The 111,357-nt window shown below is 56.0% G+C and carries 125 protein-coding genes and 1 tRNA gene (2 of these 126 only partly in view); 61 read left to right on the plus strand and 65 right to left on the minus strand.

Features of this window, described 5'->3' with window-relative positions; translation table 11 throughout:
- A protein-coding gene (locus tag SIB64_RS13690; RefSeq protein WP_413440751.1) for an alanine/glycine:cation symporter family protein crosses the window boundary here: on the plus strand, positions 1-1,009 show its 3' portion. 344 nt of this gene lie to the left of the window's left edge; the window shows 1,009 of its 1,353 coding nt (coding positions 345-1,353); its start codon lies off the left edge, out of view; its stop codon occupies positions 1,007-1,009.
- A 97-nt stretch (positions 1,010-1,106) separates the two neighbouring features.
- Here the strand turns inward: SIB64_RS13690 and SIB64_RS13695 are convergent, their stop codons facing one another.
- Both SIB64_RS13695 and SIB64_RS13700 read right to left on the minus strand, forming a co-directional pair.
- Complete coding sequence (locus tag SIB64_RS13695; RefSeq protein WP_413440752.1) at positions 1,107-1,346, minus strand: DUF6447 family protein; 240 nt, start codon at positions 1,344-1,346, stop codon at positions 1,107-1,109.
- A gap of 49 nt (positions 1,347-1,395) precedes the next feature.
- The gene (locus SIB64_RS13700; protein WP_413440753.1) at positions 1,396-3,141 is read right to left on the minus strand and encodes an ABC transporter ATP-binding protein; all 1,746 of its coding nucleotides are present in this window, start codon (positions 3,139-3,141) and stop codon (positions 1,396-1,398) included.
- A gap of 39 nt (positions 3,142-3,180) precedes the next feature.
- Here SIB64_RS13700 and SIB64_RS13705 point away from each other — a divergent pair, with 39 nt between their 5' ends.
- From SIB64_RS13705 to SIB64_RS13720, 4 genes are read left to right on the plus strand one after another with little or no spacing between them, the layout of a single operon-like run.
- Positions 3,181-3,378 carry an RNA-binding S4 domain-containing protein gene (locus SIB64_RS13705; protein WP_413440754.1) on the plus strand — a complete coding sequence of 66 codons (198 nt, stop codon included), beginning with the start codon at positions 3,181-3,183 and terminating at the stop codon, positions 3,376-3,378.
- A 31-nt stretch (positions 3,379-3,409) separates the two neighbouring features.
- Positions 3,410-4,141, plus strand: a complete 732-nt coding sequence (tpiA, locus tag SIB64_RS13710; RefSeq protein ID WP_413443028.1) for a triose-phosphate isomerase — start codon at positions 3,410-3,412, stop codon at positions 4,139-4,141.
- A 4-nt stretch (positions 4,142-4,145) separates the two neighbouring features.
- On the plus strand, positions 4,146-4,964 hold the full coding sequence (gene folP / locus SIB64_RS13715) for a dihydropteroate synthase (RefSeq protein ID WP_413440755.1): 819 nt from the start codon (positions 4,146-4,148) through the stop codon (positions 4,962-4,964).
- 20 nt (positions 4,965-4,984) lie between these two features.
- On the plus strand, positions 4,985-5,977 hold the full coding sequence (locus tag SIB64_RS13720; protein WP_413440756.1) for a GlcNAc-transferase family protein: 993 nt from the start codon (positions 4,985-4,987) through the stop codon (positions 5,975-5,977).
- A 397-nt stretch (positions 5,978-6,374) separates the two neighbouring features.
- Here SIB64_RS13720 and SIB64_RS13725 read toward each other — a convergent pair whose 3' ends face one another.
- On the minus strand, positions 6,375-10,385 hold the full coding sequence (locus SIB64_RS13725; protein WP_413440757.1) for a magnesium chelatase subunit H: 4,011 nt from the start codon (positions 10,383-10,385) through the stop codon (positions 6,375-6,377).
- A 115-nt stretch (positions 10,386-10,500) separates the two neighbouring features.
- On the opposite strand from SIB64_RS13725, the gene dapB reads away from it, so the two are divergent.
- The 5 genes from dapB to SIB64_RS13750 all read left to right on the plus strand — a co-directional run bounded on the left by dapB (position 10,501) and on the right by SIB64_RS13750 (position 13,766).
- Positions 10,501-11,334 carry a 4-hydroxy-tetrahydrodipicolinate reductase gene (gene dapB / locus SIB64_RS13730; RefSeq protein ID WP_413440758.1) on the plus strand — a complete coding sequence of 278 codons (834 nt, stop codon included), beginning with the start codon at positions 10,501-10,503 and terminating at the stop codon, positions 11,332-11,334.
- An 11-nt stretch (positions 11,335-11,345) separates the two neighbouring features.
- On the plus strand, positions 11,346-11,996 hold the full coding sequence (locus tag SIB64_RS13735; protein WP_413440759.1) for a hypothetical protein: 651 nt from the start codon (positions 11,346-11,348) through the stop codon (positions 11,994-11,996).
- A gap of 69 nt (positions 11,997-12,065) precedes the next feature.
- Complete coding sequence (locus SIB64_RS13740) at positions 12,066-12,320, plus strand: high light inducible protein (RefSeq protein WP_413440760.1); 255 nt, start codon at positions 12,066-12,068, stop codon at positions 12,318-12,320.
- Positions 12,321-12,673: 353 nt separating this feature from the next.
- A complete protein-coding gene (locus SIB64_RS13745; RefSeq protein WP_413440761.1) occupies positions 12,674-13,534 on the plus strand; it encodes an FAD-dependent monooxygenase in 861 nt (286 codons plus the stop codon).
- Between the two features lie 19 nt (positions 13,535-13,553).
- Entirely contained in the window at positions 13,554-13,766 is a 213-nt protein-coding gene (locus SIB64_RS13750) for a DUF2949 domain-containing protein (RefSeq protein ID WP_413440762.1), read from the plus strand.
- Here SIB64_RS13750 and SIB64_RS13755 read toward each other — a convergent pair.
- Positions 13,757-14,311 carry an adenine phosphoribosyltransferase gene (locus tag SIB64_RS13755; RefSeq protein ID WP_413443029.1) on the minus strand — a complete coding sequence of 185 codons (555 nt, stop codon included), beginning with the start codon at positions 14,309-14,311 and terminating at the stop codon, positions 13,757-13,759. The genes SIB64_RS13750 and SIB64_RS13755 overlap by 10 nt on opposite strands.
- Before the next feature lie 7 nt (positions 14,312-14,318).
- Here SIB64_RS13755 and SIB64_RS13760 point away from each other — a divergent pair, with 7 nt between their 5' ends.
- From SIB64_RS13760 to SIB64_RS13775, 4 genes are read left to right on the plus strand one after another with little or no spacing between them, the layout of a single operon-like run.
- Positions 14,319-14,855, plus strand: a complete 537-nt coding sequence (locus SIB64_RS13760) for a DUF3038 domain-containing protein (RefSeq protein WP_413440763.1) — start codon at positions 14,319-14,321, stop codon at positions 14,853-14,855.
- 10 nt (positions 14,856-14,865) lie between these two features.
- Positions 14,866-15,516, plus strand: coding sequence for a DUF4335 domain-containing protein (locus SIB64_RS13765; protein ID WP_413440764.1), 651 nt, complete (start codon positions 14,866-14,868; stop codon positions 15,514-15,516).
- Between the two features lie 45 nt (positions 15,517-15,561).
- Entirely contained in the window at positions 15,562-15,807 is a 246-nt protein-coding gene (locus SIB64_RS13770; protein WP_413440765.1) for a hypothetical protein, read from the plus strand.
- Positions 15,804-16,178 (plus strand): hypothetical protein, encoded by a 375-nt coding sequence (locus SIB64_RS13775; RefSeq protein ID WP_413440766.1) that lies wholly within the window; start codon positions 15,804-15,806, stop codon positions 16,176-16,178. The genes SIB64_RS13770 and SIB64_RS13775 overlap by 4 nt, the downstream gene beginning before the upstream one ends.
- On the opposite strand, the gene SIB64_RS13780 is transcribed toward SIB64_RS13775, so the two are convergent.
- Entirely contained in the window at positions 16,163-16,627 is a 465-nt protein-coding gene (locus SIB64_RS13780; protein WP_413440767.1) for an EF-hand domain-containing protein, read from the minus strand. The two genes, SIB64_RS13775 and SIB64_RS13780, sit on opposite strands and share 16 nt — an antisense overlap.
- 148 nt (positions 16,628-16,775) lie before the next feature.
- On the opposite strand from SIB64_RS13780, the gene SIB64_RS13785 reads away from it, so the two are divergent.
- The 3 genes from SIB64_RS13785 (at position 16,776) to ppk2 (ending at position 19,820) form a co-directional block, all read left to right on the plus strand.
- Complete coding sequence (locus SIB64_RS13785; RefSeq protein WP_413440768.1) at positions 16,776-17,501, plus strand: response regulator; 726 nt, start codon at positions 16,776-16,778, stop codon at positions 17,499-17,501.
- Positions 17,479-18,849 (plus strand): ATP-binding protein, encoded by a 1,371-nt coding sequence (locus SIB64_RS13790; protein WP_413440769.1) that lies wholly within the window; start codon positions 17,479-17,481, stop codon positions 18,847-18,849. The genes SIB64_RS13785 and SIB64_RS13790 overlap by 23 nt, the downstream gene beginning before the upstream one ends.
- A gap of 83 nt (positions 18,850-18,932) precedes the next feature.
- Positions 18,933-19,820, plus strand: coding sequence for a polyphosphate kinase 2 (gene ppk2 / locus SIB64_RS13795; protein WP_413443030.1), 888 nt, complete (start codon positions 18,933-18,935; stop codon positions 19,818-19,820).
- A gap of 293 nt (positions 19,821-20,113) precedes the next feature.
- Here ppk2 and SIB64_RS13800 read toward each other — a convergent pair whose 3' ends face one another.
- The gene (locus SIB64_RS13800; RefSeq protein ID WP_413440770.1) at positions 20,114-20,293 is read right to left on the minus strand and encodes a hypothetical protein; all 180 of its coding nucleotides are present in this window, start codon (positions 20,291-20,293) and stop codon (positions 20,114-20,116) included.
- Between the two features lie 119 nt (positions 20,294-20,412).
- Here SIB64_RS13800 and SIB64_RS13805 point away from each other — a divergent pair, with 119 nt between their 5' ends.
- Entirely contained in the window at positions 20,413-20,622 is a 210-nt protein-coding gene (locus SIB64_RS13805; RefSeq protein ID WP_413443031.1) for a hypothetical protein, read from the plus strand.
- 369 nt (positions 20,623-20,991) lie between these two features.
- Here SIB64_RS13805 and SIB64_RS13810 read toward each other — a convergent pair whose 3' ends face one another.
- Complete coding sequence (locus tag SIB64_RS13810) at positions 20,992-21,228, minus strand: hypothetical protein (RefSeq protein WP_413440771.1); 237 nt, start codon at positions 21,226-21,228, stop codon at positions 20,992-20,994.
- A 1,670-nt stretch (positions 21,229-22,898) separates the two neighbouring features.
- Here SIB64_RS13810 and SIB64_RS13815 point away from each other — a divergent pair.
- Positions 22,899-23,246: a DUF805 domain-containing protein gene (locus SIB64_RS13815; RefSeq protein ID WP_413440772.1), complete on the plus strand. Its 348-nt coding sequence runs from the start codon at positions 22,899-22,901 to the stop codon at positions 23,244-23,246.
- Positions 23,247-24,358: 1,112 nt separating this feature from the next.
- Here the strand turns inward: SIB64_RS13815 and arsJ are convergent.
- Both arsJ and SIB64_RS13825 read right to left on the minus strand, forming a co-directional pair.
- On the minus strand, positions 24,359-25,612 hold the full coding sequence (gene arsJ / locus SIB64_RS13820) for an organoarsenical effux MFS transporter ArsJ (protein ID WP_413440773.1): 1,254 nt from the start codon (positions 25,610-25,612) through the stop codon (positions 24,359-24,361).
- Positions 25,609-26,631, minus strand: a complete 1,023-nt coding sequence (locus SIB64_RS13825; protein ID WP_413440774.1) for an ArsJ-associated glyceraldehyde-3-phosphate dehydrogenase — start codon at positions 26,629-26,631, stop codon at positions 25,609-25,611. Before SIB64_RS13825 ends, arsJ begins: the two co-directional genes overlap by 4 nt.
- 76 nt (positions 26,632-26,707) lie before the next feature.
- Here SIB64_RS13825 and SIB64_RS13830 point away from each other — a divergent pair, with 76 nt between their 5' ends.
- The 3 genes from SIB64_RS13830 (at position 26,708) to SIB64_RS13840 (ending at position 28,826) form a co-directional block, all read left to right on the plus strand.
- Positions 26,708-27,049 carry an ArsR/SmtB family transcription factor gene (locus tag SIB64_RS13830; RefSeq protein ID WP_413440775.1) on the plus strand — a complete coding sequence of 114 codons (342 nt, stop codon included), beginning with the start codon at positions 26,708-26,710 and terminating at the stop codon, positions 27,047-27,049.
- Complete coding sequence (locus SIB64_RS13835) at positions 27,046-27,717, plus strand: DUF938 domain-containing protein (RefSeq protein WP_413440776.1); 672 nt, start codon at positions 27,046-27,048, stop codon at positions 27,715-27,717. The genes SIB64_RS13830 and SIB64_RS13835 overlap by 4 nt, the downstream gene beginning before the upstream one ends.
- An 86-nt stretch (positions 27,718-27,803) precedes the next feature.
- The gene (locus tag SIB64_RS13840; RefSeq protein ID WP_413440777.1) at positions 27,804-28,826 is read left to right on the plus strand and encodes a mechanosensitive ion channel family protein; all 1,023 of its coding nucleotides are present in this window, start codon (positions 27,804-27,806) and stop codon (positions 28,824-28,826) included.
- On the opposite strand, the gene SIB64_RS13845 is transcribed toward SIB64_RS13840, so the two are convergent.
- Positions 28,790-29,104, minus strand: a complete 315-nt coding sequence (locus tag SIB64_RS13845) for a Tat pathway signal protein (protein ID WP_413440778.1) — start codon at positions 29,102-29,104, stop codon at positions 28,790-28,792. The two genes, SIB64_RS13840 and SIB64_RS13845, sit on opposite strands and share 37 nt — an antisense overlap.
- A gap of 3 nt (positions 29,105-29,107) precedes the next feature.
- Positions 29,108-29,230, minus strand: coding sequence for a hypothetical protein (locus SIB64_RS13850; protein ID WP_413440779.1), 123 nt, complete (start codon positions 29,228-29,230; stop codon positions 29,108-29,110).
- A 205-nt stretch (positions 29,231-29,435) separates the two neighbouring features.
- On the opposite strand from SIB64_RS13850, the gene SIB64_RS13855 reads away from it, so the two are divergent.
- Both SIB64_RS13855 and SIB64_RS13860 read left to right on the plus strand, forming a co-directional pair.
- Positions 29,436-29,612, plus strand: a complete 177-nt coding sequence (locus tag SIB64_RS13855) for a hypothetical protein (protein ID WP_413440780.1) — start codon at positions 29,436-29,438, stop codon at positions 29,610-29,612.
- Positions 29,613-29,656: 44 nt separating this feature from the next.
- A complete protein-coding gene (locus SIB64_RS13860) occupies positions 29,657-29,866 on the plus strand; it encodes a CCRG-2 family RiPP (RefSeq protein WP_413440781.1) in 210 nt (69 codons plus the stop codon).
- A 588-nt stretch (positions 29,867-30,454) separates the two neighbouring features.
- Here SIB64_RS13860 and SIB64_RS13865 read toward each other — a convergent pair.
- Complete coding sequence (locus SIB64_RS13865) at positions 30,455-30,802, minus strand: hypothetical protein (RefSeq protein WP_413440782.1); 348 nt, start codon at positions 30,800-30,802, stop codon at positions 30,455-30,457.
- 117 nt (positions 30,803-30,919) lie between these two features.
- Between SIB64_RS13865 and purS the strand changes: the two genes are divergently transcribed.
- The 5 genes from purS to SIB64_RS13890 are packed head-to-tail and all read left to right on the plus strand — an operon-like array spanning position 30,920 to position 35,711.
- On the plus strand, positions 30,920-31,174 hold the full coding sequence (gene purS, locus SIB64_RS13870) for a phosphoribosylformylglycinamidine synthase subunit PurS (RefSeq protein WP_413443032.1): 255 nt from the start codon (positions 30,920-30,922) through the stop codon (positions 31,172-31,174).
- Positions 31,171-31,824: a phosphoribosylformylglycinamidine synthase subunit PurQ gene (gene purQ / locus SIB64_RS13875; RefSeq protein WP_413440783.1), complete on the plus strand. Its 654-nt coding sequence runs from the start codon at positions 31,171-31,173 to the stop codon at positions 31,822-31,824. The genes purS and purQ overlap by 4 nt, the downstream gene beginning before the upstream one ends.
- Positions 31,824-32,789 carry an LD-carboxypeptidase gene (locus tag SIB64_RS13880; RefSeq protein WP_413440784.1) on the plus strand — a complete coding sequence of 322 codons (966 nt, stop codon included), beginning with the start codon at positions 31,824-31,826 and terminating at the stop codon, positions 32,787-32,789. The genes purQ and SIB64_RS13880 overlap by 1 nt, the downstream gene beginning before the upstream one ends.
- Positions 32,786-34,534 carry a gamma-glutamyltransferase family protein gene (locus SIB64_RS13885; protein WP_413440785.1) on the plus strand — a complete coding sequence of 583 codons (1,749 nt, stop codon included), beginning with the start codon at positions 32,786-32,788 and terminating at the stop codon, positions 34,532-34,534. The genes SIB64_RS13880 and SIB64_RS13885 overlap by 4 nt, the downstream gene beginning before the upstream one ends.
- The gene (locus SIB64_RS13890; RefSeq protein WP_413440786.1) at positions 34,485-35,711 is read left to right on the plus strand and encodes a CARDB domain-containing protein; all 1,227 of its coding nucleotides are present in this window, start codon (positions 34,485-34,487) and stop codon (positions 35,709-35,711) included. The genes SIB64_RS13885 and SIB64_RS13890 overlap by 50 nt, the downstream gene beginning before the upstream one ends.
- A 46-nt stretch (positions 35,712-35,757) precedes the next feature.
- Here the strand turns inward: SIB64_RS13890 and fba are convergent, their stop codons facing one another.
- From fba to SIB64_RS13920, 6 genes are all read right to left on the minus strand, one after another.
- Positions 35,758-36,831, minus strand: coding sequence for a class II fructose-bisphosphate aldolase (gene fba / locus SIB64_RS13895; protein WP_413440787.1), 1,074 nt, complete (start codon positions 36,829-36,831; stop codon positions 35,758-35,760).
- Between the two features lie 127 nt (positions 36,832-36,958).
- The gene (locus tag SIB64_RS13900; protein ID WP_413440788.1) at positions 36,959-38,026 is read right to left on the minus strand and encodes a class I fructose-bisphosphate aldolase; all 1,068 of its coding nucleotides are present in this window, start codon (positions 38,024-38,026) and stop codon (positions 36,959-36,961) included.
- Between the two features lie 118 nt (positions 38,027-38,144).
- Positions 38,145-39,215 (minus strand): Gfo/Idh/MocA family protein, encoded by a 1,071-nt coding sequence (locus tag SIB64_RS13905; protein ID WP_413440789.1) that lies wholly within the window; start codon positions 39,213-39,215, stop codon positions 38,145-38,147.
- Positions 39,216-39,221: 6 nt separating this feature from the next.
- Positions 39,222-39,557 (minus strand): hypothetical protein, encoded by a 336-nt coding sequence (locus SIB64_RS13910; protein ID WP_413443033.1) that lies wholly within the window; start codon positions 39,555-39,557, stop codon positions 39,222-39,224.
- Between the two features lie 47 nt (positions 39,558-39,604).
- Entirely contained in the window at positions 39,605-40,486 is an 882-nt protein-coding gene (gene accD, locus SIB64_RS13915; RefSeq protein WP_413440790.1) for an acetyl-CoA carboxylase, carboxyltransferase subunit beta, read from the minus strand.
- Between the two features lie 773 nt (positions 40,487-41,259).
- A complete protein-coding gene (locus tag SIB64_RS13920; RefSeq protein ID WP_413440791.1) occupies positions 41,260-42,777 on the minus strand; it encodes an iron uptake porin in 1,518 nt (505 codons plus the stop codon).
- 475 nt (positions 42,778-43,252) lie between these two features.
- On the opposite strand from SIB64_RS13920, the gene SIB64_RS13925 reads away from it, so the two are divergent.
- Positions 43,253-43,798, plus strand: coding sequence for a ferritin (locus SIB64_RS13925; RefSeq protein ID WP_413440792.1), 546 nt, complete (start codon positions 43,253-43,255; stop codon positions 43,796-43,798).
- Positions 43,799-44,253: 455 nt separating this feature from the next.
- Here SIB64_RS13925 and SIB64_RS13930 read toward each other — a convergent pair whose 3' ends face one another.
- The 16 genes from SIB64_RS13930 to SIB64_RS14005 form a co-directional block, all read right to left on the minus strand.
- Positions 44,254-45,054: a prepilin peptidase gene (locus SIB64_RS13930; RefSeq protein WP_413440793.1), complete on the minus strand. Its 801-nt coding sequence runs from the start codon at positions 45,052-45,054 to the stop codon at positions 44,254-44,256.
- The gene (locus tag SIB64_RS13935) at positions 45,042-45,347 is read right to left on the minus strand and encodes a hypothetical protein (protein ID WP_413440794.1); all 306 of its coding nucleotides are present in this window, start codon (positions 45,345-45,347) and stop codon (positions 45,042-45,044) included. The genes SIB64_RS13930 and SIB64_RS13935 overlap by 13 nt, the downstream gene beginning before the upstream one ends.
- 48 nt (positions 45,348-45,395) lie before the next feature.
- Positions 45,396-46,298, minus strand: coding sequence for a phosphoribulokinase (locus SIB64_RS13940; RefSeq protein ID WP_413440795.1), 903 nt, complete (start codon positions 46,296-46,298; stop codon positions 45,396-45,398).
- Positions 46,299-46,362: 64 nt separating this feature from the next.
- Positions 46,363-47,436, minus strand: a complete 1,074-nt coding sequence (gene leuB / locus SIB64_RS13945) for a 3-isopropylmalate dehydrogenase (protein WP_413440796.1) — start codon at positions 47,434-47,436, stop codon at positions 46,363-46,365.
- A gap of 31 nt (positions 47,437-47,467) precedes the next feature.
- Positions 47,468-48,511: a UDP-3-O-(3-hydroxymyristoyl)glucosamine N-acyltransferase gene (gene lpxD / locus SIB64_RS13950; RefSeq protein WP_413440797.1), complete on the minus strand. Its 1,044-nt coding sequence runs from the start codon at positions 48,509-48,511 to the stop codon at positions 47,468-47,470.
- A 42-nt stretch (positions 48,512-48,553) separates the two neighbouring features.
- The gene (gene proB, locus SIB64_RS13955) at positions 48,554-49,636 is read right to left on the minus strand and encodes a glutamate 5-kinase (protein ID WP_413443034.1); all 1,083 of its coding nucleotides are present in this window, start codon (positions 49,634-49,636) and stop codon (positions 48,554-48,556) included.
- Positions 49,633-50,154, minus strand: coding sequence for a YqeG family HAD IIIA-type phosphatase (locus SIB64_RS13960; protein ID WP_413440798.1), 522 nt, complete (start codon positions 50,152-50,154; stop codon positions 49,633-49,635). Before SIB64_RS13960 ends, proB begins: the two co-directional genes overlap by 4 nt.
- Positions 50,142-50,690, minus strand: coding sequence for a DUF3727 domain-containing protein (locus SIB64_RS13965; protein WP_413440799.1), 549 nt, complete (start codon positions 50,688-50,690; stop codon positions 50,142-50,144). Before SIB64_RS13965 ends, SIB64_RS13960 begins: the two co-directional genes overlap by 13 nt.
- Before the next feature lie 92 nt (positions 50,691-50,782).
- Entirely contained in the window at positions 50,783-51,205 is a 423-nt protein-coding gene (gene ruvX / locus SIB64_RS13970; protein ID WP_413440800.1) for a Holliday junction resolvase RuvX, read from the minus strand.
- Between the two features lie 9 nt (positions 51,206-51,214).
- Complete coding sequence (locus SIB64_RS13975; protein WP_413440801.1) at positions 51,215-52,246, minus strand: hypothetical protein; 1,032 nt, start codon at positions 52,244-52,246, stop codon at positions 51,215-51,217.
- A gap of 40 nt (positions 52,247-52,286) precedes the next feature.
- On the minus strand, positions 52,287-53,456 hold the full coding sequence (locus SIB64_RS13980; RefSeq protein ID WP_413440802.1) for a F420-0:Gamma-glutamyl ligase: 1,170 nt from the start codon (positions 53,454-53,456) through the stop codon (positions 52,287-52,289).
- A 52-nt stretch (positions 53,457-53,508) separates the two neighbouring features.
- Positions 53,509-54,057, minus strand: a complete 549-nt coding sequence (locus SIB64_RS13985; RefSeq protein WP_413440803.1) for a thylakoid membrane photosystem I accumulation factor — start codon at positions 54,055-54,057, stop codon at positions 53,509-53,511.
- A 48-nt stretch (positions 54,058-54,105) separates the two neighbouring features.
- On the minus strand, positions 54,106-55,740 hold the full coding sequence (locus tag SIB64_RS13990) for a DUF3685 domain-containing protein (protein ID WP_413440804.1): 1,635 nt from the start codon (positions 55,738-55,740) through the stop codon (positions 54,106-54,108).
- A 43-nt stretch (positions 55,741-55,783) separates the two neighbouring features.
- Positions 55,784-56,248, minus strand: a complete 465-nt coding sequence (locus SIB64_RS13995) for a Fur family transcriptional regulator (protein ID WP_413440805.1) — start codon at positions 56,246-56,248, stop codon at positions 55,784-55,786.
- 39 nt (positions 56,249-56,287) lie between these two features.
- Positions 56,288-57,055: a 1-(5-phosphoribosyl)-5-[(5-phosphoribosylamino)methylideneamino]imidazole-4-carboxamide isomerase gene (gene hisA / locus SIB64_RS14000; protein WP_413440806.1), complete on the minus strand. Its 768-nt coding sequence runs from the start codon at positions 57,053-57,055 to the stop codon at positions 56,288-56,290.
- The gene (locus tag SIB64_RS14005; protein ID WP_413440807.1) at positions 57,024-57,155 is read right to left on the minus strand and encodes a hypothetical protein; all 132 of its coding nucleotides are present in this window, start codon (positions 57,153-57,155) and stop codon (positions 57,024-57,026) included. The genes hisA and SIB64_RS14005 overlap by 32 nt, the downstream gene beginning before the upstream one ends.
- Before the next feature lie 43 nt (positions 57,156-57,198).
- Here SIB64_RS14005 and SIB64_RS14010 point away from each other — a divergent pair, with 43 nt between their 5' ends.
- Positions 57,199-57,348, plus strand: coding sequence for a hypothetical protein (locus SIB64_RS14010; protein WP_413440808.1), 150 nt, complete (start codon positions 57,199-57,201; stop codon positions 57,346-57,348).
- Positions 57,349-57,478: 130 nt separating this feature from the next.
- On the opposite strand, the gene SIB64_RS14015 is transcribed toward SIB64_RS14010, so the two are convergent.
- Complete coding sequence (locus SIB64_RS14015; RefSeq protein WP_413440809.1) at positions 57,479-57,739, minus strand: cation transporter; 261 nt, start codon at positions 57,737-57,739, stop codon at positions 57,479-57,481.
- A 532-nt stretch (positions 57,740-58,271) separates the two neighbouring features.
- The gene (locus SIB64_RS14020) at positions 58,272-58,412 is read right to left on the minus strand and encodes a hypothetical protein (protein ID WP_413440810.1); all 141 of its coding nucleotides are present in this window, start codon (positions 58,410-58,412) and stop codon (positions 58,272-58,274) included.
- A gap of 205 nt (positions 58,413-58,617) precedes the next feature.
- Between SIB64_RS14020 and SIB64_RS14025 the strand changes: the two genes are divergently transcribed.
- Positions 58,618-59,538 (plus strand): NAD-dependent epimerase/dehydratase family protein, encoded by a 921-nt coding sequence (locus SIB64_RS14025; protein WP_413440811.1) that lies wholly within the window; start codon positions 58,618-58,620, stop codon positions 59,536-59,538.
- Here SIB64_RS14025 and SIB64_RS14030 read toward each other — a convergent pair.
- Positions 59,507-60,097 carry a CDP-alcohol phosphatidyltransferase family protein gene (locus tag SIB64_RS14030; protein WP_413440812.1) on the minus strand — a complete coding sequence of 197 codons (591 nt, stop codon included), beginning with the start codon at positions 60,095-60,097 and terminating at the stop codon, positions 59,507-59,509. The genes SIB64_RS14025 and SIB64_RS14030 overlap by 32 nt on opposite strands.
- Positions 60,098-60,366: 269 nt before the next feature.
- Between SIB64_RS14030 and SIB64_RS14035 the strand changes: the two genes are divergently transcribed.
- Both SIB64_RS14035 and SIB64_RS14040 read left to right on the plus strand, forming a co-directional pair.
- A complete protein-coding gene (locus SIB64_RS14035) occupies positions 60,367-60,534 on the plus strand; it encodes a hypothetical protein (protein WP_413440813.1) in 168 nt (55 codons plus the stop codon).
- Between the two features lie 133 nt (positions 60,535-60,667).
- A complete protein-coding gene (locus SIB64_RS14040; RefSeq protein WP_413440814.1) occupies positions 60,668-61,141 on the plus strand; it encodes a CBS domain-containing protein in 474 nt (157 codons plus the stop codon).
- Here the strand turns inward: SIB64_RS14040 and SIB64_RS14045 are convergent, their stop codons facing one another.
- On the minus strand, positions 61,142-62,305 hold the full coding sequence (locus SIB64_RS14045; RefSeq protein WP_413440815.1) for a hypothetical protein: 1,164 nt from the start codon (positions 62,303-62,305) through the stop codon (positions 61,142-61,144).
- An 84-nt stretch (positions 62,306-62,389) separates the two neighbouring features.
- Between SIB64_RS14045 and SIB64_RS14050 the strand changes: the two genes are divergently transcribed.
- Entirely contained in the window at positions 62,390-62,860 is a 471-nt protein-coding gene (locus SIB64_RS14050; RefSeq protein WP_413440816.1) for a L,D-transpeptidase, read from the plus strand.
- Positions 62,861-63,237: 377 nt separating this feature from the next.
- Here SIB64_RS14050 and SIB64_RS14055 read toward each other — a convergent pair whose 3' ends face one another.
- From SIB64_RS14055 to pdeM, 3 genes are all read right to left on the minus strand, one after another.
- Positions 63,238-63,567, minus strand: coding sequence for a hypothetical protein (locus SIB64_RS14055; protein ID WP_413440817.1), 330 nt, complete (start codon positions 63,565-63,567; stop codon positions 63,238-63,240).
- A gap of 293 nt (positions 63,568-63,860) precedes the next feature.
- On the minus strand, positions 63,861-65,417 hold the full coding sequence (locus SIB64_RS14060) for a hypothetical protein (protein ID WP_413443035.1): 1,557 nt from the start codon (positions 65,415-65,417) through the stop codon (positions 63,861-63,863).
- A complete protein-coding gene (gene pdeM / locus SIB64_RS14065) occupies positions 65,414-66,088 on the minus strand; it encodes a ligase-associated DNA damage response endonuclease PdeM (RefSeq protein WP_413443036.1) in 675 nt (224 codons plus the stop codon). Before pdeM ends, SIB64_RS14060 begins: the two co-directional genes overlap by 4 nt.
- Before the next feature lie 25 nt (positions 66,089-66,113).
- Here pdeM and SIB64_RS14070 point away from each other — a divergent pair, with 25 nt between their 5' ends.
- Both SIB64_RS14070 and SIB64_RS14075 read left to right on the plus strand, forming a co-directional pair.
- Positions 66,114-66,332 (plus strand): hypothetical protein, encoded by a 219-nt coding sequence (locus SIB64_RS14070; RefSeq protein ID WP_413440818.1) that lies wholly within the window; start codon positions 66,114-66,116, stop codon positions 66,330-66,332.
- 127 nt (positions 66,333-66,459) lie between these two features.
- On the plus strand, positions 66,460-67,578 hold the full coding sequence (locus tag SIB64_RS14075; protein WP_413440819.1) for a transporter substrate-binding domain-containing protein: 1,119 nt from the start codon (positions 66,460-66,462) through the stop codon (positions 67,576-67,578).
- Here SIB64_RS14075 and SIB64_RS14080 read toward each other — a convergent pair.
- Complete coding sequence (locus tag SIB64_RS14080) at positions 67,538-67,807, minus strand: ribbon-helix-helix domain-containing protein (protein ID WP_413440820.1); 270 nt, start codon at positions 67,805-67,807, stop codon at positions 67,538-67,540. The two genes, SIB64_RS14075 and SIB64_RS14080, sit on opposite strands and share 41 nt — an antisense overlap.
- 111 nt (positions 67,808-67,918) lie before the next feature.
- On the opposite strand from SIB64_RS14080, the gene SIB64_RS14085 reads away from it, so the two are divergent.
- From SIB64_RS14085 to SIB64_RS14095, 3 genes are read left to right on the plus strand one after another with little or no spacing between them, the layout of a single operon-like run.
- On the plus strand, positions 67,919-68,521 hold the full coding sequence (locus SIB64_RS14085; RefSeq protein ID WP_413440821.1) for a PCC domain-containing protein: 603 nt from the start codon (positions 67,919-67,921) through the stop codon (positions 68,519-68,521).
- Entirely contained in the window at positions 68,499-68,732 is a 234-nt protein-coding gene (locus SIB64_RS14090) for a DUF6737 family protein (protein ID WP_413440822.1), read from the plus strand. The genes SIB64_RS14085 and SIB64_RS14090 overlap by 23 nt, the downstream gene beginning before the upstream one ends.
- Complete coding sequence (locus SIB64_RS14095) at positions 68,729-69,235, plus strand: WbuC family cupin fold metalloprotein (protein WP_413440823.1); 507 nt, start codon at positions 68,729-68,731, stop codon at positions 69,233-69,235. Before SIB64_RS14090 ends, SIB64_RS14095 begins: the two co-directional genes overlap by 4 nt.
- Here SIB64_RS14095 and SIB64_RS14100 read toward each other — a convergent pair.
- Together SIB64_RS14100 and SIB64_RS14105 are read right to left on the minus strand one after the other, a co-directional pair.
- Positions 69,221-69,427, minus strand: a complete 207-nt coding sequence (locus tag SIB64_RS14100) for a hypothetical protein (RefSeq protein WP_413440824.1) — start codon at positions 69,425-69,427, stop codon at positions 69,221-69,223. The genes SIB64_RS14095 and SIB64_RS14100 overlap by 15 nt on opposite strands.
- 189 nt (positions 69,428-69,616) lie before the next feature.
- Positions 69,617-71,149 carry a phytoene desaturase family protein gene (locus tag SIB64_RS14105; RefSeq protein WP_413440825.1) on the minus strand — a complete coding sequence of 511 codons (1,533 nt, stop codon included), beginning with the start codon at positions 71,147-71,149 and terminating at the stop codon, positions 69,617-69,619.
- Positions 71,150-71,196: 47 nt separating this feature from the next.
- Between SIB64_RS14105 and SIB64_RS14110 the strand changes: the two genes are divergently transcribed.
- Entirely contained in the window at positions 71,197-71,751 is a 555-nt protein-coding gene (locus SIB64_RS14110; RefSeq protein ID WP_413440826.1) for a rhomboid family intramembrane serine protease, read from the plus strand.
- 323 nt (positions 71,752-72,074) lie between these two features.
- Here SIB64_RS14110 and SIB64_RS14115 read toward each other — a convergent pair whose 3' ends face one another.
- Positions 72,075-72,236 carry a hypothetical protein gene (locus SIB64_RS14115; RefSeq protein ID WP_413440827.1) on the minus strand — a complete coding sequence of 54 codons (162 nt, stop codon included), beginning with the start codon at positions 72,234-72,236 and terminating at the stop codon, positions 72,075-72,077.
- Between the two features lie 65 nt (positions 72,237-72,301).
- Between SIB64_RS14115 and SIB64_RS14120 the strand changes: the two genes are divergently transcribed.
- The gene (locus SIB64_RS14120) at positions 72,302-72,493 is read left to right on the plus strand and encodes a hypothetical protein (protein ID WP_413440828.1); all 192 of its coding nucleotides are present in this window, start codon (positions 72,302-72,304) and stop codon (positions 72,491-72,493) included.
- Between the two features lie 72 nt (positions 72,494-72,565).
- Here SIB64_RS14120 and pepN read toward each other — a convergent pair whose 3' ends face one another.
- From pepN to SIB64_RS14140, 4 genes are all read right to left on the minus strand, one after another.
- Positions 72,566-75,169 (minus strand): aminopeptidase N, encoded by a 2,604-nt coding sequence (gene pepN / locus SIB64_RS14125; RefSeq protein ID WP_413440829.1) that lies wholly within the window; start codon positions 75,167-75,169, stop codon positions 72,566-72,568.
- 41 nt (positions 75,170-75,210) lie between these two features.
- Positions 75,211-75,609, minus strand: a complete 399-nt coding sequence (locus tag SIB64_RS14130) for a hypothetical protein (protein ID WP_413440830.1) — start codon at positions 75,607-75,609, stop codon at positions 75,211-75,213.
- A gap of 278 nt (positions 75,610-75,887) precedes the next feature.
- Positions 75,888-76,385 carry a hypothetical protein gene (locus SIB64_RS14135; RefSeq protein ID WP_413440831.1) on the minus strand — a complete coding sequence of 166 codons (498 nt, stop codon included), beginning with the start codon at positions 76,383-76,385 and terminating at the stop codon, positions 75,888-75,890.
- Complete coding sequence (locus SIB64_RS14140) at positions 76,382-76,969, minus strand: hypothetical protein (RefSeq protein ID WP_413440832.1); 588 nt, start codon at positions 76,967-76,969, stop codon at positions 76,382-76,384. The genes SIB64_RS14135 and SIB64_RS14140 overlap by 4 nt, the downstream gene beginning before the upstream one ends.
- A 106-nt stretch (positions 76,970-77,075) precedes the next feature.
- Here SIB64_RS14140 and SIB64_RS14145 point away from each other — a divergent pair, with 106 nt between their 5' ends.
- A complete protein-coding gene (locus SIB64_RS14145; RefSeq protein WP_413440833.1) occupies positions 77,076-78,227 on the plus strand; it encodes a histidine kinase in 1,152 nt (383 codons plus the stop codon).
- A 47-nt stretch (positions 78,228-78,274) separates the two neighbouring features.
- A tRNA-Glu gene (locus SIB64_RS14150) sits at positions 78,275-78,347 on the plus strand.
- A 236-nt stretch (positions 78,348-78,583) separates the two neighbouring features.
- Here SIB64_RS14150 and SIB64_RS14155 read toward each other — a convergent pair.
- A complete protein-coding gene (locus SIB64_RS14155) occupies positions 78,584-79,054 on the minus strand; it encodes an SRPBCC family protein (RefSeq protein WP_413443037.1) in 471 nt (156 codons plus the stop codon).
- Between the two features lie 222 nt (positions 79,055-79,276).
- Between SIB64_RS14155 and SIB64_RS14160 the strand changes: the two genes are divergently transcribed.
- From SIB64_RS14160 to SIB64_RS14195, 8 genes are all read left to right on the plus strand, one after another.
- Positions 79,277-80,467, plus strand: a complete 1,191-nt coding sequence (locus tag SIB64_RS14160) for an FAD-binding oxidoreductase (RefSeq protein WP_413440834.1) — start codon at positions 79,277-79,279, stop codon at positions 80,465-80,467.
- 176 nt (positions 80,468-80,643) lie between these two features.
- Positions 80,644-82,167: a glucose-6-phosphate dehydrogenase gene (zwf, locus tag SIB64_RS14165; RefSeq protein ID WP_413440835.1), complete on the plus strand. Its 1,524-nt coding sequence runs from the start codon at positions 80,644-80,646 to the stop codon at positions 82,165-82,167.
- Positions 82,168-82,206: 39 nt separating this feature from the next.
- Positions 82,207-83,493, plus strand: coding sequence for a glucose-6-phosphate dehydrogenase assembly protein OpcA (locus SIB64_RS14170; RefSeq protein WP_413440836.1), 1,287 nt, complete (start codon positions 82,207-82,209; stop codon positions 83,491-83,493).
- A gap of 15 nt (positions 83,494-83,508) precedes the next feature.
- The gene (locus tag SIB64_RS14175) at positions 83,509-84,897 is read left to right on the plus strand and encodes a cobyrinate a,c-diamide synthase (protein ID WP_413440837.1); all 1,389 of its coding nucleotides are present in this window, start codon (positions 83,509-83,511) and stop codon (positions 84,895-84,897) included.
- Positions 84,846-85,196: an acylphosphatase gene (locus SIB64_RS14180; protein ID WP_413440838.1), complete on the plus strand. Its 351-nt coding sequence runs from the start codon at positions 84,846-84,848 to the stop codon at positions 85,194-85,196. The genes SIB64_RS14175 and SIB64_RS14180 overlap by 52 nt, the downstream gene beginning before the upstream one ends.
- Positions 85,197-85,556: 360 nt before the next feature.
- A complete protein-coding gene (locus tag SIB64_RS14185; RefSeq protein ID WP_413440839.1) occupies positions 85,557-86,153 on the plus strand; it encodes a histidine phosphatase family protein in 597 nt (198 codons plus the stop codon).
- An 86-nt stretch (positions 86,154-86,239) separates the two neighbouring features.
- Positions 86,240-86,428 carry a hypothetical protein gene (locus tag SIB64_RS14190; RefSeq protein WP_413440840.1) on the plus strand — a complete coding sequence of 63 codons (189 nt, stop codon included), beginning with the start codon at positions 86,240-86,242 and terminating at the stop codon, positions 86,426-86,428.
- Entirely contained in the window at positions 86,421-87,107 is a 687-nt protein-coding gene (locus SIB64_RS14195) for a GAP family protein (protein ID WP_413440841.1), read from the plus strand. The genes SIB64_RS14190 and SIB64_RS14195 overlap by 8 nt, the downstream gene beginning before the upstream one ends.
- On the opposite strand, the gene SIB64_RS14200 is transcribed toward SIB64_RS14195, so the two are convergent.
- Positions 87,094-88,527, minus strand: a complete 1,434-nt coding sequence (locus SIB64_RS14200) for an ATP-dependent DNA helicase (protein ID WP_413440842.1) — start codon at positions 88,525-88,527, stop codon at positions 87,094-87,096. The genes SIB64_RS14195 and SIB64_RS14200 overlap by 14 nt on opposite strands.
- 27 nt (positions 88,528-88,554) lie before the next feature.
- Here SIB64_RS14200 and SIB64_RS14205 point away from each other — a divergent pair, with 27 nt between their 5' ends.
- A complete protein-coding gene (locus SIB64_RS14205) occupies positions 88,555-88,749 on the plus strand; it encodes a hypothetical protein (protein ID WP_413440843.1) in 195 nt (64 codons plus the stop codon).
- A gap of 148 nt (positions 88,750-88,897) precedes the next feature.
- On the opposite strand, the gene SIB64_RS14210 is transcribed toward SIB64_RS14205, so the two are convergent.
- Both SIB64_RS14210 and crtE read right to left on the minus strand, forming a co-directional pair.
- Positions 88,898-89,410, minus strand: a complete 513-nt coding sequence (locus SIB64_RS14210; protein ID WP_413440844.1) for a divergent PAP2 family protein — start codon at positions 89,408-89,410, stop codon at positions 88,898-88,900.
- Entirely contained in the window at positions 89,407-90,336 is a 930-nt protein-coding gene (gene crtE / locus SIB64_RS14215; protein ID WP_413440845.1) for a geranylgeranyl diphosphate synthase CrtE, read from the minus strand. Before crtE ends, SIB64_RS14210 begins: the two co-directional genes overlap by 4 nt.
- On the opposite strand from crtE, the gene SIB64_RS14220 reads away from it, so the two are divergent.
- Positions 90,335-91,765, plus strand: a complete 1,431-nt coding sequence (locus SIB64_RS14220) for a hypothetical protein (protein WP_413440846.1) — start codon at positions 90,335-90,337, stop codon at positions 91,763-91,765. The genes crtE and SIB64_RS14220 overlap by 2 nt on opposite strands.
- A gap of 23 nt (positions 91,766-91,788) precedes the next feature.
- Here the strand turns inward: SIB64_RS14220 and SIB64_RS14225 are convergent, their stop codons facing one another.
- Both SIB64_RS14225 and folD read right to left on the minus strand, forming a co-directional pair.
- Positions 91,789-92,478, minus strand: a complete 690-nt coding sequence (locus SIB64_RS14225; RefSeq protein WP_413440847.1) for a TIGR02466 family protein — start codon at positions 92,476-92,478, stop codon at positions 91,789-91,791.
- Positions 92,479-92,487: 9 nt separating this feature from the next.
- Positions 92,488-93,369 carry a bifunctional methylenetetrahydrofolate dehydrogenase/methenyltetrahydrofolate cyclohydrolase FolD gene (gene folD / locus SIB64_RS14230; protein ID WP_413440848.1) on the minus strand — a complete coding sequence of 294 codons (882 nt, stop codon included), beginning with the start codon at positions 93,367-93,369 and terminating at the stop codon, positions 92,488-92,490.
- Between the two features lie 71 nt (positions 93,370-93,440).
- On the opposite strand from folD, the gene SIB64_RS14235 reads away from it, so the two are divergent.
- Positions 93,441-95,564: an HDIG domain-containing metalloprotein gene (locus tag SIB64_RS14235; RefSeq protein WP_413440849.1), complete on the plus strand. Its 2,124-nt coding sequence runs from the start codon at positions 93,441-93,443 to the stop codon at positions 95,562-95,564.
- A gap of 45 nt (positions 95,565-95,609) precedes the next feature.
- On the opposite strand, the gene SIB64_RS14240 is transcribed toward SIB64_RS14235, so the two are convergent.
- Positions 95,610-96,245 carry an RluA family pseudouridine synthase gene (locus SIB64_RS14240; RefSeq protein ID WP_413440850.1) on the minus strand — a complete coding sequence of 212 codons (636 nt, stop codon included), beginning with the start codon at positions 96,243-96,245 and terminating at the stop codon, positions 95,610-95,612.
- Positions 96,235-96,729, minus strand: a complete 495-nt coding sequence (locus tag SIB64_RS14245; protein WP_413443038.1) for a hypothetical protein — start codon at positions 96,727-96,729, stop codon at positions 96,235-96,237. The genes SIB64_RS14240 and SIB64_RS14245 overlap by 11 nt, the downstream gene beginning before the upstream one ends.
- Before the next feature lie 178 nt (positions 96,730-96,907).
- On the opposite strand from SIB64_RS14245, the gene SIB64_RS14250 reads away from it, so the two are divergent.
- Together SIB64_RS14250 and SIB64_RS14255 are read left to right on the plus strand one after the other, a co-directional pair.
- Positions 96,908-97,903, plus strand: coding sequence for a matrixin family metalloprotease (locus SIB64_RS14250; RefSeq protein WP_413440851.1), 996 nt, complete (start codon positions 96,908-96,910; stop codon positions 97,901-97,903).
- Between the two features lie 296 nt (positions 97,904-98,199).
- On the plus strand, positions 98,200-99,675 hold the full coding sequence (locus SIB64_RS14255; protein ID WP_413440852.1) for a flavin monoamine oxidase family protein: 1,476 nt from the start codon (positions 98,200-98,202) through the stop codon (positions 99,673-99,675).
- Here the strand turns inward: SIB64_RS14255 and SIB64_RS14260 are convergent.
- The 3 genes from SIB64_RS14260 to SIB64_RS14270 form a co-directional block, all read right to left on the minus strand.
- Positions 99,672-99,815 carry a hypothetical protein gene (locus SIB64_RS14260; protein WP_413440853.1) on the minus strand — a complete coding sequence of 48 codons (144 nt, stop codon included), beginning with the start codon at positions 99,813-99,815 and terminating at the stop codon, positions 99,672-99,674. The genes SIB64_RS14255 and SIB64_RS14260 overlap by 4 nt on opposite strands.
- A gap of 543 nt (positions 99,816-100,358) precedes the next feature.
- The gene (locus SIB64_RS14265; protein WP_413440854.1) at positions 100,359-100,670 is read right to left on the minus strand and encodes an MTH1187 family thiamine-binding protein; all 312 of its coding nucleotides are present in this window, start codon (positions 100,668-100,670) and stop codon (positions 100,359-100,361) included.
- Positions 100,667-100,915 (minus strand): hypothetical protein, encoded by a 249-nt coding sequence (locus SIB64_RS14270; protein ID WP_413440855.1) that lies wholly within the window; start codon positions 100,913-100,915, stop codon positions 100,667-100,669. The genes SIB64_RS14265 and SIB64_RS14270 overlap by 4 nt, the downstream gene beginning before the upstream one ends.
- A 33-nt stretch (positions 100,916-100,948) precedes the next feature.
- On the opposite strand from SIB64_RS14270, the gene SIB64_RS14275 reads away from it, so the two are divergent.
- On the plus strand, positions 100,949-101,461 hold the full coding sequence (locus SIB64_RS14275) for a hypothetical protein (protein WP_413440856.1): 513 nt from the start codon (positions 100,949-100,951) through the stop codon (positions 101,459-101,461).
- 77 nt (positions 101,462-101,538) lie between these two features.
- Positions 101,539-101,742 (plus strand): hypothetical protein, encoded by a 204-nt coding sequence (locus SIB64_RS14280; protein ID WP_413440857.1) that lies wholly within the window; start codon positions 101,539-101,541, stop codon positions 101,740-101,742.
- A gap of 259 nt (positions 101,743-102,001) precedes the next feature.
- Here the strand turns inward: SIB64_RS14280 and SIB64_RS14285 are convergent, their stop codons facing one another.
- The 3 genes from SIB64_RS14285 to SIB64_RS14295 all read right to left on the minus strand — a co-directional run bounded on the left by SIB64_RS14285 (position 102,002) and on the right by SIB64_RS14295 (position 104,765).
- Positions 102,002-102,247: a Nif11-like leader peptide family natural product precursor gene (locus tag SIB64_RS14285; protein ID WP_413440859.1), complete on the minus strand. Its 246-nt coding sequence runs from the start codon at positions 102,245-102,247 to the stop codon at positions 102,002-102,004.
- 63 nt (positions 102,248-102,310) lie between these two features.
- Complete coding sequence (locus SIB64_RS14290) at positions 102,311-103,138, minus strand: carbohydrate ABC transporter permease (protein WP_413440860.1); 828 nt, start codon at positions 103,136-103,138, stop codon at positions 102,311-102,313.
- Between the two features lie 4 nt (positions 103,139-103,142).
- A complete protein-coding gene (locus SIB64_RS14295; protein ID WP_413440862.1) occupies positions 103,143-104,765 on the minus strand; it encodes a 2-isopropylmalate synthase in 1,623 nt (540 codons plus the stop codon).
- A gap of 154 nt (positions 104,766-104,919) precedes the next feature.
- On the opposite strand from SIB64_RS14295, the gene SIB64_RS14300 reads away from it, so the two are divergent.
- Complete coding sequence (locus SIB64_RS14300; protein WP_413443039.1) at positions 104,920-106,485, plus strand: glycoside hydrolase family 57 protein; 1,566 nt, start codon at positions 104,920-104,922, stop codon at positions 106,483-106,485.
- Between the two features lie 335 nt (positions 106,486-106,820).
- On the opposite strand, the gene crtL is transcribed toward SIB64_RS14300, so the two are convergent.
- Together crtL and gyrA are read right to left on the minus strand one after the other, a co-directional pair.
- The gene (gene crtL, locus SIB64_RS14305) at positions 106,821-108,074 is read right to left on the minus strand and encodes a lycopene beta cyclase (RefSeq protein WP_413440863.1); all 1,254 of its coding nucleotides are present in this window, start codon (positions 108,072-108,074) and stop codon (positions 106,821-106,823) included.
- Positions 108,071-110,704, minus strand: a complete 2,634-nt coding sequence (gyrA, locus tag SIB64_RS14310) for a DNA gyrase subunit A (RefSeq protein ID WP_413440864.1) — start codon at positions 110,702-110,704, stop codon at positions 108,071-108,073. The genes crtL and gyrA overlap by 4 nt, the downstream gene beginning before the upstream one ends.
- 72 nt (positions 110,705-110,776) lie before the next feature.
- Between gyrA and SIB64_RS14315 the strand changes: the two genes are divergently transcribed.
- Positions 110,777-111,357, plus strand: partial view of a CAAD domain-containing protein gene (locus SIB64_RS14315; RefSeq protein ID WP_413440865.1) — the 5' portion only. It continues 55 nt past the right edge of the window; 581 of the gene's 636 nt are visible here — the first part of the coding sequence; its start codon is at positions 110,777-110,779; its stop codon lies off the right edge, out of view.

The following is a 111,357-nucleotide window of genomic DNA, read 5'->3' on the forward strand; positions in this document are numbered from 1 at the left end:
CGCCGAAGCCGTGCTTGCAGTTCAGTTCCGCCAAACAGATGCCGAGGGCAACCATGTCGGCGGTCCGATGTATTACATCCGTAATGGCCTTGGCAGCGGATGGAGCTGGATGGCAGGGTTCTTTGCCCTGTTCGGAATGCTGGCCGGGTTTGGGATCGGGAACGGCGTTCAGGCCTTTGAGGTCTCCTCGGCGCTGAGCCTTGTCGGAGTGCCAAAACTCGTGACTGGGGTGGTCCTGGCGGCCCTTGTCTTCGCCGTTGTGATCGGCGGTATTCGCCGAATCGCACAAGCGGCCTCGGCCATCGTCCCGCTGATGTCAGTTCTATATGTAGCGGCCTGCCTGCTCGTCCTGCTCCTCAACATCGGTTCTGTCCCCGAAGCGTTCGCCACAATCTTTTCCAATGCCCTCTCCGGGAAGGCTGCTGCAGGTGGCGCCCTTGGACAGGTTGTGCTGATGGGCTTTAAACGCGGGATCTTCTCGAATGAAGCCGGACTCGGCAGTGCTCCGATCGCTCATGCAGCTGCCAAAACCGATGACCCCGTCCGCCAAGGCACCGTGGCGATGCTTGGCACCTTTATCGACACCCTGATCATCTGCACGATGACGGCTCTTGTGATCATCACCACAAAAGCCAACCTGTTCCTCAATGAGGCCGGGGACAAACTCAGCGGTTCTGACCTCTCGATCGCCGCTTTCAATGCTGGAATCTCCGGTAGCGGATTTGTTGTCACCCTCGGACTTGTGGTGTTTGCCTTCACCACAATTCTTGGCTGGAGCTTCTATGGAGAGCGTTGCACCACCTATCTGTTTGGAGAAAAGGCAGTGCTTCCCTTCCGGCTGGTCTGGGTCGCCGTCGTCGTGATCGGTGCTGTTGCGGGGGATCGCGGTGTTGTCTGGTCGATTGCCGACACCCTGAACGGCCTGATGGCTCTGCCCAATCTGGTCGCACTGCTGCTGTTGTCTGGAACCGTGTTCCAACTCACCCGCGATTACAAATTCGGCGAGTGATCCACTCAACGAAGCGTTGAAAAAGATCATCAAAAAGGGGGCACTTAGCCCCCTTTCTTTAAGCCGATGTTGAAGCGGTTTTATCCAGCTTCAGATTTCAGTCTTCACCACCAGGCAATGGGGTCACATCCTTGAGTTTCTCGTTCAATTGCATCGCCATGCTCTGACGGCCGACAGCCAGGACCTTGAGGGTGTCTTCATGCATGCGCAGCTGCGCATCTGCCACCTGCATCCCCCGGACCAGTTCCTTGAGCTCATCAGGGAGTGTGTTGAGGTCGTAGCGCTTGCCCTCAAACGTGAGCACTGGATTGGGGTTGTTCGCTGCGGAGTCAGTCATCGATCGATGCCGGGAATAGTCTGGACCGGCGCTCGAACTTTAGTGGTGTTCAGCGATTCTGCAGATCGCGGATGAACTGGCGTTCGCACAGCTCCCGGTAGCGTCCCCCTTGATGCATCAGCTGGTCGTGACTGCCGCGATCAACGATGGACCCCTTCTCAAGCACGACAATTTGATCGGCCTCTTGCACTGTTGCGAGGCGATGGGCAATCACAAGAACCGTTCGGTCGGCCATGGCCCGTCGCAACCCGACCTGAACCGCTGCTTCCGCCTCCGCATCCAACGCACTAGTGGCTTCATCCAGCAGAAGAAGCGCAGGATTGCCCAGCACAGCACGGGCAATCGCGATGCGCTGCAGTTGGCCACCCGAAACATTGGAACCACGCTCCTCCAGGAGCGTGTCGTACCCCCTCGGGAAGGAGCGGATGAAGGCGTCAGCATTCGCGAGTCTGGCCGCCTCGATCACCTCGGCATCGCTGGCAGAGCGCCCGAAACGAATCGCCTCGGCGATACTTCCAGAAAACACAGTGGTGCGCTGGGGAACCAGCGCGACCTGACGTCGCAACTCACGGGCACGAAGCCGACTTAGATCATGGCCATCCAGCAAGATCTGCCCGGACTGACAGGTGTTGAACCGCAGCAGCAATGAGAACAATGTGCTCTTGCCAGCACCGGAGGGACCAACCAATGCCACCACCTGACCAGCGCGGATCTCGAGATCGATCCCATGCAGAACGGGGTCGTTGGCGGTGTAACTGAACACGACGTTCTCCAGCTTCAAATCACCGCGAAGCGCTCCCAGAGGAACAGCATCCGAAGGGTCCGCTGGTTCCTGGGGCTCTCTTTCAATCTGGCGGAGACGACGAAGCGAAGCCTGCCCCTGCTGAAATTCATTGAAGTTGTTGGTGACATGCGCGATCGGATCAATCAGCACGACCAGTCCGGTCAGGTAGCTGCTCAACCCGGCAATCGAGAGATCCCCACTCTGAATTCGCCAGGCCGCAAGGCCGAGCACAGAAAACAACCCAACCACTTCAATCATCCCGACGACGGGATGTTGCAGCGCAACCAGGCTGTAGGTGCGATGACGGGCGCGACGATGTTGATCGATTTCCGACTCAAAACGCTGCTGCAACCAGGGCTCGGCAGCAAAAGCACGCACCAGCGGCAAACCATCGATCGCTTCGCCCAGCAAACCGGCCAGTTCACTCACTTTTTTCTGACTCCGTTCGGTCGCCGCCATCACCCGGGCCCCGAACAGGCTGATCAACCAGACGATCACTGGTGCCAGCAGGACGATGGCTCCTGTCAGCTTCCAATCCAGCCAGAGCATGTACCCCAGTACTGCGATCAACTGCAGAGCGCTGGGGACTGTGTCATGGATGGACTTGTAAAGCACCTCGCTCACACGATCGGCATCCTCCGTGAGCCTGTAGGTGAGGTCCCCTGCTGACAGCTTTTCCAGAGCACCGAGCTCCACGGTCTGCAATCGGCGAAACAGATCACTGCGCAGTTGTTGGCTCACAAGAAGCGCAGGACCTGCAAGCAGCGAGTCCATCCCGAACTGAGCCAGCTTCTGAACGGCAAAAATCGCCACCCCCTGCAGAATCAAGTTGATCACCCGGGGCAGATCACGGGAGCTCAGCGATGGGAACAGATCCCCGGCCAGATTGAGCAGCAGCAAGAAACTGCTCACGTACACGAGCATGCAGGCGAACCCAGCGATCAGCTGACGCAAGTGGGGTCGCAGAAGCGGCAACAACCGCCTGAACCCGGCCTGAGAGGGTTTCAACATGGCGGCACAGTATCAATGTTGTTCTGGCGCCCCTGACTGATGAAGCTCGATCAGTTCCTGAAATGGGTGGGTTGGGTCGCAACCGGTGGTGAAGCCAAACACCACATCCAGGCGGGAGCTGTGACCGTGAACGGTGCGGTGGAAACCCGACGTGGCCGTCAGCTAAATCCAGGCGATCAAGTGAATCTGGGTGGAGAGCAAGCCATTGTGGAAGAAAACCCAACGACCAAGCCCTAGGTTGGCCCGCAGTTCCGATGAGGATCAGGGCGTGCGCAAACGGGTGATCGCCGGCAATTGGAAGATGCACATGACCTGTGCGCAGGCGCGGGACTTCATGGCTGCCTTCCTGCCGCTCATCACCGATCTTCCTGATGACAGGACTGTGGTGCTGGCTCCCCCTTTCACCGCGGTGTCCACCATGGCGGAGTTGGCTGCCGGGAGCTGTGTTGAGATCTCCAGTCAGAACGTGCACTGGCAACCCAAGGGGGCATTCACAGCGGAGATTTCCGCCGAGATGCTTCTGGAACACAAAGTTCGGTATTCGATCGTCGGCCACAGCGAACCCCGGAAATATTTCTCGGAAAGTGACGAACAGATCAACCACAGGGCGCGCGCAGCCCAGTCCCACGGCCTGATTCCCATCGTCTGTGTCGGTGAGAGTGATGAACAGCGGGAACGCGGCGAAGCGGAACGGGTGATCCGTCGTCAGATCGAACAGGGGCTGGAGGGGCTGGACCCGAACAACCTCGTTGTGGCCTATGAACCGATCTGGGCAATCGGCACCGGAAAAACCTGTGAATCACCGGAAGCGAACCGGATCTGCGGTCTGATCCGCAGCTGGGTCGGAGCGACGGATCTGGTTGTGCAGTACGGGGGCTCCGTCAAACCGGAAAACATTGATGAGCTGATGTCGATGAGTGACATTGACGGAGTGCTGGTTGGCGGCGCATCCCTCAAGCCTGAGGGATTCGCCCGGATTGCCAACTATCAAGACAGCTGAGCCCTTGAGCTGGCCAACGGCTTGGCGGCAGCGCACCGCGGTGATGGGGGTGATCAACATCACCCCGGATTCCTTCAGTGATGGTGGACGTTTCCTGAAGACAGAGCACGCTGTGGCTGAAGCAGCGCAACAACTGCAGCAGGGTGCAGATGTTTTGGATCTCGGAGCACAGAGCACCCGTCCTGGTGCAGAGGACGTTGGCGCGGAAGAGGAACTGCGCCGATTGCTTCCGGTTGTCCGGGAAATCCGCAAGCGATTCCCTGCAGCACTCCTCTCCGTTGACACCTTTCTGGCACCAGTGGCGGAGGCTGCGCTCGATGCCGGCGTGAACTGGGTGAATGACGTCAGCGGTGGGCGCCGCGACCCCAACCTCCTTCGCTCGGTAGGTGCTGCGGGTTGTCCGGTGGTGTTGATGCACAGCCGGGGCGACAGCCGCTCAATGGATCAGCTCACCGACTACGGCGACGTTGTGGAGGATGTTCGCAATGGGCTGATCGAACGCACTGAAGCGGCCCTGGCCGCTGGTGTGAAGGCTGAGCAAATCATTTGGGATCCAGGCCTGGGCTTTGCCAAGACACACGCCCAGAACCTGTTGTTGCTGAAAGGTCTAGACATTCTCTGCTCGGAACCGTTTCCGCTCTTGGTCGGCCCGTCCCGCAAGCGATTTATTGGAGCCGTGCTGGATGAACCCCGCCCTCGAGCACGCATCTGGGGAACTGCAGCGGTCGCCTGTCGTTGCGCACAAGCCGGTGTGGCCATCGTGCGGGTTCACGATGTCGGGCCAATGGCCCAGACGCTGACGATGGCCTCCACACTCTGGTGAGGCAGAAGCAGGCTGTCGTCATGCCCGACTCAAAAAGCACGATTTTCATCCAGATCGCGGCTTATCGAGACCCGGACCTTCCAGCCACACTGATCGACCTGATCCACCAGGCCGCTCATCCAGAACGGCTTCATATCGGGATCTGTCTGCAGCTTGAGGACTGTGACCCGACCGAATGGGGAGAGACATCGTTTCCCAAACACCCTTATCTTTCGATCATCCGCTCCCGCGCGGCTGACAGTCAGGGAGCCTGCTGGGCGCGACATCAGGCGCAAAAGTTGTTCCAAGGGGAAGCATTTCTGCTCCAGATCGACAGCCACATGCGGGCTATTCCGAACTGGGATGTGCTGTTATTGCAGACCTGGGCCGAGTGCAGGGATCCATCGGCCGTGCTCAGCGTCTACCCGAATGGTTTTCGCCTGCCCCGCCAGCTGCAACTCGATTCATTGCCCGTGATGGGAGCGCAGCGATTCGATGACTACGGCATCCTCAAATTCCAGGGGATCAGCCGCTACCGCTTGCCTGAGCAGCAACCTCATAAACCCATCGTCAGCGCCTGCGTTGCCGGCGGTTTTCTGTTCGGCCCAGGAGAGATTGTTGCGAGGGTTCCCTACGACCCAAAACTATATTTTTACGGTGAAGAAATCTCGATGTCCGTTCGGTTGTGGACCCATGGTTTCAACATCTATTGCCCTCACCAATTGTTGGTGTTTCACCTTTACAAATCGTTGGCCGCCAATGGTGATCGATCGACAACGCATTGGGCAGACCACAGTGACTGGTTCCAGTTGAATCGTCGTTCTCTGGTGCGAGTGCACACCTTGCTAGGGAGCATGAATCAAGCCCCTGCATCCTTGAAACCCTCAACCGATGATGTTGACGATCTGAACAATTACGGCCTTGGCTGTCAGCGGAGCCTCGAAGCTTTTCAAGACTGGGCCGGGGTGAACTTCGTCAGACAAACAATTAGCGAAGAAGCCATGGCTGGTCATTTCAAAAGTGTCGAATCATGAGTTCAAGGTGCTTCCAAGACCAATCCCAATAATTAAATCATTGTCTTAAATATCATTGTCCCATCGAATCAAAACCACGGAGCAATCAGATTTTCAAATCCAGCTGCGATCAAACCGGAGCATCTTTACGCTACTCCTGACACCTACATCAAAGAGCCTCTCCATCAAAGTAAGCGTAAAGCCGCAATTCTCAGCCGATCCAAAGGAAAACGGGAAGATTAAAACTAACGTCCATCGAAAGAACAAGTTTTAAGCTTTTCTCAGTCCAGGACAATCAACTGAAGCAGCGGATACATTCATGTAAATTAGATAAAATGAAATCAAGATAAAAATACGAGATTAACATCAATATTAGAATCAGAAAAGCTGGCTCTGAAGCCCGCTTTTAATCGAAAGTTCAATCGGCGGCAACTCCTTCGATCCTGTCCTCAACCTCCTGATAGAGCTCCTGTAGCTGCTGGATATTCTCGTCGGATGTTTCCCAATAACCGCGACCATTTACCTCCAGCAGAGTAGAAACAATGCGTCGGAAACTATGAGGATTAAGCTCCAACAAACGCTTCCTCATCTCAGGATCGTTAATGAATGTTTCATTGGCCTCTTCGTAAACGAAATTATCCACTGCACCACTTGTTGCACTCCATCCAAGAGTAAAATTCAAACGCTTGGCCACTTCACGCACACCCTCGTAACCGGAATCAAGCATTCCCTCGTACCACTTGGGATTCAGCAGCTTGGTGCGTGAATCGAGGCGGATTGTTTCATTGAGAGTTCGTACCTGTGCGTTGGCAGTTGTGGTATCTGCGATGAAGCTTGTGGGCTCTTTGCCGTCGTCCCGGAGCTCTTTAATCAACTTGGTGGGGTCAGAATCAAAATAATGGCTGACGTCGGTAAGGGAAATTTCCGCAGAATCAAGATTCTGGAATGTTACGTCAGCAGTCTTCATCACTGACTCAAAAACATCTCGCTTCTGATTCATCTCGCCAGGATTATCAGCATTGAAAGCGAATGTCTTGCGGGAAAGATACATTTCCTGCAGCTCTCCTTCCTCTTCCCAGGTACTGTTCTCAACTGCAAGATTCACATTGGAGCTGTAACTTCCGCTGGCATTGGAAAACACCCTGCAGGCCGCATCGCGCAAGCTGGTTCCTTCCTTCTCGGCTTGCTCCAGCGCATGCTTGCGAACAAAGTTCTGGTCTAAGGGCTCATCTGCTTCAGCCGCCATTTTCACAGCCTGATCGATCAATGCCATCTGGTTGATGAACAGATCTCGGAACACACCGGAGCAGTTCACCACCACATCAATCCGAGGGCGGCCCAGTTCTTCGAGGGAAATCAACTCGAGCTTGTTGACGCGGCCCACGGAATCCGGCATTGGCTTGACACCAACGAACCAGAGGATCTGAGCCAAGGATTCGCCGTAGGTCTTGATGTTGTCGGTCCCCCAGAGCACACAGGCAATCGTTTCTGGCCACGTGCCTTGATCTTCACGTTGCCGCTCAATGAGCTTGTCCACAACACCTTTTGCAGCGGCGACAGCTGCACGGGTTGGAATCGCTTGAGGATCAAGGGCATGAATGTTCTTGCCGCTTGGCAACACACCGGGGTTGCGAATCGGATCACCACCGGGGCCCGGAAGCACATACTCACCGTCGAGTGCCTTCAGCAGGCTCTCCATCTCCATGTCTGCACAAACCTGCTCAAGGCAGAAGCGCAGATAGGTGAAAAGTTTGTCGAGCTCAGTGGAATCAATCTGGATGAATCCTGCACTGCAACAGGCCCGCAGCCAGGGGGAAGGCAGCTTGAAGCCGAATCTTGCGAGGAAATCGAAGAACCAACCGAAGCTATTCCGCATGCTGACGCGACCATCGCGACCGGTCAGCGAGCGCACCATCGCACCGATCGCAGCTCTAGATGTCTCCGTGATCGTGCGATTCAGCTCAACATCAGCGAGCACACCGTCGTCGTTCCCTTTGTAGACATCGTCAATGGTGCGACCCGTCGCTTCGGCAAGAAGTCCCGGAAGCGAACGCAGACCGTCTTCTTCGCGCTCGAGTGCTGCAATGTTGACCAGGGTCGCGATCGCTTCTTCAGCTGTTGGTGGTTTTCCGATGGTGTGCAGACCGCATGGCAACAGCCGACTTTCGATCTCCATCAACTGCCGGTAAACAGCGCCGATGAGGGCGTCGCGTCCTTCCAACTCAAGGCTGGAGGAATCCCCTTCTGGCAACTCCACATCCTTGTCCAGATTGCACTGACGAGCTGTTTCAACAATCGTGTTGACGATCTGGATGCCGCGACCGCCTTCCCGCAGCTGCTGATAGGAGCCAACGAGTTCACCCAGTTCCTTCAATCCCTTGTAGAGGCCGGCATTTTCTGCAGGCGGGGTGAGGTAGCTGATCGTGGAGGCGTAGCCTCGACGTTTGGCGATCGTTGCCTCTGAAGGGTTGTTTGCTGCGTAGTAATAAAGGTTCGGCAGCGCGCCGATCAGGGAATCGGGGTAGCAGGTTTCGCTCATCCCCATCTGCTTGCCAGGCATGAACTCCAAAGAGCCATGGGTGCCGAAGTGGAGAACAGCATCAGCTCCCCAGATTTTTTGGAGGTAGGTGTAATAGGCAGCGAAGCCGTGATGGGGGCTGGCGCTTCGGGAATAAAGCAGCCGCATTGGATCGCCCTCATAGCCGAAGGTGGGCTGCACACCAACAAAAACGTTGCCGAAGTGACGTCCAAAAATCAGAAGGTTCTGACCATCGCTGTTGAGATTTCCGGGGGGCTTGCCCCAGTTCTCTTCCAAACGCTCTGAGTAAGGCGTAAGCCGCTCATATTCCTCCACACTCATGCGATGGGCGATGGAGAGTTCAGGTGCTCCCTCCAACGCTTCAGGATCGTTAATGACGGCCTCCATCAGGGCCTTGGGTGTTTTGGGCAGATTCTGGATGTCGTATCCCTTGGCCTTCATTTCCTCCATCACGCGATGGATGGAACCGAAAACATCGAGGTAGGCAGCAGTTCCCACATTTCCCTTGTCGGGGGGGAAGCTGAACACCGTGATCGCCAACTTTTTGTCGACACGCGGCTTGATCCGCAAGGACGACCAGCGGATGGCCCGTTCAGCGATGGCATCGACCCGATCCTGGAGGGTGTGCGCCTTGCCTGTTGCGTCATCGCGTCCTGAAAGAACAATCGGTTCGATCGCTCCATCGAGTTCAGGAATGGCGATTTGAAGGGCGACCTGCACCGGATGCAGGCCGAGGTCGCTGTCTTCCCACTCCTGTGTGGTCTGAAACACCAAAGGCAGGGCAACCATGTAAGGGCGGTTGAGCTTCTTCAGCGACTCGACCGCCTTCGGGTGATCCTGCCGGGCCGGGCCACCGACGAGTGCAAAACCGGTGAGCGAAACGATCCCATCCACGTGTGGCTGCTCAGGATTGAGCGGGTCATAGAAAAAGGCATTGACGGGCTTGGAGAAATCAAGACCTCCACAGAAGATCGGGATTACCCTTGCGCCCCTGTACTCAAGCTCCTGGATCGTTGCAACGTAATGGGCGTCATCCCCGGTCACGATGTGACTGCGTTGCAAGACCAGACCGATCACGGGGCCTTGACGGGCCTTCTCGGAGAGGTCGGTACGGCTAGACGTCCAGTTGAGATATTCCTTGAGGTCCTCAAACATCGAGGGGGCTAAAGGGTGCCAGATCCCCAGATCAGGGAAGACTTCGGGTTCCGCCACATCCATCAGCGGACGCTCCTCGCCATCTGTGACGGGAAAGACGTATTTATCCGCCAACATCAGCAGGAAATTACGCAAGTTGTCCGGCGTTCCTCCAAGCCAGTACTGAAAACTGAGCATGAAGCTCCTGGCATCCTGCGCCTTTTCAACAGGCAGATATTTGAGAACAGTGGGCAAAGTGTTTAGGAGCTTGAGCATCGCGTCCTGGAAGCCAGCCCCACCGGCTTCCTTTCGCTTTTTCATGAAGCCGGCAATGGCACTCTTGCTCTGACCGAGCTGAGCCATTGAGAAGCTTCCCAACTTGTTTAAGCGCATCACCTCCGGCATGGAGGGGAAGACAACGGCGGCCTTGAGCCGGTCACGGTGGGGCGTCACAGCCTCCACTACCTTCTGTGCCAGGTCTTCGATGAAAATCAGCGAGGCGATGAAGACGTCAGCCTCAGCCACGTCCGCACAAAAGTCGGCGTAATTTTGGTCGTCGCGCAGTTCCTCGATCAAGTAGCCACTTAGTTGAATTCCAAGGTCTCCACCCGCCGCATTCAGAGCGTTTGCTGCCTGTGTGAGAGCGTTTTGATACTGAGGTTCGAGAACTACATACACAGCCTTCATCACGGATGGATGGTTTTGACCATCGGCAGGAGCAACTCGGCGATCGGCGGAGCGAACCTGCGTAAACATCTCTCGGCTTTGAGCAATGTGAAGAACATTACGGGCAGGGAAGGTGCGCTGCGACGATTTCAGGTCGGGCGTTACATCTGCAGCCCCATAGGCTGAAGCGATCTACTGCGCTCAGATGACCGCTCAGATTCCCGTTGTCGTGGCCGGCGCCCTCGGGCGAATGGGCGCTGAAGTGATCAAGGCCGTCGTGGGTGCCGATGACTGCAGCCTTGCGGGGGCGATTGACAACACCCCGGGAAAGGAAGGTATTGATGTGGGCCTGGAACTCGGACTGGGGGAGCTTGAAATCGCCGTGACCTCCGATTTTGAAGGGTGCCTTTGCGCAGCCAGCCAGGCGGTGCGCGACAGCGGTGCCGGTGCTGTTTTGGTGGATTTCACCCATCCATCGGTGGTTTACGAACACACACGGGCAGCGATTGCCTATGGCGTACACCCTGTCATCGGCACCACAGGACTGTCCCCGAAGCAGTTAAGCGATCTCACGGAGTTTTCTGAGAAAGCTTCTGTCGGTGGTGCCGTGATCCCCAATTTTTCGGTGGGCATGGTGCTGCTCCAGCAGGCTGCTGCGGCCGCCGCCCGCTTCTACGACCACGCTGAACTGACGGAACTGCATCACAACCGGAAAGCTGACGCGCCAAGCGGTACGTGCATCAAAACAGCTGAATTGATGGAGGACCTTGGCAAGAGCTTCAATCCAGCCGAAGTGGATGAGCACGAATCCTTGGAAGGGGCACGCGGCGGCCGTCGAGAGAGCGGTCTTCATCTGCATTCGATCCGGCTGCCTGGGCTCGTGGCGCATCAGGAAGTGATGTTCGGAGCACCAGGGGAGACCTACACCCTGCGACACGACACGATCGATCGTTCTGCCTACATGCCGGGAGTGCTTCTGACCGTGCGCAAGGTGCGCGACCTGCCCAAGCTTGTTTACGGCCTTGAACGGTTGATCTGACTTGCCTTCCGATGCTGATTCCGCTTCGCCCCGGTGAACTGCAGCGCCTAATTCCAGCTGTGGCCACAGGCAACCAGTTCCGGAACGCACTGGGGAAACCCCGTGAGATCCTGCAGCGCGTGATGATCGCAACCATCGGCGGTGTGATCACACTGTTGATCAGTCAGAGCCAGATGACCAGCCGTTGGGGGCCGTTTTGGCTTGTAACCGGTGTGGTCTTTCTTCTTTATATGTTGTGGGGGCCGATCCTGCAGGCAGGCCAGCGAAATGCAACCCTGCGTCGCTATCCGGCCGCCGCTCTCTTCGAGGGAGAAGTCATTGAGGTGGAAACCCGCGAACGGGTGGAGAACCGCCACGAACAGGCGGACAATCGGGGACAGTTGGAACTTGTGGAGAATCGACGCACCTGGCTGCTGCTGGAACTGGAAGACGAGGACGGCTATCTCGGGCGCCTTGCCTTTCCAATGGAAAAAAAGCACCAATCGATCCGGCGAGGAGCGTTAATCCGCTGCCTCGTCCTGAGCGAAAGGAAAGACTTTTCACGCATCGGGGCGTTGAGCGATGCATGGCTTCCTGCAGAGCGGATGTGGGTGGGTGAATACCCCTTCCTTCTGAGGCCTGCGTTTGAAGAGCTTTGCCAGATGCGCCTTGCCAGGCGCTGACCTGGCCCGGCCCGTTACACATTTCTTAAAACTGGTTTACACTTCGTAGCATTGAGTGTTCAACCAGTCATGACCCAAGCTCCTTCTGCTTCCGCTCCGGTGATCCGTGGTGCCACCGTTACCACTGAGGATGGAGGTCGTTTGAACGCTTTTGCAGCAGAACCCCGCATGCAGGTTGTGGAAGCTGAGCGCGGCTGGGGCTTCCACGACAGGGCTGAAAAGCTGAACGGTCGGATGGCCATGCTCGGGTTTGTTGCACTTCTGGCCACTGAGATCGCTCTTGGAGGAGAAGCCTTCACGCACGGTCTGCTCGGTCTGGGCTGATCGCTTCAACCAGCGATCCGCACTTCAGAAATCCACGATTCCCAGTCAAGGTCGTCCACAATTTGTGGATGGCCTTTACACGTCAATGTCCAATTCACGTAGTCGGAGCAGGGCCTAGCGGCGCCTTACTCGCTTTGGCGCTCGCCAAGACCCATTCAGTTGTATTGGCAGATTTTCAGTCTTTTCAAGCACTGATCTCAAGGAGTCGGGCTTACGCAATCACCCACTCCAGCCGCCGTCTTTTTTCTCAATTAGGTCTTTGGGAGGATCTTCTCCCATGCCTTACATCCTTTTCAAAACTCGATCTCCGTGATCAGGGCTGCAACCAAAAGGTCATTTTCTCCTTAAGTGACTTGGATCCGGAGTCCCGTAGTCATGGTGCGATCGGTTGGATTCTTGATCACAGGCCGCTCATGCAGCTGCTCCTCGATCGCCTTGTGCAGTCTGAGAATGTTGTTCTTCAACTTGGAGGTCCTTCAGAACTCCCTTTGGAGGCCCGTTTCGTAGTTGCAGCGGACGGTCCACGCTCCGCAACGCGACAGTCCTGGGGGATCAAAACCCTGGAACATACCTATACACAGGGATGCCTGACGGCCAAAGTTGCTCTTCGAGGAGCTGAGCCTGGTTCTGCCTATGAACTCTTCAGACCGGAAGGTCCGCTAGCCGTCCTGCCGCTCAGCGACGGTTCCTACCAGGTTGTTTGGAGTGCACCTTTAAACCTCTGCAGGCAACGTGCCGCTTTGGCGCCTGGACCATTCCTAGATCGGCTTGCATCGGTTTTGCCCGAAGACATCCAACCTGATCTGTTGCTCGATCAACCTGCCGCGATTCCCCAGCAGCTGATGTTGGCCCGCCAATTCGGATCCCGTCGAGGGGTGTTGATCGGCGAATCCGCTCACCGCTGCCACCCCGTTGGGGGACAAGGTCTCAATTTGTGTTGGCGGGATGTCTCCACTCTGGTGGCGCTCATCAATATGCCGTCAAACCCGAACCGCATCGCTTGGAGCTATCAACTCAAACGATTGCCAGATGTTCTTCTCGTTAGCCTGGCCACCGATCAGCTCGTGCGTCTGTTCTCGAATCGCCTTCTCTGGCTCCTCCCACTGCGACACCTGATCTTGAAGTGCTTATCAGGCTCCAGAGCACTGAGGCGACTCAGCCTCAGAGCGATGACAAACGGTCCCCTGAAAGCCTTGTCACCGTTGCCAAACTGACACTGCATCTCTCCCCTTCATGGTCGTCTGCAGTCATCCCCAACAGCCCCCATCCCGTGAGCTTCAGGATTTCCTGCAACGACGACTAGGGCTTAGTTCCAACGCTTTGAACCTGGGGCTAAGGCAAGCTGAACTGGAACAGGCCCCTCTACCAATTGTGCTCTGGAGTTTCGGATTGCTGAGTCTTGATCAGTTGCAGCAGGTCTTCGACTGGCAAAGCACTCAGGAGTAACGCAAAAGAGATTGCACCGGAACGTCTTCTCCCAAAACCTGACGCCCTCCAAGCCCCTCCAGTTCAATCAGAAACGCATAACCCGCCAGCTCGCCACCCGCCTGCTTGACGAGAGCGCCGGTCGCGGAGGCGGTTCCCCCAGTTGCAAGGAGGTCATCCACCACAAGCACTCTGGGTGAACCACTCAGGGCATCGGCCTGGATCTCCAGACGATCACTTCCGTACTCCAGGGCGTAATCAAGGCCGATCACCGCACCTGGAAGTTTTCCGGGTTTGCGCACCGGAACGAAACCCAGGTTTTGAGCCTGCGCGAGAGGCGTTCCAACGATGAATCCCCGCGATTCGATCCCAACAATCAAATCCGGCTTCAGGGACGAACAGACAATTCCGAGCTGCCGGAGGGCCTCTGCCATCGCATCCGGAGATTTGAGCAGAGGAGCGATATCTCGAAACAAAATTCCTGGCTTGGGGAAGTCAGGAATCGCTCGGATGTACTGCTGAAGATCCAAAGCCTGATGACGCAGGGGCATAACCCCTGGCATCATCGCAGCCATGACAGACGTCCCCCAGCAGAGTGGAGTCCGCCTCGGCCGCAGGGGCATCGAACGGCTCGATCTCCTCCTCCTCACCATTGAGGCCCTGGACCTCAATGGCGGTGAAGCCATGCTCTGGACCAGCCAGCAGATGGGGATGCAGACGCAGTTCCCCAATCGTGTTGAACTCTGGAAACGCCGTTGCCATAACCCGCTGCGGCGCACCACCCGACGGGAGCCGATGGCTCCCGTCGATGCGGAATCGCTGATCTGCCTGGTGTGTGCCATGGCGGAACGGCTCTATCCGATGCTTCACCAACTGCTCTCCAGCCGTGAGCCCGACCAGCTCACCCAACAACGCTGGAACCTTCTTGACGAACGCCTGCGAGATCTGGTGGAGGAGCGGATGAACCCGCGTCGAGGAGCGGTGATGCGCCTGCTGGATCCAATGTTCAGTGCCGAAATTCAACGGCAGCTTGTGGGAACCCTTGCCCTTGTGGCTGGACCTGGAGGCATTGATCGCCTGCGCGCCACCCTGCTTGACCCGACTCCTTGAGCTGAAAAGAATGCAAAAAAACACCTATCGCTACGAACAAACCGCAGCCCGCTTGCTGGTTGAGGGTTACCCGGATTTATCTGCCAGCCAAACAAACGACAGCATTGGCATCCTGTCTGGCTGGCGTTTGCAACTGGTGGCTGCTCCGGAACTGGAAGGCACCCGAGAACATCTCGAAGCCTTGATGGCTGTGGTGATGCCCTATGCCCGCCACTGCTTGTCTGGCGTCAGGCGCCCTTTCAAAACTGAACAGGGGTTCGTCAGCATCGGACCCGATTCAGAAGCGCATCAACTGCAACTGCGCAGCAGCCGAGAGGGTGTCGATCCGTTGGCGCTTCGGCTCGACGACGCCGAACTCAGTGATCTGGTGCGCTGCCTTGATCGATTGCGTCTTGATCAGCGCGTCCAACTCTCCTGGGAACTGCCCGCTGACCAGCCCTTGCCGCGGCATGAGCTGGTGGAACGCATCCCACTGCGCCGTCGTTTCGGCCCTTCGTTCCTGGGCGGTTTCGCGCTTGCGGCAACCGCGTCCATCGCTTTGGTTCTCCCGTTGCCGCCCCAGCCTCAACAGCAAGGTGTTGAGGCGACAGGACCGAGGAGCGATGCTCCAATCGACGACGCTCCAATCGACACCGAGAAATCCCCGTTGACGGAACGCTGAACGCGACCAGAATTAGCTTGGATTTTGCACATCTTGAGCTGATCCATGCCGGCCAGCTGGTCTGATCTCCGTCGACGAGTGGCCCGCATCGGTGCCTCCCTGGATGTAGTTGTGCGCAGTGATCCTGAAGTTTGCGGCCTCAGTGGCTCGGGCTATCACCTCACTCTTCACCACAGCGGTTACGGCGATTGCACCGTTGGAACTCTCACCCTGATCGATTGTCCGAACGAACTCGTTCTCATCGAATTCGAACGTTGGATGCGCGGCGCCGGTCACAGCCTCGTGCCATGAACAGGCCGGTGAAGCGACCTACATCTCCGACACGCCAGCGACGCATGTTTCAGCATCGTCGCCGCATTCCTGCAGGGGTTCTTCTCCGCCAGATCGGCGCCATCCTGCTGATGGTCGCCGCTGCTGTCGGCATTGTGATTGGCCTCCAGCGCCTGCCTGAACAGGTTGATGTGGTGTTGCTGGTAAGTGAGGCCGTGGCCGATCTGATCCGCGGCGTGCAGCAATTACTCGAAGCGCTACTTGGGCTCGGCGCGGTTGTGTTGATCGCTCTGATGGTGCTGCTCGCGACCGTGCTGATGCTCGGAGCGATCTGGCGACTGCTGCGTTTGATCAGCATGATGATCCGACCGGCCGATCAAGGTCGCCGTTGAGGGGGAGCCAGGGAACGCTGTACCTCCCACAACTCCTGCAGAGTGATGTGTCCATCCCGGTTCAGGTCAAACCCTTCAAACTGCCGAGAAAGCCAAGGGATTGACGCAGCCTCAACCCGGCTAAGCCGTTGATCACGATCTGAATCCGCCCTGTGGAAGCGTCGATTCAAACGTCGCCCACCGGGCTGGCCGGCAGAAGGCTTCAAATCATCGATTAACAGATACTGCCGTCCCTTTTTGCGTTTCAAGCGTCGCCTCAACGCCCGATGTCCCTTGAGTTCACCCGCATCAAGTCGACCATCTTTATTGATATCCAGACGCAAAAACAACGCTTCCATGCGGTTGTTGTACAACCGCATCGTCTGACCGGGACCAGCCATTGCAGGACCCAGGCCACCAACCATTCCAAGCAGGACCAACACGGCCCCGAAGCGCAAGGGGAAAGCCATGCCCACACCTTATGGACGGTCGCGGACCCTGACGATGACTGAAACGTGAACGTTCCAGGACCAGCTGTGACAAGGTCTGTCCTGATGCCGCAACCCGCGGCACCCTGCATACCATCGGCAAACATCGCCGGTTATTTGCATCGACGCCATGTCCCAAGCCTCAAAGATCTGGGTGGTGGATGACGATCCGGAATTGCGAAAGATGGTGGGCACCTACCTGATCGATCAGGGGTATGACGTGCGCTGCCTCTGTGATGTGAAGCAGCTGGAAGCACGACTGGAATTCCAGCGGCCAGACCTAGTTGTGCTGGATCTGATGATGCCTGGGGATGACGGACTCACTGCTCTGCGCCGACTGCGGGATGGCGGTGACGATCTGCCCATTGTGATGCTGACCGCACGCGGGGAAGCGGTGGACCGGATCATTGGGCTCGAGCAGGGAGCAGACGATTACCTCGGCAAACCCTTCCTCCCACGAGAGCTTTCAGCGCGCATTGAAGCGGTGTTGCGGCGGCGGAGCGCCATGCCTGCCGGAACTCCCGTTGCGGAGGGAGGCCAGGTGAGTTTTGGTGAAAATCTCCTCGACCTCTCCGCACGCACTCTGTTCAAAGACGGTGTGCCTGTTGTGATCACAAGCGGCGAGTTCAGCCTGCTGGCCTCCTTTGTGCAGCACCCACATCGCCCGCTGTCCCGCGAACGCCTGATCGAACTCGCCCGTGGTCCTGGCTGTGAGACCGATAGCCGCAGCATGGATGTGCAGGTTTCGCGGGTCCGCAAGCTGGTGGAGCCAGATCCCACCCGGCCGCGATACCTTCAGACCGTCTGGGGATACGGCTACGTGTTTGTCCCGGATGGCACACCGCGATCACGCTGAAATGAAGCGGGCTGTCAACTGGTGGCGGCTTTTGATCCGGATCGCGGCCTGGAGCGGACTGCTGTTCAGCGCCTGGTTCGTATGGCTGCTGTTACTGCAAGCACTATTCGGCCGACAGCTGGAACGCCTGCAGACAGTGCAGCTTGGCCGGGAACTGGCGGTGAATGTGCGTCTCACCGAGCTCACACTGGAGCGCTATCCACCGGTGCTGATCAATGAGCTCACCGGTCTCGATCTGGCAGTGATGATCCGCCCGCCGCTCTCGACCCGGGAGGATCCGGATCTCGACCACAGAATCGTCGGACTGCAGAGGGAGCTTTGTACCCGACTCTCCCATTGCCCAATCCTGTTGCCGGCCAAACGGTCAGACCGCACCCGTCACGTTTGGATTGAGTTGATCTCGCCTCTCGAACCGGTTTGGCTTCGCGCGGAACTGCCCATGGTGCAGGCCTGGCCACCGGAACCGACGCTGTTGGTGGTTGGACTTGTGGGCGCCTTAATCGTCACAGGCGGCGCCTATTTGCTCATCGAAGTGGAAAGGCCATTGCGAGGGCTTGAGCGTGCTCTTTCGAGGGTGGGTGAAAGCTCGGATCCGCCAACCGTTCCAGCCCATGGTGCACCGGAGGTGCAGCGCCTCACCCGACGGTTCAATGCCATGGTGCGACGACTGAGTGCCAACCGTCGAGAGCGCGAAACAATGCTCGCTGGCATTGCCCATGACCTAAGGGCCCCAATCACTCGGATGCGATTCCGACTGTCCATGCCTCGCCTGGAACAAGTCGACAAAGAGCGCTGCAACAGCGACCTTGAAGCCCTCGAAAGGATCACAGGGCAGTTTCTTCTGTACGCCGGAGGTGGCGAAAGCGAAGCATTGGTGGAATGCCCGCTGGACCAATGGCTGGCGGAGGTGTCGGCCAGCCATCCGCCAGATCAGCTGCAACTCGATCTAAAACCAATCCATGCTCGGGTTCGCCCTGTTGCACTGGGCCGAGCCGTCGCCAATCTGATTAACAACGCATTCACCTATGGCGCAGCACCGGTAGTGGTGCGCCTAAGTCAGAACAACGATGCTTTCCAAATCGAAGTTTGGGATCAAGGGGAAGGCATGCCGAGGGATCAATGGGAGCGCGCTCTTCAACCGTTCCAGCGGCTAGACGACGCCCGTGGAGAGCAGGGTCATTGCGGACTTGGCCTGGCCATCGTCAGCCACGTGGTGAAGCGCCACAACGGCAGGATGGATTTCGAGCTGGTGGATCATCCAGGATCCAAGAGTCCTGGCCGTTTCTGTACGACCCTCACCATCCCGTTTCAGCTGGAGAGTCAATCGGCGAATGTGCAGAAATGCTGATTGATCGCTGCTTTTACCACATCCGTTGCCATGAGATCAGAAGACGGTCTTCAGATCGCGTGAGCAAGCACCACAAGAACGACATGGATGCGGTCGTTGAAGCTCTAGAACATCACGAAGGGGACGTGGATAACCCGCAGGAGATTCTTGTGGAACTCCAGGAGGGCTTTTCTAACCACCACAAACGCCTGAAGAAGTCGACTTACGAAAAAGATCTTGCCAAGCTCCAGACGGAGTTGGTCAAGATGCAGTACTGGGTGAAGGCAACTGGGTACCGAATGATCGTCCTGTTTGAGGGGCGTGACGCGGCTGGCAAGGGTGGAGCTATCAAACGGTTAACTGAGCCGATGAATCCCAGGGGGTGCCGTGTTTGTGCGCTCGGCACCCCATCTGATCAGCAGAAAACCCAGTGGTATTTCCAAAGATATATCGAACATTTTCCAAGTGCCGGTGAAATTGTCGTGTTCGATCGCAGCTGGTACAACCGTGCCGGAGTGGAGCGAGTAATGGGATTTGCCAGCTCCGAACAGGTGGAGCAGTTCTATGTGGCATGTCCTCAGTTCGAACGGATGATCACGCAGGACGGCATTCTTCTCTTGAAGTATTGGTTTTCCATCAACGATGATGAACAGGAAAAGCGGTTCCAGGGAAGAATCGACAGCGAAGAGAGGCGCTGGAAGCTGAGCCCGATGGACATCGAGTCACGCAACCGCTGGGTGGAATATTCGAAAGCCAAGGATGTGATGTTTTCGAAAACGCATATCCCCGAAGCGCCTTGGTTCACCGTGGAAGCAAACGACAAAAGGCGTGCTCGCCTGAACTGCCTGCGACATGTCCTTAGCAAAGTGCCCTATGAAGACATGACACCCCCTCCTATTGACATTCCGGTTCGCCCAGAACAAGGGGATTACAAACGTCCGCCATTTAATGAGCAATTCTTTGTACCCAATAACTACCCGTACAAAGAGTAATGTGATGCGATGCGCAAAATTAAAACTGATTGAGAGCAACCTGCTCTATCAAATGAACAAAATAAAAGAAAATTATTACTTGCAAAATACAGGGTGTCGCTGGCGATAATCACAAATTCTCATAAGTTAAACTTTTACACAATAAAATATACATAGCAGCAATTATTCACTTTTTAATTGAAGCCAATCGGATGGAACCACTCAATTACCAGCATGCGCCATGAATGGAGGGGACAAGCGACCCAAACAAATTTTCGCAAAAAGCGCTTGCCTTGCAACGGATCGCTTGAGCTTCATACAGGCAAGCGGCATCCGAGATTGACCACTCCCTCATCGAGCAGGCGTCCGAGTCTTAAGGCCGCTGCCGCCTCGGCTCGACTGAATTGGTCCTGGTGACTGACCAGCCACTGCATTTCGCCTTGAGTGATCACTCCGCTGTTGAGGGAGCCGAGAAAAACCTCTCCGACCGTCATGGGCTTTGTAACGAATCCGTTACATCATGGCGGATCCACCGCTTGAGCCGTGGCCCCATCGCGCTTAAGGTGCTACTTCATTTTTTAGGGAGACATTGCTCGGGACCTGGCAAGTCACCATGCGTTTCGTCGCCAGTGGGCTGTTCCTCCTGGCCCATGGATTGTTAGTGCTCGAGCACATCGCAATCGGTACGGCCCTGCATGGCGTGGCAGAGCTGTTCCTTGCTCCATGGGCTGTACGCCATCGCGCCTGGGATCTGATTGTGATCGGGTTGATCTTCTGCGTGTTTGACCTTTGGGGAACGATCAGACTGACGGGAATTGCCTGAGCTCAAGCAATCGCTGGCAATCAACCGTTCAACCTCTGAACCCAGAAACCAACAAGCTGCCAGGACGACCAGAGGAACATCAACAGGAAAACCCAGTTCAACCAAGCAGGACGTTGCTTATTTTCAAACACTGCGCTTCTGTATTTTTCCATCAACTTTAAAGCGCAAAAACTGATCAACGGCTAATCCGATGCAATACAGGACCCACTGATTGGGAGACCACGCTTTGATCGACTGTAAAGGCCTGCCAACGGCTTGATCAGAGGCAGTCCATGCATTCCATTCAACGAACCACGTTGATGGATGCACAATCGGATCAAAAAAGCAGGGGCAAACCCGTTGGTCAAGCGTTGAAACCCGTTGAAGTCGCTAGCTCTCGATGACATATCCGGTCTTGGAACACCAATCAGAAGAGCGAAAGGACACCCCTGATCCACCGGCTCGCTTGAGATCGTGCATCCCCTCCAGTTGGTTGTACACCGACAGGAGCTGACGGCGAATGTGGTCCGTGTGAGGCAACCCGTCAATGATCCTCAACACCTCTTCCAGAGAACGTTTGGCGTCGATCACAAGACGGCAGTCAGGACTTCCGGGTTCGTCGATCATCGTTTTTCAGCTTCCCTACCATTCACGCCAGTCTGGTCAAGAGTTGTTGTGTGATTGCCTACCGCTGCAACGATTCTCAGGATGCATTCATGGAGCTTTGTCCTTGATGGACTCCATCAGATCCAAGCGGCAGTCCAAGACAACCTTGAACCGACCACACTCCACGTCGTTGCAGTCGCGCGAGCACTGATCACGAGTTGTCATCGAGATCATCACAACAACCCACGAAACTGTTCCACGGGATTCGAGCTAAAAACCAATTTCTGGTTTCATTGTGCATCAATTGAATATTCCATATTTGTCTCCGTAAACACTGCCACGCCTTAGCTAGACAAGCTGCTAGCGCAATTGGTTACTACTTCTCCCAATGCAAAGGTCCTGTTGACTTGATTCAAGTCATCGAGGAAAGGCTATGACGATGGAAAACAGACAACACGCTTCAAGAAGCCAAGGTGACCGTTGAAGGTCTTGCAGGAACTGAAGCGATCATGTCACCGCATAGGTCTCTCTCCAGAGCCTCTCAGACAACGTCATAAAAGGACGAAAGGATGACCTAGACCCCCAGGGGCTTACCCCTCAGGAGACATCTATTGCCTCGACATCTACCTCAGGACACTCCTACGACCTTGTTCAGGGTCAATCCGCTCACGTCTCTCCGACAACCGCTGATCTTCTCAAGCTTGCTGTACGCCTGCAGCAACCTGCCAAGCAAATCGCCAGGAATTGGTCGGCATTGTTAAGTGTACCGGTCACGTTGGCTCGTACCGATCACGTGAATGCAATGACTGAATATCACGCCAGGAGATACTGAGATCACCTTCTGGAAACCATTGCATGTTCTACTACAAGAACACATATCAACCACGCCAAAGGTTGATTCAACGTAGTCAAAGAAAAGAAGCGGATTGTCGCTAATCTGTTTGACTGCATCAAGCTCAAGCGTCTCAAAACAAACGTCAAGAAAAAAGAAGCCCTAAACCTGCTTTGCGTAAACACTTAAACATTAATTCTATCTTAATCTCAAAGATCCTGTATTGGATTATGAGACATACAGTTACTCATAGGGGTGAAGCTGCAGATGTGCTGAAAAAAGACATTGACCTGGAAGCTAGTGTCATTCATATAAGGCCTAACGCCCTACATTCACTCAAGAATGACTACAAAGAACGTAATCCACCGATCATTCAGCCACTTGCAGACAAATTAAATGCGTAGAACTGGCTAGTGTATTGACATTAGGCTGCTTTGTCATGGCTGACTGGTCTTTCAGCTCTTTTCAGTGCATCCCACATCCCTTTTTCAAGGGCAGTGAGCTTTGGTGACTTTTCATGTTGCGCAGATTTAGCCCGGGCTTTGGCCGCAAGAATGAATCTCTCAGTTTTATCTCTACCTTCCACGAACTTTTCAAAAGATAACTACCAGAAATTACACGCGCTGGCTTCGTCTGCATGAAATGACCGGAAGCCCACACAGTCCCTTAGTGGATACCGTTCAACCTCAACCTATGGCCGATCTTTGCTTGGGCAATCATCCCGTTAGCGAAACCAGCCTGCTAGTGGAGCTGTAATGGTCTAGCGGTTCGATAACCCGGACTTGACTCGTAAACAATCTTGGATTTTGTACTTATTTTGTTGGATTTGAATATCCTGTGAAAGAGATATATTTTCATCTTGGCGACAGAAAATATAAATTCATTTGTCCGCGCCCGTGAAGCTTGTATCGGCTACGTAATTAAATCTTTTGATTTTACAGGAACAACGAATCGATTTGATTTTTGGATTGTTGTTTTAATTTTATTTGTTTTCCACGCTGCCATTGACTTGGACAACATGCCAACACGTGTGCAGGATCTATATCGCTTTGCATTATTGATTCCATCTTCTTCAATCACTGTTCGACGGCTCCGGGATGCTGGATATAGATTTGCCTGGTTATGGAGAGCCTTGATTCCGTTCTATTTTCTTTTTCAAATTTGGGTCTTATTTTTTTGGCTATTTAAGCCGTCATCACAGAAATGATTTTTGCTTGAGCGTATACATTTTCTTTAATTCTCTTACACAATCCTGAACGCAATCGCTGAACTGCGTGACCGCTTTTTTAAGTCATCAGTATGTACTCAATCGCAATGCAGAAACCAAGCAACTCGATTTTTCTTATGGCAAGACGTTAAAAACACTATAAATTGTTCAAATGCAGCACGAAAGCCGCTCTTACCCACTCCTCAACAATTGACAATTATAGATTTCAAGCCAATGTTAATACACTAACATACAAAAAAGATATATGATAAGAGACAAGCCAAATACAGTCATTCCCACTGAAGTTTTAACGCGCATCCACTTTTTGTCCCATTTATAAGGAGCCATGACCAAAATGGAAAAAAGAGTCAGCCCGGCATAAACTACTAGCGTATGCTTAGGCTTTTCCTTAGACATAAGCATTACAACACCATGCCAGAAGAAGGTCAGCATCGACGCATAGGACGAAAGCGCGCCAAGGTTGTACAAAAGCTCCTTACGTTTCCGGAGCTGATCTCCAATAAAGACTTGAAGCCGCATTAGAATTGAAGAGCCCACATCTTTTCTAGCCAATTATACAAGCAAAAACAAGCCAAAAAGCATTAAAATTGTTAGCTAAGTAACAGAAGATCATTGAATCAAGTGAAGTTCGAAACGTTGTCGAACCAAGCCTCCAAGTACCATAAGTCCCCAACCTCGAACAATAGCGCCGAGGGATTTTTGCCTTGTTGCTGATAAAAAAATATTTGAGGACGTCAACAGAGTGAAGAGCTACATCATTCTTGGCGCCCAACCAATAGCCCACTAAAGAGAAATTTAAGAGTGCATTTTTTGACGTGAGGTCAAACCGAATCAATGTCCGTCCATGCTGATTGGGCCTCTATATCAGCTTAGGCTTGCCATGCTCGTTGCATCAACTATATCTATGAAAAAACTTTCTGAATGGAGCCAAACACAGAAATTCGACCGATGTGCTTTGACAACAACTTATCTTACGTGGCAATTTGGTCTTGTACGGACAATTGCAAAGCAAATCACCACATCTCATCCAGGAGTAGATGGTATTCAATCCCAAAACTTTCAAAGAGTCTGTACAAACTTCACCCCTTCCATCATTGGGCAGTCTTCAGCACACCTGGCAGTCTGAGGCTGCTGACCCACGACAACAACACAAACAGAGAGGCCACCCATAGACAGGCTTGCATGCCTGCGGCTTCGGTGCGCCCCAGCATGAACACTGCACCGGAGAGCATGGTTCCCGCCAGTCGCCCGGCGGCATTGGCCATGTAGTAGAAGCCAACGTTCAGGCTCACACTCTCCGCATCGGTGTACGCCAGCACCATGTAGGAGTGAATCGACGAATTCATCGCGAACACCACCCCAAAGGCGGCCAGGCCTGCTGTGATTGCAATCGAAACATCCACCTGCCGCCAGAGCGCTATCGCGATGAGGGCGGGGATCGCCGTCAGGACGGCACTCCAGAACTGCACAGCAGACACCCCGGGTGGAGCGGTCTGTCCCCAGAGACGTCGCAGGTTGGGAGCTGATCCCTGAATAATGCCGTAGCCGATCACCCAGAGGCCGAGAAAACCACCAATCTCCCAGAAATTCCAACCCAAGCTGGCTTCAAGAAACACCGGCAAGGCCACCACGAACCAAACGTCGCGGGCACCGAACAGAAAGAAGCGCGCCAGAGACAGCACATTGATGCCCTGGGATTTGGAGAACAGCGAGGAGAAGGCCGGCTTGGACTTCATCTTTCCGATCTCTCTCGGCAACACCAGCGTCAGCAGGAAGGCAACGGCGAGTGCCGCCGCCATCCATCCCACAGCGGCGTTGAAGCCCAAGGCTGCGAGCAGCACCCCACCGAGAAAGAAGCCAACGCCCTTCAGCGCATTCTTGGATCCCGTCAGGATCGCCACCCACTTGAACAGCTGCTGCTGGCCTTGTTGCTCTGCATCCGCGCTGTGCGGCACGACTGCCTTGATAGCGCTCTTGGCACTCATTTTGTTGAGGTCTTTGGCGATGCCACTGATCGCCTGAGCCGCCATCACATAGACCACACTCAACAACTTCGGCCAGGTGGCACTCACCGGCACCAGCATCAGCAGCGCCAGGATCTGCAGCAACGTGCCGATCCAGAGGGTGAGCCGTAGCCCATAGCGGGCACCGATCCAACCGCCGTAGAGATTGGTGACCACGCCGAAAAACTCATAGAGGAGAAACAGAGCGGCGATCTCGAGGGTGGTGTAGCCGAGCTGATGGAAATGGAACACCACCAGCATCCGTAGGGCGCCGTCGGTGAGCGTGAAGGCCCAGTAATTGGCGGTGACGATGCCGTACTGCTGCAGGGGGGAAAGCTTCATGCGTCCAGCCCGACCACATGGCAGGTGAGGTCGGCCATGCGGCAGCTATAGCCCCATTCGTTGTCGTACCAGGCAAACACCTTCAGCTGAGTGCCATCCACCACCATCGTCGAGAGGGCATCGACAATCGAGCTGCGGTTGTCGTTGGTGTAGTCACACGACACCAACGGACGTTCCTCGTAACCCAGGATTCCCTGCAGCGGCCCCTCAGCAGCTGCTTTGAACGCAGCATTCACCTGCTCCACCGTGACGCTCTGCTGGAGCTCGAACACCGCATCGGTGAGCGATCCATTCAGCAGGGGAACGCGAACGGCATGACCGTTGAGCTTGCCCTTCAGCTCGGGGAAAATCATCGCGATCGCCTTGGCCGAACCGGTGGTGGTGGGGATCAATGAGCTGAGCCCGGAGCGAGCCCGGCGCAGATCGTTTTTGAAGGAATCGATCGGCACCTGGGTGTTGGTGATGTCGTGAATGGTGGTGATCAGCCCGTGCTCGATGCCGAAGCTCTCGTGCACCACCTTCACCACCGGCGCCAGGCAATTGGTGGTGCAGGAGGCGGCCGTCACCAATTTGTGTCGCGCCGGCACATAGAGCTGGTGATTAATGCCGTAAACGATGTTGAGCGCTTCCTCACCAGAGATCACACCCTTCACTGGGCAAGCCACCACCACACGCTTCAGACACACCTGCTCGAAATAGGGGTTGAGGGTCTCCGGCGTCTTAATCGTGCCGCTGGCCTCCAGCACCATCTCCACACTCCGATCGATCCAGGGCACGGCGGTGGGATCGTTTTCACTGGACCAGGTGAGCGCGGATCCCTCCACGCTGAATCCATCAGCGCTGCTGGTGATCCCCCGATCCCAGCGACCATGCACGGAATCGAACTCCAGCAGGTGGGCCGCCGTTGCCGCATCGCCAGCGGGATCATTGACGTGCACCAGTTCGATACCGGGCCGGCCCCAAAGGGCCCGGAACACAAGGCGGCCGATCCTTCCAAAGCCGTTGATGCCGATGCGCATAGCGAGAGGAGCCCCTGGGCTTCAATCCATCAATTAATCTTGATGGATTGAAGGGGGATTGGCCTTGGGTCATGTGATGCAGCGCACCTTGTCTCGCGAAAAATCGAGTCAGTTGCTGAAAGCCCTTTCGGATCCGATTCGCCTGGATGTAATCAATGCACTGGCCGATGGCGAACGCTGTGTCTGTGACCTAACCCGCGACCTCAAGTTGGCTCAATCCAAGCTGTCCTTTCATTTGAAAGTGCTGCGCAACGCTGATTTGGTGAACGATCGAAAAAGCGGAAGGTGGATCTTTTACCGGCTTAATACAGACACCATTGGCGAACTTCAGGCCTGGATTGGATCCCTCGCCATCAATTGCCGCCAAGCGGCGCCGACGCAACACTGCCTCGATGCAGCCATAACCACAGAGTCATGAGCGCAGGGTCATGGGCGCAGAGTCATCAACACCCCCAGGACGAACCGATGTCATCGCCAGCGGACGATCCACGCTTGTGGTTTCCGGCGACCCAACGCAATGTGAAACCTATCGGCGACGTTCTTGCGGAGGAATTGCCGCCCACAGGTCTTGTGCTCGAGATCGCCAGCGGAAGCGGAGAACACGCGGTGGCTTTCCAACGGCGATTTCCCTCGCTGCAGTGGCAAGCCAGCGACCCCGACCCCGTCCACCGCGCCAGTATTGACGGCTGGTCGAAAACCAGCGGACTCGACAACCGAATGCCTGCAGCGCTCAATCTTGATGTAAGAGCACAACCCTGGTCCATTCCCGCAGCACCGTCCGCCATCGTCTGCGTGAACCTGCTGCACATCAGCCCGAGGGATTGCAGTGAATCGCTTGTGCAAGGAGCTTCCCGCCTGCTCGCACCAGGACGCCCGTTACTGATCTATGGCCCTTTCCGACGGGACGGAGCACACACAAGCCAAAGCAATGCCCAGTTCGATGCATCCTTGAAGGCACAAAATCCTCAATGGGGCATCCGGGATCTCGAATGGATTGAAGAACTCGGCGCACAACACCAGATTCCCCTTCAGGCATCCAGGCTGATGCCAGCCAACAACCTCACATTGGTGATGCGCAAAGCCTGATTCTTGCCATGAGCAGGCATGACCAGCACAATTACCCAACTAGCGTCAATAGCTGGTAAAGCTCCCCCTCAATTGAGGTTTTCAACGTGGCACTACCTCCCATCCTGAGTGACATCCTTCTTGGCGTAGGAGTCGGACTACTGGCTGTCTTTTTCCTCAAAAAGATCATTCCACGCTTTACACGTAGAAGCAAAAGTGACTTCGATGATTTTATTGTGAACGCCCTTGGAGACATCGCTTTACCACTAACCGCTCTAATTACTCTTTATCTGATTGAAGACAATTTAGGAATCAAAGGTGATGCCCTGGTGGCCTACGACATTGTCCTAAGGCTTGTTGGACTTTTTATCCTTGTTCGCTTTTTCAATCGCGTAGGAGTGCGATTCTTTCAAGGCGTAGGGCGCCGCACTAGCAACAATGACTTGAATATTCTGATTCAGTCATTAATGCCTTTGTTTCAGGCAGCGGTCTGGGCCATCGGAGCACTGGTCTTTCTCCAGAGCATCGGCGTCAAAATGGCGGTGATCTGGGGCCTGCTTAGTGCTGGCGGCATTGGAATCGGTCTCGCCTTGAAAGAACCAGCCCAGGAATTATTTGCTTATCTAATGATCTTGCTGGACAAACCATTCACCGTAGGACAATTCATTTCCGTCGGATCAGTCTCTGCAATAGTTGAAAAGATCGGAGTGCGATCAACGCACCTTCGCAGCTTAAGAGGTGAGGCTGTGGTCATGAACAATTCGGCTCTCACAAACACAGCCGTCCTTAATTTTGCCGACATGGCACGACGGAGAATGATCTACAGCATTGGCGTCACATATGACACAACAGCAGAACAAATGCAAGAAATTCCATCCTTAATCGAAGGCATTATCGACAAAGTAGAACATACTGAATTCAACCGCTGCCATTTCACTGAATTTGCTGATTCAAGTTTAAATTTTGAGCTAGTGTATTATATCGACACGAGGGATTACACCGTTGCCCTGAACGCTCAGCAAAACATTAATCTCTCAATCATGAGAGCTTTTGCTGAACGTGGCATTGAATTCGCCTTCCCCAGCCAAACGGTTTATCTCGAAAGATCAACAGCCGCAGGATTGTCCTGAAGAGTGGCAGGTTGCGGCGCGTTGCGTCGCAACCACACTCCTACGGTCATCAATGCAAGCGCAAGCACAACCACCGCGATTGGAAGCAGTCGGCGTTGTGATGGGTTTTGTCTCTGGTTCCCGTCCAAACCCAGGCCATCCAAGCGTGACCGTAAAAAACCTTGTTGTCTACAACTCGTGCAAAGGGTTGTATTCACTCCGGCATTTTTGAGTTTGAAGCCATAGCGGCCGGGAATCTCAACCAACGCTCCACAACTGCGGCAGGTCAGGGAGAACATCGCTCAAACACCGTTGACGCGATCATTCTGACGCGGCGCGGTGCGATCAAAAGCAAGGCGTGAACCCAGCACAGTTCTCGACTGCGCATGTCCTGCAATCGAACCTGTGGAATTCAGATCGTTCATGACGGAACCCAATGGGCATCGGTCAGGACTCCTCTAACGCTGGCTTCATTCCAAACGCCTCATTCCCAAAAGTGCCATCAAGGCGAGAAAGCCCGACGACTGTGACCAACCTCACAGCCACCTCTGACCGTGATCAAGAATGAATTTGGCGTAAACGGCGATGGTAAGTGCATCGGAGGAACAAACCTCCACCACCTCTAATCTGATGACCAACGCATCTGAACTGAACCTCGAACAACTCCAACAAGTATCGGGGGGAGCAGCCTCGAATTATGACTTTTGTATTGACCCTTGGGTGCTGATCTGGAAGCTCAGCAATCCTGGCAAAGATCTTCCTCCATTTCTTGGTGGAAGCAGCAGACAGCAATCTCCCAGCTTCTAATTAAACCTCCTCATTCATCCACATTCACAAACCAAATGAAACCAATGAACAACACCGAACTCACCATTGAACAACTCGAAACTTGCACAGGTGGAGCTGCCTGGATGATCCCTGCTGGCTACATCATTGCAAAAGAAGGAGCCAAGGCCATCTGCTTCTACAAGGATCTGGCCAAGAACCTCTCAGATGGCAAATGCGTTGGCGCTGCTGTGGTAGCTGCCGGGCACAGCTCTGGCACGATTGAAAAAGATTGAATCGCATCAAAACCAATCAAAGCCCTGCCAAATATGGCAAGGCTTTTTTATAATATCGCCCTTCCATCCTTAATCCAACCGTGATTGAAGTGCAACATAGAGGGGCATAAACCAAATGCAATGATATTCGGATCACAACTTCCTGAACCAACACCAGCCGGCACCAAAACTTCAAGATTGTCACCAACAAATTAACCCAAAAAGAAAATCCCTCGATCAAATTTTTTTGCAATCAGCAATCAAGAACATCCGTTTGTCGCCAACTACTAGCGCACACTGCTAACAACCCTTGCTGCAGCCAACCTGAAGAACAGTTGCATTGCACCTTGACCGCAAGAAGATAGCGCACAGGCACTAATGCGTGTCGGCTCACAACACATCGACCCGATTTGATCGGACCTCATTTTTAGCGTTCTAAGTTCAACAGGGCTAATAGAACAAATTCTTTTTAGTTCTGAAATTGACTCATTAAACAGAAAAATTTTTCCAGCTTTTTTAGGAAAATTGCAAACCCTATCCATCAAACCCTATCCATCAAACCCTCTCTTTTTTTGATTGTTCGGGTTCTTCCAGCCATTCCTTTCGCTCCTAATCCAAGCGGACATCACCCCGCGCGCAGACCGTTCCCCAACACAAGCTTTGGTTCTTGTCCCAGCGGGGTTCCACGGAAACCCACGATCCGCGCTGACCAGCTCGCATGCGCATTCGTCCGCTGCCGTCGTGGCGGAACTCAATCCGATCTGCTCCAATCTCCAGAAACCAATGATGCCCAGACGACAGCTGACGCATCCGGCAGTCCGTCCAGACCTGGGCACCCTGTCTGCACTGCAGACCAGAGCTTCCGGCGACCGCCTCTGAACCTAACCACACTCCGCCACCAACAACTGCCGCCATCGCCGGCATCAACGCCGTCGCAAGAAACAGAACACGCGTCACAACAAGGCGAGAACTCCTTTTTCAACATGCTTTTGCCGTTATTCGCGACGCCGAGGAGCCCCCAAATCTCTTAACGCTTAGGTGTCTGTCAGGATTCACAAAGCACCTCTGGAGATCGTGCCGCGTTATCAAGCCCGCGTTCTGGTGCGCCTTCGCCCCTCCGTACTCGATCCAGCAGGGGAAGCCACACGAGGCGCTGCAAGCCGGCTTGGTGTGGAAGGCATCAGCAAGCTGCGCATCGGAAAAGCCGTGGAAATGGAGCTGGATGCGCCCGATGAAGCTGAGGCAAGGCGACGCCTGGAACTGCTCAGCGACCGTCTGCTTGCCAACCCAGTGATCGAGAACTGGTCGCTGGAGCTTCAGGACTCATGAGCATCGGCGTGATCGTCTTTCCCGGCTCGAACTGCGACCGGGATGTGCAATGGGCCACGGAGGGATGCCTGGGCATGACCACGCGCCGGCTCTGGCATGAAGAAACCGACCTTAGTGGGCTAAACGCCGTGGTACTGCCCGGTGGCTTCAGCTATGGCGACTACCTCCGCTGCGGCGCAATTGCCCGCTTTGCACCTGCGCTTCAGGCCCTTGTGGACTTTGCAGCGCAAGGGGGCCGCGTTCTGGGGATCTGCAATGGTTTTCAGGTGTTAACCGAACTCGGACTGCTGCCGGGTGCACTGACCCGCAACAGCGAACTGCATTTCATCTGTGAAGACGCCCCTCTCGACGTCGTTAGTGCCCGTAGTCCCTGGTTGCAGTCCTACGGATCCGGTGGTCATCTCACCCTGCCCATCGCCCATGGGGAAGGGCGGTATCAGTGCAGTGACGACACCCTCAAGCAGCTGCAGGATGAGGATGCGATTGCGCTGCGCTACGGCCACAACCCGAACGGATCCGTTGCCGACATCGCTGGGATCACGAACACGGCTGGCAATGTGCTCGGCTTGATGCCTCACCCCGAACGTGCCTGTGATCCGGCCACGGGTGGGGTGGATGGTCGCGCCATGCTCGAAGCGCTTCTGGACTGATGGCCAGACGCCGGTCGCTGCTGATTGCAGGAGCCACCGCTGCGATGAGCGCTCTGTGGCCCCGTTCCGGTGGCGCAGCCAACCGCACCGTTCTGCCAGCACCGCCGCCGCTCAAACCAGGCGCACGACTCAGGGCCGTCAATCCCGGCACCTGGATGGATCCAGACACCGACTTTGACGACCTGATCGATCGCTGCGAGAAGCAGGGTTGGCAGCTTCAGATTCCGGATTCCGTGCGTCGCCAATGGCGCTATTTCTCCGGCACGGATCAAGAACGGGTCGCTGATCTTCAGGAGGCCTGGTCTGACCGCTCCATTGACGGCGTGCTTTATCTCGGCGGTGGTTGGGGAGGGGCACGCATCCTTGAAGCCGGCTTCCGTTTCCCCCGCCGCCCCCTTTGGAGCGTGGGCTTCTCCGATTCCAGTTCGCTCCTCCTGGCCCAGTGGGCTGCAGGGCTGCCGGGGGCCATTCACGGCTCATGCTTCGGACCGGACGAGCGATGGACACGCACCGCAGCCTTGCTGAGCGGGCAACCTGTCAGTCCGCTGCAGGGAAGGGGACGAGTTCGAGGCCTGGCTCAAGGGCCGCTGGTGGTGAGCAACCTGACGGTGGCGACGCACCTGATCGGCACACCCTGGTTTCCCGATCTGAAGGGCGCCATCCTTGTTCTGGAGGATGTTGGCGAAGCGCCGTACCGCATTGACCGCATGCTGACCCACTGGCGCAGCGCCGGTGTTCTCGCGGCTGTGGCGGGTGTGGCAACAGGTCGCTTCAGCTGGAAGAAGGACGACATCCTTCCTGGCGACTTCTCAATGGAGCAAATCCTTGAAGAGCGTCTTAGTGATCTAGGGATCCCCCTGGTGATGGATCTACCGTTAGGCCATGGACGCCCCAACATGGCCCTGCCCCTGGGGAGAAAAGCCCGCCTGAACGGCACGAACGGCACGCTCGAGCTGCTCCAATGATCAGCATCCTGCTGCTGGCGATCAGTCTTTGGATCGAAACGGCACCGGCTGCTCCGGTCAGCCGCGACGACCCGGAACAGGCGGATCTCAACCCAACATCCGTGTCCACCGCTGCGGGATCCGCAGTGGTGGTGACAGCCCACCCGAAAGCGAGTGAAGCCGCTCAATCAATGCTCAAGGCGGGTGGCCATGCGGTGGATGCCCTTGTGGCAGCCCAGGCGGTGTTGGCCGTGGTGGAACCCCAGAGTTCCGGGCTGGGTGGAGGTGGATTCCTGCTGCATTGGAATGCACAGCAGCGCTCACTGGAGGTGCTGGATGGCCGCGAGACAGCACCGGAACGCAGCCGTCCAGACGATCTGCTCACCCCCGACGGGGAACCGTTGCCCTGGCGAGACGCCACACGCCGGCTGAGCGCGATCGGCATTCCAGGGACGGTGGCACTGCTCTGGGAAGCCCATCAGCAGTACGGCCATCTGCCCTGGGCGCAAACCCTCGAACCAGCAATCCATCTCGCCCGCGATGGTTTCAAGCCAAGCCAACGCTTCATCCGATCGATCCAGCTGGCCCAACGCCTGGGTAGTGCCCACAACCCGGCCTTTCAGGCCCTTTACCTGCCAGGTGGCGAGCCAGCTTCAAAGGAGCAGCGCTTTCGCAATCCCCACCTGGCCCGCACCCTTCAGCAGCTGGCACGGGATGGCGGTCCGGCCTTTTATCGCGGTGCACTGGCGCAGCAAATTCTCCGGGAAATCAACGCTCTGGCGAAGGATGAGCCCGATTTCCAAGGCTGGTCGGCCACCGACCTGAGCTCTTACACCGTGATCCGGCGCGCACCACTGTGTGCACCTTGGCTGACCCATCAGCTCTGCACGGTCCCAGCACCGAGCAGCGGTGGGCTGGCCGTGCTGCAGACCTTGGCTCTGTTGACACAGCCCGGACATCCCTTGGATCCCACGCGGCCCAGCTCCTGGCGTCGACTGGCCGACGCGATCGCCTGGGCGGATGCCGATCGCCTCTATTGGATCGGGGATCCGCTCGGGGGGGCTGCTCCGGTCAATGCACTGCTGGATCCTGGCTACATCCGCAAACGGTCCCTGGCGATGGGGGCGTCGCGTGGCTCACAACCGGGGCCTGGACTTCCCCCGGGGGTCCAGGGCTACCCCTTTGCTTTGCCTGCCTCCGGCCAGGAACAGGGCACCTCCCACCTGTCGATCGTCGACAGCCTCGGCAATCTCGCCAGTTACACCGCATCGGTGGAGACCGTGTTCGGCAGTCGTCACCTGGTGGCCGGCATGGTGATGAACAACCAGCTCACCGATTTTTCCTTCCGCCCTTCCATCGCAGGGCAACCTGTTGCGAATCAACGCCAGCCAGGGCATCGGCCGGCGTCGTCCATGGCGCCGATGATTGTGTTCCGAAACGGAGATCCTGTTCTGGCCCTCGGCAGCCCAGGTGGCCGTCGCATTCCTCATTACCTGAGCCGTGTCCTAGTCGCCTCCCTGCTCTGGGGAGAGTCACCCAAACGGGCCGTAGCCCTCCCGCATCTTTCCAGAAGCGGCAGAACGCTTGTGCTGGAGCGCGATTCACCGCTCCAATGGCCGGTCGCCCCGAACGGCCTGGCATCGGCGCATCAACCGGTGCTCTTCCAAGACTTCGGCAGTGGCATCGCATTGCTGCAGCGCATCAACGGCCGCTGGCATGGCGCAGCCGATCCACGCCGGGAGGGTACGGCTGTGGCCCTTCCTTGAGTTTGCCGCTAGCGATAAAGCAGGACGGGCAGGAGCCATGGCCGATCTCACCATCGCGAACTCGGTGTCCGATCTGATCCAGGGCGACGTGCGTGAGCATCTGCCTCTTGAGCGCATTCCGCTCAAAGGAGATGTTCTTGGCTTGGGGACGACCTCAAGCCTGGAAAACGGCGAACTCACCTTCCTCCGAAACGGCTCCGGAGATTCCGAAGTCTGGCGCTGCATCGCCCATAACGGAAGCATTGTGCGGCTTCAGCCTGGTGATGGCAGTGGTCATTTCCCCTACGTCTGCTACACGGAAGACGCCACGGCACTGCAGAGGCCTGTGGAGCTGTCCTGCCTCGGGAAACCAGAGGGTCGTTCCATTCAAGAGTTAATCGACAGCGCCATTCGCCATGAACGGGCGCGTGGTGCCCTCGAGCAAGCACCGATCTACGGAATTCGGATGCTGGCCACGTGGGATGAGCTCGTCATCACCGTCGCCTCAAAACTCTGCATGGGTCAGCAGCGACGCAACGCGAGCTTCACAACGGAAGGGGGAACCGATCAAGCCGCAGCCACCAGCATCTACGACATGCTGCAGCACTATCGACTCTCACCGCTTCCACCGGAAAAGCCAGAGGATCCGATCCGGTACCTGGGGCGATCGATGCAGTGGGACTGCTGCGGCTTTTACGACAGCGAACCTGAAAAGGGGAGAGTCACTGTTCCAAAGGCCGGAGACTACTTACATCTGCATGGCTGCAGTACCGACCTGGCCCATGGTGGCCATGTTCTGCATGATCACCCCTCCACCAGAGTCGGCCAGATCGAACAGTTGGTGCTCTACCCCCTGCATTCAATCCGGTCCCTGTGTAGTGATCTGGCCATTGAAAGTCTCAGCTACGACGACGGCCGCATTCTCTTCCGGGTGACCAATACAGGCGAGCTGGATGTCAGCGATGTCGGCGTGGCCGTCGTGGTCAACGACCGCTTCAGCGATCACCGCTACCTGCAAATCCCGTGGATGAATGCCGGGGACAGCGAGAGCTACAGCCTGGCCTGGGCGTTTCCCTCCGGTGTCCACAGGATTGCCGTCATCGCTGATCCTATGGAACTTGTGATCGAACCTGACGACCGCCGGCATAACAACCTCCGCCACCTGGAGGTCACTATCCCCAGTTCAGACGACGCATAAAAAACGGGGGGCTTTCGCCCCCCATCTATCCATGACTTGATCTTGCTCAGGCAGCAACAGCAGCCTTGGGATCAAGAGCACCCTTCGCATAGAGACCGGCGAAGTGGGTGATGCTCTGCTGCTGGATCTTGCTGGCGTTGCCGGCAGCCCAGAACTGCTGGTAACGATCCAGGCACACCTGCTTCATGTACTTACGAGCAGGCTTGTTGAAGTGGCGAGGATCGAAGTTGGCGGGATCAGCCATGGCCGCTTCGCGCACAGCAGCGGTGAAGGCAAGGCGGTTGTCGGTGTCGATGTTCACCTTGCGAACCCCATTGCGAATGCCCTCCTGAATTTCTTCGACCGGCACGCCGTAGGTCTCAGGGATGGCTCCACCAAACTTGTTGATCATCTCCAGCCATTCTTGAGGAACGGAGGAGGAGCCGTGCATCACCAGGTGGGTGTTGGGGATGGCCTTGTGGATTTCAGCGATGCGGCTGATGGCCAGCACTTCACCCGTTGGCTTGCGGGTGAACTTGTAAGCACCGTGGCTGGTGCCGATGGCGATGGCCAGGGCGTCGCACTTGGTCTTGGCGACGAAGTCAGCCGCCTCAGCGGGATCGGTGAGGAGCATGTCCTTGGACAGCTCGCCCTCGAAACCATGGCCGTCTTCGGCTTCACCCTTGCCGGTTTCCAGGGAGCCCAGACAACCCAGCTCACCTTCAACACTCACGCCGACGGCATGGGCGAAATCAACCACCTGCTTGGTGACATTGACGTTGTAGTCGTAGCTGGCCGGGGTCTTGGCGTCGGCTTCCAGGGAACCGTCCATCATCACGGAGGTGAAACCGTTGATGGCAGCGGAGTAGCAGGTATCAGGAGCGTTGCCGTGGTCCTGGTGCATCACCACGGGGATGTGGGGATAGGTCTCGGTTGCGGCCAGGATCAGGTGGCGCAGAAAAATTTCTCCGGCGTAGCTGCGAGCACCGCGAGAAGCCTGCAGGATCACGGGGCTGTCGGTCTCGTCAGCCGCTTCCATGATGGCCTGGACCTGCTCAAGATTATTCACATTGAACGCAGGAATGCCGTAGCCGTTTTCGGCGGCATGGTCGAGCAGGAGCCGAAGCGGAACGAGCGCCATAGGTAAGGTCCAAGAAAGAGCCTGAGAGGACTTTTCAGTCCGTTGGGCCAGGACTTTACCTGTGAGTCGTTGAAAAAGTCACGTCGACCTGTCGCTCAATTCACGACAGGCCGTTGACTATGTCTCTTCAGTAGGTGTAACCGGCAACGAACAGCTGTTCGTCAGAGGAGGGCTGAGATCCAGCTACGTATCTGCCGAGTGACGCTTCAGAATTGGCACGGGCACGTGCCAGAAGAGCCTTCTGTCCAGCCTCGGTGTTCGTACCAGCCCAGCCTTTGAGGCAGGAGTGCTGAAGGGCACGGCCGTAGGAGAATCCAAGATTCCATTTCGCCTTGCGCGGGACGGTGTTCATGTGATTGAGGTACACAGAAGCTGCCTCTTCACTAAGCCCACCGGACAGGAAGACAATGCCTGGAACACTTGCTGGAACACTGCGCTCGAGAGTTCGAACCGTCATGGCAGCAACCTTGGCGGGATCAGCCTTCTCAGCACAATCGGCCCCCTGCACGGTCATGGATGGCTTGAGCAGAGTGCCTTCGAGAAGAACGCCATTGGCCTGACAAGCGTGATAAACCTCCTGAATTACATGCTCCTGAATACGAGCTGTTGTTTCGATGGTGTGATCACCATCCATCAGGATCTCGGGCTCAACAATCGGCACAAGACCTGATTCCTGCACGCAGCGGGCATAGCGAGCCAGACCCCAGGCATTCTCACGAACCGAGAGAGGGGAGGGGCACCCATCGGCAGTGATCTGCAGAACAGCGCGCCATTTTGCGAAACGCGCACCCTGGGCGTAATAGTCAGCGGCACGTTCAACCAACCCATCCAAACCAGTGCAGAGCGTTTCGACGGAATGAGCCCCAGGCAAAGGCCTCAGGCCGGTATCAACTTTGATGCCGGGGATAATTCCCAGCTTTCCAAGTTTCTGCACCATGGACTCACCATCCGCATGGCTTTGAAACAAGGTTTCCTCGTAAAGGATTGCTCCGCTGATGAAATCACCAAGGCCATCGGCAGTGAACAACATGCCGCGATAGGCCTGGCGATTCGCCTCAGTATTTTCAACACCGATGGATCCCAGACGCTTTCCGATCGTTTTGGTTGACTCATCAACAGCCAGGATTCCTTTCCCAGGAGAAGAAAGAGACTGAGCGGTGGAGATCAGCTCAGAGGAATAATCAGCCAGGGCCATAGAACTCTCTAAAGTCGCCGAATTCTTGCTGCCAAGCAACCCAGGTCCCGACATATCTTTACCGTAGAAAGTATGTTTTATGCAGCTATCGCTCTGTCATTTGTTGCAACTGCGGGTGTCAAGAGTTCTGCAGAACTTGATCGCAGGCCAAACGACTTGCAACCCCCTCCATCAGGCCAGGGACCATCGGACGCCCACTGCGAATGCTCTTCGCCCACCAGCCCTGCAGCCTGGCCACTGGTGCAATGCGTCCATCACTCCAGGTTCTGCTGAAGCAAAGGTCAGCCTCCGCCTCCATCAACACGGGTGACTCACCTGCTGGCGCGTAACGCAACTCAAAACCATGCACGTAATCCTTCTGATTTGCACTTCCCAGAACAAGGCTTCCCTCGGAGCCATACACCTCAATCCAACAACCCCGACCATTACGGGCGACGGACGCCAGCGTGAGCTGCGTCGGGATCAACTGATCCATACGTCCTTGCCATTGCAGACGGGTCTGGATCAAAGAAACATCCTCAGCATCCACAGGGGCCAATCGACCTTCCGCCAACGGTCTTTCCAGAATTGAAACCCCGTTGAGCGCCCGAACCTCGCTGACAGGGCCGATCAACCAGGCCAGGATGTCGAACGCATGGGTCCCGAGCGCTCCAACCACGCCGCCACCAAGCTCGGCCTGGGAATACCAATTCCAGGCACGCTGGGGGTTGGCACGACTGCCCATCAGCCAATCAAGTCTCACCAGCCATGGGGTGCCCACTGCCCCGGCAGCAAGCATGCGAGCAGCCTGCATGAACAACGGCACAGCGCGGTACTCATAATCCACACCAACGGACAGGCCTTTCCCAATGGCAAGCCGATGCAGTTCTTGCGCTTGACCAGCATGGAGGGCAATCGGTTTCTCCAGCAGAAGGTGCTTTCCGGCAGCAAGAGCACGATGGGCAAGATCAAACCTTGGGGCGGGAGGCGTGGCGATGATCACCGCCTCAATGGCTGGGTCCTCGAGCAACGCATCCCAGTTGTCGTGGCCAGACAGACCATGCTCTGCACAGGCCTCATCCAAACGCTCCCGTCGGGGATGCCAGAGAGCGACGGGATTCAGATCTGCATTGGCCCGTAAAGCGGGCAGGTGAACCGCCTCCCCGAATCCAAGACCCGCAATGGCAACACCAATGGGTTGGTCAGTCATCGCTAATCAGCTGAGCGGCAGAGCGCATACAGCCTGAATCACCGAATCAATCAAGCCGTCCGCACCTGCAGGCTCCCATTCAGCCCTGAACCGAGGAATCCCGTTCACCTGCTTGTCGCGATACAGCGCCTGAGCACAATCAACCTGCATTACATAAAGAGAGCCCCGACTGGGTGGTTGCCCCTCGATCTCCGCTGGCGTGAACCGACTGAGCACGGAACGCACGCCACCGGCCTCCTCACGCACACTGCCGCGATCCCACCACTGCTGGCCTGCCTCCGTCTGAGGGACCTCAACCCAATCCACAGGACCGGCCCAGCTGAATGGGGGCGAAACAACCATCAGGCTCACAGCAAGACAGACCGTCAGCAGATCAGAGATGAGCTTGTTCATGCACTGGTCAACTCGAGGGGACGGCAACCGTGCAGACGCAAGAGGCGAGCCAGGGTCGAACGCAGCTGCGGCCGGGAAACGATGGTGTCCACGAAACCATGGTCCTGGAGATACTCAGCGGTCTGGAAATTGTCAGGAAGTTTTTCCCGAAGAGTCTGTTCAATCACCCGGCGCCCGGCGAAACCAATCAGCGCTTTGGGTTCTGCGAGAATCAGATCTCCCAGCATGGCAAAACTCGCTGTCACCCCTCCAGTCGTGGGATGGGTCAGCAGAGGCATGTAAAGCAAGTCAGCTTCGCGGTGACGCTCAAGAGCCCCGGAGATCTTGGCCATCTGCATGAGGCTGAGCATCCCCTCTTGCATCCTCGCTCCGCCTGAAGCACAGACAACAAGCAGAGGTAGCTGCTGAGCTGTCGCTCTCTCCACCAGGCGTGTGATCTTCTCGCCCACCACTGAGCCCATGGAGCCACCCATGAAGCGGAAATCCATCACGGCCAAAGCGAGGGCTATCCCTTCAATCCGACAGAACCCGGTCACAACAGCGTCGTTCAGACCGGTTCCGGCCTGACTTTCCTTGAGGCGGTCTGCGTAGGCGCGCCTGTCCTTGAACTCAAGTGGGTCTGTGGGGTTAAGGGACTCATCAAACGCCTGAAAACTGCCAGAATCGGCAATCACTTCAATCCGTTCTTGGCTATCAATGCGGTGGTGGTACCCACATCCGGCACACACGCTGGTGTTGGCCTTCAGGTCCTTGGAATAAACAACGAGACCGCACTCCGGGCATTTGTTCCAAAGACCGTCCCCTTCATCAGGTTCCTGGCTGACCTTGCCGACGAACTGACCCTTGCGGCGATCCGCAAACCAGTCGAAGAGTGACATCAGCTCCAAGCTCCCTAAAAAACGACTGGAATGTCGTCAGTAACAGCAGGTGTTGGCTTGCCCCCACAGCAGGATCGAACCCATCGCTGGGACCGCGTCATGAGCTGGAGAACGACCGACAAATCTGCTAAAAGTCAACGGCAATGGTAACTGGCGTTACCAGGGGCAAGGGCATCAAACCCAGTGTGACGCTTGCAAGTCGCCTGGCCCAACACAACAGGCTGGGGATCAACACCAACGCATGCTGAAAACAGCAAGTTCAAAAGGCTGCCAACTTGTTCTGAACACTCTGAAAACACGGAAGCAAGCATGACTTCTTTGCCTTAGGTTGCAGGAAACATCCACACACCACAACCAACCCTCCCTGTTGCGAGAGCGTGGGAATCAAGACGAATAATCACTCAAGACATTGACCTAGAATCATCACAACAATGATGAACACATGAACGCCTAATCGAACTGCACCTACCCGCTTAAATCCCTAACTGCAAAATACATTTTCAACGGAATTAGCGATGATCGGAGAAGCATAGGCATTACCGAACGGATCAACTACTTTCTTCATTTTCAATCAAAGCAGACAATCAGTTGCGAGCAAGGAAAACGCACAAACCATCCATAAAAATCAACACTTAATACAACATTTATCAAAGAATTACAAAATCAAATCGCCACAATTTTTTACAATAATGCTATTCAGCAATCATCACGTTAAAACCAAAAACTCGCCTCAAAACAACATCAAAGCGAGCTAATCGTTCAACATCGATCAATCAAAATGCAAACGTTGTTTTCACCAAGCCGCCCAATTGCTGGAAGGTTTGATCGGATGGGGTGTTTTCTCCGAGGGGACGGGATAAATAAAACAGTGCAGGCGTGACACTGATGTTATTGGTCACCTGGAACTGATACCACCACTCCCAAATGAATTGCCCGTCGGCAGGAGTTTCATCACCACGCAGACTGGTCGCAAACACTGGCTGACCAACGGCCATACCCGCATTGTTACCAAGCAGGAAAACATCATTCCATTCCAAACCAACAGTCCAGGACTGCGTTATTTCCACTTGTCCACTCCTATCCGTATTCATGCTGTTGTACCCCCACCCTGCAGAAACAGAAGGAATCCAACCGCTGTCTTCAGGAGTCCATGAACCGCCAAGGCCAAAAGCATTGGCTGTGCCCTTCCGATAAGAGCGGTCGTCAGCGAAGGGAGTGATGTAGGGAATCAAATCGTGGCCATTCTGAATCTTGGAGTAGATCGCAGCCACATTCCATGACTCACCTTCCCAGCCAAGCTGGACAGTTGCTGTACTACCAGATTGAGCCATAGCGATACCACCATCACTACTATTCCCTTCGGCTCCATTGGCAGCGACATAGTTGGCCGACAAGCTGAATCCGTTCTCAAGTTCCCAGCTGATGCCCGCGCCTGGTCCAAGATTTTTATTGTATGCAGCTGGCGCGCCATTCATATTCATCACTTCGAGAATGGGGTCACTCGGGTAAGCGCTCGGCCAGAGAGCCAACATGTCCTCCTGGCCAACAAGTGCACCAACCGTGAATGTGAACGAGTCCCCAACTGGAAATGAATAAAAGATCTTTTCAATGGCAACGTGGCTGGGATCATCACCTTCCTGGAAGGCTGCATCTAAGGTTGCGAGGCCAGAGGGGCCACCACTGCCAAAAGGATTGTCAACTTCGTCGAAGTTTCCTGAGCGCAGCACGGTGGTCAACAGATCCTTACCCGTGAAAGAAGTCTCCAAGTTGAGCTGAAGGTCATAGTTAAATACGGTGGCTCCGTATTCCCTGTTGTTCTCGTTGCGAAGCCGTCCTGAAGACCCTTGAAAACGATTCGCTCCCACCACGAATGTGGCTTGTCCGTCCAACTTGGTGGTGGTGGTGGAGAACTGAGACGATTCCAGTTCACCGACGCGGGCTTCCAGACCGTCGACGCGGCCGCGGATGATCGCCAGCTCACGCTCGAATTCCTTGATCAGGCGACGCAGTTCGCCGGTGATTTCGGTGATGCGGTCGAGGCAGGTATTCAGCAGAGCGGCAGCCTCGTAACGGGTCATCGCCCGGTTGCCGCTGAAGCTGCCGTTGGGATAGCCGGCGACGCAGCCGTAACGCTCGATCAGGTTGGCCAGTGCCTGGTAAGCCCAGTCGGTCGGGTAGACGTCAGAAAACTGGGTGATGCTGGTGACCTGTTCTCGCGAAGTCTTCGGATGTGAGACGTAATTGTTTATTGAGTCAAGATCGACTGTATTTGCATTGACCGGCCGGACCATTCCACAGCTTCCAGCAACAGCGAATGCAACTCCGAACAAAAGAGATCGCGGCAGCTTTGAGCTTCGGCGATCGGCATCAATAGTTGGCTGAGTCGCGTTGAAGGAAGAGCTCGAAGAGCTCAAAAACCCGCGCATGAGACAGGTGCGCAACAAAAACATTAAAAGCGTAGTAACCGCAACAATTGGAGCAAGGGCCCATGAATGCAATAAATAAACGCGGTCTTGTTGGGCGAGCAAAAACAGGCCCCAAAAACCCTTGAATCGTTGTCACGGCCTGCCCCCCGAGGATCCTTGCGCCACCGCGTAACAATTGGACACTCAGCAACAGTGTGATTAAGATCGAAGTTTTCAAAGAAAAACCAGAAACTAGCTGTGGCATTTAATACATGATTCGGAATCTTTTAGCCCCCTTTAACAATCATTTTGTGATGTCGCGATGGCTCATGTCTATAAAAAAGAACTAACACCTTGATCAATGTCGACACACACTTCCGCAATCAATGATCATCTTGCGTTGGAATTTCAGGCAAGTCATACTTACCTCGCCATGTCAATATGGCTTCGAGAGAGAGATCTCATTGGATTTTCCAGCTATATGCTCGACAAAAGCACTGAAGAGCGAGGACATGCTTCGAGGATGATTGCTTATCTGGTCGACAACGAATGCCAAGTACAACTCCCAACAATTGAGTCCCCTGAGCGGGAGTTCGGAACAGTCAAAGAACTTTTTGAAAAAGTTTATTCGATGGAAAAAACCGTCACCGTTTCTATCAATAATATCTACACATTATCAGAAAAGGAAGGTGATCGCGCCGCAACCGCGATGCTCGACTGGTTCGTAGAGGAACAAGTCAAAGAAGAATCAGAAGCACGGTTTGTACTGAAAAGATTGCGCTTAGCTGATTCAAATACGGCAGCACTCATTCTCTTGGATCAGCAATTTTTGGACGGAACATTGCTTGCCAATATCAAAGCTGGAGGAGCATTTGACATCGCAGCAAAAGCGAACCCCGTTACCTAAACCCTTAAAACTTTAAAATTGACCAAATCTGAACACCCTTTTAATACGAGAATTAGCCTTTTTAGGACTTCCAATTGACTTTAATGCCTTTGCAATCGCTTTAGAGGGCAACAACAATGCAGCGCAACCTACGGCCTGAGGGGCCAAGACAATTCAGTTAATTACAATCATTAAAAGTCTTATTAATCATTAATTAGCTCAGCAGGAAACCGATACCTTCAAACGACAGATCCGTTTCCTGCTTGGTCCATCTTCCTCAGAGGTATTTGACGACGGCTGGTTCGTAAAGAGAAACCTTGCGACCAAAGCCTCGTGCCAGGCAAAAATCCCAGGCACGACGTCTTGAGTGTTGCTTCTATGCCTAAACAGCAAACACCCAGGGTGGACGCGCACGCCTCATCGGTCATTCACGCCTTGAGCAATGCACTCCACAACGAGCCTGAACACGAAATGGATCAAAACGTGAATCCGGCCAACCACTGATTCCACCACCAACCCGGCCCCATCAGCCAAACCAGCCAAATACCAAGGGCAATGAAAGGGCCGAATGGAAACGGCTGACGCGGTTTGAGGCGGCCGGTCAATCGACCGATGCTGCCAACAATCGCCCCGCTGAAGACAGCAAGGGCCATGGCGATGGCAATGCCATGCCATCCAAGCCATGCTCCACCGAATGCGGCGAGTTTGGCATCGCCCAAGCCAAGAGCCGGTTGCCCCATTACTTGCTCCGCCAGAGCACTGAGAGCCTCCAAGACCATCAACGAAAGCGCAGCGCCGATCATGTGATCAGCCAAAAGCGTCACCCCTCCTGTGACACTGACGAGGAGGCCCAGCAGAACCCCCCAGCGGCAGAGAGATTCCGGCAGCCACATGTGATCGAGATCAATCAGAACCAGCGGTAGGAGGAGGCCGACCAAGGGCAACCCAATCCAAGGCAGCAAGCTCGGTTCAAGGCCACCACCCCCACCGCTACCAACCAACAACGTACTGAGCCAAAGCAAAGCACTGAGACTTTCAACCAGTGGATAGCGCCAGCTGATGGGAGCGCTGCAGTCTCTGCAACGGCCGGCGAGCAGCAGCCAACCCAACACGGGCACATTGTCATGCCAACGCACGGCATGTCCGCATCGTGGGCAATGACTGCCAGGGTGCACAACCGATTCTTGTCTGGGCAAACGCCAGACCACAACATTGGTAAAGCTGCCGACGCATGCACCAAACATGATCAGCCAAAGCGGAACGATCAACCCTTCCATCGATTTCTAGGTCGAGCGCCCCGAGCTCGAATCAGCTCAAGGCGCACGAAGTCCTCCTCGGGCAATAGGACAGGGGAATCGAAAACAACACGTCCTTCTTGATGATCAAGATCAACAACAACACCGATCGGATCAGGTGCAGAAGGGGTGTCCGACAAATAACAGAAATAGATATGCCTTGCCAGTCGTATCAACTCACGGCTGTCAACTCGATCCCAGCGGGGCGTGGTCGGTGAGCCGGCTGCACCACTGATCTCAAACGAAGGGGTTGCAAAAGTGATCGGCTCACCCACACATGTTGATGGGCCGATTGTAGAGATGAATTGCTCGAACGTTCCAAATCAGCTGAGCTTTTTCTTCACCTCGATCATGCGGTGAATGATTGGAGTGAGGATCAGCTCCATCGCGAAGCCCATCTTGCCTCCGTTCACCACAATGCTGGTGGGGCTGGACATGAAGGAGTCGTGGATCATGCTCAGCAAATAGCCGAAATCAATCCCCCACTTCTCGCGGGCTCCCTTTCGGAAGTGAATGATCACAAAGCTCTCATCCGGAGTTGGGATATTCCGGCAGATAAACGGATTGGACGTGTCAACCGTTGGAACACGCTGGAAATTGATATCCGTCTGGCTGAACTGTGGGCAGACGTGATTGATGTAATCAGGCATCCGCCGAAGAATTGTGTCAACGATTGCCTCTGCTGAGTAACCGCGCTCTGCATTGTCTCGGTGAATTTTCTGGATCCACTCGAGGTTGGTAATCGGGACAACGCCCACCAGAAGATCGGCGAGTGCTGCCACGTCATACCCCTCGCCTTTCACGCCGCCGTGCAGGCCTTCGTAGAACAACACGTCCGTACCAGCTGGGATTTCCTCCCAAGGGGTGAACTGACCAGGCTCCAGATTCACACCAAGCCGCGAATTGTGCTCAGAGGCCTCTTCAGGGCTGTGAAGGTAGTAGCGCTTCTGACCCATACCAGTTTCGCCGTAGGTGCGGAACAGCTCCTCCAGCTTGTCGAACAGATTGGCCTCGGGTCCGAAGTGGGAGAAGTTCTGTCCAGCAGCCAGGGCATCTGCCATGGCCTGCTTCATCGGCATCCGCTCGTAGCGGTGGTAGCTGTCGCCTTCCACCACAGCCGGGGTGATCCCCTCACGCGCGAAGATGTGCTCGAAGGCGCGCTTGACGGTGCTGGTTCCAGCTCCGGACGAACCGGTGACAGCGACAACCGGATGACGCTTCGACATCGACGCAGGGGCTACGGGCTCGGCGAGTTTGCCAGATCGGGGCCCGAATGCACCAATAACGAGCTCAGAGTGCTTTGAGCAGTTCCTGCCCCATGGCCGCGCATCCAAGGGAGATGCAGCCATCGGCCATGAGATCACCGGTGCGGAAACCAGCTGCCAACACCTTGTCGACAGCTGCTTCCAGCTCATCGGCCGCTCCCGCCTGATTCAGGCCGATCCGCAGCATCATCGCTGCGGAGAGAACCATCGCCATCGGATTGGCCTTGTCCTGCCCAGCGATGTCAGGGGCAGAACCATGCACGGGTTCAAATAACCCAGGGCCATCGCTGCCCAGTGAAGCCGAAGGGAGCATCCCAATCGAACCGGTGAGCATCGCTGCCTCATCGCTCAGGATGTCACCGAACAGGTTGCCGGTCAGCAGCACATCGAACTGCCGAGGATCACGCACCAGCTGCATGGCAGCGTTGTCGACATACATATGGCTCACCTCCACCTCGCTGTAGGTCGGAGCAAGGGCATCGACGCGATCTCGCCAGAGCTGACTGACGTCGAGAACATTGGCCTTGTCTACAGAACAAAGGCGGCCCTGTCGCTGCGTGGCGATATCAAAGGCCACTCTGGCGATCCGGTCCACCTCCGACGCCGCATAGGTCATGGTGTTGAAGCCGCGTTCATCACCATCGGCTTCGATCCTGCCCTTGGGCTGCCCGAAATAGATCCCGCCGGTGAGCTCGCGGACCACCAGCAGATCCACGCCTTCGATCACCTCACGCTTGAGGCTGCTGGCATCGATCAGCGCCTGCACGATCTTCACCGGTCGCAGGTTGGCAAACAGCTCCATGCCGGCGCGCAGTCCGAGCAACCCGGTCTCGGGGCGTTTCTCGCGGGGAAGCGTGTCAAAACGAGGGCTGCCGATCGCAGCAAGAAGAACGGCATCAGCGGATCGGCAGGCGGCCAGGGTGCTGGCCGGGAGTGGCTCACCGGTTGCATCAATCGCACTCCCCCCGATCGGCTGCTCTTCGAAACTGAGCTCAAACCCATGGCGCTTGCTGACTGCCTCCAGCAGCTGCCTTGCCACAGCTGTGATTTCAGGGCCAATGCCATCGCCGGGCAGCAGAACAACGCGGTGCTGGGCCATGGCGTTCCGATCGTCTCAACAGCCGCTGAGATTACTGAGCAGTGATGCGCTTCAGATCTCGCAGAGTCTTTGCCATCTCCGGCAGCTTGCTGAAAGCGGCTGAACAACGCAGCCAAAGGCGATTCGGGATCGCCGGGTATCCACTCACCACTTCACCAGCAGCCACCTCTCCGTGAATTCCGCTTTTGGAACTAGCAATGGCGCGGTCACCGATCATTGCCCGATTAGCCACTCCCACCTGCCCCGCAAGGATCACACCGTCGCCGAGGCGGGCACCACCGGCAATCCCAACCTGAGAAGCAAGGGCGCAACCACGGCCGGTGCGGACCCCATGACCGATCTGGACCAGGTTGTCGATCTTGCTGCCGGCACCGATCCGTGTCTCTCCCACAGAGGGTCGATCAATGGTGCTGCCGCAACCCACCTCCACACCGTCCTCGAGCACCACCTGCCCTGTTTGAGGCATCTTTCGCCAGCCGGTTGCGGTCGGCACGAAGCCAAAACCCTCTGAGCCAACCACGGCGTTTGAATTGACCACACAGCTGCAGCCGAGACGACTGCCCGGATGGAGAACGGCATTGGCATGCAGCTCACATCCATCTCCAACAATCACATCGTCATAGATCACAACCCCCGGATGGAGGATGCAATCGACCCCGATCCGACTCCCCGCACCAATGCAGACCCGAGCTGCAACGAAACTGCCCTGCCCAACGACTGCACGGGGATCAATCACAGCTGTGGGATGGACCCCGGCGAGAGGTCGCTGTCGGGGGTGCAGCTGATCGAGCGCTTCGGCGAACGCGAGGCGCGGATCGGCAAAGACCGCAAAGGCAAGCCCCCGCTCGGAGGCCAACCTGATCAGATCCTCCTGATCCGGCAGAAGCAATGCCCCAACTTCACTGTCTGAGAGAGCAGAGATCAACGTGTTGCCCTTCTCCAGAAAACTCAGTTGATCAGCTGAGGCGCTCTCGAGGGATGCTGCACCACGCAGGACTGGGTCTGAACCTTGTTGTGCCTGCTTCAGACCGGCCTGACCGTTCTGCAGGGCCTTGATCAGGGTGCTGAAACGCATGGGGGGGCAAGACTGCGGCTGGATCGTAGAGGCGTTGATCGATCAGCTGAGATGCCGATCGCTCAGCACCATGGCATCGCGATGGACGACCACTGGAGAGCCGCGAAGCGCACGGGAGCGCCCCAGAGCAGCCCGGAGGCTGGCACTGTCGCGTGAGCACAGTCCACGACCGAACTCCTGGCCCTGAGCGTCCATCAACATCACCGGTTGGTTGGCAGCGAACTCGCCACTCACCGCTGTGATGCCCACCTGTAGCAAGGACGCCCCACGCTCCTGAAGAGCCAGACAGGCTCCGGAATCCAGATGGAGTGCCCCTTGCGGCTGCAGGACATGGGCTAGCCAGCTGCGCCGGTTGCCGATGGGCTGGGGACTGGGGTGAAAGACCGTTCCACCACGTCCTCCGCTCAGCAATGCATCCAGACGGGAGGGATCCCGACCATCCGCCAGATGCACGGTGATTCCACTGGCGGTTGCGATGCGGGCTGCAGCGAGTTTTGTGGTCATCCCACCTGTGCCCCAGCGGCCACCATCACCGGCTGCAGAATGCAGGTCGTCTAGATCGCGGGGATGATGCACGTCCGGAATCGGCCGTGCATCGGCATCGGTGCGGGGGTCTGCTGAATACAGCTGCTCAACGTCCGTGAGCAGAATCAACTGATCGGCATCCACCGCTGCGGCCACAAGTGCTGAAAGGGTGTCGTTGTCACCAAAACGCAGTTCGGCGGGCGAGAGGGCATCGTTTTCGTTCACCACAGGCAAAACTCCCCAATCAAGAAGCTGCATCAGGGTGTTCGATGCGTTGTGATAACGCCGTCGGTCCACCAAATCGGAACGGGTCAGCAACACCTGGGCGACAGACACTCCATGGGTTGCCAGAGCACGGTCGTAGAGCCCCATCAAATGCCCCTGCCCGATCGCGGCAGCGGCCTGAAGCGCCACAACACTATCTGGGCGATGGGTCATCGCAAGACGCTGACACCCCAGACCCACAGCACCACTGGTAACAAGAACGCAGCGATCACCCCTTTGCATCGCCACAGCAATCGATGCGGCATACCCAGCAATCGTTCCAGCTGTATCGCCGCGAAGCAGGCTTGTGCCGAGCTTCACCACCCACAACGTCATGCGCTGGGAGCCCCCATCCAAACCGCCAGTCGGCGTTCGATCCGCTGGACCCGGTCGCGGGGACAAGGTCCACCATCCAAAGCCACCGGCCGCACCAGAACCGTATAGAGGCCAAGACGGTTGCCGCAAAGCACATCGGTGAAGACCCGATCACCCACCATCGCCACCTGGTCGGGCTGCAGAGACAGATCAGCGAGCACACGCCGCAATGCACCTCGCCTTGGTTTTCCAGCCCCAGCGGTAAAGCTGATGCCTAGCTGATCTGCCACCGCAGCGATCCGAGCCTGGGAGGGGTTGTTGCTGAAAAGATGCAAGCGCAAGCGACGGCTAGCGTCCTCAAGCCAAAGGCGGACATTGTCGGGCAACTGCACATCCCGACCGGGGAGCAAGGTGCGGTCCACATCAATGACAGCAGCCTGGATGCCGTGACTCACCAGATGGGGGAGTGGCAGATGGGCGATCGTCAGCCCAGGCTCCCAATCGGGCAGCAACCAATGCTGAGGCTTTAGTCCGGCCATTCCCTTTCCTCAAGTTCGGCTTCGATGCGCGGTTGGATCCGATCGAAATCCTCACCCTCCACCAACTCTGCCTGGCCATCGACCATCCGTGCCACCACGAAAAATGGATCCAACGGGATGTAGAGGCCGTACTCCTTGTTGTCCACCATGAAACTCACCAGGAGCTCATAGGTCTCTGACTCCTCATCGTCCTCCTCCTCCTCATCCTCCAGATCCTCCGGATCAGGTTCATCCAGCTCACCCGCAACGGTGAGAGTCACAGCTGACCTCACCAGGGTCAGGTCGTGTTCCTGAAGGACCACATCTGCAACCGAGAGAATCGGCTCACTACTGGCGATCGTGCTGATCGGCTCCGGTTCATCACCATCCTTCAGGCGGAACAGGGAGACTGGTGTGTCAACCGGCGTCAACAGGGCGTAGTCGCTCCCATCGAGGGGGATCAACTGCTCCAGAAAACAGAGCAGGTCATGACCATCCCGATCCTGGACAAGAACGGTTGGAACCTCGCCGCTGCCGCTGGGCCCGGAGTCACGCATTGGACCTGTGGTCAATGGGCACAGGATCCACCATGGCCGGTCAGGCTGCCCGATGCTGGGGCCGCCGGACGGACCGGTTTCGAGGAATCATCTCAAGCCATCGGTTTCAAGGGAGGCCCCTCCCGCAACCATTGCTCCAGCAACAGGGCAGCTGCAGCACTGTCGAGCCGACCGCTGCGATCCCCGGCAAGACCATGACGCTCCGCAGCAGCCCAGGTGCTGGAGTGCTCATTCACCCAGGCCAGGGGAAGCTGCAGAGCCCTGGCAAGACGCAAACCGTAACGACGACAGTGCGTCGCTTGCTGTGTGGGTTGCCCCTCACGGTCCAGCGGGAGGCCCACGACAAGCCCTTGCACCGAGCGGCTGGCACAGTGCTGACGAATCACGAGAAGATCAAGCTCAAACGCCTTTCGGTGAAGAGCTTCCAGGGGCGTGACGGTAATCCCAAGCGCGTCACAACCAGCCAGACCGATCCGCCGCCGCCCCACATCAAAACTGAGAATCGAACCGCTCAAGGACACGGGTCAGCGTCGCCCGAGGCTGGGAGTTGGGAAGGGGGTTTGCCCCGGCCGCAGGCGACCGAGGACCTGATCCAACGGACGGGTGATCTGCAGTTGTCGCGGAGCGCTCTGACGACGCCACATGCTGCGCCCCATCAGCAGCTGCTCTTCAGAACGCTGCCATCCTTGGGCCTGCATCACCTGCCCCAAAGGAGCGTCGTCCATTGCCGAGATCAAGGCCGAAGGCTTGGCCTCCCGCCGGATTCGCTCCAGCAACCATGGCAATGCCGTCTCTAAACGAGGATCCCAAGCGAGGTCGCGCAGCAATTCGAGCTGATTGGCTCGCGCTCCCTCATTGAGCTGCAAACAACCGGCCAACACAGCGTTGTTGGCCATTAGAACACCACAGCCTGGGCCGCCTCGATCAAGCAGGTCGAGCCAATGCCGATCTGTGATCTGGCGAAGATGACTGAAACTTCCCCCTTGTTCAAGGGGCCAGAGCAACTGTGCCGTGCGCCGCGACACCGCTTGCCAATGCAGGCCTTCCGGTGGACCAGACGCTGAACACTCCGCGCTGTATTCGGCAGGCGGAGGGGCCCAGGACTGCATCGGCCGCAGCGGTTGAAACCCGAGTTCTCGCATCAACGCAATGCGATCGGCATCCGCAGAGGGACAGCGAACGACCCAACTGCGCACGTGGGGACTGCCGAGCTGCAGAGCCTGCTGCAAAAGAGCTCTCTGTACGGATCGTCGGCTGAGATGGGCTGGAAGCTCCAGGAATTCAGGCCACTGCAGAATCCAGCAGCTTCCGCGACGGTTGAACGGGCGGGCCACCACCGCTGCGACAGGCAGATCACCGTTCAAGGCCACCAAACAGCGGGGCGATCGACTGGGGAGCAGATCCGGGAATCGCTGTTCAAGTCGTGCCAACCAGTCGCCGAGAAGCACCGCCTGAAAATGAGGAAGCTGTTCAGGATCGGCCAGCGATGAAAAACGGGCCAGATGGCGGATTGAAAGCGACTTGATCGTCAGAGACGCCGAGGAGTGATCTGACATGCCAGCACTACCCTCCTGGTCCCTGACTGCAATCTATCGCTCATGCCTGGCGGGGGCGAACCAGAACAAGGGGAGTGCGTTCGTTGGCATTGCCCGCCGGATTAGGGCGCAGCGCACGCTGCAGAAGATCCTCATCACAGCCCCGGCTGGATGCCAGAACCTTGACCCGACCGAGGTCATTCACATCCACAATCGCCACGGCAACACCCAGCTCGGCAGCTGCACGCTCACAGAGAGTGTTGGGGTTCTCAGGCCCGAGGACGATGGTCTGGTCGTAGGGGGGCGTCGTACCGGTAATGTCGTCGATCAGACGGGCCTGATCGCCGGCAAAACGATAAAAGCCACCTGGCACGCGGATCAACTTCAACATCAGCCCTCCGATCCAGGCCGCAATGACGCGCGTTGGACCCACGAGATCGATCAGGGCCTGCATCCCGCAAGCCGTCGCGAGGCTGCTGGTTGGATGGAACACCCGACATGCCAGACGCGCCAGCAGCCCTGGATTCACCTCGCTGGGATGGCGGTACCGGCTCTGCATGACCGCCACCGGGGTCTCTCCGATCGTGAGCACATCTCCTGGCTGGAGCAAGTTGGAGCCGTAGGTGCGCAGCACCTCGATCGGATCATCAAGCGATCCGAGCAGATGGGTGCGAAGGGGGAGCACACGACAGTTGTCGCCGAGGCGGAACTCTGCGATGGAGCTGGTCAGCGGTTCAGGACGGCTTAAAGAGACAAGAACGCCCTGCCGACGTTGCAACAGGCCAAAGGGTCCGTAGTTGCCCCAGTGCACATCGGCCCAAAGGGTGTCGATGCGATCGAGAGGATCCGAACCCTCAGCGTCTCGAATGGTGATGCTGACCTTGGCCCGAGTGACCTGGCGACCCTTGACGATATAAGCCGCCCAATAGCCATCCGCACGAGTCTCCTCATCGGGATGATCGGCCTCGATGCGGGTAGTGAGCTGAAGCGGGGATGGATCAACCTTGCCCAGCAGCACAGGCTCCACGCGCAGCTCGGGGACAAACACCTCCATGCGTCGATGGGGGTTGCTGATCTCAAGGACGCCGCTCACTTGTACAGCTGAGCCCTGACGTTCAACCGTCCACTTAAGGGGGCGCATGGTCAGTGGTGATGCTGGCCGCAGGCGATGGCGCAGCTCGATCCAGCCCACAAGAAGGCCGAGAACAAGCAGAGCAATCAGCAGAACCACGCTGAGGATCCGGCCGGAAGACCGGTAAAAACTGGCGGGCAGCGTAGGCGGCTTACCCGGAAGTGACCTCCACCTCGATGTTGACCTCGTTGAAGCTGCCCCCGGGGTTGATGGACCGTTCATCGGGGCCTGGCAGGCCGGTGGCGTCGCTGATCGCCGCGTTGATCGTGGCAAGAGGCACCTGGCCGTCCTCATCCAGCACGACGGCGCCATCAGAACCGATCACCACCACTTGGGGGATTCGGCCGTTCCAGTAGGTGGCCGGATCATCTGGCCCCTCAGCGGGACGCCCCTGGAGGGAATCAATCCCAAGCGGCATCAGGTCGACGCTCCGCATCCAGAGCCGTTGAAGTTCCGAAACCACGGGAGCGAAACGCTTGCAGTCGGCGCTGTCATCCAGGTAGTAAACGAGGACAGCGGTGCGCCCTGCAGCCCGTGACTCCCCGAGGGTGCTGGCTGGAGGGACCAGGGAGCCATTTCCGGCATACAGCGCGTAGATGTTCCCGTCGTAACTGTCGCTATCTCGCGCGGCAGCGACAGGACTCACCATCAGCAACAGAGCCATGCTGAGAGTGATCAGAGCGTGTGCCACCGAGGCCATGACATGGATCAACAGGTGTCCATCCTGACCTGTGGCCCCAGTTGGACGTCAGCCCCGGCCCAAACTCCGTCCCATCCCCTGGGCGATGCCACGTCCGATCAGACCGATCGCCCTGCCGATCACCTGAGTTAGAAGAACAACTAGCAAATCTCCAAGACGACGCACCAGCGTCTGAACCTGCGGAGCAAGAGCGTCCCGGGTTTCAACCAGCAGAGCAACCTGTCGCTGCCACCAGCCCAGCTGATTGAGTTCCTGATCACGCGGCTCGGTCAGCAGGAGTGGTGCAATTCGGCCATGTTGCAACTGGAACAACGTGCGCTGGCTTTCATACAGCTGAATCGGACGCTCCACCCAGTCAGACCAACGGATCTGGGAATTCAATTGGTTCCGCAACCTGTCGAGTTCACGGGTGGAAAGCAAAGAATCACGCAACAGATATCGGCGCAGTTCCGGCCATTCACCACAGGCATCAAGCAGTTCGGCTCCGATCAGTTCCGCGGTTCGCACCAGCCAGTTGCTCACGAGAGTCTCCAACTGCAGAAGCGCCCGCGGATCATCTGCTGGCAGCAGCTGACCTTCAACCAGCACCGGCTGATCCTTGAGCAGCGGCATCAGCATCCGCGCAGGATCTGGCAGATCCTGATCAGAACCACTGAGGTCAGATCGGGTCAGCAGCTGAGCGACCACGGGCCTCAAGGTGCCGTTCTGCGGCAGTTGCACATAGGTTCCGGCCATGGTGCTGAGCGCTTGCCGCCTCAGGTCTTCCTGCAGGCTGTCCCATCGCTGTGGCAAAGCATTGGCGACATCCTGTCCGCGCAACTGTTGAAGCACCTGATCAAGTTGCTGAAGCAGGGCGAACAGAAGATCACGGCGCCGTTCAGGGTGAAGACCTTCAATCGCAAGCAGACGTCCTGTTGCGTTGCCAAGACCAACTCCAACGGAACGATCCAGACGGTCGCGAATCGCATCCCAGACCGCCATCCCTTGCCGGTCTCGCAGCGTGATTGAAACGGTTTCATCCCTCCCAGCATCGACGGCGTCCGACGACAGAGGTTGGGCATGGTCGACAGCCAACTGGATCGGTCCCCACAACCAAAGCAACAGTGCCCTGGCCGAGCGCAGCTCACGCCGTCGCCCTTCGAGCATCCATCGCCAGAGGTGCTCGGCTGGTGGATCCGCCAACAGAGCATCAATGACCTGAAGATCGTTGCTGATTTGCTGCAACCCACTCATCAGCAACCAATGACCAACCCCCATCGCCTGATCAGAAAACGGCTGGCGGACGCCACCATCGGGGGCGCCAGGCTGCAAACGGATCACCCGCCCACCCGCCAACAAGGTGGCGATGACCTCCTGCAACGTGTTGACATCACAATTCTGGAGAAGGCCTGCCGCAGGAAGAGCCAGCAGGGCGTCTTTGCTTGCTGATAGGTCTGCGGGCAGCAGAAGCAGGAGGGGTGCTGGCTGCCAACGTTCCTGCAAGATGAACGCCTCATGTCGAACTGCCGCCAGACTTGAGACTGCGTCGATGGACCAGATCACTAATTTTGGATGCCCCACCAACGCCTCCGGGCGCAGGATCACATCGAGATCACTGTTCTTGCTTGTGAGCTGAAGAGCCAGGGACTCGCCGAGGAGCTTGGGGGCTAGCAGCAGAATCCGCACAGGAGAGGAGGCTGCCAAAGCACTGCGCTAGAGGATGTTTGTCAAGGTAACGAGATTGCGCTCAAACCTCCAGTGGACGACGTCCGTTCAATTGCAGGGTGTAGGACTCAATGCGATATCCGGTGCAACGCTCGATCTGTTTTAAGAGGTCCTCTGGGAGCACCACATCAATGTCTTCAATTGAACCGGTGTCGAGGCAGGTGAGATGGCTATGCGGATCGCTGCGATATCCATAGAGCCGACCACTGGCTCGATCAAGACATTCGATCACCCCTGCTGATTGGAGAGCTTCGAGATTTTGATAGACGGATGTGTGGCCAATACTGCGACCACGAGCGTTGAGTTTCTCGAAAATGTCACGGGCACTGAGATGGCTTTTTTCGGACCAGAGCAGATCAAGAACCATGCGTCGTTGGCGACTCAAACGCATTCCCAATGTTCGGCAGCGCTCGAAGGCGTTCTGTACCCCGTCAATGACGGGATAGGAATCAACGTTGGTTCCTGGTGTCGATACCACAGAACACATTTGTGTTAATGCATCTTAAAGGCAATGACCTGCGCCGAGCTAAGCCATGTCGGTGAAGCCCAGAACAGGGTCTTGAATTCTGCCTTCACCGATCGCATTGATCGCCTCAGCCAGATCAACACGACCGTCATACAAAGCACGCCCGACAATCACGGCTTCCACACCAAGTGGTTCGAGCGGGAGCAGAGCAAGCAGATCCGCCATGCAACCAATTCCTCCCGAAGCAACCACAGGAACTCTGCTGGCTTCTGCCATCGCACGCAGAGCTTCAAGGTTGGGGCCGGCGAGGGTTCCGTCCGTTGCGATGTCTGTGGTGATGATGGCAGCAATCGGTGAATCACTGAACTGTCGAGCGAGATCGGTGGCCAGTACATCGCTCTGCTCGATCCAGCCCCGTGTGGCAACACGACCATCCTTCGCATCAATACCCACCACAATCCTCCCGGGGTACTTGAGGGCTAGCTCGTTCACGAGCTCCGGCTTTTCGATGGCAACGGTGCCGAGAATGACGCGGTCCAATCCACAGCTGATCAAGTCCTCCGCCCTTTGAAGAGAGCGCACACCGCCGCCGAGCTGAACCGGGATGTCCAGCGCTGCTGCGATTGACCGCACGGCACTGTCATTCACAGGTTCACCGCGTTTGGCACCATCGAGATCCACCAGGTGGAGGCGGGTGGCTCCCTGCTGCTGCCAACTCAAGGCCTGAGCAACAGGGTCGTCACTGAACCGCGTCACTTGGTCATAGTCCCCTTGATGCAAACGAACACAAGCGCCATCAAGCAAGTCGATGGCGGGAATGATCTCCATAACGCGGCAGCAGGGTGCTCGCTGGCCATCCTGCAGCGGCGGTGCAGCCCCTCGATCCGGGCAGAGCTTCTCGCCGGCCCATAGGACTTTTGAACGACATCTAAAGAGCGTGACGCAGATCCCACACACCCTTGATTCATGCCATGACTGAAACGAACAACCAACCAAGCAAAGAAGGGATCGAAGAAGACATTCCTCAACGAGACAACCTCATCAATGTCGATCCACACCACAAACTTCACCAGAACAGCCATGCACTGACGGAAGAACGACATGGGCACTCCACTGAATGAACGCATCAAAAAGTCGATTTACAATTCTGATGGCACCACAGACCCAAGGCATTTAATCTTCTGAATGGAGAGCGGCGATACAATCATTTAATCCAAAAATAACGATGTACTGATCATTGTTATTTTTGGATTAGGTGAAAAACAGATTAACGCAAACAACCGCAGAAGCCATGAGGATCAACACCCCATTCGTTACTGCAGCTATCTGTGTGGAGCGACCGAAGCCATAACTGAAGCACCGCGTCGAAGGGAGACCCCCAAGAGATTCAGCTCCCCAAGCCAGAAGCAATCCAATCACATCAACGATGTTGTGGACAGCATCACAAATAAGAGCAATTGATCCATAGGAAATACCAATAACAACCTGCAAACCACTCAAACCTGCATTCAAAAGAATGAATCACTTAAAATCTTGATAGGGGTGATGATGCGAATCAACTGAACTCAAGAGACGATCAAAATGAACCCAATATGCTCATTCATCCACTGCGTGATCACGAGCGGCCAGACCCTAATATTAAATCATGCTTACCAGCCTGGACGCAGCAGCCCACTCCAGTAACTCATCTTTTCTGGGCAAGGATCAAAACCATGAAACCCAAAAGCCCGAACAGCTATTAACGAACGAATCGACAAAATCCATGCACTCATCTTATTTATGCCTCCCAAGAGAAAGTCTAGCGGCCAAAAATCTCAATTCAGAATAATTAAAAAAGCATATTGACTTACTATTACAAAATACTCCTTGCCATAACCTATCACATTTTTGGCTGATCTCGATAATCTCGACCTTTACAGACCCAGGGCAACTCGCAATTTATATCATCCGAAATCAGATTCTCTGGGCCAGAAGAAGTCGACATAGAGACACACCGAAAAGAATCGAATCCTGACCGGACTGGACAATCCCTATCCCCCATCAATCAGGGCAAGTTGTCAGCATTTCTAACAAGCATGATCTCTTGCATAACAAGACCACCATTATTTGTTGCGACACTAAGCGCGGCAACAGCTGGAAACAACGTAACCGCAAATGACGAAGCAATTGCAATAAAACCTTTCATGAAGAACCTCAAAGGAGTAGGGGCAAGTCGAAACAAATGATCCCGACATCACCAAGATTGCGTCGCCATCTGAGAATTCAACTGTGAATATCTGGTGCAACGACTCAAGCTTCTCGGTGAAAATCAGGTGATAGATCGATCCCCTAGATTCATGGGTTGAAATCAGCTGTCAACACGTTGTTGGCAGCGACGCAGAGCTGTATTCATGCGCATTCTCGTAATGGGAGGCACCCGCTTCGTGGGCAAGCCATTGGTGGCGAGGCTTCAGGCTCAGGGGCACGACCTTTGCCTATTGACCCGTGGCCGGAATCCCGTGCCGGATGCGGTCGAACACCTCAGCGGTGATCGCAGCAGCGACGAGGGATTGGCCGTCTTGAAGGGGCGTCAGTTCGATGTCATTGTTGATAGTTCAGGTCGAAAGCTGGAAGACAGCAAGCGGGTTCTGGCGATCACCGGTGCCCCCAGCCACAGATTCGTGTATGTGAGTTCGGCGGGGGTTTACGCCAACTCTGAACAGTGGCCTTTGGATGAGGACTGCGCGACTGACCCCAACAGCCGCCACGCCGGCAAAGCGGAAACAGAGGCTTGGCTGAGGCAGGAGGGGATTCCCTTCACCAGCTTCCGGCCGACTTACATCTATGGCCCTGGTAACTACAACCCAATCGAACGCTGGTTCTTCGATCGAATCATCAACGATCGACCTGTGCCGTTACCAGGCGATGGAAGCACGATCACCCAGTTGGGTCATGTCGAGGATCTTGCCGAAGCGATGGCACGCTGCATTGATGTGGAAGCATCAACCAACCGGATCTACAACTGCTCAGGCAGACAGGGCATCACCTTTCAAGGTCTGATCCAAGCAGCGGCTGTGGCCTGCGGCAGGGATCCAGTGTCCATCGAGATGCGCAGCTTCGATCCCTCCCGCCTGGACCCCAAAGCGCGAAAAGCTTTTCCATTGCGTCTCAACCATTTCCTCACCGACATCACACGGGTGCAGCGGGAACTCGCCTGGCGGCCACGCTTTGATCTCAATGCCGGCCTTGCCGACAGCTATCGCAATGATTACGCCAAAGCACCAACACAATCTCTGGATTTCAGCTCGGACGCTGCGCTGATCGGGGACTGAGATAGGAGACAGCCGACCAAAGCGCCAGCACCAACGAGGGCCAGAACAACCACCAGCCAATGACCACGAACCAGGGCTGCCCCGTCCATGGCTGTGGCCAGAGCAGCAGCAGTAACGACAGAAACTGCAGGATTGTTTTGGCTTTACCGCCAAGAGAGGCCGGAGCACCATCGCCGGCCTGCGCACGCCAACCAGAAATCAACAGTTCGCGTGCCAGCAACACCCAGACAGCCCAGAGGGGTAACGCGGCGGTGGAGGCCAACCAAAGCAGTGGCGCTGCAATCAGCACTTTGTCGGTCAATGGATCCAGGCGAGCCCCCCAAGTGCTGCCGCCACCGGCCCGGCGGGCCAACCAACCATCTGCGGCATCGCTAAGACCGGCGAGCAGAAGCAGCCACCAGGCCACTACAGACCAGCCGGCCTGCAAGGCCAGAATCAGCGGCAGGCCTGCCAAAGCCCTGGCCACAGTGAGGCCGTTGGCAAAGGTTCTCAGGGGAACAGGCAACAGCGCAGTAATCACGGCATCCCAATTCAACAGCCGCAACGACAGAAGCTGCATGGTCTTGGCAGAACAAGCGACGTGTCAGCAGGCGCTGCGAGATTTCCACCGTGGTATTGCGCTCCTGGGTGTTGCACACCCGGCGGACTGATGGAGCTCATCAGTGAACGGAATGGACGTGATAACGACCACAACTGCAGGAATCGATAGCGGACTGAAGAGCGATCAGTTCAGTTCATTCCGTGATCTCCATCACAATTTTTCAAAATGAAATACCGATAGACATTCGTTCCAGCGTCACTAGCGTTGCATTAGAGGAAGGATGCTAGATGTCAGAGATGCCACCACGTCGCCAGGAGCAATGGAACCATCATTTCCATGAGTTAATTCAGATCGAAACATGGGATTGGTGGAAAGCGATGATTTTTCATCTCCGAGAAAATGGCGAATATGCAGAAGCAGAAGCTTTATTTTACGAATTTAAAATCTGTGACTAATTATTCGGCTAATTTTTGTCAAACAAGCTCCGAGCGCATTTCAACTTTTGGCACTGTTCTATCCCTTAGCACTCATAGTGGAACTGCGTAAGGGTCGACCACAACGCAGAATGCCTTCAGATGCACAAGGTTCATGGTTCTGCAGCTGTCGGTGGCCGATGTGATGACCCACCCGGTCCTCAGCGTCACGGCTGACACAAGCCTGCAGGATGCTGTTCAATTGATTAGTGATCACCACATCAGCGGCTTGCCAGTGGTGAATCAGAGTGGGGCACTGATCGGGGAACTGACCGAGCAGGACCTGATGGTGCGAGAGAGCGGAGTTGATGCCGGCCCTTACGTGATGCTGCTCGACAGCGTCATCTACCTAAGGAATCCTCTCAACTGGGACAAACAGGTGCATCAGGTCCTCGGGACAACAGTGGCTGACCTGATGAAAAAGGATGTTCACAGCTGTGATGGAACTCTCCCCTTACCCAAGGCCGCATTACAACTCCACGACAGAAATACTCAACGACTCTTCGTACTTGATGAGAGCCGGAAGCCGATCGGTGTTCTGACCAGGGGTGATGTCGTACGCGCCCTTGCCTCGCATCAAGAGGAATGATCAGCTGCTTTTTCGAATCGCAATTGCAATGGGTTTGATCATCCGAAATTCGACGTAATCACCAACCGAAAGAGTGGTCATTGGATCACCAAAGATGCTTTGGCGAACATCAAGGTTGTGAACACCGCCGAACGGACCTCGCAGGCTGATTTCATTGTCTGATTCAGATAACTTCACCACCTCAGCTGTACCAGTGGCCATCACCACCTTGGCCCCTTCGCGTACAGGCCCAAAGTCTTCCGAGAGGATCATGTCGTCCCGTTCAAATCGGAGACGCTTGACAGGACTTGGTCGTAAATCCACCACCAGACCATCGAGCAGGTCGACACTCACTTCATCACCAACGGTGAAACCTGCCGCAGAGAGATCAACTCCGCTGCTGATCAGCATTGTGTGTCCATAGGGGGTTTTGATTTCAAGCACCTGATCGGATGGCATCAACCTGGTGATGGATCCAACCAATTGGGTGATTTCAAATGCCTCGAGGAGCTCCGCCTTAAGGGAGGCACCGGTATTGATGCTTCGAGCAAGCATCGGCTGAGGATCGGTGGTCCCACGCACGCCATCAGCAACGGTGATCGGCTTGACATCAACAGCAACGGGCTGAATCAACCGGAAATTAATTAGATCACCAGCCTTGAGTTGCGGGAAAAGATCATCCGTCGTGTCGACAAGAACATCGAGGTTATGGATTCCACCAAGGGGACCCAGCAGGCTGATGCTCCTGTCTTTGCGAGACAACTTCATAACCCGAGCCGTACCAGAAGCAAGAGCAACACGCATCCCTTGTTTCAAAGGACCCATGTCCTTCGGAATGATGATGTCTTCGCGGTTGAAACTCAGCTTGGAGTCCTGACTTCGCTGGAGGTCCACGACCAGGCCGTCGAGCAACGACACGTCAACGCCCTGTCCGGGCGTAATTGCCAGCGGAGTGAGGTCCACACCAACGGTGATGATTTCTCGATGGCCCTCAGGGTCAATAATCTCAAGAACTTTTTGATCCGGAAGCACTATGGTGACAGTGCCTCGGATATGACTGAGCTCAAAACCCTCCAGCTGCTCAGGAGAAAAACCTGCGCGAGCCTCGATCGGGCAAGTAAGGGCAGACAACACAGCTGCACCACAAGCCAAAAGACTGAGGCGAATTCCGGAGAGGCACGACATCGATCGAGAACATCCGTTTCTGTGGAATGACGCTAGCTGGTTTCAAATAGGTCAAAATGCCCCCGGTGCCTGTTTCGGAAGTCCATGCCTGTCCGTCCGATCTTGCTGGCCTGCCTTGCAGGGGCCGCTGCCTTCGGAGCCATCGCAGATCTGCCTGCTCAGGCGGAGCCGACCATCGAGATCAGTCTTAAAAAGCGTTATCTGACCCTGCTTGACAACGGCAAGGTGATTGCGAAATATCCGGTCGCCATCGGCGCACCCGAGTCTCCAACTCCAGCGGGCTCCTATTCGATTACAAAAATGGACCCGGCACCGACTTATCACAAAGGAGCGAAGGTGATCGCGCCAGGTCCAAAAAACCCCGTCGGTGTTCGATATATGGCTTACGTCCAGATCGGTACTGGTGAATATGCCATTCATGGAACAGCGTGGCCGAACTGGGTCAAGCTGCGATCAGCCGTGAGCTTGGGATGCATTCGCATGTTGAACAACGATGTGATTCAGGTGTTCAATCGCGTCGAGGTCGGTACACCTGTCCTGGTGACCAACAACTGAATTCCGTTTGTGCTAAGAACTATGTTGCGTCTTTTCATTATCCTTGGCTGCTCAGCTGCTCTACCTCTGGCAGCGATAGCCAACCCAACAGTTGAAACGAAGGAAAATGACTTCCTTGACCTTGTGGATGGAGAAGGGAATGTCCTGATTCAAGGCCGAGGTGTAAAAGATGTGAATGCGAAAGCACGTGCGCAAGGATTGCAACTACCAGCACTTGGATACTGGTCTCCTGAGGGGCATTGCTTTACTCAACCAGCCCCAGGGGATTGCAATGGAGTGTTCAAAAAGTAGCCCGACATCCAGAGACTGATTTCGGTAAGAAATGGATGTAGCAGGCCGATTGAAAGACGTCTCCAACAACGATGTTGAAAACCACATCACACTTTGTACCCATCGATACAAAGATGTTCGGTGTGATACATAACAATTCCTTTGCCGCAAGGTGGGGACCTTGTGGAATGTTGTTGGGGGAGCGTGCTGTAGAGCACGCTCTTTTTTTTGGCCGCGCCCCTACCAATCAGCCTTGGCTGGAAGCCATCAAAAAACTCGACGAGACAATGTCGCGACAGGAACGGTCTGACGGAATCAAAAAACGCATGCTTCAGACATGCAACAGCAAACTCAGAAACATCCAACCCAACCTGCAATCCCTCCTTAACGGTTGGTTGTACTAAAAGCGCATCTTGCGATGCTGAGGTACGATCCAACAAATTCAGCCCTATAACCTCAACTGATTCGCCATCAATTAACCTCTAATTAATAATTTCAAAGACCGCCCCGCAAAGTCATTCAAAATAGATTCAACGGTTTTCATATGTTTAACCAGTATGCAATCACCTCTTACCCTCTCGATTTTCATCAGAATCCAAACAACGAAAGTTGGTCCAACGCCGTCAGCCAGGCCATGATCATCGGAATGATCGACTACCCGATCGATCACTGCTCTCAACGTGCGAAGCAAATCTTCAGAGATTTCAGTTCATTTTTTCCCTGAACAACCTCAATCAATGGACATCGACGAGTTGCTGTTTGAGTCCGGAGAAGGCAATGCTCTTGAAGGCCATTGATTGGCCGGAGGAAGCGGTGGCAGTTCAGGAGGCGGAGGTGCTCCGATCAGCTCCCCACCGTCGGAACCGGAGGCATTGCTCTCCGCCTCGACAGAGGCTTCATCAGAAGGATCGGGCAACGCCGGGATGGGGGAATCGAGTGCCGTGGGGGCATCGGCATCATCCTGAAACAATTCAGGCGGTGGTAGGTCTGGCGGAAGAGGCGACGGAGCCAGGCTCTCCTCAGGTGCACCAAGACGCTCATCAGGATCTGGGCGACCGCCTCGATCAATCGCCTCAGGCCGTTCACGCAGCACAAGAGGATCGGCCGTGATCGGTGGTTCTCGCAGCGGCGAACGCTCCTGATCCTGAAGCGTGCGATCTGGATCCGTTGGCGTGGAGGTCGGAGCGGGTGTTGGCGCCCAGATCATCCGAGCCAGAGGCTCAACCCCCTGTTCCATGACACGGTTCAGTCCGGCTAGTGCACGATCCGCCAGGTGGTTACTAAACACCTGAAAACATTTGATCGGCCCATCACAGTCCTGCTCAGGAGCCATCTTTGGAGTGAGACCAGCAACCAAATCTCCCCGCAAAGGGCTCATTCTTGAGCTCATCCGAAGCATGTAGGGCACATGCACAAAACTGGTAGCTCCGCCGCTGATCCAGTTGGCGTCCTCCTCAGTGAAACCCTTGACCCCGGGAATAATGAAGCGGCTTTTGGATGCATGATCCGGCATGTAGGCCGCGAGGTAGTTGCGACGCCGAGCGAGATCTTTGCTCTGCTCAAGGGTGAGTCCATCACGACTCATCAACACTTCCAGCCGTCCATCATCCCGGAGACCCATCACCATCCGAATGCGCGGCAGGTAGTAGCGAATGCGCTGCCCCATGCTTTTGCTGTAGGCACCCTTGTAGGACTCGGGAGGCTCCTCAAGGTCGTTGTAGAGGCTGTGCAGTCCACCGATGAATGTGTCGTAGGTGCGACTTCGCTCATCCGTCAGCTCCCCATAGCCGAAGTCCACGCCACCGTCGTGCCGGATCCCCACGTAAGCCCGCTGGCGCGAGGCCGTGCGGTTGCGCCCTTTCCAGACTCTCCGACCGAATTTGAGATCACCCAGGGGAACGGTGATCTCCTGACCTCCAATGTCCACATGGCGCTCGTACATCGGGCCTGAGACGTAGGCCAGAGCCGCCATATCTTCAAAGGCATCCTGTTCGCGATCCCAGCCTTCCAAGAGGTCAAACCGCACCTTGCGTGGATCCATCTCCAAGGCGAACACCTCATCATCTGGGATGTAGCGGAAGGGTTTCTGCTGGTCAGGACGTGCGCGGGGCAGATCACTGGTGACGCTGTCGCTTGGCGTGTCGTCGCGACGTTCGGGTGTGCCGGGGGCCAACGCCACCAAACCGGCAAACACCAGCACAGGAGTGAGCACGACCAACCAACGCTTGCGCAACCAACGGCTCTTGAAACCGCTGGTTTCAGACGCTTTGGAGGAAGGCCGCTTCACGCCGACCGTCGTCCTTGGGTTTTTGAGTTGGGTTTTAACCAAGGAACGATGGCGTCATCCGCCACCAGCCATTGGCAGTAAAGGTCGCCGCATTCATGGCCTCCCGTCAACTCTCCGAAGGCAGGAATCACCAGACGGGGTCCATTTGGATCAAAAGCAAAGCAGGGAAGACGCAGAGAATCACTCCCACCACTGATTCGAGTCACAGGGTGGAGGTGTCCACAAACATTCAGCTGGTTTTGATCCGGTGGCCTCTCTGGCTCATGGCTCAGCCAAAGGCGTCCCAAAGCTTGAGCTGGCTGTTGGGGTAGCCCCTCCAACCAGCTCTGACGGTCATGGTTTCCGCCGATCCAGGCCAGCTCAGCACCAATGAGAGCAGGGAGGGCAGCCATCACATCCCTCAGCCTCGACGTGAGGCCTGAACGGGAGTGAATCAGGTCACCGAGAATAATGAGACGCGACGGTTTCCATCGATGGCATAGATCCAACAGCGGATTGAGGGTGCCGCAATCGGCATCGCTTGGCAGAGGCACGCCAGCGGCCTGAAATGCTTCGGCCTTACCGAGATGAAGATCCGCCACGAGAAGCTCACGGCCTGCAGGACGCCAGAGAGCGCGCTGGGGCAAAAAAACAAGTTCCTCGCTCTCCCATCTCCAGACCAGCTCAGCCATCAAAGGATCATTGTCAAAATTCAAGATGGGGGCTGAACGATTTGAAGCGGCCGATTCATCACCCGTTGGTTTGTTCGATCTGTATTTTGACTCCTGTAAGGCCTCTAATCCAGATGCGCTTCAGAGGCCACTGCGACCACACGTTTCCTTCGCCGGTGTTCCGATGACCATGGCCCTCCTGATTGCACTGGCCGGCTCCATTGCGGCCATGGCCCTCATCGTGCGTCGTATGGAACAAAAGTGAGCGCAGCGTGAGACAAGGGTTCAGAGGATCAGCTCAAGCCAAGAGATGTTCTGAACAAAACGAGCAATCAACAAGCGATGCAGGTCACAGAATCTGTGGCAACCTTGATTGAGAAGGTTGCAAACCCTTGATTCGACACATCAAGGCCTGGCGGATCACCATCCAGATTACAGTCGCAACTCTGCTTCTCCTAGGCAATTTCGCAACAGCTACGGAGCAAAAACGTCTCAAGGTTGGCGTGGCGGGTTCAGCTCCATTTGTGATCAACAATGGGGATGAGCTTCATGGCATCAGCATCGAGATATGGGAGTCTGTAGCAAGTGACAACAACCTCCAATACGACTATTACCCCCATCGTTCAGTCGACATCGACAAAGCGATAGATTCCGTCGACAAAGGCGAGATCGATCTTTTAATCGGGCCAATAAGTATCACATCTAAACGACTCAAAATACAAGGAGTAAATTTCACTCAGCCGTACTTTTTTGCAAAAGCAGGGGTCTTATTACACAAGGATCCTCCAACATTATTCGACAGGGTCAAGGTGTTTTTCGGTAAGGCTGTGTTGTCTTCCGTTGTTGTATTGATTTCGGTCATATTTACTGTTGGAACGCTGATTTGGTTAGCGGAACGCCGCAGGAATGAAGACAATTTTCCGCGGGAATGGGCATCAGGGATCGCAAATGGCGCCTGGTTTGCGCTGGTCACCCTCACGACCGTCGGATATGGAGACAAAGCGCCGATCACACGAACCGGCCGCTTGATTACCTCCACTTGGATGGTGATCTCCTTGATCGCAGTTTCATCGTTAACAGCCGGCCTGGCTTCAGCATTGACGCTGTTTCTCTCAGGAGCGTCAGAAAACCCCATTCACCATCCTGAAGATTTGAAGCAACGGCGCGTCGCGGTGGTTAAAGGCAGCAGTGGCTCCGAGATCGCCGAGGACGCCGATGTGATCCTTGTCGTGGCGGAGACCCTGGATGATGCGGTGCAACTGGTCCTGAACAATGACGCTGCCGCTTTTATTTTTGATCGACCGGCACTCCGCTACTACCTCAAGAACCATCCTGATCTGCCTTTGAAAATTGCACCTTTCACGCTGGCGGAGGAAACCTATGGATTCGCCTTCAAAACCGGGAGTCACCTCAATACGCCAATGGATGTCTCCATCCTTGAACTACAGAGATCCGGCGCCGTCGAAACCCTCACGACTTCTCTGCTGACGAAAGATCAACCGACGGACTGATGACGGCATGACGTCTTAGACCGTCTTCAATCAAGTAAGAAGCGAGATTGCCACAGCTGCGGCCTTCGGCGAGGGCATGACGCTTCAAATCATCCATCACTCCCCGCGGCAACGTCACATTGATCCGCTCCGAACTGGCCGCCTCGGCAACCTCACCAGTGGATGGAACCACAACAACTGACTCCATCCGCTGCTGCAACTCACGCACGAGTGCCTGAAGAATTGACACGATAAAGACTAGGACGCGTAACGATGAGTACACGTTAACGTGCTTAGGGAGCTATGGGTTGGGCTTAAGGCTGCAGGTGCGTATCCTGGCTTCGCTTTTTGATCCCCTGCCATGCGCTCACTGCCTCTGAAGCTCGCTCCAGGCAGTGATGTGCGTCTCAGCCTTGAGCAACTGGCTGCTGAACAAAACCTTTCGGGCTTTATTCTCGGTGTCGTGGGCAATCTCTCCCGCGCATCCTTCCAATGCCCAGGTCAGGCCCAGCCTTCGGTGCTTGAAGGCGACCTGGAAGTCATCACTCTCAATGGCACCTTTTCTCCGGAGGGTGTTCATCTCCATCTCAGCCTGTCTGATGGAGCCTGCCAAGTCTGGGGAGGGCACCTGGAACCTGGAACCCTCGTCCAAAAAGGAGTTGACCTACTGTTGGGCCTCCCCGAACCAGCGGCCTCGGCCATGGAGTCAGCACAGGCTCGGGAGCGGGTTGAGATTGCGGTTCTTCCAGGATGTCCCTGGTGTGAGCGAGCCCTCCGGCTGCTGCGCACGCTGAACCTGCACCATTGTGTCGACACAATTCAAAGCGACGCCGATTTTCAGCGCTGGCAATCCCGCACAGGAATGCGGACGTTTCCCCAGATTTTTGTGGATGGCCAGCTGATCGGTGGGTATGACGACCTCACTTCCCTGCATGCGACTGGTGCGCTCGAATCCCTCCGCTGAGAAGCCGCCGTTCTGGTCCTTAAAACCTTGGTGGTGTCAACCGTGGTCCATCCTTCTGACAGGCTCGGGGGCGATCCTGACTTCGTGGTTCTGGCCCCATCGACTCTGGGTCACATTGCCGATCGCACTGGTCATCTTGACCTGGTGGGCGCTGTTTCTCATCCTGGTGCCAACGGCCTATCGGAACGGAACCCTGGAATTTCCTGAGTGACCAACGCACCACGGCTTCAACGTCTGGATCAAGAGTTGTTCGAACTGACCGCAAAGAGAGCGATCAGGAGCCCAAGACGACGACAGAACTACAACTTCCATCAACCCGAGGATGCGGTCCAACGCTTCCTCAACGTTCTGCAGCCTGGAACCTACGTTCGTCCCCACCGCCACCAGCGTGATCGTCCAGGGGCAGGTTTTGAGTGTTTCCTTGTGCTGCAGGGTTCCATCGGTCTGCTGCTGTTTGATGCATCAGGACAAATGATTCAGCACGAACGACTGAGTGCATCAGGGCCACTCCATGGCATCGAAGTTGCTGAGAACCAGCTGCATTCCCTCGTTGCACTAGAGCCCGACAGCGTGATCTTTGAATTGAAACAAGGTCCCTATATCCCCAGCAGTGACAAAGACTTTCTGGCTGGATACCCCATGGAAGGCACCACAGAGTCCGTCATTCAGGAGCGAAAATGGCGTGATCTCTTTATTCAATCAGATCACCGCTGAACGAATTGCTTCTCGAAAACGCTGCTTCTCTTCCAATAATTCTCCTTCAAGTTGTTCAATCAAACGACTCACCAGAGTCTGAAACTCCGGCTGACATCCCCGGAAAGCGGCTTTATGACGGATCGGTTCATTGCGCATACGCAGATCCGTCAGCATCAGCTGGAGAGCATCAATCCGAGCGTTTGTGTTCATAGCCACATCCGTAACTTCACGAGCGTATGTCGGCGTCAACCACGATCAGAACATCCGACGATGCCCGAATAGAGCGCCGTTCAATGATGAATGCTGAAGACCCCTTGAAGTGGGCCTTCCAAATCTTGCCAGGAACGTTCAGCCAGCCCGATCTTCACAGTCGGAAACCCCCGCCACTTGCCACTTCCCCTAAAGGCCCAACTCCTTGAGAAGAGAATTCTGCGCTTCACGACCGAGGATTGCGTGGGCCGCCATGGCACCGCTGGCGGCCACTGGTGGGATACCAATCCCAGGGAATGCACTGGCTCCGCACAACCAAAGACCAGTCAAGGGAGTCGTCACCCCCGGGAACAATCCCTTTGCCGCAGATAGAGCCGGTCCGTAACTGCCGTTATGCGCATTGAGGAATCGACGATGACTCAGTGGTGATCCCTCCATGACGACAGTGGTTCGATCGCGAATATCAGGGATGCGCTGTTCAAGCACATTCCAGAACACTTCGCAGCGTTGCCGCTTGAAGGCGACGTAGGAGTCCGATCCACGAACCAAATCCCCCCAGGGCTCCCAAGGCTCATTCGCCGGGGAGTAGCCATGCAGAACGTGATGCCCTTCAGGAGCCATCGTGGGATCCAAAACCGACGGAATGGAGAACACCAGAGCATTGCGCTCTGCATCGATTCCCCTCTCCCAATCACCAACCCAAACCGTGTGGATCGGCAGATCCTCAAGTCCAGAGGCATCAAAACCAAGATGCAAATGCAGGAAAGAACGGCAGGCAGGCGTGGCGGCCCGCTGATGCCGCCACTGCAGTGCAGCACCCTCAGGCAAAAGATCCAGGGTGCTCCAAATATCCGCATTGCTGACCACTGCATCGGCGTGGATCTCTTCGCCGTTTGAAAGAGCAACACCAACGGTCCGATCGCCATCCAACAACAAACCGGTGACACGGGCATTGCAGCGAAGGTGTCCTCCATGGCGCTGCAAACCCTGAACAAGAGCATCAGCCACAGCCGCACTACCGCCGACCGGGTAATCCAGAGCCGCCTCGGGTTGAAACCACTCACCAAACAAGGTGGCCATCGCTGCGGCGTTGGTGTCCGCCATCGGCATACCACTGATCAAAAAGCAAAGAAGATCGACCCAATGGCAAAGGAAAGGATCTTTCAGATGGCGCTGGACCAAAGGACCAAAAGCTCCCGAGAGATGGCGCATCGAAGCGAGATGAGGCAACAGCTGTCCCCCCCTGCTCCACATCTGGGGAATCACTTCAGCTCCTGGCCTGAGCGAAAGGAGAGGTAAGGCCGCAGCTGCGGCAGCGATCGGTTGAAGAATCGATCCAAAATTGCGCCATTCCTCAACTGCCTTCGCCCCACGCAACTGGCCCACGATCGTTTCGAAATCATGGGCGCCCACGCCAACACGGATGGCTCCTTCGGGCAGGAGTACGTCCCAATTTCGGTAGGAGACCACGGGCAGAGGCTGATCAAGCGCACACAAGACCTGCTTCAGGGGATTGCTGCTGGGCCAGGCCCCGAGGCCACTCCAAAGCGATGGGCCCGATTCGAAGTGATATCCATCGCGCTTGAAGCCATGGGCAGCGCCACCCGGCTGTGCATGTGCCTCAAGCACCAGGACGTCACGACTGGACCTTGCGCAGAGTGCACCACAACACAAACCACCGATTCCACTTCCAATCACAACCACGTCGACCTTGCTCTTCAACTGCCGACGCCCACATTCGTCATCATTGTGGTCTCTGCCGGAGAGCGTTGCGCAGACGTTTCCTGATCCCTCTGGGCCTGCTGGCCATCGCCTGGGTTCAAGAACTGCTGGATCAGGTCTTCTTCGCTGGGCAGTGGAATCTGCCGATGGGACAAACCCAGCCGCTGTGGGGAGTGCTTACGGCACCGTTCAGCCATTCAGGATTGGCGCATCTCATTTCCAACAGCGTCGTATTCCTGCCGCTCAGTTGGTTGGTCCTGACCCGAGGGACTCGTGATTACCTGGCCGTTTGGATCGCGGTCATTGTCCTTGAGGTACCTGTTGCCCTGGCCTGGCCTGCAGTCAGCCATGGATTGTCCGGTGTTGTATACGGATTGTTGGGTTATCTCCTACTGATCGGCTGGCTGGAGAAGCAGATTCTCTCGATTCTGTTGAGTCTGGTGGCGTTCTGGCTGTATGGCTCCGCCTTATTCGCGTTGATTCCCGGAGTGTCGCCTGCAGGAGTGAGCTGGATCGGTCATGCAAGCGGTTTCGCAGCAGGAATGCTCGCGGCTTGGGGAGTCCATCGGGAGTCGTCGACAAATGACGTCAGCAATGGATGAGGCCTGCCGATGCGCCACAGCGATCGGTACGAGGCAAACACAAGCTTCGATCTCTGCACCAAAGGATTGAATTGACCTACGAATTTTCTCAACAACATTCAGAAAAAAGTTCAGCCTCCAAGCGTCCCATCAATGAATCCACCAGCCCTTGCGAAGCAAAGCATTGAACTGACATTTGGGATCGAGGAACAACTAACTCCTGGAATTGGTTACATACACATTCGGAGACCATATTCACAAAAAACCTTCACATCGCGAAGGCATCTAAAACCGAATGACCATTAAAATACTTTCGCGCAAGCGCATTTCAAACATGTCCAAGGCTAATCACCTAGATCCTGCCGCTCGACAAACCAAAAAATGCGCGTGATTATCTTGATCCTGGCACGACCAATGTCACGGCCTGTTTTGATTCCATCAAGCATTGATGGAATCAAAAGATTAAGAACACGACCTGTTTCCAACTCAACATTGAAAGCAGGCATGGTCACCTGATCTCCACACTGATCGATGAAAAAGCCAGTATTTGATCTATAAATCAAAGGATTTTTTGATCAACCCTTACACCCCTTGGCGACCCGTCCCTGCCCATACTGCGGGAGCACCGCTTTCCGAGCTGACCGGTCCTTGGGGGGTCGGCTGGTTTGTCAAGGCTGCGGCCAACCTCTGGGCGCCCCTCGAAGCGGGCGCATCAACAGCAATCGAACAGCTCGGAACCGCCGCGGAGCTTGGCGCTGGATAGCTCTGATGGTGACGATCATCGTTGTGGTTGTGATGATCGCCTCCATCTGAAGTCAAAGCATCCACAACCAACTCAGGCCTTCAGCATCACTACCACTTCACGGGTGTTGGATGACAAGGCCGGAACATCCAGCAACTGAATGGCCTCCTGCATCACAAGCTGCCTTTCCAGCGCGTAACTTCGCCAGCGACTGAACACTTTCACCATGCGTGATGCGGTGACCGGATTGCGCTGATCCACATCAACAATCTGCTCTGCGATGAACGTGTAACCACTGCCATCGATGGCATGGAACAACGGCACGTTGGCCATGAAACCTCCGAGCACAGCGCGCAATGCGTTGGGTGCCAGTGGATCGAACCGCGGATGCTCCAGTAGGTCTTTGACCCTTTTGAGTCCATCACTTCTTGGCGTGGATGCCTCAAGCCCAAACCAGGCATCGAGGATGACAGGTTTGTCCTTCCAGCGGTCGTAGAACACACGCAAGGCCTCTTCCCGCTCAGGACCTGCATGACGCTGCAAGGCTCTCAATGCAGCTCGCGCAAGCGTCATCGAAGGACCGGATACAGCATTAAGCGCTTCCGCTGGAGTCTGCGCATCACCGGCTGCCAGCAACCAACTCCAAGCGACCCCAGTGAGAGAGCGCGCACCCTGCCCCTTTGGCCAGGGCTGAGACCACTGCGAGCGACACTGCTCGAGAAGGTCATGCAGTTCAGACTTCAGCTCACAACCGAGCACCGATCGCCAACTTTGCATTGCGTCAAACAACGCCAGAGGATCCACCGGTTCTTGGCAGGCCTCAAGTTCCGCCATCCCGGGGAGGGACAACAACACCGCCAGTTCGGATCCTTGCTGGACATCCATGTCAACGAGGCTCTGGCGCAACGCATGGATCAGAGCCGATTCCACCGTTGCGTCTGGTTCTGCAGCCGCACGTGCCAGCAGGACCTGCCTTGACAATCTCTGACCAGCCTCCCAGCGACTAAACGGATCATCGTCAGCAGCGAGAAGTTGCAGGGTTTCCTCCAGGGTCATGTCCATCTGAAGAGTCACGGGAGCCGAAAAACGGCGGAGGATTGAAAGAGCTGGAGGCTGGGGCCCTGGAACTGCTCCGATTTCAATGACTTGCTCTTCCTGATCGAACACAAGCAGCCGCTCCTCTCCTTGGCGACCTGTGCTTCCGATTAGCGCCATGGCGATTGGAAGCACGAGAGGTTGTTTGACAGGTTGTTCCGGGGTGGGAGGGGTTTGTTGTCGGAGGTGAAGTGTTAACCGACCACTCCTCGCTTCCCAGGAGCGTTCAACCGTGAGCTGGGGTGTTCCGGCCTGGTGATACCAACGCTTGAATTGTTCAAGATCAAAGCCAAGCGTCTCCCCATTGGCACAAGCGCCGTCCGCAATCGCCTGCACAAAATCCTCGGTCGTCGCCGCCGTTCCATCAAATCGACTGACGTATGTCGCCATTCCCCTCATAAAACGCTTTGAGCCAAGAAGGGTGTGAAGCATGCGGATCAGCTCAGCCCCCTTCTCATAAATTGTGGTCGTATAAAAGTTATCAATCGCCTGATATTCACTCGGCTTCACTGGATGAGCGGTAGGGCCAGCATCCTCTCGAAACTGAGTATTACGCAACATTGCTACGTCATCAATTCGCTTCACTGCAGCCGAGTGAAGATCAGCAGTGAAGTTCTGATCACGAAAAACGGTTAATCCTTCTTTCAAAGACAACTGGAACCAATCACGACACGTGATGCGATTCCCGCTCCAATTATGAAAATATTCGTGAGCAATAACGCTTTCAATCCTCTCCAGCTCGCCGTCGGTCGCCGTCTCTGCATCAGCAAGAACAAGTTTGGAGTTAAAAATATTCAAACTTTTATTTTCCATAGCACCCATATTGAAATGTCTCACTGCAACGATGTTGTATTCATCAAGGTCGTACTCAAGGTTGTAGGTGCATTCATCCCACTGCATCGAGCGCTTCAGAGATTCCATTGCGTGGGCGGTGAAAGGCTCATCCCCTGCTTCCACATGCAATCGCAATGCAACTGTTCGACCTGAGGTTGTCGTGAAGCTGTCACGGATTTCCCGTAAATCTCCTGCGACCAAAGCAAACAAATAAGAGGGCTTTGGGAAGGGATCTTCCCAAAGAACCGCATGGCGATCTGAACCGAGCTCCAATGACTGCACAGCATTGCCATTGCTCAAAAGCACCGGATAACGATGGCGGTCAGCCTCGATCCGCACCCGCCATCGACTCAGGACATCGGGACGGTCTGGATGGAAGGTGATCCGGCGGAATCCTTCAGCTTCACACTGGGTTGTGAGCATGCCTCCGCTGGTATATAAACCTTCCAATGAGGTGTTGTTGAACGGATCAATCGAACAGCGCGTCGTCAGAACAAACGGGCGATCGGGCAGCCCCGTCACAGTGAGCCGATCACCCTCCTGAATCCAGGTCGAAGGATCGAGGGGTTCCCCATCGACGGCCAGGCCATCCAGCGTCAGCTCAACACCCCGAAGAATTAGCGGGACGTTCGTGCTCAGGGGCTCAAGGCTGAGGTCGCTCGTCACAACGACCTGATCACTCCGGAGATCAACATCCAGAGCAATCTCCGGAAGAGCGAAGGGCCAGGGTTTGTAGTCCGCCAAGCGGATCGGATCGACGGCGACCATGCCCCTTCAAGTCATCAGATTGGGCAATCCTGGCCGATGAATCACCAGGGCAGTGGCCCGCGGCCTGATCCAGCACTGCATCCCACCTGGGAACCAAGCAAGGCTCCGAGAGGCACTGCCCAGCTGCGGCCGTCATCTCGGGACGCCACATAGCCCAAACCACCCCCAAGAATTCCTCCGATCAGCCGGCCGCGATTGCAATCACGCTGCTGCTGCTGGGCGTCCTGCCAGGGATCGGGGTAGGCGGTGTTGCTGTAGGGGGCGGGGGCTCGATAGGGATCACCCTGCACAGGCACAGCTCCGAACTCCTGCCCATAGGCATGGCCACCAGCAGTGGGACGAAGCGAGTCGTAGCGGGCAGCCCCACCATCAGACCAATGCTGGGCCCGCGCCGGCAGCACCGAACCAGCCACACCACAACCAACGGCAACAAGAGCCATGCATGAGATCAATCTGATCATCGAAAACGAATCCAGTCAATGAAGGACGCGAATGGCCCTGTGCCCATCAAGCAAAGCGATAAAAATACAAAGAACTGCAACCCAAAAGCTGCGGTCTACTTCAGGATGTGACTGAAGAAATGAACAAAAAAAACCGGGCGCTGAGCGTGGTCGAAAAAATTCAAAGATTTACTTAATTAGTTAGCAAAGTAATACATATCGTAATTAATTTCATCCAAACAGTTATTGCTGATCAGAAATAAATCGGAAACCGTGCCCTAGTTGGCGCCACCTTTCTTCAGTTGATCGGAAGCCGCTTTGAGGCGATCCTGGGTTTCCTGCGGAATATTCTCCTTGCAGAATTCCATAGCCGCAGCTGTTGTCATCAAGGCGATCCCATTTGACAGGGCTTGTTCGTTAAGAGCCTTACCCCGGCTCTCAGGAACCTTCATCCCGTGCTTCTGAGCGACAGCCGAATAGAAACCAGTAGCTCCAATCGTTAAAGACTTCTCGAAATCAACGCCGAGTTTTCTTGCCTGACAAAGGGTGACAGCACTAATAACTGTGTATGTGTTCATCTCCTCAGGTGTCGCAGCCCTCTTCTGGGCGGGTTGCCCCTGGGCCAGAACAGAAGTGGCGAACGCGAGATTCGTCGCCACCGCTAGGAAAATTTTTGAAAACATGTCCCCGACAGTGCCAAAACTTCGAACTACATGAATATGGCATGTGCTGACTGTGGCGACCGTCTCAAACTGGACCAGCCACGAATTTGTCACGCGTCCTGAATCGGGGGCAGCGGATCTTCGACTCTGATTTCGTGGTGGTGCTCAACGATGACCAACTCTCCATTCTCCCAGCTGTAAATTGCGCGATAGCGGTAGCGATCCTGATCCACAAGACGGATGTGCTCGAGGATGTCCCATTGCTGATAATGGGATTCGAGAATGGTTTCGTGCTCATCAACCTGCCGAAGCCTTGTACGCACGGGATCGGTATTGAGATATCCGCGGCTGCGTTGCAACTGGTGCCCCCAGAGAGTCGCCTCCATCACACCACTGCGTTCATACCAAGGCTTTCTTGCAAAAAATGCCTCTGAATGCTGATTGGACTCGTCAGGCCACCAGCTGAATCGGTAACGCGTCTCACCAGCCTGAGGCTCAGCAAATGTCTCCATCTTGAGATTCATATCCAGATGGAAAACCTGATTGTCATTGAACAGGTACTGACGCTTTGAACGCCACAGTCCAAGGTTTCGGGCGAACCAACGTCTGAGATTGCTATCGACGTTGACCGATGGGGATTGATTCACAGCTCCTGGCGCCGTGAGTGGAATGCGGTTTTTCGCGGAAAAAAGCGACATGGACCGCGCCTCGGGGGCAACAAGATCTTCCTAATTGTCTTAGCCCAGATGCCGCTCTAGTCAAAAACCCATAAGGTGAGCCTTCGATTCTCAGGCCTGATGTTGCGTGAAGGATGACGGACCCAAAGGACGTCAGCAGCTTCAACTTTTGCTGGTCGCGGCGCGGCATCACCTCTCCGGCAATGATCTCCGCGGGTTGGTTCAATATCTAGAGCGGGAAGACGTCGGTTTCGAGGTCACCCTTCAAGTCGCGGACCCTTCACAGCAGCCTGAGCTGTTGGAGTTGCACAGACTGGTTGTCACACCAGCCCTCATCAAGCTCGCCCCATCACCCAAACAGGTCTTTGCAGGCAGCAACATCCTCCAACAACTCAAGGGCTGGGTTCCTCGTTGGCAGCAAGACGGTGTGGTCAGTGGCCTTGGCCTGAGCCTTCGGCCCACTGAACTGGACGGCAGCCGTACACAAAAAGAACTCCAGCTGGAAGACCAGCTCCTCGTTCTCCGCCAGGAGAACGAGACACTCATCGATCGGATCCACGCCCAGGAACGGCTGCTGCGGATGGTGGCCCATGAATTGCGGACCCCTTTGACCGCCGCGGCCCTGGCGCTTCAAAGCCAACGGCTCGGGCAGATCGACATGAACCGCTTCCAGGATGTGATCACCCGCAGACTCGAAGAGATGGAAGCTCTCTCCAAAGATCTGCTGGAGGTTGGCACGACGCGTTGGGAAACACTGTTCAACCCGCAGCGGTTGGATCTGGCCAGTGTTTCGGCAGAGGTAATCCTTGAGCTGGAAAAACTCTGGCTAGGACGCAATGTCGAAATCCGCACTGATATTCCTATCGACCTTCCGAAGGTCTTTGCGGATCAGCGACGCATGCGCCAGGTGTTGCTCAACCTGCTGGAAAATGCCCTGAAATATACGGGGAATGGCGGTCACATCACCCTGACGATGCTGCACCGAACCAGCCAGTGGGTTGAAGTGAGCGTTTGCGACAGCGGTCCAGGAATTCCGGAGGAGGAGCAGCAACGCATTTTTCTGGATCGCGTCCGCTTGCCCCAGACCTCGAATCGAACCACCGGCTACGGGGTCGGTCTCTCGGTATGCCGACGGATCGTCGAAGTTCACGGAGGGCGGATCTGGGTGGTTTCGGAACCCGAAGAAGGGGCCTGTTTTTATTTCACTGTTCCAATTTGGCAAGGCCAAGGTCAGGAATGGGGACAGGTCGCCTTGACGGAGGGTGAGGCTGACCCGTAGCTTTGCCTTGTGATCAACAGCACAGACAGCTGTCCGGTCACGGCCTCGCCCCCATCGTCTAGAGGCCTAGGACACCTCCCTTTCACGGAGGCGACAGGGGTTCGAATCCCCTTGGGGGTATTGACCTGAGAATGGAGTGATCTCCGTCAAATCTTCCTTGCAGATTCACTCTGCTCAGACTTCACAAGTCACCTTCTCAAATGCATGAATACCCCAAACAAGTTTGGAAAACTAATATTTTTTTCAAAATTAATCCGTAAAAATAGGTTTTAAATTTGTCTCTAACTCATTTTTTTACTGAGGCAGTGAAACGAATAATCAGCTAATCAATCGTTCAGATAATTTGCTGCTTCAGCTCAATGTTTGCTCCAACGAAGCCTTGCTTCCGCCTCAACAGCGCTCAAATTGCTTGAAAGGTCATCGCGTAACCGTTCTTCGATAAGAGCGATTGGCATGCCCAGGCAACCTTGGACGGTCAGTTCGTAGAGAAGAGACGACCCTTCCGGCAGAGAGCGAACTCGCCATGAACCTTCAAAACGTCGGAAATCACCACGCAGCATCCGGAACTGAAGCAACCCTTCCGGTCTGTACTCCGTGAGTTCCAAGGTCACCTGCGCAGAAAAACGCAATCCGAGCAGTTGCTGACTACCTACCTGCTGCAGCTGGACCGTCGGGCCATCGCGACGCACAAGTTCACTCTTGGCGAGGTTGGGGATAAATGTTTCCAACCGCTCATAGTCCGTCAAGACGTCCCAGAGGACATCCAAGGGAATCCCGGTTCTCAATTGAACTGCCAGGCGACGCACACCCTGCGGCAGTCGTTCCATGGTTTGTTCAATCCTGTCGGATTGAGAGGAGCCGGCGTCACGGCGTCCACCCCGAAAAAGAGCTTGTGGAGATACCAACGCCGAAATGCGCTCCTGAAAGTCTCTGAACCTTCAGATCCTAAAGACGTTGTCCAGCGCACTTATCGAGAGATCCTGATACGAGCCAAACGGTAAAAGCCTGAGGCCACGCCTATAGTCGCGCCACTTGCCAGAAGAGTTGACATGCAGGTGCCGAACGCCACAGCCGGTGGATCGTCCACATCTCTTTTGACGGTTGTTGCCAGCGGCATTCAGGCTGGTGCCGGTTCCTCGGTGACTCGGACTTACCGCGTGACCATGGACAGCCTGAACACCCTCTACAAAAGGCTGACCGCCTCGGGAGCAAAAATTCTCTCCGTTACGCGTGCTGGGGACGACGCTCCAGCACAGCCGCAGCCGGTCGTTCAAGCCAGCAGTGCGCCGGCTCCCAAAGCCACAGCTGCTCCATCAGCTCCAGCGCCGGCGGCCAAGAAAAAGCCCCACGGCAACGTTCCGGTCAACACCTACAAGCCCAAGAAGCCCTTCATGGGCAAGGTGACCGAAAATTACAGCCTTCTACAGGACGGGGCGATCGGTCGGGTTCAGCACATCACCTTCGACCTATCAGGCGGTGATCCACAGCTCGAATACGTCGAAGGCCAAAGCATTGGAATCATCCCTGAAGGAAATGATGCCAAAGGGAAACCCCACAAATTGCGGCTGTACTCGATCGCCAGCACCCGGCATGGCGACAACTACCAGGACGACACTGTCTCACTCTGTGTCCGCCAGTTGGAGTACAAGAACGAGGCAGGGGACCAGATCTACGGCGTGTGTTCCACCTATCTCTGTGACATTGAACCCGGCTCCCAAGTGAAGATCACGGGTCCTGTCGGCAAGGAGATGCTTCTTCCTGAAGATGAGGACGCGAACATCATCATGTTGGCCACAGGTACCGGGATCGCTCCGATGCGGACCTACATCCGTCGGATGTTCGAACCGAGAGAGCGTGACGCCAACGGTTGGACGTTCCGCGGTAAAGCATGGTTGTTTATGGGTGCTCCGAAGACAGCCAACCTGCTCTACGACACGGACTTCCTCCACTACGAGAAGGAGTTCCCCGATAACTTCCGCTACACCAAGGCAATCAGCCGGGAACAGAAGAATCCGAAGGGCGGTCGGATGTACATCCAAGACCGGGTCCTTGAACACGCGGAGGAGATTTTCGCGATGATCGAAGATCCCAAAACCCATGTGTATATGTGCGGGCTTCGAGGAATGGAACCAGGCATTGATGAGGCCATGACTGCCGCAGCCACTGCCAAGGGTCTCGACTGGTCTGAGTTACGCCCGAAACTCAAAAAGGCCGATCGTTGGCACGTGGAAACTTATTGAGATTCGGCTCCCCTGCAGAGGGGCAAGTCGAATCCGTTGTTCAGGTCCGCTCCCCATCTGGGAGCGGACTTTTTTTTCAGTTGACAACAAAAACAAGGTCAAATCAATACGGGAGAGGCTTAAGCGCTGTTGATTTCGCCTTCCGTGCCTAAACCGACGTCAGAAGCACGTTCCCCATGACCGCAACGATCACTAATCCATTGCGGGTTGGGCTTCGTCAGGAGCGTGTGATCTCTCCCCAATGTCTGGTGATTTTCGGTGCCAGCGGCGATCTCACCCATCGGAAACTCGTACCCGCTCTGTTTGAGCTTTTCAAACAACGGCGGCTGCCGAGCGAGTTCGCTCTCCTGGGATGTGCGCGACGGCCATGGAGCGATCAGGAGTTCCGCGGAAAAATGGCGGAAGCAATGCCCAGCAAGGTTGAGGAACAACCTGAAGCCTGGGAACAATTCTCAGCGAAACTCTTTTACGAGCCTGTCGACCTGCAGAAACCGGAGGACGTGGTCCGCCTTGGAGGTCGACTGGAGCTGATCGATCAACAATGCGCCACCCGAGGGAACAGGACTTTTTATCTCTCAGTCTCACCAAAGTTCTACGGGAGCGGATGCCGATCTCTTGCGGATGCCGGACTGCTCAAAGACCCCAAACGTTCACGCGTGGTCATCGAAAAGCCCTTCGGGCGCGATTACGGCAGTGCTCAGGCTCTCAACCATGTGGTGCAGAGCTGCGGCCAGGAGAATCAAATTTTCCGAATTGATCACTATCTCGGCAAGGAGACCGTCCAAAACATCCTGGTGCTCCGTTTTGCCAACACAATTTTTGAGCCGATCTGGAATCGCAATTACATCTCAAGCGTGCAGATCACTGCAGCCGAAACTGTTGGTGTGGAAGAGCGTGCGGGTTATTACGAAACCTCTGGCGCCCTCAGGGACATGGTGCAAAACCACCTGACCCAAATGCTGGCGATCACAGCGATGGAAGCACCAGGACGCTTTGATCAGGAAGCGATCCGCACTGAGAAAGCCAAAGTGCTGCAAGCAGCCCGGCTTGCCGACGAGCTTGAACCCTGGAATTGCTGCGTGCGAGGACAATATGGACCGGGTGGCACCCAGGACTCCCCTCTCGAGGGCTACCGCCAGGAACCAGGTGTTGATCACAACAGCACCACAGAGACCTACGTGGCTCTGAAACTGTTCATTGACAACTGGCGCTGGCAGGGAGTTCCGTTCTACGTGCGAACTGGAAAACGGTTGGCCAAGCGGGTCAGCGAAGTGGTGCTCACATTCCGAGAAGCTCCGGTGCACCTTTTTGATGCTGCCACGGGTGGACCAACAGCCAATCAATTAATTCTGCGCATTCAGCCCGATGAGGGTGCTGAGTTCCGCTTCGATGTCAAATCTCCAGGTTCAGGCATGCGCAGCCGACCCATCGATATGGAATTCTCCTACGACGAATCCTTCGGTGAACCCTCCGATGAGGGCTATGTACGCCTTCTGGCTGACGCGATGCTCGGGGATCCAACCCTGTTCACCCGCAGCGATGAAGTGGAAGCGGCCTGGCGCTTGTACACACCGCTTCTGGAACTGATCGAAGACAGTCCCTGGCAGCTTCCGATCCATCCCTACGAATCGCGCACCTGGGGACCAGCAGCTGCGGATGCCCTGCTTGCCCGTGATGGATTGCTCTGGCGCCGTCCCTGAACCGCAACTCCCGATCGTCCTCCTTCTTACGGCAGCACCATGTCACCGCAACTCACCCTTCAAACCCCTCTTGAACTCGCTCCCTCAGACGTGCCCACCTATTTGGAGCAACTCTGGTCTCCCGAGCAGCAGGGCAGCACGGGAACAGGAGCGAACACCTTCTGTCTGCTGGTCTGGCAGCCGGCCTGGGCAGAACAGCAACTGGTGCGCAGTGGCCGCCTTCAAGGCCCGATCACCGGCCAGCAATCCAAGGAATTGATCGCCTCAGGTCGACAGGCCGTGATCGATGCCGATCTGCCCCTGAGCACCCCGCCACTGGATGGGAGTGTGATTGAGGCAGCCGCGACCTTCAGCGGAAATGAGTCCATGGAAGATCTGCGCGGTCAGTACATCGACCCGGCTCTGAGTGCCCTTCAGCCACGCCGACTGATCACATTGGCCCCAACAATTAATGACGGCCAATCCCTAGAAACAATGGTGGCTGCTTATTGCCCATTGCCAGAAGAGGGTGGCGGCACCGCCGCATGTGGTGATGTGGTGGTCCTTCGCGGCGGCCGTGCCGCACTTCAGGAAGGAATGAACATCCTGCAACCGCTCTTGCCGCAGTCCATGCCCTCCTGGGTCTGGTGGAACGGATTCCTCGATGAAGCTCCCGCTTTGATGGAGCAACTGGCCAGTGCCCCTCGACGGCTAATCATCGACACCGCCATCGGTCGCCCTCGCCATTGCCTCGAGCTGCTCAGTCAACGGGTGGGATCAGGCCAGGCGGTGAACGACCTGAACTGGCTCCGACTGCGGAGTTGGCACGAAACACTGGCCATGGTGTTCGATCCACCGCACCGGCGGGATGCCCTCAGCCACGTCGTTCAGCTGGATGTTGACGTGGAAGGTCACCATCCAGCCCAGGGCCTGCTCCTCACGGCATGGATCGCGGATCGACTGGGCTGGGATCTGCTCTCTTCACAGGAGGTTGAGGATGGGGTCGCCTCTGTTTTCCGCCGCAGCGATGGAGTCGAGGTGAAATTTCATCTGATGTCCGTACCCATGGGGCAGCCCAGCGTCCATGCAGGTCAGTTGGTGGGATTGCGCATGGTTTGCCAGCCAGAGCAAGGCAAAGGCATGTGTGTGATCCTCTGCGCCGAATCAGGGGGGTGCATGCGGCTGGAAGGAGGCGGCATGGCTGATCTCGACCTCATCGAAGAGGTCGTACCCGTTCAGCACTCCACTCCGGAAATGGACGTAGCGAGACTTCTGAGTGGCGGACACGACAGCACCAATCCGCTCCTGGCTTCGGCAGCACCGCTGGCTGCCAGGCTGCTCGCCTGAGCGCACCCCAACGCCATGGCCGTTGTGATAGCAGCACCGGCCAGCGGCAGCGGCAAAACTCTTCTGAGCCTTGCACTGCTGGCCTGGGCCCGAGGGCAAGGTCACAGCATCCAGCCGTTCAAGGTCGGACCTGATTACCTGGATTCTCAGCTGCTGAGCACCATCGCTCAGCGCCCATGTCGCAATCTTGATCTCAACCTTTGCGGTGCGCCATGGGTGCAACGGGCCTTTCACGGTTACGGGGGGATGGCAGACCTGGCCCTGGTGGAAGGCGTGATGGGCCTGTTCGATGGAATTGGCAGCAGCGAGGCAGGGAGCACCGCCGCCACGGCCCGTCTCCTCGGACTTCCTGTGGTTCTCGTGGTCGATGCGGGAGGCCAGGCCGCATCACTCGGAGCCCTTGTGCGGGGTTTTCGTGACCACGACCCCGCTGTCCAGCTGGCGGGAGTTGTCCTCAATCGCGTCAGCACATCACGGCACCGTGAGTTGCTGTCTGAGGTTCTCGACCGACTTGGAGTGCCCCTGCTGGGCTGTTTACCGAGAACCGATGCCCTCACGTTGCCGAGCCGTCACCTCGGTCTGGCCCCAGCCCATGAACTTCACAACCCCGGGACGCATCGGGACCGATGGGCCTCTCTCGCCGAGGCCCATCTCCATCTGGGCAAACTTCTTCCCCTGCTGAAGGCCCCAGCGCCCGGCCCTGATCCTCTGGCCATAGAGCACATGGAACAGCCCAGGCAGCCCGGCTCCTACCCAGTCGCCGTGGCTTCGGATGCGGCCTTCCATTTCCGCTATCCCGAAACGGGTGAACTGATGGAGAAGCGGGGCATGCCGCTCATTCCATGGAGCCCCCTTGCCGATGAACCTATCCCCAGCGAAGCCTGCGGCCTGATGCTCCCCGGTGGCTTCCCGGAGCAGCATGCAGGGCAACTCAGTGCAGCGCAAAACAGCCTCGATTCACTTCGCACCTTCGCAGCGCTTCGCCCCGTCTATGCGGAATGCGGCGGGATGCTGTTGCTTGGCCGCAGCCTGACCGACCTCAATGGAACACTGCATCCGATGGCGGGAATCTTGCCCTTCCAGGCATCCCAAGGACAGTTACAGGTGGGTTATCGCACACTTCACGCCCATCGGGATGGCCTGGTGACGCGCCGAGATGAGGTGATTCAGGGGCATGAATTTCACCGTTGGCAACTTCAAAGCAAAGTTCCAGACAGCTTGGAATCGGTGCACTCGCTGTGGGAAATTATGGGTTGGCGCTTAAAAACGCGACGAGAAGGATGGGGGCAACGGACTCTTCACGCCAGCTGGATTCACCTCCACTGGGCCAGCTGTACGACGATCTGCTCCCGATGGCGCGACGCGCTCGCAACCGGGCCGAAAGTAACGACCGGCGTTTCGTGAATCGCCGTCAAGCCAGGTCTCAACCTTTCGTGGAACGTTGGCAGCTGATCATCCATGGACGGATGCAGGGTGTGGGTTTCCGCGGAACTTGCAGCAGAAGAGCACTCGATCTCGGACTGCGGGGCTGGGTTCGCAATTGCCGAGATGGCAGCGTTGAAGTTCAAGTGGAAGGTTTGCCCCACTCCATTGCCGAACTCAGAGCCTGGTGCGAGCAGGGACCACCCGGCGCTCGAGTGAAACAGGTGTTGCCTGTTCAACTGCCGGTCACCGGCGATGATTGGTTTGAAGTCCGTTTTTGACAGCGTGAGTTGCTCCTGAATGAGGACATGGTGTCGATCAACGATCTCCGAGGTCTTCAACGCAATACCCCTCTGAAGAGATTGGGAACTGCATTGCGAGGTGGTGCGACGCTTCCCTTATCCAGCATCCGCAGAGGACACTGGCTTGATGCCATAACTGGATACGAATGGGACAAGACGTCTTCAATCCACGTACCAAAGACTTCTGGAAAGCGATCCTGGGTGTTGTCAGCTTGGCCATCGGGATCGGGCTTGGCGCCTTGATCCTCAAGATGTGAGGGCCATTCCTGCTGAGAGAGCTAACCAACGGTCAGCGGACTGAAAACTGACCATCCTGAACAGGCCAAGCAGTTTCGCTCGATGTCTGACGCCCATCGCCAACTCTGGCTGCTCCGCCATGGAGCGACCGAATGGGCAAAGAATGGCCGACACACCGGGAACACCGACTTACCGCTTCTCCCTGAAGGTGAACGGGAAGCAAGAGCGTTGGCCCCGATTCTGAGCGGACGCGTCTTCGCCGCTGTCCTTTGCTCACCGTTGCAACGAGCGCGTCGCACCTGTGAACTCAGTGGCCTGGCTGAAACGATGCAGATCTGTGAAGAGATTCGTGAGTGGAACTATGGCGACTACGAAGGCGTCACAACGGAAGACATCCACAGGACTGTTCCGAACTGGACGGTATGGACGCACGGCTGCCCCAATGGAGAAAGCGTTGAGGAGGTGCAGTCCCGCTGTGAACGAGCGATTGAAACAGCAATGAACATCGCAGGGCAGGGAGATGTGGCCCTGTTTGCCCACGGCCACATCCTTCGTGCTGTGACCGGCACGTGGCTTGGACTTGGCGTCAGCTCAGGCCAAATGTTCAAGCTCGGAACCGCGACTGTGAGCGTCCTTGGCTGGGAACGCAAGATCCAGGCCATCAGCCACTGGAACGCACCCACCTCAGACAGGTTTTGACCAGCACATCATTGTCACCAAAGGTCCGATTCATGGCCGGATCCTCCACGCGTGTGTAGGTCTTTGATGAACTCCCGCCAGAAAAAATGAAGCGTGCGCCCCACGGATTCACCAGCATCCCGACGGATCTTGCCGCACGCGCCGTTCTGAACTGCCTCTCCAGCCGGCGACAACGGCGGTTGCGATTGCAGTTAGCGGAACATTGGCTCCCGGATCTCGGTCCAATGTCGCCGGACCTTATGCCGAACCTTATGGAGGAGAGCGAGAGTGCCTGAGGCTCCGCTCTGGCTCGACCTTGGTGCCTTCGGATTCGGCATTGCCGTCTCCCCTTTGCACATCACCCTGCTGCTGCTTTTGCTGCTCGGACCCAGACCCATTCAGCGGGGAATGATTTATCTGGTTGGCTGGATGCTGACAACCCTGGTCGCCTTGGCCGCTCTGCTCATCCTCGGGCATGGACTGGTGATGGACATGACCCAGGGCTCACACCCTCGGATCGGACTGGATCTGATCGGCAGTGGTGCTCTCCTGAGCATTGGCATCCGGGAACTGGTGAAAACCATTGGTGAACAAGGCGAACCGCCGGCCTGGAGCCGGTCCTTAGATCGTTTCATCGCGATGCCAATGCCGCTGCTCCTGGCCCTGAGTTCAGTTCTTGAGGTCATCAGCCCCGATGACCTGCTCCTGTTCGCCAAATCCGCCGCAATGATCTTGGCCGCAGATCTAAACGGGTCGGAGGAGCTGATTGGCAGCCTGATGTTCACCTTTGGCTCCAGCCTGCTGCTCCTGCTTCCTGTGGTGGCCGTCCTGGTTGCAGGAGAGCAGGTCCTACCTCTGCTGAAAACGATCAAGTTGCTTCTCATTGCGCAAGGGGAGCGATTGCTGGCCTGCATCAGCCTCCTGCTGGGTCTTTATCTGGGCTGGCAAGGAGTCCTGGGTTTCACTGCGGCCTGAATCCAGCCATCCAAATCTCCTGCTGTTCCTGCTCCTGGTGCTGGCCCACCAACCAAACACCTGTCCGAGCTCGGCTGACCGCCACATACACCAGCTGGCGTCGCAGCGTCAGATCCTGCGGCCAGAACACATCCGGCGCCACAAACACCTCACCGAAACTGCTGCCCTGACTGCGATGCACGGTCAGGACTGCCGCAGGTCCCAGAGCTGCAAAAGCATCACGGATGAGGAAATATTGCCGCCATAACGCTCGGCCGCTCTTCTTTCCTGCATCCCGTGCCTGCTGCCGCAGTCGTTTCATCACTGCGTCAAGCTGATGTCTGGCGTTGCTGCCGACAGGAGGCTGCAAACGGAGGGTCAGATCAAGGTCACCGGCACTGACGCTTACGGCCAGCGTCTCGATGACCGGCACGGGGCCGTCTGCACCGGAACATCCGAAATCCACAAGATCGCAGGATTCGGGTTTGACATCCCGCACCACCACTTCGCGGTTGGATGCGAGCACCATGTCAGGCTCTTCTCCGGCCTCCACCCCATCGCGGGAGGCCGGCGCCATCACAGCGGAGCGACTGATCAAGACCTCTCCAGGGAGCACAGGCATCTGATCTGCCATCGAACCATGCACAGCCCGCCGGGCATGGGGAACCAGGCCCTCCAACGTGCGATTCGTGTAGCAAAGAATGCGAGCCGCATCTGGATTGTCCTGCAGTGCGGCATCCCGTAAGGCGGTTTTGGCCTGATTCAGCCATTCCCGTTTGCCCAGGGACATCACCCGTCCCTGTCGATCCTGAATCGGATTAAGAAGCGGGGGCTGACGACAAGGCAGGCCTCCATCACGCAGGCGACTGGCCAGCTGCAACACAGGCCCCTGATGTCGCACCACTTCCTGAAGCGTGGCGCGACTGGCCCGCTGCATGGCAAACACCGGGCTCTCCGGCTCCCCCACCGGGGGCAGCTGAGCAGGATCCCCCACAAACACAAGTCTGGTGCGAAACGGATGGGCACACTGCAGAGCGATGCCAAGCAATGTGCTGTCGATCATCGACGCCTCATCAATCAGCACAAGGCTGAGATGCTCAAGGGCGAGAGCCGTCTGCTCAGTGGGCTCACATTGTTCAGCATCTCCTTGACGCTTGAGCTTTAAACGCAGCAGACGGTGGATCGTGGATGGGTACCAAGTGGGACTGAGTCCCTCCAAATGCAACGCATGACGCAACACGCCCACCGCCTTGTGGGTGGGTGCAACGACAGTCCAGCAGAGACCGCGTTGCTCAACTGCACGCAGCAGACGCATCGACAGAAATGTCTTCCCGCTACCGGCAAATCCACTGAGAACAAACGGGGAACCATCAGAAGGCCCCTCCAACCAGCGCAGAAAGTTGTCGCTCGCTGACTGCTGATCCTTAGTCAGAGACTCCATCAGACGAGGGATGACACCTGCACAGCGATGATCAAAAAATGGAGTATTCGTTATCGCAATTCTGACGACACCAGCTGTGTCGCGCCGGTTGGGTCGCGCCGGTTGGGTCGCGCCGGTGGTGCGATCAGTGAACTGCCAGTCAACGCATCGCACGGGGACGAACCCTCAACAACAACGTGGGGCAACCGCTGGCATCAACATTGCCAGGACGATCCCGACTGATCGAGCAGAACAATCTCAAACCAAAAGCAGAGACAACAGCCGCCTGCCAAACACCTTTTCAGCGAAAGATCTGGCTCCTTTATTCACACAATCGACCAAGACAACAGACTGAAACGCGTGAGCATCACAATCTTTTCCGTGGTTTCAATCACGAAAGCGCACGAAAAAATTCATCAATCAAATGGATTGGCGAACCGAGGAAATTAAGCCCAGGCAAAGCGATCAGCGGCCCCATAACACTGCCAGCCAGGACTTCAAGCCGAGTGTGTCCAAGACTTTCTTTGAGTGGGGATTCGAGTGCTTCATTCCAGAGCTCAATCGGTAGCTGGTTGATTCGTTCAGCAATCTTTCCAGCGGATCTTCGAATCCCACTGGCGTCGTACATCACGACAAACGCAATCGTGGCCGACAGGGCGAAGATTGGATGATCAAATCCCATCGTCCAGCCAAGACAGGCAGCCGTCCCTGTCACCAATGCGGAATGACTGGATGGCATCCCTCCCGTTTCAATCAGCACCTTGGGGCGCCAGCGTTGATGAACAACAAGCTCAATGAATAGCTTTGACAATTGAGCTGTGCCGCAGGCAATCAAACCCCAGGCAAGGCTCGCGTTGTCCAACAATTCGTGCAGAACGGCATGGGAATGATGGATCTCCATCATCGATCACGGCTCGTGATGAAATCCGCCAAAGCGAGCAAAGGAGATGCTTTTGCCGACCAGGGCTTCAGCACCTGCTTCGCTTCACTCACCAAGGCTTGAGCTCGGTTCCGGGATTCCTCCAATCCCAACAATTTCGGATAGGTGGTTTTGTCCGCGATCAGGTCCTTGCCGGCAGTTTTGCCCAGCACCTCGCTGCTTGCAGTGATATCGAGGATGTCGTCGATGATCTGGAAAGCCAGACCGATGCCGCGTGCATAGGTTCGCAACGCTGCGATCAAGGTCTCATCCGCCCCGCCAATGGTTGCGCCAGTAATCACACACGCGCTGAGCAGAGCCCCAGTTTTGTGCAAATGGATGTACTCAAGAGTCTCCAGATCAACCTGCTTACCTTCACTTTCGAGATCCACAACCTGACCACCGACCAGGCCGGGAGCCCCTGCCACGAGAGACAGCTCGCCCACCACCTTCAGCAATCGCTCAGCCGGAACACCCGGGCTGCGCATCGCCACCATTTCAAATGCTCGGGTCAGCAGAGCATCCCCAGCCAGGATCGCCACTGCTTCTCCATAGACCTTGTGATTGGTAGGCCGCCCTCGGCGCAGATCGTCATCATCCATCGCCGGTAGATCGTCATGGATCAGCGACATGGTGTGGATCATCTCGAGGGCCACAGCTGTGGACATGGCCTGTTCCAGGGAACCACCGGCCATCTCACAGGCGGCCAGGCAGAGGATCGGCCGAAGCCGCTTTCCCCCTGCCAAGAGGGAGTAACGCATGGCGTCCCTCAGGGATTCAGGACGTTCTGGGCCGAGAGCGGCATCAAGCGCTGTCTCGACAAGATCCTTGGTCCGCGCAAGGTACTGCGGGAAGTCGAATCCGTTCAGCTGCGTCGAAGTGCTGTCTTTGGAAGTCGCCGCAGCGGTCATGACGGACGTTTCTCTGGCCGAATTCTCTCAGGCAGGGAGATTCAGGAGACACTGGCGACACCAAGCTTTTGGCAAGCCTCCTGTGATTGCCCCCATTGAAGACGCGGCAGCCCGGCAACACCGCATCAAAGAGGCCTGCCAGCACAGCCAGGGGAAGCACTGGGTGACCTTGCGAGAGGGCCCGGTTCAGATTCCGACCGTCCAGCTCGATCAGGAACTGCTGGTGTATCGCGTTGACAACGGACGGTTGCTGGCGGCCCTTCAGGAGCATTTCAAAAGCCAACCGTCCAGCTTGAAACAACTCCACCGCAGCGAATCAGCGGGATCAACGCAGGATCTCCTCCATGCGCTGCTGCTGGAGAAAGCCGGAGACCAGCGCGGTCCGATCCTGCGCGAACTGAAGCGCCTGAAAGTGCAGACCGAACCACTCCTGGTGGATTCCACCGGTGTGGTGGTGAACGGAAACAGACGACTGTCTGCCATGCGACAGCTCCAGAAAGAGGACCCCGAAGGGTTTCACCGCTTCCAGAAACCTCTCGTTGCCGTTCTGCCGGATGAGATCTCGAGAAGCGATGTTGAATACATCGAAACAGCCCTTCAGCTGGCACCGGAGACCAAGCTTCCCTACGGCTGGGTGGATCGGCGCTTGAAACTCCGTCGACAGATCGATGATCTCGGGCTGGATCCTGACTGGGTGCAGGAGGCTTATCGGCTGGACTCACGACAACAACTCGACGACGAACTCGCCGAACTAGAGCTCGTGGAGCGCTACCTCAGTGAGATCTGCGGAACGCCCTGCGCTTACTCAGGCGTGGCGCCCTGTGAACGGCTTTTTCAGAGCCTTCAACGCCAGCTTCGTTTATTACCTACCAATCTTGCGAACGCATGGGCTGCGGTTGGTCTGCTGCTGATCAGTCAGCGCAGCGAACTCTCACCCGCTTTTGATCGCCACTTCCCTTTCGAGGTTCCGGTAACGGAAGCGATGCCTGAAATGGTGCTGCAGCGACTGGCACACGACCCGGGTCTGCTGGCTCATCCGCTGCACAAACCACTGCGCCGCAGACACATCAAGCGGATCGCCGATCGAATCGTGCATCACCATGCTCCGGTGGAGCTGGCCAGAACTGTTGAAACACTCATCGATGAGGTTCGCCAACAGCTCAGGCAGGATCGTGTTCCTCATCGTCTTCTTCACCACCTCCATGCCTCAAAACGGCTCCTGGAGAAACTCACTCCCGATCAACTCACTGATGAAGAACGCTTCCACCTGCTTACTGAAGCCAACACAATTCGAGGGCGCCTTGACCTGCTGATCTCAGAGCCTCAGAGCACTAAACAAGCAAAGTCAGCCCAGCGCTGGTGGCGTGTCAGGCGACGCCTTACCAACGTGATGGCTCGACTCCCTCAGAACAAAGGCACAGCCAACTGAAACGATGGGGTAGCAAGGCGGCATCAGGTCGTCCCCTCCAGCACCAGGGGCACCCAATCCAATGGGTGGGGCATGCGCATTTCTCTGCCCTGTCCTGAGGGCGTTGTGATGGCCAGGTCGTAGGAAACCGAATAGCGCGATGACTGTCCTTGATAGGGCGTCACGCGGTGACGCAGATCGGAGGGAAAAAGAAGCAGACGGTGCCTCTGCGGAGCGAACACCCCCCCTGATGCGGCCGCACCTAGGTAAGGAATCGCCATAACGTGACTGAAATAGTTCTCGGGTGCCTGGAACTCCAGCTCTCCAGAGTCGTTTCCGGGTTCCGTCCTGACGTAAAAGACCGCGCTCAACTGAGCATTGCGGTGGGTGTGCGTCTCAATCGTTCCACCGTCGTTGGCACACACCACGGGCCAAGCCTTCTGAATATGAACCTCCAGTCCGTGATCCGATCCCAGTAGTTCCTCCAGATAGGTGGCGGTGCCCAGTGCCAGCTGCTGATTCAGCCACTGAAACGCTTCCATCCTGTGGAGCTGATCCAGGCCTGCATGGCCGAGAAGATCACCGGTGAGGTTGTTGCGATCACTGAACTCCGGGTGCTGATACACCTGGCGATCGAAGGCCTCAAGTTCTGAATCCATGGCCTCGGCAATCGCCCCATCGGGCTTCAGATCCGCCTGCAAGACAGGCGTGGGGAACAACCAATGCAATGGCATGGAGGACTATCAAACGACGAGGTCATCGAGCCCATGGTCGATGCCATGACGTCGGCACCAGGCCAAAACGGTGTTCACCAACAGCATCGTCACCGTCATCGGGCCAACACCACCCGGAACTGGCGAAAGAGCCGCCGCAATCGGCTCCACCTCTGCGGCACGAACATCCCCACAGAGGCCGCCCTCCGGTTTGCGATGAATACCGACATCCACCACAAACGCACCGGGCCGGACATGCTCAGCCCCGACCATGCCGGGCCGCCCCGCTGCGACTACCAGGATCTCAGCCTGCTGGGTGAGGGCAGCAAGATCCTTCGTGCGGGAATGGGCAATCGTGACGGTGGCATTCGCCGCCTGAAGCATCAGCGCCATCGGCTGACCCACAAGAATGCTGCGACCGACCACCACGGCTCGCTTTCCAGCCGGATCCATTCCACTGCTGCGCAGCAACGCCATCACACCTGCGGGGGTGCAACTGCGCGGGCCGGCTTCACCCTTCAGCAGACGACCCAGATTCATGGTGTGCAGACCATCGGCATCCTTTTCCGGGTCGATGGCCGCCAACAAAGGCCCCTCCTCCAATCCCTGCGGCAAAGGAAGCTGGAGCAGGATCCCGTCCACGGACGGATCCTGATTGAAAATTCGAAGCTTGGTCAGCACCTCCTCTGCTGAACGCTCCGCTGGAAGGTGCAGACCCATGCTCTGCACACCCACCCGGGCACAGGCCTTTTCTTTGTTGGCGACATAAACCCCACTAGCGGGATCATCGCCAATCCGCATCAAGGCAAGACCCGGCGGTCGACCGACCGATGCCAATTGACCTTGGATCAACTGGTGCAAGCGCTTCTCCAGCTGTTTCGACAGTGCCTTTCCATCCAGTCGAAGGGCCATCCCATCGGATATCGGGTGATCCCAGCATGGCCTCAGAGGAGAGCTAGCGTGCAGCTGTCAGCCGGGCTGCCTTGGTTCGCTTCCCCCGTGTAAGCAGCCTTAATCTGAGTCTCCTCTGGCAGAGCTGGCTCCGACACGAAGGGCCATCCCGCAGGCTGCTGCGATGGACGCGAATGCAGTCCGTCGCCCTGCTTCTGATCTGCATCAGCGTTGCTGTCTTATCCAGCCTGCCGTGGTTGCTGAAGCCGGAACTCCAGCCGGGATCGTTGGCTCCCTTTGATGCGGTCGCGCCCAAGGATGCGCTTGTTCAGGACAGCACGGCACTTGAACAGAGACGTTCCAAACTCTTCGCACGGTCGGTGGTTCAGGTCATCGATCCCGAACAGACATCGCAACTCCAACGCCGGCTGGAAGATCAGCTCAGACAACTGCAACGGGTCACGGACAGTGGAAACGCTGCACGAATCGGGCCTGTCAATCTCACGCCGCTCGAACAACGCTGGCTCGAGGAACGCAGCACGAAGGATCATCTGGCCTGGGACACCGCTGTACGCAGAGCCGCTGGCCGCATGCTCAGCCAGGGGGTTGTGAGCAGCTTGGCTCCGGACCAACTGCGAGTGGCTGCGTCCCTGCAAATGAAGGGCATCAAGCTGGAGGCCAACAATCCCGCAGCGTTCTCGTTAGCCAGCAAGGTGCTGACCAGCACGTTCGAGGGAAGCAGCAACCTCCGTACCGATCCGATCCTCAGCAAGCAGCTGTTCGAGGAACAACTCACCAAGCAGGGGGTCCCAACGATCGAGGTTCGCCAGGGCGATCTCATCACCCGTAAAGGCGAAGCGATCAGTCCCCAGGCCTATGACGTGCTCGATTTCTTCGGCAAGGTGAAACGGGAGCCGCAACCTGTGATCTGGTTGACGCGTTTCATCGAGGCCCTGGCGGCCTGCGGCGTGATGTTGCTCGTCATGCGTCGGGAACGACCTGGCTTGGAAGTCCGTCATGCCCTGCTGGCCCTCGGACTGCTCCTGCTGGTACAGGCGGCCAAGCTCTGGTTCAAGGGAACAGTGATTCCCCTGGCCGTCCTGGTGCCACCAACATTGATTTTGACAGAGGGTCTCGGTGCAGGCTGCGGTTTGGTGTGGATGGCCGTGGCCAGTCTGCTTTGGCCAGAACCGGTCAACGGCCTCGGAGACGGCCGGCTGATCATGGCGGCAGCCGTTGCTGCCGCAGGCGCTCTGTTAGCAGGACGGCAGCGCAGCCGCGGCCAATTGCTCCAGATGGCTGTGATGTTGCCGTTGGCCGCACTCTTGGGCCAATGTCTGCTGCTGCAACTCCAGCCCTACACGGGCTGGCGTGCCTGGGGCAGCGTCAATCCAAGCCTTGATGAACTCGCCAGTGAAGCCCTTTTGCTCGGGATTCTCCTGATGGCGGCTCTGCTTCTCATTCCGATTCTGGAGGGGTCCTTCGGCCTTCTCACCCGCGCCCGCTTGCTTGAACTGGCCGATCAGGAACGTCCATTGCTTCGAAGGCTGTCCTGTGAAGCGCCGGGCACCTTTGAACACACTCTGATGATTTGTGGCCTTGCTGAAGAGGGCGCTCGTGCGATCGGAGCCGACGTCGATCTAATCAAAACAGGGTCGCTTTATCACGATGTCGGCAAGTTGCATGCCCCAAGCTGGTTTATCGAAAACCAGAAAAGTGGACCGAATCCCCACGACCAACTGGATGACCCAATCGCGAGCGCTGCCGTTCTTCAAGCCCATGTGGATGAAGGCCTGAAACTGGCTCGCCGCCATCGCCTACCGCGTCCGATCGCGGACTTCATCCCTGAACACCAGGGCACATTGAAGATGGGCTATTTCCTCCACAAAGCGAAGGAACGAAATCCGGATGTGGATGAGAGCCGGTTCCGTTACCACGGTCCCGCACCCCGTTCCCGAGAAACAGCCGTCCTAATGCTGGCCGACGGCTGCGAAGCGGCCCTGCGCTCACTGCCACCGGACACCTCCGACGCCGAGGCGATCGATACCGTTCGCCGCATTGTGGAAGCCAGGCAACGGGATGGTCAGCTACGCAAAAGCGGGCTCAGCCGAGCGGAAATGGAACTGGTGGTGGAAGCGTTCGTGCGCGTCTGGCGCCGGATGCGCCACCGCCGCATTCCCTACCCAATTCCCGCCCGTCGCCCCTTCTCCAACTGAGCCAACCCCCCTGATCCGATCAGCATGCGAACAACCAACGGATGATCAATCCATTTCTTGAGGGAATGGACTGTGTTGATGGGTTTGAACCCTGCAGCGCTTGCCTGTGAAAGGGTGGCGAAAACTGAGCGCAAGGGCATGAAGATGCAAGCGCGAGCCATCGACATCCCCATAGATGGGATCGCCAACGATCGGATGACCAATCCCCGCCAGGTGCGCTCGTAACTGATGGGAGCGCCCCGTCATCGGCACGAGCCAAAGGCGGGTGATGCCCGCCTGCAGAAACTGAGATCGCCAGCGGGTGTGCGCTGAACGGCCTGCCGGATCAGTCCCGTATCGGGGAGGGATCCGTTGCAAGCGGGCCAATGGCGCGGTGATCGAACCACGTCCCAGGAGGCGACCCACCACATCGGCGACGTAGAGCTTGCGCACGAGACGACGCGCAAAGAGATCGCTACAGCGGCGCAGGCTTTCAAGGCCCCTTGCAAGAAGCAGCACTCCAGAGGTGTCTCGATCAAGACGGTGAACGAGGCGCAAATCCGCCTCCAGGAGCTGCAGACGCGTGATCACAGAGTCCTGCTGATGAACACCCCGTCCTGGCTGACTCAATAAACCGGAGGGCTTCTCAATCACAAGCAGCCAAGGATCACGATGGAGCTCAGCTAATGGTTCAAGGTTCAAGATGGCTTCCACAGTGCCGATAGAACAAGGCCTCCACCTCATGAGGTGGCAGCGACTGCACCAACCTTGCCTCGGCCTCCACTTGATGCTGACTGGCGTGATACAGCTGGAGCTCCTTGAACATTTCAGGACGGCTGCTGCGCGCCTGATCCATCGCCTGATTGAGCAGCTGAGCAGGCATAAGGGGGCCTCCTCTGCAGAACTGCATGACGTGGGCAGATTCGTGGGCCAGGACGGTCCACACATAAGCAGGATCATCCGGAAGGTTGTTCCCGCACATCAACAGCATCCGTCGGCCTTCATGAAAGGCACCCAGCAGTCCCTCGGGACAATCCCGAGCCACAAGGGACTCAACCCCGGCCCGACGCAACAAGCGGATGTAGCTACCGATCCGATCCCAGGACCCTGCATGCCCAGGGGCGATGGAGACCACACCTGCCGACATGCTGGCCAGCAGAGCAAGAAACGCCCGACCGCGGAACACCGGCAATTCCCAAACCTGTTCTTATTGGTCTCAAAATTTGAGCGACAGGTTCCCTCTTTTCCAAACTTCTAAAGATTTCAGAGCCGCTCCACGGTTGGCTTCCCATCAAAGAGGGAGCCGCGCCAATGGAGCTTGCGCGAGATACTAAACATCCTGATTGATACAGCCAAAAGCCAAAATGACCTACAACGTCAAATCAATTTTTGATCAGGATGGCGTCTTGTTTGACACTGATATCAACAAGATTCTCTACTACATCGAAGAAGGGGATTTTGAAATAACAACCAACGAAGGTAAGCGATATGAAATGACATACACCACCGTCGGACAAAACAACCAACATATAGCTTTCATCAACGACTTATTTGCAAGCCTCAACGAGGCGCTAGCAGTTAACTTTGTTGAAACGAAAAAAGACAAGCAGGCTGATATTTCCATTTCTCTCGTCGATTCAAATACAGAAAAAGGCTGGGACGACGACATCCTGGGGACCGCCTATTTCGAAGACAACTGGGTGAATATACTCTGGCAAGATGATGATGGAAAGTACAAAACATTCTCCAAGAACGACAAGGCAACACTGGTCCATGAAATTGGACATGCCCTTGGCATTGACCACCCAGAAGGAGATGGAGATCACCCTGATTGGAATACAGATATTACCGTAATGTCCTATAAAAAAGGTCGAAAAGGATGGCCAACATCCTTCAGAAACCTCGACGTCAAAGCGCTGCAATCGATCTGGGGGGAAACACCTGGCTACACCACGCCCGGAAGCAACAGCAATTCCGAATCAATCGACATCATCAAGGGAAGCAATAAACGAGACAAACTTATTGGCACGAACGGTGATGACGAGATCCATGGCTACCGAGGCGATGACCTCATCAATGCCAAGGCTGGCGATGACATCATCTATCCAGGGGATTTTGGGAAGAGAAAAGACATCATTAAAACAGGATCAGGCCACGATGTTGTTGTCCTGGATGAAAACAGCTACGTGTACATTACAGACTTCAAAACCGGTTCTGACGAGATCGACGCGACAGCACTTAACAATCTTGATACATGGACGAAAGGGAAGAGCACATATATTGGCAATGATGACTATATTTATGCGATTTTAAAAGGGAAAAGCCACGATTTAATCTACGAAGATGGATTCTTTTTTTGAGCGTCATTCTTTTTAAAACCAGGATGCCACCCGCCTCAACCTCAGTAAAGACAAGTTCAAACCCAATAAAATCAATCAGTCATTGCGTTTCAGCGTACATACATCAATTGAAGCAGAGCATGGATGTTGATAAAAGAAAGGTTTCAGCTCTGGACACTATTCAACTCAACGAAATCCCATGGTACAACTGTTGATTCTTCAGAGGTGTCCCTCGACCCATAGGCAATCCTCAACAGAATGTTGTCAACCGGAGAGACCTGAGATAAATCATCAATGACAGTGGCAGCAGACATTTCATGAAAACAACACGCCGCCAGCTCCTTGGTGCCACTGGTGCCTTCGGTTTAACAGCACTCGGCAGTCAATTCCGTGCAAGGGCCGCTGAGTCAAGTGCGTCACCAACAGAGGTGGATGTTGTCGTCATCGGGGCAGGACTATCCGGTCTGATGGCAGCCAGACGACTGCGCCAACAAGGCGTGAAGATTCACATTTTGGAAGCTCGTGAACGCACGGGTGGGCGGATGATCCGGCAGACCACCGACACTGGCGCCGTGATCGATCTCGGAGGGCAGTGGGGTGGCGAAACCCACCATCGCTTCAAAACCTTGGTGGGTGAACTTGGGCTTGAAATGTTTCCCAGCTATTACGACGGAAAGGGAGTTCTGGTGTGGGACAAGCAGCGAATCGAGGCGGACATGGCCAAAACGCCGGAAAGCAGTGTGTTGCTTTTTGACAGCGACCAGATCCAACAACCCTCAGCCGAGATTGCCAAGGCAAAAGCAGCGATGAAGCTGTTCCGTGAGATCGCTGCCTCTGTGGATCCGTCCCGCCCATGGAATGCCCCGAACGCCGCTGAGTTGGATCGCACGACGATCAGGGCCTGGTGCGACAAGAACAGTGGCTCCCGTTTGAGCGATTTCGAACTGGAGTGGCTTTCCGTGGTTGGTGGATCAGGTGGGTTCGATCCCTGGGATGCCTCCATCCTTCATCTGGCCTGGACCCAGTCGGTCGCGCCCCAGGATGAAGCACCTGAAGCCTGGCTTCTCAAAGGTGCTGCTGGCCAGGTCGCCGAACGGTTGAGTGCGGAATTGACCTCCCAGATCAGCCTGAATTCTCCGGTGCACGCGATCGACCAGACCGACAACAACGTCAGTGTTCAATTTGGCGACGGAAAGAGAATCGAGGCGAAAGCGGCCATCGTGGCGATCCCACCACCGCTTCGCCAACGCATCACATTCACACCCGATCTCTCTGCAGAAACCCGCTCGTTCCTGCAACGAAGTCCGATGGGTTCGATGATCAAAGTCTTCGCGATCTACAAAAAGGCTTATTGGCGTCGCAAGAACCTCAACGGCTTCGGCGTAGGCAATCTCAAAACGCTGGAACTTACGGCTGACAGTTCCCTCCCGAGCGGTGCACCTGGAATCCTCGCCAGCTTTGTGACGGCCAGTGCGGCAGTTGCTTTTCAGCAAATGACATTGAAGCAGCAACACCGTGCGGTACTTGACGATCTGATTGCCTACTGGGGTCCCGAAGCAGGCGAGCCCGAGGAACTGATCATTCAGAACTGGAATGAAGAATCCTGGTCCACCGGCGCATTCACCAGCTTCGTGACCCCCGGAGCCTGGACCACCTACGGACGGGGCTGGCAACAGTCCCATGGACGGGTCCATTGGGCCGGAACTGAGGCCTCCACTCGATGGCCCGGTTACTTCGAAGGGGCGATCGAAGCTGGGATTCAAGCCTCCAAACGAGCCATCGCTCAACTTTAAAAACGTGCTGTCATCGCAACATCAGCCCGGACGGCGGCGGGCATCCCCGTCTCGAGAGCACCTTTGATCAATCCTGCCGGGTGGATCCCAATGCAGTCCATCAATCCGGCGCCCATCACCACGGCAATGACCCAATCCAAAGAGGATTGCTCCTCTGAGCAAATCCCTGCAGAAGCATGACCTGCCAATGCTCCCGCAGAGGCAAAAGGTGTTTACTGCAAAAGCCTGATGTCTCAATAACTTAATTCAATTACTGGAAACAATCACGAATCAATGATGTAACTAATTACAATTTATTGGGCATTTGTTATGGCTGACACATCTTTTCGGACAATCAGTATGCAGCGGAACTGAGGTAAATCACTCAAACCCAGGCAATGGCATGAATTGATACTTTTCTCCCGTCAAAATGAAATCGATGAACATTACCAATCCTACAAAGACTGCAAAGTGATAAAGCCTGTCAACAACACCATGGAATTGATTATTGGCCTTTGCATGGTTCTCCCTATGACAGCACTTGTGATGCAAGCCCAGATGGACGATAACGACGATGATAACGACTTTCTTTAATCAACTTTTGCTATCAAATGGGACCGATTTTCACAGCTGAACTTTCATATCTTGGTTGACTGTTCACACAATCGCCAGTTCTCACAACTCGAGGTATTGAAGAACGATTTCTACTGATCCGATTTGACAAGTGACTCGACTGAGTTGATCTTGTCTTGAAAGGTCTGTTGGCGGTCTGTTCGCGTGTTCAGTTTCAGCGTGGTGTAAATCCGCGGGGCGCCCATTCGATGGATTTCCTCATGGCATGCACGTACACACTCCATGACCTGATCCCACTCCCCCTCGATTGCCGTTCCATTGGGCCCAAGACAGCAGTTGAGTCCTGTGTTCGCGATCACACGCTGACAAGCAGCGATGTAGGGAGAAAGCGACGTTCCCACACCAATCGGGACCACACAGAGATCAACGCTCAACCACGTCATGCCATTGGCACCGTGGGTTGAACAAGGCAACTGCTGGGGTAGTGAATTGTCCGCCAGGTACCACTGCCTGTGCTGACTTGAACAGCGATTCCTCGCTGCCCAGGCGAACAAGATGCACCTTGGCCAGAGCACCAATCACCAGCTTCCGCCAGGGCTGTTTCAAGGCTTTCGTAAGGGGTATCCAGTACCGGGTGCGGAAGTCCATCAAGACCGACAAGCCGGTAGCGGGATCGGTGTGACGGCATCACAGGACAGTCCCGAAATTGTCTTCATCATCCATGATGATGGGGCAATCGACCAGCACTGTCACCGACAGTGAGAACACGACAGATCGACCAGAGCGCGCCATGTCGATGAAGCTGCAACAGGGTTACGAGCAACTGATGGCAAGAGCGCCTGGAGCAGCGTTCCCCCGCGCCAGGCAGCTTTACCTGAACAAATATTCATTTCCCCAAAGCCAAACGTCTCCAGATCTGAGGCTGTTCGTCTGTGACGAAGCACTGGAGGAAACCATTCAAGAGTGTGAGAAGGATGACAAGAGCGATCGACGCATCGTGACCCTCACCGCCCGTCCAGGCAGCCTTGCGCTTGTGCACTGGCAGCAGACAGAGCCCGCAGAGTGGAATGCCATCCAGCACTACCTCAAAGAGACCTGGGAGTTCGCGCTCAACCCAGCGGATCTCTCTGCGCAACAGGAGCTCTGGTTCCGAGACAGCGGCCATCAAATGCGATTTCAGGCCCCAACGTCACTGGTGATCCAACAACGAAGCATATTAAGCCTGCAGGAATAAAAAATTAAAACTTTCAGAACCTCTTCTTTTGCCTTCAACAGGCGTCGCTATGGCTCGGATAGCGATCCAATCAAGCCATGTTTGCAACCTATGCGGAGCGCTATGTGCTGCGGTCGACCTCAGCAGGGTCCTATCTCGGCGTGAACATGCTGAATCAGCAGATTGAATCCCATCGGTCCCACGACGAAGCCTGGGTTTTTCACACCCACGATGGTGCCGTCAGGCATGCCCGCTGGATCGGAGAAGTGCACGGTGAAACACCGGATGTGGTGCGGCTTTAAAGATCGCTCAACGCTCCCCAATCAAATCCACCCACTGAAGAACTGACTCTCGTGATCGACAGTGCAGGTGGTCCAGCAATCAAGCAATGATTGCAATTGGGGGACTGACTCTGACGATTGGACCATTGAGTAAATATTGGAGTCACTGGATGACGTCATCGCTGATCCTGCGTTTCAGAAACGATCTCGCAAGGCAATGAGCTAACGCCATCGTCGAAAACACCACAGTGGTGTGTTCTCAAACACGCCCTTTCAATCCCTACCCCTGAATAAACGATCGCAAACGCCGCGAATCGGCAGCTTGTTGTCGTTGCAAATCAGCGGAAGGTTGTTCAGCAAGTTCCCGCTGCTGAGCTGCAAACACATCAGCCTCAGTCACGATGCATCCAAACTCAGCAGCCAAGGATAAAAAGGCATCCACATCCATTGGTTCGCTCAGTTTTCGAGCGAGATCTGGATCGTGATGACGACGATCGAGCAGACGATCCAATTCGCTTAGGGACACAAGCACAACCTCTCAATCACTGTTTTATACCAATCCCTCCAGCCTCGGAGGGCAGCATCGCGATCATCCCTTGACGGCATCCCCTGTTGCGCTGGGAAGAATGAACCTTTGAAGCATCACAAAAAGAATGAGCACAGGAAGTATCGAAACCACGGAGCCGGCCGCGACGATGCGCCAGTCCAGGGAGAAACTGCTGGAGAGTTGCTGCAATCCGAGGGGGAGGGTGTAAAGACCTGGATCATCCAGAATGACCAGCGGCCAGAGAAAATCGCTCCAGGTGCCGATGAACACAAACATCGCCAGGGTGATTAGATCAGCACGCGCAGCCGGGATCATCACATTCCACCACTGGCCCAAGCGGCTGCAGCCATCAATCCGTGCTGCGTCCTCCAACTCAGAGGGCACCGCCAGAAAACTCTGGCGCAGCAAATACAAACCAAAAGCAGTCGCAGCTTGAGGAATCACAAGGGCCAGAAGGGTATTGCGCAATCCCAACTGCACCATCAACAGGTACAGCGGAATCATCACCACCTGAAACGGAATCAAAATGGTGGCCACGACCATGCCCAGCACTAAGCCTCGACCCGCAAAACGCATGCGAGCAAGGGGGTAGGCCGCCAGGGAGCAGAACAGCACATTGGCCAGGACAGCCAAGGCGCTGACGATTGAACTGTTCAGGAGATAAGTGGTGAGGGGATTGTCCTGGAACAACCGGACATAGGCCTGCAGGCTTGGTTCTGACGGGAGCAGTGCGGGCGGGCTGCTGAAAATATCCTCAGCCGGCCCTTTCAAGGATGTGGTGACCAACCAGAGAAGCGGCACCAAGACCAGGAGGGCCAGCAGGATCAGGAACAGCAGCTGGACAACATCAAAAAGCGTTCGTTGCCTCATCAGCTCATAGGCTTGGAGGGACATACGCCGCCACGACATCCTTCTGGGGATGAAGCTGAGGCTTCGCCACACCCACAACGAGTCTGTTTAAAGCATTGGTGAAGGCGTGGGCAGCAGCGACAACAACATCCGTATCGGCAGCGTGACCTGAATAAAGCGAACCATCACGCCGAAGCCGGATCGTCACCTCACCCATGGCGTCAATCCCCTCGGTGACCGATTTCACGGAGAACTCAATCAGGTCATTCGGAACACCGGCCAGGTCATTCAGAGCTCGGCAAACAGCATCCACCGGCCCAGTTCCAACGGCCGAGGTCGTGGATTCACCTCCCTCCTCATCCATCAAGGTGACGGTCGCAGTTGGACTAAGACTGCTGCCGCAACTCACCTGAACCAATTTCAACTGGAAGCGGGCATCAGGTTGCTGAACCTGTTCACTCACAATCGCCTCCAGATCCCGATCTGTGATCTCCCGCTTGCGGTCCGCCAGGTCTTTGAAGCGCGCGAACGCTTCGTCCAGATCCTCACGTGTCAAGTCGTAACCAAGTTCTTCAAGCCTGGCGCGGACAGCACTTCGGCCACTGAGCTTGCCAAGAGAGATGCGGTTGTCGCTCAGACCGACGGTGCGGGCATCAATGATTTCGTAGGTGAGCCGGTTTTTCAGGACGCCGTCCTGATGAATGCCGGATTCATGGGCAAACGCGTTGGCCCCAACAATGGCCTTGTTGGGTTGCACCACCATTCCTGTGAGATTGGACACCAGCCTGGAGGTCTTGGTGATTTCCTCCGTGCGTATGCCCGTCAGAGGAGTGGGGCTGTCCTCAGAACGGCCGAAGTACGGGTTGTAGTACCGACGGCGCACATGCAGAGCCATCACCAACTCCTCGAGGGAAGCGTTTCCAGCCCGCTCACCTATGCCGTTAATGGTGCATTCGAGTTGCCGGGCACCAGATTTAACCGCTTCGAGGAAATTGGCGACCGCGAGCCCGAGATCGTTATGGCCATGAACGGAGAGCACAGCCTCATCAATATTCGGCACATGCTGGTCGATACAAGCGATCAAATCACCGAATTCCGTTGGTGTGGTATACCCGACGGTGTCGGGGATATTGATCGTGGTAGCACCGGCACTGATCGCCGCCTCAATCACTTGATAGAGGAACTCAGGGTCGCTTCGACCGGCATCCTCACAGGAAAACTCCACATCTTCGACAAGCGATCGCGCGTAGCTGACCATCTCTGGAACGATGGCCAGCACATCGGAACGGCTCTTGCGCAATTTGTGCTCAAGGTGGATGTCGCTGGTGGCAATGAAGGTATGGATGCGAGGTCGCGGAGCAGGCGCAACGGCATCCGCACATGCCTTGATGTCATTTCTTGAAGCCCTGGCGAGGCCACAAATGATCGGTCCGTGATCACCGCCTACCTGCTGAGCGATCCTTTGAACAGCAGCGAAATCTCCGGCGCTGGCAAACGGGAAACCCGCCTCGATCACATCAACACCAAGCCGAGCGAGCTGCTGAGCGATCGCCAATTTCTCCTCAAGGTTGAGGCTGGCTCCAGGAGATTGCTCACCATCCCGAAGGGTGGTGTCAAAAATCAAGACACGACCTGGATCCTTGGCCATGGCGACGCTCCAGCGGGGGCCTTAGTCGAAACGACTATGAGTTAATCAATCCTAGGCGAGGCTCTCAACCTCTCCAGAACAGCAATCCGGCCCCATAAACGGACATTGTCGGCCCAGTGGTTTTAAATACATTCCCTTCGTGGTGAGTAGTCCCTTGGCCAATGGCGCACTGGCCCTGGTACTTCACGCCCACCTCCCCTACGTTCGTTCATCACTGCCTGGATCACTAGAAGAGGATTGGTTTTTCCAGGCCCTGATCGAGTGCTATTTGCCCCTGCTCGAGATCCTCGAAACCGCTCATCAGGACCCAGTTTCACGGCCAAAAATCACCATTGGCCTTTCTCCCACTCTGCTATCGCTACTGAACGATCCTGAGCTTAAACGTCGTTTTCCAGACTGGCTGAACGACAGGCTCCGCCTTATTCCCCAAGCGCCGGAGTCCCTCCGTGATGCAGCCGATCACCTTGCCGAGACGATCGAACGTCACCAACGGTCCTGGATTGGCTGCAACGGTGATCTGATCAGCCGCTTTGTGCTGCTGCATAAGCAGGGCATTGTCGACCTGCTGACCTGTGGGGCAACCCATGGGTATCTGCCCTTACTCCGACAGAACCCTGAGGCGATTCGTGGTCAGCTTCGCACCGCCGTCAGAGAGCATCAACGTCTTCTCGGAGAGCGCCCCCTTGGGATCTGGCTGCCGGAGTGCGCTTATTACGAGGGTCTTGATTACTGGATGCGCGACGCCGGATTGCGCTACGCCGTTCTTGATGGCCATGGACTACTCCATGCTCGCCCCCGTCCTCGCTACGGCGTCTACGCCCCGATTTGCAGTCGCAATGGCGTTGCTTTCTTCGGTCGGGACAGCGACGCCACATTGCCTGTCTGGTCAGCCAAGGATGGCTATCCAGGCGACCCCCAATACAGAGAATTTCATCGTGATCTCGGCTGGGATCTGCCCCTGGAGTCACTGCAGCCTCTCGGTCTGAACGAGCCGAGGCCCCTCGGTTTAAAACTGCATCGGGTCACCGACCACAGCTTTCCACTGGATCGCAAAGAGCCCTACACGCCAGCCATGGCAGCCGATCGAGCCCAACAACATGCCCAGAATTACCTCCGAGGACGCCGGCTGCAGCTTGAACGCCTGAATCAGGCCATGGATGCAAAACCGCTGCTCGTGGCACCATTTGACGCAGAACTTTTCGGCCATTGGTGGTTTGAAGGTCCCATGTTTCTGGGTGAATTGTTTCGACAGGGACCTGAAGAAGGTGTGAAGTTCACCCGCCTACGTGATGTACTTGCCAATGCCAAACAATTGCAGCTCTGCGATCCCAGCCCCTCAAGTTGGGGACAAGGTGGATTTCACAATTACTGGCTGAACGACACCAACGCCTGGATTGTTCCCGAGTGGGAGCGTGCAGCGGATGCGATGGTGCGACGCAGCAGCCGTGGGGTTGGACGGGAGAGCGATCTCAACCTGCTCAAGCAAGCAGCTCGCGAATTATTGCTGTCACAATCATCAGACTGGAGCTTCATCCTTCGAGCAGGAACCACGACTGAACTCGCCAGGGATCGGGTCAAACGCCATCTCGGCCGATTTTGGACATTAATGAAGGCCATCGATGGGGAAGCCCTTCAGGACGATTGGCTGAAGGAAGTCATGACGGACGACCCACTGTTTCCTCTGATTCAACCTCTCGACTGGGCAAAAATTCAAACGTAAATGCCGCTTGGCGCCTTCCGAGCAGTTTCATGCAGGCCGAACGATCACCAGCCAGCTGGCATCATCAACATCCCCAATGATCTGGAAAGAAATAACTTGGTGCAACCAATAGCCCCAAAGCGGTTCATTCGTAAACATAAAATAAACCCGCTTGACTTTATTTATAATTCAATGATTTATTCAGCCGAGACGAAGGGCGATTCGAGCAAGTCATTTGAGAAAGTATTTCCATCCCGAGTCATCTTCCCAGGCAAGAACATATTGACCATTCCATCCAACAACCGGCAGCACAACTGCTCTCCATCCCGCATCTGCATCTGGTAATCCGCATGGGATTAACCAGCTTTTTCAAGATGCGGACTCTGATCCGTGGGCGCGCCAAACACCAAGCCTCGGCGCAACGACCAAGGCGACAGAGTGAACAATCGAAGCATCACAACCATCAAGCGCGACAAAGGCAAGGTGTTGGTGAGAAAGCCAAACCATTCGTGTTGAGGAAGAGAAAAGAACGTGGCGAAATGGCGGCGCAACAGCGCTTCGTTAAAGCCCATCAGGCGCCCAAGGCCAAATTGATACAGCTGATGGCGCAGCACGAGCTCGGTTGGCCAAAGCTCATTCCAACCCCTTCTGGCCAGTGCAGCTGATCCGAGTGCCGGCTGCTCAACCAGCGCCTTTGCCAGGACTTTCGCCAAGCCTGGCCCACGCCGTAACAAGGCACCCACCATGTAGCCAGAGGCTGGATGAACCATGCTCGCCGCACCACCGAACGCCAGCACCGGCTGATCCCGATCCGGCAAGGGCAGGTTCATCGGAAACAGGCAGAACTCTTCATGGACGATCTCGGTGACCCTCACATCACGATGGTCCAGACGTTGGTGCAGCCGTTGCTTCAGGACGTCGTAGGACAAACCAGGGGCATGGGCCAGCGAGGTTTCCTCCAAGAAGAAGACCCCTCCCCCAAGATCCATGGCGTAGAGAAACGTTGGTGGCTCGGTGCGCTGAGAGGCTGTGAGGTGATTGCAGCGATAATCCATCAAAACGAACCGGCCCGCTTCAATCGGGTTTTCTGAGAAACGACCAACCACCCCATAGGCGGCCTGCCCGGCCACTGGGCCATGATCCGGTCGAAGGATGTATGGCGAACTTGCGCCGGAGGCATCGATCACCAAACGCGCCTGAAGTGTGGTTCCCGATCCGCAGAACACTGTGGTGACAACAGATCCGGATTCCACCCGCTCAGCTTTGCCCTCGAGCCAAGTGACCCCTTCAGCCCGCTTCAGGCAGTATTCCTGAAAGGCAGCTCGATCAAATAGGCCATATTCCATGCCATGCAAAGTGAGCTGATCCTGCTCGGATGACCCGCCCGCACCGAAGTAGCTGACGGTGTCACTCCATCGGTGCGCAAGCAGATGTTCCAACTGCAAGGTCTTCAGCTCCTCCGCCCAAATGCCGTACGTATTCGGCCAGGGAGCATCAACCGGCTTCGGAGCAAGGCCTTGAACCGCAACCCCTCTCTGGTTCAGCTCGGATGCCATGCACAGCGCCGCGGGGCCTCCCCCCAGCACCAGCACGTCATGGATTGGGTTCAACGGTCCTGATCAGATGGAGCCTCCGCATCAGGGGAGTCCGAAGCATCATCCTGCCCTTCAGCAGCAGAATCCTCCCCCTCTGATTCGGCTTCCGGAGGAACGAGAACGACCTCTGAAAGGAGGTCACCCTTGTCCAACCGTTGCAGACGAACTCCTGTAGCAGCACGGGACTGCTGAGGAATTGCATCAGCGCCGGTGCGAACGATCACACCTCTTTCACTAACCAGTAGGAGTTCCTCACCACTGCCAAGCACTCTCAGGCCCACCAGAGCATCACCGTCTCGTCGGAACTTGATCGCCCGCAAACCCATTCCTGCCCGTTTCTGCAGGCGGAACTGCCTCACAGGGACACGCTTGCCCAGACCACTTGCGGAGGCGACAAGCACCCAAGGTCCTTCCTCTGCAGCACCATCGGTTTCTTCATCCAGATCCGAACTCGCAGCCACCTGATCAGCCAGTTCGGCTGGAAGCACATCCATGCTCACCAGGCTGTCTCCATCACGAAGGTTCATGGCACGAACTCCCCTGGCCGTTCGCCCGAGAGGCCTGAGCTCCTCGTCGCTGAGGCGGAAGTGAATGGTCATTCCGGCTTTGGAGCCGATCAGGACGCTGTCGCCCGCGACAGAAAGACGCACCCAGTTCAGAGCATCACCATCTTCAAGACCGATGGCAATCAGACCATTGGAGCGGATATTGGAGAAGGCTGATAAACGCGTGCGTTTAATGAAACCACCCTGTGTGAGCATCAGCAGGTCGGTGTCGTCATCAAAGGAGCTGACGGCAACAAAGGAGGTAATTGCCTCCTCTCGGGGAATTGGAAGGAGCTGCACCACCGGGGTTCCCTTCGCCGTTCGACTGCACTGCGGCACCCGGTAGGCGGGCAGAGCGTAAGACACGCCTCGATCACTGAAGAGAATCAGGGTGTCGTGGTCGTTGCAGCTGATGAACAGCTTCACAGCCTCTTCTCCCTGACTGCGCGTCCCGGCCTTGCCTCGAGTCCCACGGCTCGTGGCCTCGAACTCGCTCACCGGCATCCGCTTGAGATACCCGGTTTCGGTGAGCAGCACCACCGAGCGTTCATTCGCGATCAGATCGATATCCTCCAGGCCTCCTCCGAGATCGAGGATCTCGGTGCGCCGTTCCATGGGATGACGGTCTCTGAGCTGCGCTAATTCGTCCTGAATCAGGCCGAAAACACGCTCCCGTCGCCCGAGAATGTCTTTGTAATCGGCAATCTTGGTGACGAGGTCCTCATGCTCCAGTCGGATCTTGTCAGCTTCAAGAGCAGTAAGACGCCGAAGCTGCATCTGGAGGATGGCGTCGGATTGGATCTCGGTAAGACCGTGGCGCTCTTGCAGCTGTTGACGGGCTGTCGCGGTGTCTGAAGCGGCTCGGATCAGAGCAATGATCGGATCAAGCTGATCGAGAGCGAGAAGAAGCCCGAGCAGGATGTGATCACGTTCCTCTGCCTTACGCAGGAGGTACCGGGTTCGACGCTCGATCGTCTCAACCCGGAACTCAAGGAAAACCTCGAGCATCTTGCGGAGGGTGAGCAGAATCGGCTCACCATTCACAAGCGCCAGCATGTGCGCGCTGAAATTGCTCTGCAGCGGGGTGAGCTTGAACAAATTGTTCAGCACCACTTGCGGGTAGGCATCCCGCCGAAGCTCAACAACGATGCGCATGCCATCGCGATCACTTTCGTCGCGAATGTCTGAAATTCCCTCGAGCTTCTTGTCGTTGACCAGTTCTGCGATCCGTTCAATCAGAGCCGCTTTGTTCGTCTGATAAGGAAGCTCTGTGATGATCACCGCATCACGGTCGGGACGACCGGCTGACTCGATAGTTTCAATCCCGGCAACACCCCTCATCGTGACCGACCCACGCCCGGTGAAGTAGGTCTCCTTGATGCCATCACGTCCAAGGATCTGACCACCTGTCGGGAAATCAGGGCCAGGAATCAAACGGATCAGATCCTGATCACTGATTTCAGAATTTTCAATAAGCGCCAGAAGGCCTCGAATCAACTCGCCGAGATTGTGAGGAGGGATATTGGTCGCCATCCCCACAGCAATGCCTGCAGAGCCGTTGAGGAGGAGCTGGGGGATTCGTGCAGGGAGAACAGTTGGTTCCTGCTGAGAGCCATCGAAATTGTCTGCAAAATCGACGGTCTCTGCCTCGATGTCTTCGAGAAGACTGTCTGTCGTCAGTGCCTGCAGCCTGGATTCCGTGTACCGCATCGCTGCAGGCGGATCGTTGTCCACCGAGCCGAAATTGCCGTGCCCATCAATGAGTGGCATCGACATCGAAAAGTCCTGGGCCATCCGAACCAGGGCGTCGTAAACAGCCGTATCGCCGTGAGGGTGGTACTTACCGAGAACTTCTCCCACCACACGAGCACATTTCCTGTAAGGGCGGTCGCTGGTGAGACCCAGTTCGTACATCGCGTACAAAATCCGGCGATGCACGGGCTTGAGACCATCGCGTGCATCGGGCAAAGCCCGACCCACGATCACGCTCATCGCGTACTCCAAATAGGAGCGCGACATTTCGTTGCGTAGATCCGTTTGGATGATGCGATCGTCCGAATCACCGGGACCACCACTGCCGGGCCCCACTGGATCCGCCATACAAGATCTGACTGCCGTCCTTCAGGTTATCCCGCCCGACGCAAAGCGGTTGAAAACCTCGGATAAACTCTCATGCGATTTTTATACGCCGACATGGGGCCGATCGAGGACGCTCAGAGCCAAGAGCCCAGCCCGACCCCAACGGCGGCCTCCGAACCGGTTGATTCGTCGGAACCATCTTCCGAAGGTGCACCAAACGTTCAGGGGGAAAGCACGAGTCCGATGTCAATCGAGATCCCTTCAACAACCCCTGCTCCGACCCCAAAACCGACGCCCGCCCCAACTCCACCTTCTACCCCGCCACCGTCTGTTCCTGCACCGACGCCAACTCCTGAACCAACCCTCAATCCAGCATTTACAGCTCGTGTCGACATTCCCTCTCAAGAGGAGAGCAGTGGAGGCGAATGGCAGATCCTTATTGAAAAGGTGAAAGAAACCTTCGGGGGCTCAACTCTTCAGGACACTTGGCAGAAACTGCGTTTGCCTGTTCGCCTTGTTGGCGGACTCATCATTCTGATCATCACGCTGAGGATTTACCAAGGCCTTCTCGACACCATTGACCGACTCCCTCTGGCGCCAGGCCTTCTGGAACTGGCCGGGTTGATCTGGCTTGTGAAATATATGCTCATCAATTTGGTACGCAGCACAGAACG

Origin of the sequence: Synechococcus sp. MIT S1220 (genome assembly GCF_047303025.1) — a bacterium.
Taxonomy (GTDB): Bacteria; Cyanobacteriota; Cyanobacteriia; order PCC-6307; family Cyanobiaceae; genus Parasynechococcus.

Coding starts and splice junctions, on each gene's coding strand:
- SIB64_RS13695 (WP_413440752.1), bottom strand. CDS start 1,346: ATGACTGACTCCGCAGCGAACAACCCCAATCCAGTGCTCACGTTTGAG.
- SIB64_RS13700 (WP_413440753.1), bottom strand. CDS start 3,141: ATGTTGAAACCCTCTCAGGCCGGGTTCAGGCGGTTGTTGCCGCTTCTG.
- SIB64_RS13705 (WP_413440754.1), top strand. CDS start 3,181: ATGAAGCTCGATCAGTTCCTGAAATGGGTGGGTTGGGTCGCAACCGGT.
- SIB64_RS13720 (WP_413440756.1), top strand. CDS start 4,985: ATGCCCGACTCAAAAAGCACGATTTTCATCCAGATCGCGGCTTATCGA.
- SIB64_RS13725 (WP_413440757.1), bottom strand. CDS start 10,385: ATGTTTACGCAGGTTCGCTCCGCCGATCGCCGAGTTGCTCCTGCCGAT.
- dapB (WP_413440758.1), top strand. CDS start 10,501: ATGACCGCTCAGATTCCCGTTGTCGTGGCCGGCGCCCTCGGGCGAATG.
- SIB64_RS13735 (WP_413440759.1), top strand. CDS start 11,346: ATGCTGATTCCGCTTCGCCCCGGTGAACTGCAGCGCCTAATTCCAGCT.
- SIB64_RS13740 (WP_413440760.1), top strand. CDS start 12,066: ATGACCCAAGCTCCTTCTGCTTCCGCTCCGGTGATCCGTGGTGCCACC.
- SIB64_RS13750 (WP_413440762.1), top strand. CDS start 13,554: ATGGTCGTCTGCAGTCATCCCCAACAGCCCCCATCCCGTGAGCTTCAG.
- SIB64_RS13755 (WP_413443029.1), bottom strand. CDS start 14,311: ATGATGCCAGGGGTTATGCCCCTGCGTCATCAGGCTTTGGATCTTCAG.
- SIB64_RS13760 (WP_413440763.1), top strand. CDS start 14,319: ATGACAGACGTCCCCCAGCAGAGTGGAGTCCGCCTCGGCCGCAGGGGC.
- SIB64_RS13765 (WP_413440764.1), top strand. CDS start 14,866: ATGCAAAAAAACACCTATCGCTACGAACAAACCGCAGCCCGCTTGCTG.
- SIB64_RS13770 (WP_413440765.1), top strand. CDS start 15,562: ATGCCGGCCAGCTGGTCTGATCTCCGTCGACGAGTGGCCCGCATCGGT.
- SIB64_RS13775 (WP_413440766.1), top strand. CDS start 15,804: ATGAACAGGCCGGTGAAGCGACCTACATCTCCGACACGCCAGCGACGC.
- SIB64_RS13780 (WP_413440767.1), bottom strand. CDS start 16,627: ATGGCTTTCCCCTTGCGCTTCGGGGCCGTGTTGGTCCTGCTTGGAATG.
- SIB64_RS13785 (WP_413440768.1), top strand. CDS start 16,776: ATGTCCCAAGCCTCAAAGATCTGGGTGGTGGATGACGATCCGGAATTG.
- SIB64_RS13790 (WP_413440769.1), top strand. CDS start 17,479: ATGGCACACCGCGATCACGCTGAAATGAAGCGGGCTGTCAACTGGTGG.
- ppk2 (WP_413443030.1), top strand. CDS start 18,933: ATGGATGCGGTCGTTGAAGCTCTAGAACATCACGAAGGGGACGTGGAT.
- SIB64_RS13800 (WP_413440770.1), bottom strand. CDS start 20,293: ATGACGGTCGGAGAGGTTTTTCTCGGCTCCCTCAACAGCGGAGTGATC.
- SIB64_RS13805 (WP_413443031.1), top strand. CDS start 20,413: ATGCGTTTCGTCGCCAGTGGGCTGTTCCTCCTGGCCCATGGATTGTTA.
- SIB64_RS13810 (WP_413440771.1), bottom strand. CDS start 21,228: ATGATCGACGAACCCGGAAGTCCTGACTGCCGTCTTGTGATCGACGCC.
- arsJ (WP_413440773.1), bottom strand. CDS start 25,612: ATGAAGCTTTCCCCCCTGCAGCAGTACGGCATCGTCACCGCCAATTAC.
- SIB64_RS13825 (WP_413440774.1), bottom strand. CDS start 26,631: ATGCGCATCGGCATCAACGGCTTTGGAAGGATCGGCCGCCTTGTGTTC.
- SIB64_RS13830 (WP_413440775.1), top strand. CDS start 26,708: ATGCAGCGCACCTTGTCTCGCGAAAAATCGAGTCAGTTGCTGAAAGCC.
- SIB64_RS13835 (WP_413440776.1), top strand. CDS start 27,046: ATGAGCGCAGGGTCATGGGCGCAGAGTCATCAACACCCCCAGGACGAA.
- SIB64_RS13845 (WP_413440778.1), bottom strand. CDS start 29,104: ATGTTCTCCCTGACCTGCCGCAGTTGTGGAGCGTTGGTTGAGATTCCC.
- SIB64_RS13850 (WP_413440779.1), bottom strand. CDS start 29,230: ATGAACGATCTGAATTCCACAGGTTCGATTGCAGGACATGCGCAGTCG.
- SIB64_RS13855 (WP_413440780.1), top strand. CDS start 29,436: ATGACCAACGCATCTGAACTGAACCTCGAACAACTCCAACAAGTATCG.
- SIB64_RS13860 (WP_413440781.1), top strand. CDS start 29,657: ATGAACAACACCGAACTCACCATTGAACAACTCGAAACTTGCACAGGT.
- purQ (WP_413440783.1), top strand. CDS start 31,171: ATGAGCATCGGCGTGATCGTCTTTCCCGGCTCGAACTGCGACCGGGAT.
- SIB64_RS13880 (WP_413440784.1), top strand. CDS start 31,824: ATGGCCAGACGCCGGTCGCTGCTGATTGCAGGAGCCACCGCTGCGATG.
- SIB64_RS13885 (WP_413440785.1), top strand. CDS start 32,786: ATGATCAGCATCCTGCTGCTGGCGATCAGTCTTTGGATCGAAACGGCA.
- SIB64_RS13890 (WP_413440786.1), top strand. CDS start 34,485: ATGGCGCAGCCGATCCACGCCGGGAGGGTACGGCTGTGGCCCTTCCTT.
- fba (WP_413440787.1), bottom strand. CDS start 36,831: ATGGCGCTCGTTCCGCTTCGGCTCCTGCTCGACCATGCCGCCGAAAAC.
- SIB64_RS13900 (WP_413440788.1), bottom strand. CDS start 38,026: ATGGCCCTGGCTGATTATTCCTCTGAGCTGATCTCCACCGCTCAGTCT.
- SIB64_RS13905 (WP_413440789.1), bottom strand. CDS start 39,215: ATGACTGACCAACCCATTGGTGTTGCCATTGCGGGTCTTGGATTCGGG.
- SIB64_RS13910 (WP_413443033.1), bottom strand. CDS start 39,557: ATGGTTGTTTCGCCCCCATTCAGCTGGGCCGGTCCTGTGGATTGGGTT.
- accD (WP_413440790.1), bottom strand. CDS start 40,486: ATGTCACTCTTCGACTGGTTTGCGGATCGCCGCAAGGGTCAGTTCGTC.
- SIB64_RS13920 (WP_413440791.1), bottom strand. CDS start 42,777: ATGGTCCGGCCGGTCAATGCAAATACAGTCGATCTTGACTCAATAAAC.
- SIB64_RS13925 (WP_413440792.1), top strand. CDS start 43,253: ATGTCGACACACACTTCCGCAATCAATGATCATCTTGCGTTGGAATTT.
- SIB64_RS13930 (WP_413440793.1), bottom strand. CDS start 45,054: ATGGAAGGGTTGATCGTTCCGCTTTGGCTGATCATGTTTGGTGCATGC.
- SIB64_RS13940 (WP_413440795.1), bottom strand. CDS start 46,298: ATGTCGAAGCGTCATCCGGTTGTCGCTGTCACCGGTTCGTCCGGAGCT.
- leuB (WP_413440796.1), bottom strand. CDS start 47,436: ATGGCCCAGCACCGCGTTGTTCTGCTGCCCGGCGATGGCATTGGCCCT.
- lpxD (WP_413440797.1), bottom strand. CDS start 48,511: ATGCGTTTCAGCACCCTGATCAAGGCCCTGCAGAACGGTCAGGCCGGT.
- proB (WP_413443034.1), bottom strand. CDS start 49,636: ATGACGTTGTGGGTGGTGAAGCTCGGCACAAGCCTGCTTCGCGGCGAT.
- SIB64_RS13960 (WP_413440798.1), bottom strand. CDS start 50,154: ATGGCCGGACTAAAGCCTCAGCATTGGTTGCTGCCCGATTGGGAGCCT.
- SIB64_RS13965 (WP_413440799.1), bottom strand. CDS start 50,690: ATGCGTGACTCCGGGCCCAGCGGCAGCGGCGAGGTTCCAACCGTTCTT.
- SIB64_RS13975 (WP_413440801.1), bottom strand. CDS start 52,246: ATGTCAGATCACTCCTCGGCGTCTCTGACGATCAAGTCGCTTTCAATC.
- SIB64_RS13985 (WP_413440803.1), bottom strand. CDS start 54,057: ATGGCCTCGGTGGCACACGCTCTGATCACTCTCAGCATGGCTCTGTTG.
- SIB64_RS13995 (WP_413440805.1), bottom strand. CDS start 56,248: ATGTGTTCTGTGGTATCGACACCAGGAACCAACGTTGATTCCTATCCC.
- hisA (WP_413440806.1), bottom strand. CDS start 57,055: ATGGAGATCATTCCCGCCATCGACTTGCTTGATGGCGCTTGTGTTCGT.
- SIB64_RS14005 (WP_413440807.1), bottom strand. CDS start 57,155: ATGTCGTTCAAAAGTCCTATGGGCCGGCGAGAAGCTCTGCCCGGATCG.
- SIB64_RS14010 (WP_413440808.1), top strand. CDS start 57,199: ATGACTGAAACGAACAACCAACCAAGCAAAGAAGGGATCGAAGAAGAC.
- SIB64_RS14020 (WP_413440810.1), bottom strand. CDS start 58,412: ATGAAAGGTTTTATTGCAATTGCTTCGTCATTTGCGGTTACGTTGTTT.
- SIB64_RS14025 (WP_413440811.1), top strand. CDS start 58,618: ATGCGCATTCTCGTAATGGGAGGCACCCGCTTCGTGGGCAAGCCATTG.
- SIB64_RS14030 (WP_413440812.1), bottom strand. CDS start 60,097: ATGCAGCTTCTGTCGTTGCGGCTGTTGAATTGGGATGCCGTGATTACT.
- SIB64_RS14035 (WP_413440813.1), top strand. CDS start 60,367: ATGTCAGAGATGCCACCACGTCGCCAGGAGCAATGGAACCATCATTTC.
- SIB64_RS14040 (WP_413440814.1), top strand. CDS start 60,668: ATGGTTCTGCAGCTGTCGGTGGCCGATGTGATGACCCACCCGGTCCTC.
- SIB64_RS14045 (WP_413440815.1), bottom strand. CDS start 62,305: ATGTCGTGCCTCTCCGGAATTCGCCTCAGTCTTTTGGCTTGTGGTGCA.
- SIB64_RS14050 (WP_413440816.1), top strand. CDS start 62,390: ATGCCTGTCCGTCCGATCTTGCTGGCCTGCCTTGCAGGGGCCGCTGCC.
- pdeM (WP_413443036.1), bottom strand. CDS start 66,088: ATGGCTGAGCTGGTCTGGAGATGGGAGAGCGAGGAACTTGTTTTTTTG.
- SIB64_RS14070 (WP_413440818.1), top strand. CDS start 66,114: ATGGGGGCTGAACGATTTGAAGCGGCCGATTCATCACCCGTTGGTTTG.
- SIB64_RS14085 (WP_413440821.1), top strand. CDS start 67,919: ATGCGCTCACTGCCTCTGAAGCTCGCTCCAGGCAGTGATGTGCGTCTC.
- SIB64_RS14100 (WP_413440824.1), bottom strand. CDS start 69,427: ATGAACACAAACGCTCGGATTGATGCTCTCCAGCTGATGCTGACGGAT.
- SIB64_RS14115 (WP_413440827.1), bottom strand. CDS start 72,236: ATGCCTGCTTTCAATGTTGAGTTGGAAACAGGTCGTGTTCTTAATCTT.
- pepN (WP_413440829.1), bottom strand. CDS start 75,169: ATGGTCGCCGTCGATCCGATCCGCTTGGCGGACTACAAACCCTGGCCC.
- SIB64_RS14130 (WP_413440830.1), bottom strand. CDS start 75,609: ATGGCTCTTGTTGCCGTTGGTTGTGGTGTGGCTGGTTCGGTGCTGCCG.
- SIB64_RS14140 (WP_413440832.1), bottom strand. CDS start 76,969: ATGTCGCTTTTTTCCGCGAAAAACCGCATTCCACTCACGGCGCCAGGA.
- SIB64_RS14155 (WP_413443037.1), bottom strand. CDS start 79,054: ATGGAACGACTGCCGCAGGGTGTGCGTCGCCTGGCAGTTCAATTGAGA.
- SIB64_RS14160 (WP_413440834.1), top strand. CDS start 79,277: ATGCAGGTGCCGAACGCCACAGCCGGTGGATCGTCCACATCTCTTTTG.
- zwf (WP_413440835.1), top strand. CDS start 80,644: ATGACCGCAACGATCACTAATCCATTGCGGGTTGGGCTTCGTCAGGAG.
- SIB64_RS14170 (WP_413440836.1), top strand. CDS start 82,207: ATGTCACCGCAACTCACCCTTCAAACCCCTCTTGAACTCGCTCCCTCA.
- SIB64_RS14175 (WP_413440837.1), top strand. CDS start 83,509: ATGGCCGTTGTGATAGCAGCACCGGCCAGCGGCAGCGGCAAAACTCTT.
- SIB64_RS14180 (WP_413440838.1), top strand. CDS start 84,846: ATGGCGCGACGCGCTCGCAACCGGGCCGAAAGTAACGACCGGCGTTTC.
- SIB64_RS14185 (WP_413440839.1), top strand. CDS start 85,557: ATGTCTGACGCCCATCGCCAACTCTGGCTGCTCCGCCATGGAGCGACC.
- SIB64_RS14190 (WP_413440840.1), top strand. CDS start 86,240: ATGAAGCGTGCGCCCCACGGATTCACCAGCATCCCGACGGATCTTGCC.
- SIB64_RS14200 (WP_413440842.1), bottom strand. CDS start 88,527: ATGGAGTCTCTGACTAAGGATCAGCAGTCAGCGAGCGACAACTTTCTG.
- SIB64_RS14205 (WP_413440843.1), top strand. CDS start 88,555: ATGATCAAAAAATGGAGTATTCGTTATCGCAATTCTGACGACACCAGC.
- SIB64_RS14210 (WP_413440844.1), bottom strand. CDS start 89,410: ATGATGGAGATCCATCATTCCCATGCCGTTCTGCACGAATTGTTGGAC.
- SIB64_RS14220 (WP_413440846.1), top strand. CDS start 90,335: ATGACGGACGTTTCTCTGGCCGAATTCTCTCAGGCAGGGAGATTCAGG.
- crtE (WP_413440845.1), bottom strand. CDS start 90,336: ATGACCGCTGCGGCGACTTCCAAAGACAGCACTTCGACGCAGCTGAAC.
- SIB64_RS14225 (WP_413440847.1), bottom strand. CDS start 92,478: ATGCCATTGCATTGGTTGTTCCCCACGCCTGTCTTGCAGGCGGATCTG.
- folD (WP_413440848.1), bottom strand. CDS start 93,369: ATGGCCCTTCGACTGGATGGAAAGGCACTGTCGAAACAGCTGGAGAAG.
- SIB64_RS14250 (WP_413440851.1), top strand. CDS start 96,908: ATGACCTACAACGTCAAATCAATTTTTGATCAGGATGGCGTCTTGTTT.
- SIB64_RS14255 (WP_413440852.1), top strand. CDS start 98,200: ATGAAAACAACACGCCGCCAGCTCCTTGGTGCCACTGGTGCCTTCGGT.
- SIB64_RS14265 (WP_413440854.1), bottom strand. CDS start 100,670: ATGACGTGGTTGAGCGTTGATCTCTGTGTGGTCCCGATTGGTGTGGGA.
- SIB64_RS14270 (WP_413440855.1), bottom strand. CDS start 100,915: ATGCCGTCACACCGATCCCGCTACCGGCTTGTCGGTCTTGATGGACTT.
- SIB64_RS14275 (WP_413440856.1), top strand. CDS start 100,949: ATGATGATGGGGCAATCGACCAGCACTGTCACCGACAGTGAGAACACG.
- SIB64_RS14280 (WP_413440857.1), top strand. CDS start 101,539: ATGTTTGCAACCTATGCGGAGCGCTATGTGCTGCGGTCGACCTCAGCA.
- SIB64_RS14290 (WP_413440860.1), bottom strand. CDS start 103,138: ATGAGGCAACGAACGCTTTTTGATGTTGTCCAGCTGCTGTTCCTGATC.
- SIB64_RS14295 (WP_413440862.1), bottom strand. CDS start 104,765: ATGGCCAAGGATCCAGGTCGTGTCTTGATTTTTGACACCACCCTTCGG.
- gyrA (WP_413440864.1), bottom strand. CDS start 110,704: ATGGCGGATCCAGTGGGGCCCGGCAGTGGTGGTCCCGGTGATTCGGAC.